The sequence below is a fragment of the Candidatus Glassbacteria bacterium genome, assembly GCA_019456185.1.
Lineage (GTDB): Bacteria > Gemmatimonadota > Glassbacteria > GWA2-58-10 > GWA2-58-10 > JAJRTS01.
This window is the reverse complement of the sequence record VRUH01000001.1, coordinates 54,542-144,926: the sequence shown is the minus strand read 5'-3', so window position 1 is coordinate 144,926 and position 90,385 is coordinate 54,542. Positions and strand designations below refer to the sequence as shown.

The 90,385-nt window shown below is 60.1% G+C and carries 81 protein-coding genes and 2 pseudogenes (3 of these 83 running past the window's edge); 30 read left to right on the top strand and 53 right to left on the bottom strand.

The window, feature by feature from the left end; genetic code table 11:
* A pseudogene (locus tag FVQ81_00670) lies at positions 1-85 on the top strand (lytic transglycosylase domain-containing protein); it begins 638 nt to the left of the window's first position.
* 83 nt (positions 86-168) lie between these two features.
* Here the strand turns inward: FVQ81_00670 and FVQ81_00665 are convergent.
* The 4 genes from FVQ81_00665 to FVQ81_00650 form a co-directional block, all read right to left on the bottom strand.
* Complete coding sequence (locus tag FVQ81_00665) at positions 169-435, bottom strand: hypothetical protein (protein ID MBW7995088.1); 267 nt, start codon at positions 433-435, stop codon at positions 169-171.
* A gap of 126 nt (positions 436-561) precedes the next feature.
* Positions 562-1,242: a cysteine hydrolase gene (locus FVQ81_00660; GenBank protein ID MBW7995087.1), complete on the bottom strand. Its 681-nt coding sequence runs from the start codon at positions 1,240-1,242 to the stop codon at positions 562-564.
* Positions 1,239-1,649: a PilZ domain-containing protein gene (locus FVQ81_00655; GenBank protein MBW7995086.1), complete on the bottom strand. Its 411-nt coding sequence runs from the start codon at positions 1,647-1,649 to the stop codon at positions 1,239-1,241. Before FVQ81_00655 ends, FVQ81_00660 begins: the two co-directional genes overlap by 4 nt.
* 88 nt (positions 1,650-1,737) lie before the next feature.
* A complete protein-coding gene (locus tag FVQ81_00650) occupies positions 1,738-3,732 on the bottom strand; it encodes a hypothetical protein (GenBank protein ID MBW7995085.1) in 1,995 nt (664 codons plus the stop codon).
* A 186-nt stretch (positions 3,733-3,918) separates the two neighbouring features.
* On the opposite strand from FVQ81_00650, the gene FVQ81_00645 reads away from it, so the two are divergent.
* The 8 genes from FVQ81_00645 (at position 3,919) to FVQ81_00610 (ending at position 17,261) form a co-directional block, all read left to right on the top strand.
* A complete protein-coding gene (locus FVQ81_00645) occupies positions 3,919-5,367 on the top strand; it encodes a hypothetical protein (protein ID MBW7995084.1) in 1,449 nt (482 codons plus the stop codon).
* Positions 5,368-5,530: 163 nt separating this feature from the next.
* Positions 5,531-7,408 carry a threonine--tRNA ligase gene (locus FVQ81_00640; protein ID MBW7995083.1) on the top strand — a complete coding sequence of 626 codons (1,878 nt, stop codon included), beginning with the start codon at positions 5,531-5,533 and terminating at the stop codon, positions 7,406-7,408.
* A gap of 175 nt (positions 7,409-7,583) precedes the next feature.
* Positions 7,584-8,180, top strand: coding sequence for a hypothetical protein (locus FVQ81_00635; GenBank protein ID MBW7995082.1), 597 nt, complete (start codon positions 7,584-7,586; stop codon positions 8,178-8,180).
* Positions 8,181-8,385: 205 nt separating this feature from the next.
* Positions 8,386-10,389, top strand: a complete 2,004-nt coding sequence (tkt, locus tag FVQ81_00630; GenBank protein ID MBW7995081.1) for a transketolase — start codon at positions 8,386-8,388, stop codon at positions 10,387-10,389.
* Positions 10,390-10,510: 121 nt separating this feature from the next.
* Complete coding sequence (locus FVQ81_00625) at positions 10,511-13,693, top strand: peptidase S41 (protein MBW7995080.1); 3,183 nt, start codon at positions 10,511-10,513, stop codon at positions 13,691-13,693.
* A 304-nt stretch (positions 13,694-13,997) separates the two neighbouring features.
* Positions 13,998-15,044: a Gfo/Idh/MocA family oxidoreductase gene (locus FVQ81_00620; GenBank protein ID MBW7995079.1), complete on the top strand. Its 1,047-nt coding sequence runs from the start codon at positions 13,998-14,000 to the stop codon at positions 15,042-15,044.
* A 94-nt stretch (positions 15,045-15,138) separates the two neighbouring features.
* Positions 15,139-16,569 (top strand): hypothetical protein, encoded by a 1,431-nt coding sequence (locus tag FVQ81_00615; GenBank protein ID MBW7995078.1) that lies wholly within the window; start codon positions 15,139-15,141, stop codon positions 16,567-16,569.
* Positions 16,542-17,261: an MOSC domain-containing protein gene (locus FVQ81_00610; protein ID MBW7995077.1), complete on the top strand. Its 720-nt coding sequence runs from the start codon at positions 16,542-16,544 to the stop codon at positions 17,259-17,261. Before FVQ81_00615 ends, FVQ81_00610 begins: the two co-directional genes overlap by 28 nt.
* A 51-nt stretch (positions 17,262-17,312) precedes the next feature.
* Here FVQ81_00610 and FVQ81_00605 read toward each other — a convergent pair whose 3' ends face one another.
* From FVQ81_00605 to FVQ81_00590, 4 genes are all read right to left on the bottom strand, one after another.
* Positions 17,313-18,128 (bottom strand): DUF2971 domain-containing protein, encoded by an 816-nt coding sequence (locus tag FVQ81_00605; protein MBW7995076.1) that lies wholly within the window; start codon positions 18,126-18,128, stop codon positions 17,313-17,315.
* A 6-nt stretch (positions 18,129-18,134) separates the two neighbouring features.
* Entirely contained in the window at positions 18,135-18,788 is a 654-nt protein-coding gene (locus FVQ81_00600) for an O-methyltransferase (protein ID MBW7995075.1), read from the bottom strand.
* Between the two features lie 90 nt (positions 18,789-18,878).
* Positions 18,879-19,850, bottom strand: coding sequence for a hypothetical protein (locus tag FVQ81_00595; protein ID MBW7995074.1), 972 nt, complete (start codon positions 19,848-19,850; stop codon positions 18,879-18,881).
* A gap of 187 nt (positions 19,851-20,037) precedes the next feature.
* Positions 20,038-20,745 carry a zinc metallopeptidase gene (locus tag FVQ81_00590; GenBank protein ID MBW7995073.1) on the bottom strand — a complete coding sequence of 236 codons (708 nt, stop codon included), beginning with the start codon at positions 20,743-20,745 and terminating at the stop codon, positions 20,038-20,040.
* A 409-nt stretch (positions 20,746-21,154) separates the two neighbouring features.
* Here FVQ81_00590 and FVQ81_00585 point away from each other — a divergent pair, with 409 nt between their 5' ends.
* The gene (locus tag FVQ81_00585) at positions 21,155-22,477 is read left to right on the top strand and encodes an ammonium transporter (protein ID MBW7995072.1); all 1,323 of its coding nucleotides are present in this window, start codon (positions 21,155-21,157) and stop codon (positions 22,475-22,477) included.
* 22 nt (positions 22,478-22,499) lie between these two features.
* On the top strand, positions 22,500-22,841 hold the full coding sequence (locus FVQ81_00580) for a transcriptional regulator (GenBank protein MBW7995071.1): 342 nt from the start codon (positions 22,500-22,502) through the stop codon (positions 22,839-22,841).
* Positions 22,842-22,930: 89 nt separating this feature from the next.
* Here the strand turns inward: FVQ81_00580 and FVQ81_00575 are convergent, their stop codons facing one another.
* The 9 genes from FVQ81_00575 to flgB all read right to left on the bottom strand — a co-directional run bounded on the left by FVQ81_00575 (position 22,931) and on the right by flgB (position 29,507).
* Complete coding sequence (locus FVQ81_00575) at positions 22,931-23,467, bottom strand: hypothetical protein (GenBank protein MBW7995070.1); 537 nt, start codon at positions 23,465-23,467, stop codon at positions 22,931-22,933.
* A gap of 101 nt (positions 23,468-23,568) precedes the next feature.
* Positions 23,569-24,018, bottom strand: a complete 450-nt coding sequence (gene fliJ / locus FVQ81_00570; protein MBW7995069.1) for a flagellar export protein FliJ — start codon at positions 24,016-24,018, stop codon at positions 23,569-23,571.
* A 17-nt stretch (positions 24,019-24,035) separates the two neighbouring features.
* Positions 24,036-25,496: a flagellar protein export ATPase FliI gene (gene fliI / locus FVQ81_00565; GenBank protein ID MBW7995068.1), complete on the bottom strand. Its 1,461-nt coding sequence runs from the start codon at positions 25,494-25,496 to the stop codon at positions 24,036-24,038.
* The gene (locus tag FVQ81_00560) at positions 25,468-26,193 is read right to left on the bottom strand and encodes a hypothetical protein (protein ID MBW7995067.1); all 726 of its coding nucleotides are present in this window, start codon (positions 26,191-26,193) and stop codon (positions 25,468-25,470) included. The genes fliI and FVQ81_00560 overlap by 29 nt, the downstream gene beginning before the upstream one ends.
* A 55-nt stretch (positions 26,194-26,248) precedes the next feature.
* Positions 26,249-27,772, bottom strand: coding sequence for a flagellar M-ring protein FliF (fliF, locus tag FVQ81_00555; protein ID MBW7995066.1), 1,524 nt, complete (start codon positions 27,770-27,772; stop codon positions 26,249-26,251).
* 48 nt (positions 27,773-27,820) lie between these two features.
* The gene (gene fliE / locus FVQ81_00550) at positions 27,821-28,165 is read right to left on the bottom strand and encodes a flagellar hook-basal body complex protein FliE (protein MBW7995065.1); all 345 of its coding nucleotides are present in this window, start codon (positions 28,163-28,165) and stop codon (positions 27,821-27,823) included.
* A 33-nt stretch (positions 28,166-28,198) separates the two neighbouring features.
* Positions 28,199-28,519 (bottom strand): hypothetical protein, encoded by a 321-nt coding sequence (locus tag FVQ81_00545; GenBank protein ID MBW7995064.1) that lies wholly within the window; start codon positions 28,517-28,519, stop codon positions 28,199-28,201.
* A 49-nt stretch (positions 28,520-28,568) separates the two neighbouring features.
* The gene (gene flgC / locus FVQ81_00540; protein ID MBW7995063.1) at positions 28,569-29,060 is read right to left on the bottom strand and encodes a flagellar basal body rod protein FlgC; all 492 of its coding nucleotides are present in this window, start codon (positions 29,058-29,060) and stop codon (positions 28,569-28,571) included.
* A 21-nt stretch (positions 29,061-29,081) separates the two neighbouring features.
* A complete protein-coding gene (flgB, locus tag FVQ81_00535) occupies positions 29,082-29,507 on the bottom strand; it encodes a flagellar basal body rod protein FlgB (GenBank protein MBW7995062.1) in 426 nt (141 codons plus the stop codon).
* Positions 29,508-30,000: 493 nt separating this feature from the next.
* Here flgB and FVQ81_00530 point away from each other — a divergent pair, with 493 nt between their 5' ends.
* A complete protein-coding gene (locus FVQ81_00530) occupies positions 30,001-30,408 on the top strand; it encodes a hypothetical protein (GenBank protein MBW7995061.1) in 408 nt (135 codons plus the stop codon).
* A 328-nt stretch (positions 30,409-30,736) separates the two neighbouring features.
* Here the strand turns inward: FVQ81_00530 and FVQ81_00525 are convergent, their stop codons facing one another.
* From FVQ81_00525 to bioB, 8 genes are all read right to left on the bottom strand, one after another.
* Entirely contained in the window at positions 30,737-32,131 is a 1,395-nt protein-coding gene (locus tag FVQ81_00525) for a sigma-54-dependent Fis family transcriptional regulator (GenBank protein ID MBW7995060.1), read from the bottom strand.
* Between the two features lie 14 nt (positions 32,132-32,145).
* Positions 32,146-33,279, bottom strand: coding sequence for a PAS domain S-box protein (locus FVQ81_00520; protein ID MBW7995059.1), 1,134 nt, complete (start codon positions 33,277-33,279; stop codon positions 32,146-32,148).
* A complete protein-coding gene (locus tag FVQ81_00515; protein MBW7995058.1) occupies positions 33,276-33,944 on the bottom strand; it encodes a response regulator in 669 nt (222 codons plus the stop codon). The genes FVQ81_00520 and FVQ81_00515 overlap by 4 nt, the downstream gene beginning before the upstream one ends.
* 63 nt (positions 33,945-34,007) lie before the next feature.
* Entirely contained in the window at positions 34,008-35,717 is a 1,710-nt protein-coding gene (locus FVQ81_00510) for a DUF342 domain-containing protein (GenBank protein MBW7995057.1), read from the bottom strand.
* A 40-nt stretch (positions 35,718-35,757) separates the two neighbouring features.
* Positions 35,758-36,129, bottom strand: coding sequence for a response regulator (locus FVQ81_00505; protein ID MBW7995056.1), 372 nt, complete (start codon positions 36,127-36,129; stop codon positions 35,758-35,760).
* A gap of 246 nt (positions 36,130-36,375) precedes the next feature.
* Positions 36,376-37,806 carry a hypothetical protein gene (locus tag FVQ81_00500; protein MBW7995055.1) on the bottom strand — a complete coding sequence of 477 codons (1,431 nt, stop codon included), beginning with the start codon at positions 37,804-37,806 and terminating at the stop codon, positions 36,376-36,378.
* Positions 37,803-39,179: an adenosylmethionine--8-amino-7-oxononanoate transaminase gene (bioA, locus tag FVQ81_00495; protein ID MBW7995054.1), complete on the bottom strand. Its 1,377-nt coding sequence runs from the start codon at positions 39,177-39,179 to the stop codon at positions 37,803-37,805. Before bioA ends, FVQ81_00500 begins: the two co-directional genes overlap by 4 nt.
* Positions 39,169-40,170, bottom strand: coding sequence for a biotin synthase BioB (bioB, locus tag FVQ81_00490; GenBank protein ID MBW7995053.1), 1,002 nt, complete (start codon positions 40,168-40,170; stop codon positions 39,169-39,171). The genes bioA and bioB overlap by 11 nt, the downstream gene beginning before the upstream one ends.
* A gap of 269 nt (positions 40,171-40,439) precedes the next feature.
* On the opposite strand from bioB, the gene FVQ81_00485 reads away from it, so the two are divergent.
* Together FVQ81_00485 and FVQ81_00480 are read left to right on the top strand one after the other, a co-directional pair.
* The gene (locus FVQ81_00485) at positions 40,440-41,051 is read left to right on the top strand and encodes an ATP-dependent Clp protease proteolytic subunit (protein MBW7995052.1); all 612 of its coding nucleotides are present in this window, start codon (positions 40,440-40,442) and stop codon (positions 41,049-41,051) included.
* A 44-nt stretch (positions 41,052-41,095) separates the two neighbouring features.
* Positions 41,096-42,127: a hypothetical protein gene (locus tag FVQ81_00480; protein MBW7995051.1), complete on the top strand. Its 1,032-nt coding sequence runs from the start codon at positions 41,096-41,098 to the stop codon at positions 42,125-42,127.
* Between the two features lie 713 nt (positions 42,128-42,840).
* On the opposite strand, the gene uvrB is transcribed toward FVQ81_00480, so the two are convergent.
* Positions 42,841-44,886, bottom strand: a complete 2,046-nt coding sequence (gene uvrB, locus FVQ81_00475) for an excinuclease ABC subunit UvrB (GenBank protein MBW7995050.1) — start codon at positions 44,884-44,886, stop codon at positions 42,841-42,843.
* A 100-nt stretch (positions 44,887-44,986) separates the two neighbouring features.
* Here uvrB and FVQ81_00470 point away from each other — a divergent pair, with 100 nt between their 5' ends.
* From FVQ81_00470 to FVQ81_00460, 3 genes are all read left to right on the top strand, one after another.
* Positions 44,987-45,631, top strand: coding sequence for an SPOR domain-containing protein (locus FVQ81_00470; GenBank protein MBW7995049.1), 645 nt, complete (start codon positions 44,987-44,989; stop codon positions 45,629-45,631).
* A 70-nt stretch (positions 45,632-45,701) separates the two neighbouring features.
* Positions 45,702-46,004: a hypothetical protein gene (locus tag FVQ81_00465; GenBank protein MBW7995048.1), complete on the top strand. Its 303-nt coding sequence runs from the start codon at positions 45,702-45,704 to the stop codon at positions 46,002-46,004.
* Between the two features lie 10 nt (positions 46,005-46,014).
* Complete coding sequence (locus FVQ81_00460; protein ID MBW7995047.1) at positions 46,015-47,025, top strand: hydrogenase expression/formation protein; 1,011 nt, start codon at positions 46,015-46,017, stop codon at positions 47,023-47,025.
* 59 nt (positions 47,026-47,084) lie between these two features.
* On the opposite strand, the gene FVQ81_00455 is transcribed toward FVQ81_00460, so the two are convergent.
* Positions 47,085-47,849, bottom strand: coding sequence for a tetratricopeptide repeat protein (locus tag FVQ81_00455; GenBank protein ID MBW7995046.1), 765 nt, complete (start codon positions 47,847-47,849; stop codon positions 47,085-47,087).
* The gene (locus FVQ81_00450; GenBank protein MBW7995045.1) at positions 47,846-48,580 is read right to left on the bottom strand and encodes a protein-L-isoaspartate(D-aspartate) O-methyltransferase; all 735 of its coding nucleotides are present in this window, start codon (positions 48,578-48,580) and stop codon (positions 47,846-47,848) included. The genes FVQ81_00455 and FVQ81_00450 overlap by 4 nt, the downstream gene beginning before the upstream one ends.
* Before the next feature lie 350 nt (positions 48,581-48,930).
* Between FVQ81_00450 and FVQ81_00445 the strand changes: the two genes are divergently transcribed.
* Positions 48,931-49,836 (top strand): 3-hydroxybutyryl-CoA dehydrogenase, encoded by a 906-nt coding sequence (locus tag FVQ81_00445; GenBank protein MBW7995044.1) that lies wholly within the window; start codon positions 48,931-48,933, stop codon positions 49,834-49,836.
* A 32-nt stretch (positions 49,837-49,868) separates the two neighbouring features.
* Positions 49,869-51,074, top strand: a complete 1,206-nt coding sequence (locus tag FVQ81_00440; protein MBW7995043.1) for an acetate kinase — start codon at positions 49,869-49,871, stop codon at positions 51,072-51,074.
* Between the two features lie 66 nt (positions 51,075-51,140).
* Here the strand turns inward: FVQ81_00440 and FVQ81_00435 are convergent, their stop codons facing one another.
* The 7 genes from FVQ81_00435 to FVQ81_00405 all read right to left on the bottom strand — a co-directional run bounded on the left by FVQ81_00435 (position 51,141) and on the right by FVQ81_00405 (position 60,342).
* Positions 51,141-52,646 (bottom strand): hypothetical protein, encoded by a 1,506-nt coding sequence (locus FVQ81_00435; GenBank protein ID MBW7995042.1) that lies wholly within the window; start codon positions 52,644-52,646, stop codon positions 51,141-51,143.
* 21 nt (positions 52,647-52,667) lie between these two features.
* Positions 52,668-54,005: a type I glutamate--ammonia ligase gene (gene glnA, locus FVQ81_00430; GenBank protein MBW7995041.1), complete on the bottom strand. Its 1,338-nt coding sequence runs from the start codon at positions 54,003-54,005 to the stop codon at positions 52,668-52,670.
* Between the two features lies 1 nt (position 54,006).
* The gene (locus tag FVQ81_00425; GenBank protein MBW7995040.1) at positions 54,007-54,993 is read right to left on the bottom strand and encodes a sugar phosphate isomerase/epimerase; all 987 of its coding nucleotides are present in this window, start codon (positions 54,991-54,993) and stop codon (positions 54,007-54,009) included.
* Positions 54,944-57,277: a hypothetical protein gene (locus FVQ81_00420; GenBank protein MBW7995039.1), complete on the bottom strand. Its 2,334-nt coding sequence runs from the start codon at positions 57,275-57,277 to the stop codon at positions 54,944-54,946. Before FVQ81_00420 ends, FVQ81_00425 begins: the two co-directional genes overlap by 50 nt.
* 170 nt (positions 57,278-57,447) lie before the next feature.
* Positions 57,448-58,860, bottom strand: coding sequence for a type I glutamate--ammonia ligase (gene glnA, locus FVQ81_00415; GenBank protein MBW7995038.1), 1,413 nt, complete (start codon positions 58,858-58,860; stop codon positions 57,448-57,450).
* 158 nt (positions 58,861-59,018) lie between these two features.
* Complete coding sequence (locus tag FVQ81_00410; GenBank protein ID MBW7995037.1) at positions 59,019-59,678, bottom strand: response regulator transcription factor; 660 nt, start codon at positions 59,676-59,678, stop codon at positions 59,019-59,021.
* Between the two features lie 121 nt (positions 59,679-59,799).
* Positions 59,800-60,342 (bottom strand): macro domain-containing protein, encoded by a 543-nt coding sequence (locus FVQ81_00405; GenBank protein MBW7995036.1) that lies wholly within the window; start codon positions 60,340-60,342, stop codon positions 59,800-59,802.
* A gap of 407 nt (positions 60,343-60,749) precedes the next feature.
* Here FVQ81_00405 and FVQ81_00400 point away from each other — a divergent pair, with 407 nt between their 5' ends.
* On the top strand, positions 60,750-63,638 hold the full coding sequence (locus tag FVQ81_00400) for a S8 family serine peptidase (protein ID MBW7995035.1): 2,889 nt from the start codon (positions 60,750-60,752) through the stop codon (positions 63,636-63,638).
* Positions 63,635-64,612 carry a hypothetical protein gene (locus tag FVQ81_00395; GenBank protein MBW7995034.1) on the top strand — a complete coding sequence of 326 codons (978 nt, stop codon included), beginning with the start codon at positions 63,635-63,637 and terminating at the stop codon, positions 64,610-64,612. Before FVQ81_00400 ends, FVQ81_00395 begins: the two co-directional genes overlap by 4 nt.
* Positions 64,613-64,682: 70 nt before the next feature.
* Here the strand turns inward: FVQ81_00395 and FVQ81_00390 are convergent, their stop codons facing one another.
* From FVQ81_00390 to FVQ81_00305, 18 genes are all read right to left on the bottom strand, one after another.
* The gene (locus tag FVQ81_00390; GenBank protein MBW7995033.1) at positions 64,683-65,165 is read right to left on the bottom strand and encodes an adenosine monophosphate-protein transferase; all 483 of its coding nucleotides are present in this window, start codon (positions 65,163-65,165) and stop codon (positions 64,683-64,685) included.
* 3 nt (positions 65,166-65,168) lie between these two features.
* Positions 65,169-65,861 (bottom strand): CDP-alcohol phosphatidyltransferase family protein, encoded by a 693-nt coding sequence (locus FVQ81_00385; protein MBW7995032.1) that lies wholly within the window; start codon positions 65,859-65,861, stop codon positions 65,169-65,171.
* Complete coding sequence (gene recN, locus FVQ81_00380) at positions 65,858-67,576, bottom strand: DNA repair protein RecN (protein ID MBW7995031.1); 1,719 nt, start codon at positions 67,574-67,576, stop codon at positions 65,858-65,860. The genes FVQ81_00385 and recN overlap by 4 nt, the downstream gene beginning before the upstream one ends.
* A 15-nt stretch (positions 67,577-67,591) precedes the next feature.
* Positions 67,592-68,467 carry an NAD(+)/NADH kinase gene (locus tag FVQ81_00375; protein MBW7995030.1) on the bottom strand — a complete coding sequence of 292 codons (876 nt, stop codon included), beginning with the start codon at positions 68,465-68,467 and terminating at the stop codon, positions 67,592-67,594.
* Entirely contained in the window at positions 68,445-70,358 is a 1,914-nt protein-coding gene (dxs, locus tag FVQ81_00370) for a 1-deoxy-D-xylulose-5-phosphate synthase (protein MBW7995029.1), read from the bottom strand. The genes FVQ81_00375 and dxs overlap by 23 nt, the downstream gene beginning before the upstream one ends.
* Positions 70,359-70,465: 107 nt before the next feature.
* Positions 70,466-71,368 carry a polyprenyl synthetase family protein gene (locus tag FVQ81_00365; protein ID MBW7995028.1) on the bottom strand — a complete coding sequence of 301 codons (903 nt, stop codon included), beginning with the start codon at positions 71,366-71,368 and terminating at the stop codon, positions 70,466-70,468.
* A 6-nt stretch (positions 71,369-71,374) separates the two neighbouring features.
* Positions 71,375-71,617, bottom strand: a complete 243-nt coding sequence (xseB, locus tag FVQ81_00360) for an exodeoxyribonuclease VII small subunit (protein MBW7995027.1) — start codon at positions 71,615-71,617, stop codon at positions 71,375-71,377.
* Positions 71,614-72,897 (bottom strand): exodeoxyribonuclease VII large subunit, encoded by a 1,284-nt coding sequence (xseA, locus tag FVQ81_00355; protein ID MBW7995026.1) that lies wholly within the window; start codon positions 72,895-72,897, stop codon positions 71,614-71,616. Before xseA ends, xseB begins: the two co-directional genes overlap by 4 nt.
* A gap of 10 nt (positions 72,898-72,907) precedes the next feature.
* Positions 72,908-73,792 (bottom strand): bifunctional methylenetetrahydrofolate dehydrogenase/methenyltetrahydrofolate cyclohydrolase FolD, encoded by an 885-nt coding sequence (folD, locus tag FVQ81_00350; GenBank protein ID MBW7995025.1) that lies wholly within the window; start codon positions 73,790-73,792, stop codon positions 72,908-72,910.
* Positions 73,793-73,898: 106 nt separating this feature from the next.
* The gene (locus FVQ81_00345) at positions 73,899-74,684 is read right to left on the bottom strand and encodes a TIGR00282 family metallophosphoesterase (protein MBW7995024.1); all 786 of its coding nucleotides are present in this window, start codon (positions 74,682-74,684) and stop codon (positions 73,899-73,901) included.
* Positions 74,685-74,706: 22 nt separating this feature from the next.
* Positions 74,707-76,269, bottom strand: coding sequence for a ribonuclease Y (rny, locus tag FVQ81_00340; protein ID MBW7995023.1), 1,563 nt, complete (start codon positions 76,267-76,269; stop codon positions 74,707-74,709).
* 367 nt (positions 76,270-76,636) lie between these two features.
* The gene (locus FVQ81_00335) at positions 76,637-76,960 is read right to left on the bottom strand and encodes a cell division protein ZapA (protein MBW7995022.1); all 324 of its coding nucleotides are present in this window, start codon (positions 76,958-76,960) and stop codon (positions 76,637-76,639) included.
* A gap of 178 nt (positions 76,961-77,138) precedes the next feature.
* Positions 77,139-77,399 (bottom strand): hypothetical protein, encoded by a 261-nt coding sequence (locus FVQ81_00330; GenBank protein MBW7995021.1) that lies wholly within the window; start codon positions 77,397-77,399, stop codon positions 77,139-77,141.
* Between the two features lie 92 nt (positions 77,400-77,491).
* Positions 77,492-79,888, bottom strand: coding sequence for a phenylalanine--tRNA ligase subunit beta (locus FVQ81_00325; GenBank protein MBW7995020.1), 2,397 nt, complete (start codon positions 79,886-79,888; stop codon positions 77,492-77,494).
* Positions 79,889-79,973: 85 nt separating this feature from the next.
* A complete protein-coding gene (gene pheS / locus FVQ81_00320; GenBank protein MBW7995019.1) occupies positions 79,974-81,002 on the bottom strand; it encodes a phenylalanine--tRNA ligase subunit alpha in 1,029 nt (342 codons plus the stop codon).
* 221 nt (positions 81,003-81,223) lie between these two features.
* A complete protein-coding gene (gene rplT / locus FVQ81_00315) occupies positions 81,224-81,574 on the bottom strand; it encodes a 50S ribosomal protein L20 (GenBank protein MBW7995018.1) in 351 nt (116 codons plus the stop codon).
* Between the two features lie 56 nt (positions 81,575-81,630).
* Entirely contained in the window at positions 81,631-81,828 is a 198-nt protein-coding gene (gene rpmI / locus FVQ81_00310) for a 50S ribosomal protein L35 (protein ID MBW7995017.1), read from the bottom strand.
* A 75-nt stretch (positions 81,829-81,903) separates the two neighbouring features.
* Positions 81,904-82,443 (bottom strand): translation initiation factor IF-3, encoded by a 540-nt coding sequence (locus tag FVQ81_00305; protein MBW7995016.1) that lies wholly within the window; start codon positions 82,441-82,443, stop codon positions 81,904-81,906.
* 744 nt (positions 82,444-83,187) lie between these two features.
* Between FVQ81_00305 and FVQ81_00300 the strand changes: the two genes are divergently transcribed.
* Positions 83,188-84,906 carry a succinate dehydrogenase/fumarate reductase flavoprotein subunit gene (locus tag FVQ81_00300; protein MBW7995015.1) on the top strand — a complete coding sequence of 573 codons (1,719 nt, stop codon included), beginning with the start codon at positions 83,188-83,190 and terminating at the stop codon, positions 84,904-84,906.
* A gap of 11 nt (positions 84,907-84,917) precedes the next feature.
* Positions 84,918-85,370: a hypothetical protein gene (locus FVQ81_00295; GenBank protein ID MBW7995014.1), complete on the top strand. Its 453-nt coding sequence runs from the start codon at positions 84,918-84,920 to the stop codon at positions 85,368-85,370.
* A gap of 22 nt (positions 85,371-85,392) precedes the next feature.
* Positions 85,393-85,749: a hypothetical protein gene (locus tag FVQ81_00290; GenBank protein MBW7995013.1), complete on the top strand. Its 357-nt coding sequence runs from the start codon at positions 85,393-85,395 to the stop codon at positions 85,747-85,749.
* Positions 85,750-85,761: 12 nt separating this feature from the next.
* Positions 85,762-86,598: a succinate dehydrogenase iron-sulfur subunit gene (locus tag FVQ81_00285; GenBank protein ID MBW7995012.1), complete on the top strand. Its 837-nt coding sequence runs from the start codon at positions 85,762-85,764 to the stop codon at positions 86,596-86,598.
* Positions 86,599-86,970: 372 nt separating this feature from the next.
* Positions 86,971-87,819: a hypothetical protein gene (locus FVQ81_00280; GenBank protein MBW7995011.1), complete on the top strand. Its 849-nt coding sequence runs from the start codon at positions 86,971-86,973 to the stop codon at positions 87,817-87,819.
* Positions 87,820-87,826: 7 nt separating this feature from the next.
* Positions 87,827-88,648, top strand: coding sequence for a hypothetical protein (locus tag FVQ81_00275; protein ID MBW7995010.1), 822 nt, complete (start codon positions 87,827-87,829; stop codon positions 88,646-88,648).
* Between the two features lie 121 nt (positions 88,649-88,769).
* Positions 88,770-89,579: a prephenate dehydratase gene (gene pheA / locus FVQ81_00270; protein MBW7995009.1), complete on the top strand. Its 810-nt coding sequence runs from the start codon at positions 88,770-88,772 to the stop codon at positions 89,577-89,579.
* A gap of 162 nt (positions 89,580-89,741) precedes the next feature.
* A protein-coding gene (locus FVQ81_00265) for an ROK family protein (GenBank protein MBW7995008.1) crosses the window boundary here: on the top strand, positions 89,742-90,385 show its 5' portion. Its footprint extends 37 nt past the window's final position; only the first 644 of its 681 coding nucleotides appear in the window; its start codon is at positions 89,742-89,744; its stop codon lies off the right edge, out of view.
* Positions 90,092-90,385: pseudogene (locus FVQ81_00260) on the top strand (ROK family protein); it runs 309 nt beyond the window's last position. The gene FVQ81_00265 and the pseudogene FVQ81_00260 overlap by 331 nt, the downstream one beginning before the upstream one ends.

Sequence of the window (90,385 nt, the reverse complement as noted above, 5' to 3'; positions counted from 1 at the left end):
GCTCTTCCGATCTAGCAGGGAGAGCAGGCTTTACACGGTGGTCAAAAACGGCAGAACCATCGTTTCAGACTCGCCTCTGCCCTGAAGGGTTTTTGCCGCCGAAACAATAAAAGCGGGCGCGTTTTACGACGCGCCCGCTTTGTGTTACCGCTTTTTTCCCGCCGGGAATCAATCCTGTTGCCGGCGCTCCTCAAGCGCCCGGTCAAGCAGGTCGTGAATTCCCGACAGTGTTTCCTTCCGCAGCCTGACGGCCACCCGGTCCATCAGACACGCGATTTTCTCCCTGCATCCCGGGCAGTAGACTACCGTGGCTCCGCTGATGGAGAGTTTGACGGCGGCCAGACGGTTTTCCAGCTGTTCCCTGCTGGCAAGCCTGCCGTTTTCTATGTCCTGTTCCAGAATGTCGTAGTCTGTTTCGCAAGCCGGACAGCCCATCTTATCACCTCTGCATTCGTTTGAAACCCTGGCTGCTGTTGTCAGCCACAAAATGGCGCGATTCCCCCCTTATCTAAATATCGACAGCGGCCGGGGAGGCTTTAAAGCGGGCGTGTAAGCTCTGAATTATTCGCCGGTCAGGTCCGATACCCTGCACACCGTGGCGAACCACATCGCCATCGTGCGCAGTGAACCCAGGTGGAGCAGCTCGTTGTGAGCGGCCGTGGCATCGGCGGGCAGGAACACGAAAAAGTCCCGCATGAACGCATCGCGCACCGTGGCCTCCACGCAGACATTGGTGAAAACGCCGGAGACAACCACCTGGCTGACTTCCAGCGAACGCAGAGTCAGTTCCAGGTCCGTGGCGTAAAAGCCGCTGTAGCGACGTTTGTGGATCACTTTTTCTTCCGGCAGGGGAAGCACTCCCTCCACAGGCTCGGTATCCGGGCTGTTTTCCAGCGGAGTGGAGGGCCACCAGCGGCGAAGAACCGGACCGCGGTCGACAGCCGTGTCCTTGTTTTTCTGCAGCGTGTAGAGTACCGGCCGTCCCGAGTTGCGGAAAAACTCGAGAAGGGCGGCAACCCTGGGCAGAATGGTGCGGCAATTTGGAGAAAAGAGGTGAAATCCGGGGTCGAGAAAACAGCGCTGGAGATCAACGAGCACGAGCGCCGCGGACCGGCAGACGAACTCGATACGGCGCTGGGAGTAATCGGCAAGCTGGCCGAGGTAGCTCTCGGTACGGGCATCCAGTGTCTCGGGCGTGATATACTGCTCGTGGATTGCGCTCAGGTCCACCGGAGTGGTCATCCCACGCTCTCCTGGCCGGTCTTGGGCGCTTCCTCGAACAGGCGGGTCAGATAGACCTTGTCCCTGGTGGTCATTCCGGAGAACTGGATCCCGGCCTCGTGCTTGTCCTCACCCGTGTCCTCAACCCAGCGCACGGTTCCGAAACACATGACCACGGTCTTGTTGTAGCACCTGTTGCCACCGTCATCGAGCCAGAATGACTGGAGGTCGGGCACTTCGATCCGCACCGATATCTGATCGCCCTGCTTGAGCTGCTCCCCGGTTTCGATCCTGGTGCCGCTGAGACTGAAATCCAGCGTGCGGGACTGGAACAGATTCAGCTTGTCGAACCCGGAGAGCACCGAATACTCGACATTGTATTCCAGTGCAACCCGCTTGAAGTTTCTGTTTTCCGAAGATTCCGCCATAACCGGCTCCGTGTTAAAACTGGACGTGTCGAATCACTGATTTCAGGATATCACCTGAAAGGCGCGCATGTCAACATCTTCCGTCATTTTATTTGCGATTCAACGCAGCCCAGCTGAGTTCGGTTTTGATCCAACTGTTCCCTGAGATCTCCGCCTCAACCACTGCCTGCCAGCTCGGTTCTATCCGCCCGAAGCCCGCGCTGTACCACCCCCGCAGCGGATCTTTCTCCCCACGGCGCAGCACTGTCCGGCAGCCGGCGTCCGGTCTCAGCCTGACAACTTGCCTGCCGGCCGTGATCCTGACCTCTCCTGCGCCTCCGCCGTCCGGCTCGGCCTGGCAGGACGGGTGCAGATTGAACAGGATCTCCACCCGGTGGTCTCCCCCGGTGCGGAAAAAATCCTCGACCACGAGTCTCGATTCGTTCCGGTAAAAGCAGAGTCTGCGCGAATGTATTACGGGGTCATCGGAATCCGCCTCGGGCGCAGAGTCCAGCCGTCCCTCCAGCACCGCTTCCCGTCCGGTCAGAGCCGTTTCGAGCAGGGAAGATTCAATTTCCCGATCCCACATGAAAGTTGCCAATGCAGTCCCCTGAGACACGCCATCCACAACCGCCGTGCTGTGCGCCAGGCTTGAACGGAAATAATCGCGCATGGCTTTATCGTTCAAGTAGGCTCCCGTACCCGGATCGACCAGCACGGGATGACCGCCCAGAAACAGGCTGAACGAGAGCCTGTCCGCGTGGGAGTGCGCCCATGTCGCGCCATCACCCCAATGCCCGCACTCGAAGCGGGCGAACACCCCCGGCGCAGGTCTGATCACATGGTGCCCGCCTGAGGGAAAACTCACCAGCGGCTCCCTGCCGGCCTGTCGCGCCCCCTCAAGCCGCTGCCGGATATTCTCAGCGCCGAACAGCCACAAGCTGTCCGGGTCCGGTTCGAAATCATGGTACAGGGTGTTGTCTCCGGTAATCAACCAGATCAGGTTCAGCGTGCTTTTGTAGCGCGATGCCGGCTCAGCCGGCGGTGGACCTGGAAACGACGCGTCGTCGCTGTCCCCGTATTCACTGATCGCACCGCCGCCGTCGGTCATCTCGCACAGAAAGCGGTAGGCCGCTCTCAACCTGTCTGCGCCCTCGCGGCCCAGTACGTCTTCCATCGAACGCCCGAGCAGCATCACGGTCACTGCTGTCAGGCGGCAGACAAAGGCGGAGTAATGCAAAGAACCTTCCAGTCCTCCGCCATCGGGCAAAATCAGCCGGTGCATGCACTGGCGCAGCAGGGCCAGACCCTCGATCCGCCAGTTTGCCGCCGGCGGTAATCCCGGCAGCAGTTCTCCCAGCAGAGCGAGTGCCGCCGACTCGCCGGCCAGGTGGTTGAAGGCGCTCGAGGCCGGGCTGAGATGCGAATCCACGTATTGGCCATGGAGGCAAAACTGGCGGGCCAGCAGGGCGCGGAACTGCTCGTCCCGGAAAGGCTCTGAATCCCGCAGGCAATTGACCGCCAGCAGCATCGAAACCGAGCGCAGCGCCACTTCCAGCGAACTCGCCCAGTTCACGGTCATGCCGAACGGGTTCTGCTCGCTCCAGCCCGAGAACCAGCGGGCGGCGCATTCGGCGAATTCATCCCGGCCGGTGAGCCGCCAGGCGCGGCCCAGGTCCACCAGCGGCTGCAGCCGGTTGAGTTCCCAGATCGCGCGGATATCGATCCCGGTCGCCGGGTATCTTTCGCTCCAGGCCGGCAGTTTTTCCAGTTCCCCCGCATGGCCCTCACCATGGGGTTCGGCCAGCCAGTCGGGGTTTCCGCCCAACTCCACACCCCGGCCGCAGACAGTCAACTTGCCGGCCAGAGCCGCTTCCGCCCGCAGGATCAGCGCATCGTTGACGCCATCGCCCTCGTCTCGTCCCGGTTCGGCCTGGACCGGGGTGTCGAACAGTGACTCAAGCGCCCGCGGGTCGGCGAATTTTTCCGCCTCCCGCTCGATCCTGCCGGCGATCCACCTGCTGCCCAACCGTCGGAACACCCGGCGGCTGGCCTCGGCTGGACCCATTACCTGCAACCGGCGTATCAGGGCGTTGGTTCTCATCGGGCAGACAGCCTTTTTGAAACAGGTTACGGATGAACAATGCAGGATTGCATTCTCCCGACTTAATTATACTGCCAGCCCGCATACACGGCAACTGATTGCACGGTGAGCGCTCGGATTGTAAGTTATTGCCTGGAGCGTCCTGATCCGCATAAAAAAATGTCGTTAAAAACCGGAGGTCTCCCTTTGCTTAACCGGCTGCTCAAATCAATGCTGGTACTGATTACCGTAACTTCGCCCCTGGCCGCGCAACTTGAAATTCACAACAACCGCTGGTTCCGCGACCGCGAATCGGGCCGCACGCTGTGGCTCTACGGCCATGGTGTCACCAACCTGATCAGCCAGACGGGGTTGGATATCGCCGAGCACAACAGCCACTACGCATCGTACGGCGCGAACACCCAGCGTCTGCACCTGACCCAGGGAGCGCTGGGCGAGGGTGCGCCGTGGAAGCTGCTGCCCGACGGCCGCTACGACCTGTCAGCCTGGAACGAACGCTGGTGGGAACGGCTGCATCTGTACATGGCCGACTGCAAAGCGCGGGGGATCTACCCGTTCCTACAGATCTGGGACGAGCCGGTGATTGAGCGGGGCGAAACGCGCTGGCGGGTCAATCCCTGGCGGCCATCGAACAATGTAAACAGCCTCGCCGGCCTCGCCGACGATCCCGCGGGCCACGGCATGCCCGGGTTCTACGATGTAAATGATGAAAAGCTGATGGAGCTGCAAAAAGCGTTTGTCCGGCGGGTGCTGGATGCCACCGCGCAGTACGGAATCTGTATCTATTCTTTCTGCAACGAGTACGATTACGGCGCCAAGGCCCCTGTTGCATGGCAGAACTACTGGGTGGAATTTTTCCGCGGCTACGAGCGCAGCCATCCCGACCTCCCCGCCCCCCTGCTCTACACCAATACGGCGGTCAGGCGGTACATGGACGACGGCTGCCGCTGGTTCCCGGTGATCGACTGGTACTACCTCGGCCGCGATTTCCGGATGAAAAGCTTTGGACGCTATGGCGAGGACCTGAGCGGCACCGGAGCGCGGACACTGCGCTCGATGGTCGAACGGGCCGGGGAACTGTACCCGGATAAACCGCTGATCAACAGCCGCCCGGCCTCCAGCCCGGACCGCGGCACCAAGGATTTCACCAACGAGGAAGAAACCCGCCGGATTGCCTGGACATTTTTCACCAGTGCGGTCCACCTCTCCGGCTACCGTCATCTGAACCCGGCGGGACCCGATGACAAAACGCCCTGGCTGCGCACGCACCCGGAGTGCGTGGAATGTACGGACGGCCTGGCGATGGAACGCTCTCTTGAAAGCGTGCACACGTTCATCCGTCTCGCCGAACCCGGCCTTGCCGAGCTGACCCCGGCGTTCGACAGCGCGGCTGGAACGCCGGTGTTCAGGCTCAGGAGCGATCGTGAACAGGTAATCTACCTGCCGGAAGGCGGAGCGGCTGAAGTCAACGTGTCGAGCTGCTGCGATGAGGTCTACCGCTACGATCCCCAGTCCCCGCGCGATGGCCTGAAAAGGCAGGAGCGCTCTTTCGGTTCCGGCGGCTGGCTCGAGGCCGGAAACCGGGAGACCGTGTTCTATGTGCGTCGCAAAACCGCGCCAGGCAGCGGGCTTTAAACCGGTCATGCCGCTGATTGACAAGTTGCTTTATCCGCCTGGCTTGATTATTATTACCACGTCCGGGCAGGGCCGGCGTTCGGCCTGCTGCCCGGTTGCAGGTTCAGGGCAGGGAACCGTTCCGTGGCGCTGTGACAAACTCGCTCGAGGGAAAAACAGATAAATGCGTATCCTGATGCTCCATACAGATGAATTCAGTTACCACGTCACCGAAAAAACCGGCGCGGTCGGCAAGGGCCACGAGCTTGAACCGGAACTTCAGCAGGGAGAGACCGGCGAGGCGTTGGTGGTGTTCTGCTGCTCTGAGAAAGGTGATGAGAAGGGTGTGGAATCGGTGGCCGGCCAGGTGGCCGGGATCGCCGCCGGCCACGCGCGGCGGGTTAAGACGGATACCGTGATGGTTTACCCCTACGCCCACCTGTCGAGCAACCTGGCCAGCCCCAGGATCGCCACCAAGGTGCTGGACCGGATCTATGAATTGCTTGGCAAAGAAGACGGCCTGGCTGTCAAACGCAGTCCGTTCGGCTACTACAAGGCTTTCACTGTCAAGTGCAAGGGCCACCCGCTGAGCGAACTGGCCCAGACAATCGTCCCTGAGACCGGCAAGAAAAAGAAAGCGGACGACTCCGAGAGCGAAGCCCTGAAGGGTGAGAAAAAACTCGAGAGCGAATGGTATATCGCCGAGCCGGGCAAGGAACTGGTTCCCACCGAAGAGTACAATTTCAAGCAGCGCAAAAACCTGCGTAAGCTCTACAGCTACGAGAGCGATAAAGACCGCACGGTGGTCGAGCCGCCGGCGCATATCGAGTTGATGAAGCGCCTGGAGCTGGTGGACTACGAGCCGGGCAGCGATCCCGGTAATTTCCGCTGGTACCCAAAGGGACAGCTTATCAAGCAACTCTGCGAGGAGCTGGTCAGCGACCTGACAGCCGACTACGGCGGCATGCGGGTCGAAACTCCGATCATGTACGACTACCAGCACCCCAAGCTCAGCAGCTATCTGAACCGCTTCCCCGCTCGCCAGTACGTGCTGCTGAGCGAGGACAAGGAGTATTTCCTGCGTTTCGCCGCCTGTTTCGGCCAGTACATGATCCAGCACGACATGCAGCTCTCCTACCGTCACCTGCCCTGCCACCTCTACGAGCTGACCCACTACAGCTTCCGCCGCGAGCAGACAGGCGAGCTGGCCGGTCTCAAGCGCCTGCGCACGTTCACCATGCCGGACATGCACACCCTGGCCCGCGACATGGAGCAGGCCAAGCAGGAGTTCGCCGCCCAGATCGATCTGTGCAAGCAGTGCATGGACGCGTTCGAGCTGGACTACGAGGTAGCGATCAGGTTCGTAAAAGATTTCAGGGAAGACAACAAAGAATTCGCCGAGCAGTTGATCGAGCTGGTGCGGCAGCCCTCGCTGGTGGAACTCTGGAACAAGCGCTTCTTCTATTTCGTGACCAAGCTCGAGTTCAACTTTATCGACGCCCAGGACAAGGCCTCCTGCCTGTCCACGATCCAGATCGATGTCGAGAACTGCGAGCGCTTCGAGATCGAGTTTATCGACGAGGACGGCCAGGCCAAGTTCCCGCTGCTGCTGCACACCTCGATCAGCGGCTCGATCGACCGGGTGATGTACGCCATGCTCGAAAACCAGGCGATCCGCATGAACAAAGGCATCAAGGCCGAGCTTCCGCTCTGGCTCGCCCCCACCCAGCTGCGGCTGATCTCGGTGGGCGAGCAGTTCCACGAATACTGCGAGCAGCTGATGAAGCAGATCCCGTTCCGCGTGGATTTCGACGACCGCGATATGACGGTCGGCAAGAAAATCCGCGAGACCGAGCGCGAGTGGGTGCCGTTCGCGGCGGTGATCGGCCAGAGAGAGGTGGAAGCCAGCAGCATGAGTATCCGCACCCGCAGCACCGGCGAGCAGACGATGATGACCCCGGCCGAGTTGACGGAACTGATCAAGGGTAAAACGGCAAAAAAACCGTTCCGCAAGCTCAACGTGCCGGCACGCCTTAGCAAACGGCCGATTTTCGTGGGCTGATCCCGCTTTTCCAGGATGTGAGGGCTTTTCTATCCCGGTTGGATGGAAAAGCCTTTCTTTTTATATTTAGGTGATTTGAGCTAAACTTAAGCGCCAAACCTGACGAAATTATTATCAGTAGCAGTTTTAAGCTTGATTACCGGTAATCTTTCAACTCAGCGGAATCGATTGCGCCATGCACGGTCAATTCCTCAGTGCCGGATTACGTACACTACTTGGAGCGTTTTGCGCGCTCTCGGCCGTGATATTCTGCATTTCCTGCAGCGACAGCAATCCCGCCGCTCCCCAGACCGGCCTCTTCCATCCGGTGCAGCAGTCGGCCCAGATCGAGGGACGCTGGATCACCGAGAACGTGTTCGCCGGAGGACTGCCGATTTCGGGCCTGCTGGTGCCCGGAGCCACTGCCGGGCTCGCCGATTCACGCCTGAGCTCCTACCTCGGCGATCTGGCGGTCAGTGTCAGCGGCGAGCAGACCGGCCTGTTCAGTCTCGATGCCGGCGGCACGGCTGTCGACACGCTCGATCCGGGCAATACCGCCAGCGGCAGCCACCGCGCGGCCGGCGGATTCACGCTCTGGGGCGAGGGCCAGCTCGAAGTTCAGCTCATGTCGACAAACGGCCGCGCCCTGCCGGAAGCCCGGAAATATCTCGGAACCGCTTTCACCCTGGGAGATACGCTGCTGCTCGAATTCCGCTTCTCGGTGCCGACCCATAAGGCCGTACCCTTCCTGCCCGACACGCTCTCCGTCCTGGCCCGGATGCTTCGCCGCTGAGCAGCTTGCTCATCCACACCGCTATCCAAATCCTAATCCTGTACCGGATAATAGTTTAACTGCACGAAAGCGTCCCAAATACATTGACAGGCATTTGCAGTGTCGGGTATATTATTCGTCTATACTTCGCGCAAACTCAGCTTTTAAGAGCATCTGGCAATCAAGATTCAAGTGTTGTGTTTATGTCCGGGTACGGAGGGAAACGATGGATAAACAGAAGATCGAACAACTGGCAGTCGATACGCTAAAGATACTTGCCGCCGAGGCGGTCCAGAAAGCCAATTCCGGCCACCCAGGCATGCCGATGGGCATGGCCGACGCGGCGTTCGTGCTGTGGTCGAAGTTCCTGCGTTTCGACCCGCGCCACCCGGACTGGATCGACCGCGACCGGTTCGTGCTCTCGGCGGGCCACGGCTCGATGCTGCTCTATGCCTTGCTGCACCTGGCCGGTTTCGATATGAGCCTGGAGGATCTGAAAAACTTCCGCCAACTGGGCAGCAAAACCCCGGGCCATCCTGAAGTTAATGTCGCCCGCGGGATCGAGACAACCACCGGCCCGCTGGGGCAGGGGTTCACCAACGGGGTCGGGATGGCTATCGCCCGGCGGTTCATGGCCAGCAAGTTCAACACCGACGAGTACAGGATTTACGGCCACAAGGTTTACGCGATCTGCAGCGACGGCGACCTGATGGAGGGAATCAGCTCCGAGGCCGCCTCCCTGGCCGGCCATCTGGGCCTGGGTGAGATCACTTTCCTCTACGACAGCAACCACATCACTATCGAAGGCAACACCGACCTCGCGTTCGACAGCGAGGACGCGCTCAAGCGTTTCGAGGCCTACGGCTGGCATACGCTCGAGGTGGACGGTCACGACCGCGGGGCGGTGGAGCAGACGATCCGCGCTGCCAACGCGGTTACCGACAGGCCATCGCTGATCCAGTGCAACACCACTATCGGCGCGGGCAGTCCCAACATGTGCAACACCGCCGAGATCCACGGAGCGCCGATGGGCGAGGAGGAGCTGGCCGCCACCAAGAAAGCTATCGGCTGGGAGTTCGAGGACTGGTTCCACGTGCCGCAGGAAGTCAGCGACCTGTTCGCTACGCGGCGCCAGGAACTGGCCGCCGATTACGATAACTGGGAGCGGAACTTTCAGGCCTGGCAAAACAAGTATCCCGAGCTGGCGGGCCTGTGGAGCCGATTCTACAATCCCCAAATCCCCGCCGACCTGACAGACCGCCTGCTGGCCACCGCCGGCGACAAGCCGGTAGCCACCCGCTCCAGCGCGAGCAAGGCCGAGCAGGTGATCGCCGAGGTATTTCCCAACTTTCTCGGCGGTTCCGCCGACCTCGCGCCCTCGACCAAAACCCTGATCTCCGGCGAGGACGACCACAGCCGAAGCTGCCCCTCGGGACGCAATTTCCACTTCGGCGTCCGCGAACACGCCATGGGCGGTATCCTGAACGGCATGGCGCTCTATGGCGGCTTGAAAGTGTTCGGGGCGACTTTCTTCGTTTTCAGCGATTACATGCGCCCCTCGATCCGCCTGGCCGCGATCAACGAAGCCGCAGTAACCTACGTGTTCACCCACGACAGCATTTTTGTCGGCGAGGACGGTCCGACCCACCAGCCGGTTGAGCAGGCCATGGCCCTGCGCGTGATTCCCAACGTGATCGTGCTTCGTCCGGCCGACGCCACCGAGAGCGCCGTGGCCTGGGAGTTCGCAGTCACGCACGAGGGCGGCCCGGTGGCCCTGCTGCTGACGCGCCATAACATCCCCGTGCTCGACCGTACCAAATACGCCGACGCCCGCGGGCTGAAAAAAGGCGCTTACGTACTCAGCGAGGCCGCGGGCGGTGAGCCGGAGGCGGTGATTATCGCCACGGGCAGCGAGGTCCACCTGGCGCTGGAGGCCCAGGGAACATTGGCCGATGAGGGCCGCAGGGTACGGGTGGTCAGCATGCCGAGCTGGGAACTGTTCGACGCCCAGGACGACGCCTATCGAAATTCGGTCCTGCCCCCCTCGCTCAGGAAACGCCTGGTGGTCGAGGCCGGCCAGACTATCGGCTGGGAGCGTTACGCCGGCGACGAGGGCGAGATTCTGGGCATGGACGGATTCGGCACCTCGGGACCCTGGCAGGAGCTGGCGGAAAAGTACGGGTTCACTGCGCGGAATATCGCGGACAGGGTCAGGGCCCTGCTGGGCTAGCCTGGACCTGCTTATTCAGCTAATCAAATGATCGATTCATCCGCTGCCGGGCTGCCCAGTTCGCGGGCCGTCGGGCAGTTGTACTTTGCACTGTTCTCAACAGCTTGCCGGGGAGCGAATCATGTTTGTCAGATGTTTTCACCTGCTCGTTCTCTTGCCGTTACTCCTCCTGGTTCAAAATCCGGCACCGCTGGCGGCCCGCGCCAACTGGGGCGCCCCGTTTCTGCGGCACCCGGCGGTCAGCCCCGACGGGCGGACAGTGGCGTTCTCCTATGCCGGCGATATCTGGACCGTCCCATCGTCCGGCGGGACTGCTCGCAGGATAACCGTTAATCCTGCCTATGACGCCAATCCGGTGTGGTCGCCCGACGGGGCCGGGATCGCGTTCAGCAGCGACAGGGCCGGCCAGGATGATGTGTTCGCTATCGATACCGCCGGAGCAGGGGAGCCTGTCCAGCTCACCTTTCACGGCAGCCCGGATCTGCCGGTGGGCTGGACTCCCGACGGCTCCGAGGTGATATTCCTGGCAGTCCGCGAATTGAGTCCGCGCCGGATCGCGACCCCCTACCGCGTGCCCGCCGATGGTTCGCGGATGCCGGTCAAACTCTGGCGAGTGCTGGCGATGCACGCCGCTGTTTCTCCCGACGGCGGGACTTACGCGTTCACCAGGGGCTATTCACCCTGGTACCGCAAGCACTACCGCGGCAGCGGAAACTACGATATCTGGCTCTATAACCCGTCGGACAGCACCTACCGTCAGTTCACCGGCAGCGACGCCTCGGAGATCAACCCGATGTTCGCCGGACAGGACAGCCGCCTGTACTATGTCAGCGAGCGCGACGGGGCGTTCAACCTGTACCGCAAGGCCCTCGACTCCTCCCCTGATGAGCCCGGCGAGCAGTTGACCTCGTTCACCGAGGACGGAATCCGGCGCAGTGCGATCAGCGCCGACGGAAGCACGGTGGTGTTCAGCCGTGGTACGGATTTTTTCGTGATGAGCCTCGGACCCTCCGGCGATCCCCGCAGGCTGGAGGTCCGCCTGCCCGCCGATACCCGTCAAAACGAGATTGCCTGGGAAACATTCACCCGCGATGCCGAAAGTTTCGCTGTCTCAGCCGACGAAAAACAGGCGGCCGTGATTGTCCGCGGCGAGCTGTTCGTGGTGGAGACTGTCGAGGATGGGATTACGCGCCGGATCAGCACGACTGTCAACCGCGAAGCCGACCCGGTCTGGATGCCCGACTCAACCACCCTGCTGTTTACTTCCGACAGCGCCGGCAGCCAGGATATCTATAAAATTACCGGCGCTGACAGTTCGCGGCCGGAACTTTACCGCGCAAGGCATTTCAAACTGGAGCGGCTGACTTCGGGCCTGCAGGATGAACACCACCCCCAGCCCTCGCCAGACGGCAAACGGATCGCCTATGTCCGTGGCCGGGGCGACCTGATGCTGATGAATACCGACGGATCGGGACAGCGTGCGCTGATCGCCGGCTGGGACGAACCGAAGTTCTGCTGGTCGCCGGACAGCCGCTGGATCGCCTTCAGCCGTAACGATATCGAGTTCAACGAGGATGTCTGGATAATCCCGGCCGATGGTTCGGCCGAGCCGGCGAATGTCACCCGCCACCCGGATGCGGACACGGACCCGGTCTGGAGCGCCGATGGACGCAAGCTGGGCTTCCGCAGCCGTCGCAGCGGAGAAAATAATGTCGACATCTATTTCCTCTTCCTGCGCAAAGACGACCGGGAACTATCCGGTGAGCAACGCAGATGGCGCGAGCAGGACGAGGAAAAGAAGGAAGACGACGAAGAAAAAGACAGCGTGCCAACTGTCCGGATCGATTTCGAGCGGCTGCACGAGCGGATCGTGCGGGTCAGTTCGCTGCCCGGTGACGAGGGCGCGCCCGCGATCTCGCCCGACGGCAAGACGTTCGCTTTCGGAGCCTCCACCGACGGGGAGAGCGACCTCTATTCTGTCTCATGGGACGGTGAGGACCTGACCCGGCTCACCACCGGCGGCCATTCGCCATCGGCCGTGCGCTACTCCCCCGACGGCACGACGATTTACTATCTGCGCTCCGGAGGCCGTCCCCACAAACTGACTGTCTCGGATAAAAAGAGCGAGAGCCTGCCGCTGGCCGCCCGGATGGATATCGACAACCGCGCCGAGCGTCGCCAGGTGTTCCTCGAGGGCTGGCGCGCACTCAATGATTATTTCTACGACCCGGATTTCCACGGCGCCGACTGGACCGCCATGCGTGATAAGTACCTTCCCGCGGTCGAAGCCGGGATTCCGGCGCGTGAGGATTTCGAGGCTCTCATTCACCTGATGCTGGGCGAACTCAACGCCAGCCACCTGGGATTCTCCTCATCGAACGACCGCCGGGCAATCCCTGTCGGTGCACTGGGAGTGCGGCTGGATGAGTCTTACTCCGGCCCGGGTTTCATGATCGCCGATGTACTGGCCCGCGGTCCGGCGGACCGCGAGCAGAGCCGCCTGGTTCCCGGAGATGTGATTACCTCCGTGGCCGGCCAGTCTGTCGGTCCCGGCGACAATCTCTACCACCTGCTCTACGACACTGTCGACAAACCAGTGCTGCTGACTGTGCGCTCCCCGGCGGGAAGGGAACGTGAAATACAGATTCGTCCCACCACTATCGGCGCTCAGAACAACCTTGTCTATCACGACTGGGTGGATTCTCGTCGGGCGATGGTCGACAGCCTGTCCGGCAGGAGGCTTGGCTATATCCATATCCGCGCAATGGGCTGGGACAGTTTCGAGGCGTTCGAGCGCGACCTGTACAGCGAATGCCACGCCAAGGACGCCCTGGTTGTGGATGTTCGCAACAACCCCGGCGGCTGGATCACCGACTATTTACTGGCCGTCCTGACCGTGCGCCGTCACGCCCGGACTGTCCCGCGGGGAGCCGAAAACAGCGGTTATCCCCAGGACCGCCTGCCGGTCTATAGCTGGGTCAAGCCTGTCGCCGCTCTCTGCAACGAACTCTCGTTCAGCAACGCCGAAATTTTTGCACACGCTTTCAAAACACTGGACCTCGGCCCCCTGATCGGCCAAACCACCGGTGGAGCGGTAATCTCCACCGGCGCGACCCGACTGATCGATGGCTCCGTTTTCAGGCTTCCGTTCCGGGGCTGGTATGTACAGGGCAGCGATATCAACATGGAGCGCCAGGGAGCGGTACCCGATATTATTGTCCCCGAGCCGCCGGGGGAGGAAGGCAGCGGCGCCGACATCCAGCTCGAACGAGCGGTGCGGGAATTGTTGGGGCGGATCAAATAAGAGCGCGAAAAGCTGAAAAGCGGGAAAGCGGGCCAGGCATGATTTATGCAAAAGTTCCAGTTGCGTAAACTATTGAAGGGCTACGTGATAAGCATAAATCATGCCTGGCCCGCCCTGCCCCGATCGTCAGGTTTGAAACGTTTTCGGTTGAGCTGCCCGGCGGGCTTTATTATGGCCCTGTTTCGGCAAACAGATTATATTACTCTGCTGAAGGTTGCCCTTCAAACCGCCCGCGTTTTTGCGATCAGGCCAATCAGACACTGCAGAATTAAATAAACGTGTTATTGTCGAAAGGAGCTAGTTGATGGACAAGGTACGTATCGGGATGGTCGGCAGTAAATTCGCCGCTGATTTCCACGCGGACAGCCACGCGCGCAACCCGTATGCCGACATCGTGGCCGTGGCAGCGCTGGATGGGCTCGATGAATACTGCGAAAAGTGGAACGTCCCCGAGTCTACGACCGACTACAAGGATCTCTGCCGCCGCGATGATATCGATGTGATCGATGTCTGCGTACCGAATTTCCTGCATTATGAAGTGGTGATGGAGGCTGCGGCCAACAACAAGCACGTCATCTGCGAGAAACCCCTGGCCACCACGGTTGAACATGCGCGCGAGATGGTCGAGTCCTGCAGGAAACAGGGCGTACTGCTGATGTACGCCGAGGACTGGGTTTTCGCCCCGGCGCTGGTGCGGGCGATAGAGTTGATCAATGAAGGCGCGGTCGGCGAAATGCTTTGGATCAAGGCCAAGGAGGTCCACAACGGCAGTCATAGCCCGTTTGCCCAGCAGAAAAAATACTGCGGCGGCGGCTCGCTGTTCCACCTGGCTGTCCACCCGATCGGATTCGTCCGCTACCTGTTCGGCGAGAAAGTGGTCGAGGTCAACGGCTGGGTAACCGGCGGCGAGGACAAAAATTTCTACCATAAATCGTATACCGGCGAGGACTGGGGGGCCTGCATGCTCAAGTTCGAGTCCGGCCGCTATGCGTTCTGCGAGGGCAACTATATCACGGTCGGCGGGATGGACGACAAGGTGGAGATCTACGGCTCCGAGGGCCGGCTGAATATCGACCTGACCTTCTCCAGCCCGATCCAGGCCTATAGCCGCTCCGGCTTTGAATACGCTATCGAGAAAACCGACACCACCAAGCACTGGACCTGGCCGGCGGTCGATGAGTTCGCCAACCTGGGTTACGTGGAGCAGTTGCGCTACTTTATCGACTGCGTGCGCAAAAACGAAGAGCCCAAGTTCGGTGTCCGCGGCGAGGACGGCCTGGCCGCGGTCGAAATCTGCCTGGCCGCCTACGAGAGCGCCGAGACCGGCAAAGTGGTCAAGGGCGAATTCTGACTCGCTTGATTCAGGACTGGAAAAATCAGAGCCCTCCGTGGTATCTTAGCTGCGGAGGGCTTTATTCTCACTGAAACCGAGCTTGGAGAGATTAATGACCAGCAGGTACGTAACGGCGCTTTTGATTCCGGCTGTCTTCTGTGTAATCCTGCAAGCCTCATCGGCAGCGGGCGGGCTGACCGCCGAACAGCAGCGCATGGCCGAGAGGGGGATGCGGGCCGAGCGGGCGGGCTGGATATTTCTCCACACCGAGGGCGGGCCTTATGAGCGCGGGTTTCAGCAGGGCTATTTGCTCGCTCCGGAAATTGTCAAGGGGATCGGGATAGAGCGCAACCTGTTCTACTGGCAGACGCCGAAGGATTTCGATTACTTCCGCGAGCAGGCCGTGCGGATGTGGGATGCCAGACTGCCCGATGAGATCAGACGGGAGTTGGAGGGCATGGCCGCCGGGCTGGCCGCCGCCGGCGCGGACACTATCCCGTTCGAGGACCTGCTGGTCCACAACTCGATCCACGAGTTGCTCTGGTACTGGTGGCCCTGGGCCGAAAAAGACCTCGCCGCGCGGATTCCCGGGGACGACAAGCACGACGGCTGCAGCGCGTTTATCGCCACCGGCGGCGCCACGGTCGATGGCCGGATCGTGATGGGCCACAACACCTGGACCAACTACAGTTTCGCCTCGTTCCGCAACGTTATCGCCGATATCGAGCCGGAGGCCGGCCACCGGATGATGATGCACACCAGCGCCGGGTTCATCCACTCCGGCAGCGACTTTTTCGTCTGCGCCAGCGGCCTGATCGGCACCGAAACCACTATCGGCTCTTACAAGGAAGTCTACGACACCACCGGAATCCCCGAGTTCGCCCGCGTGCGCATGGCGATGCAGTACGCCGGGTCGCTGGAGGAGTGGAAGGATATCATGCTCGATGGCAATACCGGCGGGTATGCAAACAGCTGGCTGCTGGGTGATATCCGCAGCGGCGAGATCGCCCGGCTGGAGCTGGGCACCGAGTACCACTCCTGGGAGAAAAAGCGCGACGGCGTGTTCCACGGCTCCAATATCGCCAGCGACCGCGAGCTGATGATGAACGAGACCAAGACCAATTTCAGCGACATCCGCACCAGCGCTGTCGCCCGCAAGGTGGCCTGGCAGCTCCTGCTCGAACGTTACGGGGGCAGGATCGATGTCGAAACCGCCAGGATCATGCTGGCCGACCACTACGACTCCTGGCTGGGCCGCGAAAACCCCGGGCCGAGAAGTATCTGCGGCCACGGGGAGCTTGCCGACGGGATCACCAACCCCACCACCGGCACGCCGTTTTATCCCTCGGGCGCAATCGACGCCAAGGTGGTGGACAGCGAGATGGCCAAAGACCTTCGCATCTGGGCCCGCTGGGGTGCCTCCTGCGGTAAGCCGTTTTTCGCCGATACGTTCCTGGAACAGCACCCGCAGTACGAGTGGCTGAAAGGGTTCATGGACGACCGGCCCTCGCAGGAATGGACCCTGTTCGAGAAAGTGGATTGAACGCGATAACCTTTTCCTTTAAATGCAAAGCAGAGATGACATATCCGGAAAAGCGCGAGACAAAACTGCTGGCTGTCTGCGTGGGCATGCCCCGCGAGGTGATTATCGCCGGTAAGCCGGTGATGACCGGTATTTACAAGAAGCCGACAGAGGGCCGCGTGAGACTGCGCCGCCACAACCTGGAGGGCGATGGTCAGGCCGACCCGGACAACCACGGCGGCGAGCTAAAGGCCGCCTACGCCTATCCCTGGGAGCACTATGCCTTCTGGGCAGAAAAACTCGGCCGCGATGATCTGGGGCCGGGCAAATTCGGTGAAAATTTTAGCGTGATGGGCCTGAGCGAGGAATCGGTTATTATCGGCGACATTTACCGCCTCGGCGGGGCGATGGTGCAGGTGACCGACCCGCGGCTGCCCTGTTTCAAGCTCGGCCATAAGCTGGGCGATCCCGCGTTCCCCGAACGCTTCCGCGCCGAGGGCCGGCTGGGCTTTTACATGCGGGTGGAACAGGAAGGCGAGGTTGGCGCCGGCGATGAGATAATCCTGCTAGAACGCGGCAAGTGCGGGATAAGTATCAGGCGGCTGTGGGAGCTGGTTTACTCTGAGGCGCGCGACCCGGAAACTGCCGCGCGCGCCGCGGAACATCCGCTGGTCTGCAGCAGCTGGCGGAAAAAGTTGCTTGGATCAACGTAATATGATTTCGTTTTAGAACAACAGGTGTTAAACACAATTCAAATTACACCACTACCTCTGAAAATTATAATCCCTGATTCTTATGGCATATTCCTTAGGGTCCAGATAGGTCTCATTTAGCCTCAACTGACGGTCACGCTTGTTATTCAATTTTACTATCATATCTTTTATTTCGTTCTTCATTTTACATCCAAATATTATTCCCTCTAAAGCGTTTGTTGGTGAATCCAAATAACCTTCATACGGGCTCAGTAATCTGTACTCTTCTTCATATTTCCAGCACTTTGATTTAGATAAGCATGATTTATTGCCACTATTTTCATAGTCTTCATCCTCAACAACGAATTCAGGGTACTCATCTGGGTATTCAACTTTTTTGAGCTTATTAATTTCTTGTGAATCCTTCTTGAATACAAAAACAAGACAATATCCTCTGTGACCATCGGCATAATGCGCCCACATGAGTTGGTTATCCCATTTGGGGGTTAAGCAAAACACACCACTTTTAATAATGTGCTTTCGATAGGCATCTCCCATCATCGCTTCAAATCGTGGATCAGAAGAACGATCTAAACTTATACGTTTTGCTTCATCTGCAGGACATCCATCTTTTATTATTGTCGCTTCTAATTTTTTTCGTGCTTTTTCGTAATCATTGATTATTAACCTTGGTTTGAACTCAAACGGATCATTGAATTTCGATGGATCACTAAAATACAATTTATTTTTCAAAAACATTGCACAAAATTGTTTCAGCCTCCCACATTTCACACTACCGTCAGGTTCTGCAAGGTGACCATATTTAAATAAAACTCTATTGTTTTTGTTTCTTTCCAAAAACCCCTTCCAATATTTATCCTCAACCATACTCCCTCACTTCCTGTAACTCAGCGCCACCCCGTCCCCGCTGGTGTTGAGCATCACGGTTTGCAGTTCCGGGTGGTTCTGCACAAAATCCAGGTAATCCCTCATCGCGTCGGCCATCTGGATCGCGTTGTGGGCCACGATTATCCCACCTGACGGAATCCTGTCCCAGACAGCGTCGAGATACCCCTTGTACTGCCCCTTGGCCGCATCGAGGAACACCAGGTCGAACTCACCGGTCAGCTTGGGCAGCTCCGCCAGCGCATCGCCCTCGACTATCGTGATCAGCTCGCTCACCCCCGCCTTGGCAAAGTTCTCCCCCGCCAGCTTGACCTTGTTCGGGTCAATCTCGAGGGTTGTCAATTTCCCGCCGGTCTCGCGCAGGCCCAGGGCGATCCAGATTGCGCTCAGCCCGTTGGAGGTGCCGACTTCCAGGGCGTTTTTGATCCCGTTCATCCGCACCAGCATCTTCAGCAGACGGCCGTCCTGGGGCGGCACATTGAGCATCCGGTTCTCGCGGCCCCAGCCGTGAAGTTCGCTCAGCAGGCGGTAGACGGGCTGTTCCAGTTCGCTGTCGGTGAACACGGGCACCTGGGCGCGGAGCGATGCGAATCCCAGCGGAATCATCACGGCGGCCAGCAGGAATATCAGGATCGCTTTCATGGGATATCCTCTCGTCTATCTGGAAATTCCCCTCTCGAGAGGGGTGTCCGCGAATGCGGACGGGGTGTGTAAAGTTACGCAAGGTCAGACTCAATCCGTCAGTGTCACTTTGCGGCCGGACCAGCTTTCGTACTCATCGATCACGTCCTGCCGGCCGACCCACGGTTTATAGACCAGCCGCGCGGTGTAGCCGTAGCTGTGGCCCACTTCGTAGTCGTGGATGATATACTGCCAGTCCCAGGCCGGATTTGTGCCGGGGCGCACGGGTGCTCCGCTGGTCGGCGAATGGGAAAAACGGATCGCACCGGGCGCTGATTCGAACATGATAATATGCACCATTTCACCACGGCGTCCATAGTAGAACGGATAGGCGTAGGCGCTGTCGGCGAACGTTGTGTAGAGCATCCGTCTGTGCTCGGGGTTGAACGAGATATCGCGGATATCTTCCTGGTAGCGCACGGTGCCGTTGGTTGAGTGGGCCGCGGTTTTCCAGCTTACCCATTGACGCTTGCGGCTGTCCTTGTGGGAGCCGATATAGTAAATCGTCTTCTCATCCTCGTCGGTGGTGTTGATATAACTGGCCCAGAACAGGCCGATATAACCCCGGTCGAAAGTGTCCCTGCGCGGTATGCAGAAAAAGTCCATGTCGATGTAGTGCGGGGCGGCGACTGTATAGGTTGTCCAGCTTTCCAGCCAGTGGAGATTGCTGGGCGGCATATGGAGCTGTACGCTGGTTTCGTTGAGCTGGTGGAGCACGACCTCCGAGGACCGCGGCTCGAACAGGACCTCGGCAGGTTCCCACCATTTTTCCCCGTCCCAGATATGCTCGAAATTCATCCCGGCCACACGCCGCCAGAAATGGTTGCCGGGCTGCGCCTTGTGCGAGAGATACGCCACCCCGTTGTACCAGGCGCGGTGTCCCTCGTACTCGGCGTTATCGGCGATCACCACTTCCAAGTCACCGGCGGTAATCGATACATGGGACTGGCGGGACGCCTCTTCCTGCGCCCACAGTCCGGCGGTTAGAGCGATGGCGAGTGTCACTGCTGCGGCATGCTTCATCTCCCGGACTCCCTGCCTGCAATGAATTATCCCGCGGCAGAGCCGCGAGGCAATCTGTTTTCTTAGCGGAAAGTTGTCTGCCTGAAAAACCAATCGCGATTTCTGTTCAACCGCTATCTAAGCGTTCAAGGGCGCCAGGGCCGCTCCCGCACTAAAGCATCGCCCAATCGATCTTTCGCAGTCCGGGTTAATCGTCCCGGCCGCCGAGCAAACCGGAGCGGACCAGGAAATACAGCAACTGAGCAACAGCCGTCACCGTGGCGGCCACGTAGGTCATCGCCGCGGCGTTCAGCACCTTGTTGACCCCCTCGCTCTCCTCCCGGCTGCCCAGCACGCCGGCCTTGACCAGGACGGCCTTGGCCCGGCTGCTGGCGTTGAACTCAACCGGCAGGGTAACCAGCTGAAAGGCGACCAGGGCGCTGAAAGCGAGGATACCCAGCTGCATCAACTGCAACGACTGCAACAGCATCCCGAAAATAATCATCGGCCAGGCCAGCCACGAGCCGAAACGCGCGACCGGAACCAGGGTCGAGCGCAGCTTGAGCGGGGCATAACCCCTGGCATGCTGAATGGCATGACCGGCTTCGTGGGCCGCAACTCCGGCGGCGGCGATACTGTAACTGCCGTACACGTCGGGGCTCAAGCGCAGGGTCTTGTTCCTGGGATCGTAGTGGTCGCTGAGCATGCCGCCCACCTGCTCGATCTTGACATCACCGATCCCCGCGTAGCGCAAAACAGCCTCGGCGGCCTGGGCGCCGGTCATCCTGTTGCCGGTGGGCCGCTTGCTGAACTTGCTGAACGTGGATTTCACTTTAATCTGGGCCCAGATAGCCAGGACCATGGTCGGTCCGATCAGCAACCAGTACAGGGGGTCCAGTCCATAAATAAATCCCATCTCAACCTTCGTTGGAAAATGTCATTCTCCCCAGCTCTCTGGCAGGGCGTCGTTTCATGGTCGGTTCGTACTGAAATCTACCCTTAAAGTAAATCGCGGTTCCTAAAATAGCAACATGCGTACCCGCAGCACCGGAAATACATAAGTAATTTTATTTAAACAAGTTAACACTGCCGTACTCAGTTAAATCCTGTTGCATTCTGCCATCCGGGCAGATAACGGGCGCAATCTCCGCTAAAGAGGCCGGATACTTTATGGAGCTTTATCGCCCCTCGTAACAATAACGAAACACGGATTTAAACAAAATTTAACTTCCGGTTAACAGCTACGTAATAGACCCCCGTTAGATTTTTGCCTGAAACACTACTGGAGTCCCCCACAACCTAATCTTCAGCTTCAGGGAGGTTTGATGAGTAGAATCCGTCCGGTGGCGCTGGCCGCTTCCTGGCTGCTGTTCGCGGGCCCGGGATTAGTGTACGCGGCGGACAACGGTCCGACTGTCGCGGAACTGGTCAGGGGAATCAATACGGTTTGGGTGCTGGTGGCCGCATTCCTGGTATTCTTCATGCAGGCCGGCTTCGGCATGCTGGAGGCCGGGTTTACCCGGGCCAAGAACGCCGCCAATATCCTGACGAAAAACATGATGGACTTCTCGATGGCCTCGCTGGCTTACTGGATGGTGGGGTTCGGCTTGATGTACGGGGCAGGCAACGGCCTGCTGGGAACCGACCAGTTCTTCCTGATCGGATCGCCCGCGGAGACCGCCGGCGTGCCGACTTATGCTTTCTGGTTGTTCCAGGCGGTGTTCACCGCGGCCGCGGCGACAATCGTGGCCGGTGCGATGGCCGAGCGGACCAAGTTCAAAACTTACATGATCTACAGTTTTATCATCAGCGCCCTGATCTATCCGATCGTGGGCCACTGGATCTGGGGCGGAGGCTGGCTCAGTGAGCTGGGCTTCCAGGATTTCGCCGGCAGCACGGTGGTCCACTCGGTCGGCGGTTTCGCGGCGATGGCCGGGGCGATCGTGCTCGGCCCTCGGCTGGGCAAGTACAATCCCGACGGCAGCGCCAACGTGATTCCGGGCCACAATATCCCGCTGGCCGCGCTGGGCTGCCTGATCCTCTGGTTCGGCTGGTTCGGGTTCAACCCGGGCAGCAGCCTGAGCGGGATGGACGCCCATCTGATCGCCAAGGTGGCGGTCAACACCAACCTGTCCGCCTCGGCCGGCTGCGTGGCCACGACCCTGCTGGTGTGGTGGCGCTACGGCAAACCAGACCTCAGCATGTCGATCAACGGCGCCCTGGCGGGACTGGTGGCAATTACCGCACCCTGCGCCGTGGTCAGCCCGGCCTCCAGCGTGCTGATCGGATTCCTGGCCGCGCCGGTGGTCACTTTCGGCGTCAGTTTTCTGGACAGGATTCACGTTGACGACCCGGTGGGAGCGATCCCGGTGCACGGCATGTGCGGCGCGTGGGGAACTGTCGCCCTGGGGCTGTTCCACGAAAGCGACGGTTTGTTTTTCGGGGGCGGGTTCAAGCTCGTGGGCGTACAGGCGCTCGGCAGTCTCACCGTAATCCTGTTTACGCTGGTCAGCATGTATATCATTTTCAAGCTGCTGGCCGCCACGGTGGGGCTGCGGGTCAGCCAGCAGGAGGAAATTCGGGGACTGGATATCGGTGAGCACGGGATGGAAAGCTACGCCGGCTTCCAGATCTTCCTCACCGACTAGATAAACCGGGAGCAGATGAGAGATGAAACTGATAATTGCATTGATTCAGCCGGAAAAACTTCCGGACGTGAAGAAAGCGCTGTTCGAGCACGACGTACACAAGATGACCGTGAGCAACGTGATCGGCTGCGGCCAGCAGAAAGGTTTCACCGAAACTTACCGCGGAGTGATCCACGAGGTAAATCTGCTGAAGAAAATCAGGCTGGAAATCGCGGTCAACGAGGACTTTGTCGACGCCACTGTGGAGGCGATTATCCAGGGGGCGAGGACCGGGAAAATCGGCGACGGGAAGATCTTCGTGCAGCCGCTGGAGCGCTGTGTCAGGATACGCACCGGCGAGGAGGGCCACGACGCCATCGGTTAACCAGCCGGGAAACAGCCGAACAAAAGGGGATAGCCTCAGGCAGAGGTTATCCCCTTTTTACGTTTTCCTCCCCAGCAGTCTCCGCCCGATCAGTCCTTGATCAGGGTGATCAACTGACTCACTTTGGCCAGCTTATTGGTGTCCATGGAATTCATCAGCCGGCCGGCCTGGCGCTTGCTCATCCTGGTCAGGATTTTGGCCGCCGAGAAATCGGGCAGGCTGTTCATCACCGCACCCGCGTCGACCGGTTTCATACTCTCGAACAGCTTGGCCATCTCGGTGTACTGGATGTTCATGATCGAGTCTTCCTCGGCGCTGGCGGAACTCAACTGCCGCTGAAGCTCTTCGAGCTGCAGCTTCTGCTGCTCCAGCTCGGACTTTCGCCTCTGCTGGGCTTCCTCCTCGGCCATCAACTGCACGCGCTGCTGTTCGAGCTGGTAGCGCTCCTTGTCATAGACATTCAGGCTGTCGGGCACCACGCCCGCTGCCAGCAGGCTGTCCATGTTCACCGGGGGCAGGGGCGGCTCGCTGTATTCCTTGGTATACCAGATGATACCGGTAAACAGTCCGATTATCAGCAGGAACGACAGAATAAAACCGCCCATGAACTGCAGTAACTTGGTCATGGCTGGTCATCTCCGTTGATTCTGAATGCTCGTTTCATCTTACCTTCCATGCTTATTATACTTAAGCCTGGCGGGACTGTTCCGCAACGGGGGATCCTGTATTACTCATCGCCGTTGTGGAAATTCCGCGCGCTCAACTCATCCATGAATTTCTGCTCCACCTGGCGCAGTTTCCGGCGATACTCCTTGTATCTTTTTTCCTTGAGCTTTTCCAGTATTTTCTTGTCCTTGGTAATCTCGAGCAGTTTTTCCCTGTTCCGCTCCACCAGTTTCACCACTTTTTCGATGTCGTCCCGCTGGCGGTGGATATCGTCCAGCACCTTATCCGTATAGGTGGCGCACTGAACCAGGGCGCTGACCTTAATCGAGCCGGAATTCCGCCGGCCAGAAAACTGCTCCAGTTCCTCGGTCAGGCAGTCTATCATTTCCTCCAGCAGCCGCTCGTTCCTGTCGAGTTCGGCCAGCGCCACCGCCAGTTCCCTTTTCTGCAATTCTTCCCTGGTGCGGGTGGTTTCCATCACTTTCTGCAGCCTGAACTCGAACTGTTTCATTCACCTGTTCCCACGTCTCACCGTGCTTGCCGCTTTCCTGTTTCGAGCATGCCGCCTTCGGCCTGCGGCATTTGTGCGGCAGCTTGAGCCGCCTGCTGCCGGCCCTGCTGTGCCGCTCCCGGCGGCGTTCCCTCCACTTCGGTGTGCAGTGACTCCAGACGTACGAGAGTCTGGTCGAAACTCGTATGCTCGTCGATATCCTGACGCAGGAACTTGGTGATCGGCCCAATCGAACGAATGGCTTTGTCGATCGCCGGGTTGGTGCCGGCCTGATAGGCCCCGATATTAATCAGGTCCTCGGCCTCGCGATGAGTAGCCAGCACCTCGAGCAGCTCATTGACTTTCTGCCTGTGAGCGGAACTGACTACATCGATCATGACTCTGCTCACGCTGCCCAGCACGTCGATTGCCGGGTAGTGGTTCATCGATGCCAGCCGGCGGCTGAGCACCACGTGTCCGTCCAGGATCGAGCGCATGGCATCGGCGATTGGCTCGTCCATGTCGTCCTGGTCAACCAGTACGGTGTAGAGACCGGTGATACTGCCGTGCTGCAGTTTGCCCGAGCGCTCCAGCAGCCGGGGCAGCATGGCGAATACCGACGGGGTATAGCCCTTGGTTGTCGGCGGCTCGCCGACCGCCAGGCCAATTTCGCGCTGGGCCGTCGCCATCCGGGTCACCGAATCCATCAGCAGCATGACATCCATGCCCTGGTCGCGGAAATACTCGGCGATAGCCGTGGCGATAAAAGCTCCCTTGAGCCTGACCAGAGCTGGCTGGTCGCTGGTGGCCGCGATCACCACCGAGCGTTTCAGGCCTTCCTCGCCCAGATCGCGCTCAATAAAGTCCCGCACCTCGCGCCCGCGCTCGCCAATCAGGCCGATCACGTTGACATCGGCCTCGGTGTTGCGGGCGATCATACCCATCATCACGCTTTTGCCCACACCGCTGCCGCTGAAAATCCCGATACGCTGTCCCTTGCCGCAGGTCAGCATCCCGTCGATAGCCCTGATCCCGGTCGCGATCGGCTCGGTTATTCTGGCCCGCTCCATCGGGCTTGGCGGCTGACGGTACGCGCTGACGCGCTGCTGGGCGTGCAGCGGCCCGTGGCCATCGATAGGCTGGCCCAGTCCGTCGAGCACGCGGCCCAGCAGGGCCGGGCCGACTTCGACGTTGAAATTTCCCTGTTCGGCAACCACCTCGCATCCCGGGGCGATTCCCTCCATGGCGCCCAGCGGCATCAGCAGAACCTTGTTTTCCTTGAACCCCACGACCTCCGCCTTGTCCTCCCGGCTGCCGTCGCGGCTGCGGATACGGCAGATCTGACCCATCGAGACATCGGGGCCAATCGACTCGATAATCAGGCCGACCACGCGATTGACCTTGCCGTTGAGCGAGATATCCTCGCAGTGCTGGAGCGCCTCGAGATACGGCGCGGCCAGCTCCGAGGGTTCATTCCTGTTTTTCCGATCCAGGCTCATCGCCTCCCCCGCTCTTGCGGTCGTTGTAAACCTGCCTGATCGCCTTGTCCAGTTCCTCGAAGCGGCTGGCGATCCTGGCGTCGATATTACCGGCCTCGGTTTCGATAACGCAGCCGCCGCGCTCGATCTGCTTGTCGCCGCGTACTTCCAGCCTGCCGATCCCGTCGCCGATAAAAATAATATCGTCCTGGTGACTGCGGACCTCGTCGAGGTCGTCCGGGTTGACCCTGATCACGACCTTTTCCTTTTCGGTCACCATCTTGACAGCGTCTTTAATAGTATTACGGATCAGCTCGTCGCTCAGCAGGGCCGACTGTTCGATAAATCGCCTGGCGATTGCCAGGGACATTTCAAGCACCGCCTGCTCGGTATCGTCCAGCAGTTTCTCGCGGGCCTGGGCCAGGGAACTTATTACGCTGGCAAGCTCGGCGGCGCGCTGTTCGATTGCGCCTTCGGCCTCCTCGCATCCCTGCTCCCTGCCCCGTTCGTAAGCTTCAGCGGTTTTCAGTTCGGCTTCCTGTTCCCACTGGCTGCGAGCCTGCTCGAGTTCCCGCCTGAGGGCTTGCTGAACCTCTTCGCCGGCCAGCGGATCGGGTTTCCGCTCCATCACGTCGATCCCGCTGATAAACTCGGCATCGCTCGATGAGGTTTTACAGAAAACCTTGCTGATCGGGGTTTTAGTCTTGATTACAACCATCCACTGAACCCGCCTGAACCGTGAAATTGTCGTATTATCCACTCAATGGAGACAATCAATCGTTCGATTCATCTTCGACCATCCAGGTTTTGATCAGCTTGGCGACATTGGCCGGTTTTTCCTTGGCGAAGATCATTACCTGCTCCTGGATCTGGGCCCGCTTCTGGGCCTCGAGGCTGATTTCCTCCTCGATCGGCACGGCGGTCTCGATACCCTCCTCGGCCGCTTCCTTCGGCGGCAGAATTTTCAGCGAGCGCAGCAGCGAGCGGGCGAACAGGACGAAAATCAGGATCGAGATTACCAGCAGGAGTTTCTGGGAAACGCCGTACCAGAATTCGCGGCGTTCGGCCTGCTCCAAAGCCTGCCGCTGCTCGTCGATCTGCGATGTGTCGAAATTGAACTGGCTGATTATCACCTGGTCGTTACGCAGCTGGTCGTAGCCGACCGTGTTCTGGACTATCGAGGTGATATTGTCCAGATCGCTCTGGACGCGCGGAACACGCTGGACAACTTCGTTGCCGCTCGCGTCCTGGGTAATCTGCTGGACATAATTGACAAACACGGCGACAGTAAGCCGGCGGATACTGCCGGCCTGGGAGACCACATGCTCCATCGTTTCGTTGATTTCAAAATTGGTGATCGCGCTTTCACGGCTTTGGGAGGTGTTCTCAGTCTGGTTTGACTGCACCGTTTCCTCGCGCTGCTCGCCGCGGACCACCGTGTTGGGGTCGTACGTCTTGATCGTCTGATCTATTTTCTTGAAATCGATCTCGGCCGAGACGCGGACCACCGCATTGCCGTTACCCAGCACGCTGTTGAGCAGGGACTGGATCTTTTTGGTCAGGTAGTCTTCCATGCGCTGGCGGAGTTCGAGCTGGTGTGCGGTCAGCTTGACCATCGGATCCACCGACTCGATAGAGGAAAGCATGTTGCCGTAGGAATCGATTATCGTGATGGCGGCCGGTTCCAGGCCCTCGATCGAACTGGCCACCAGGTTGGTGATGCCCCTGATCTGCATCTCTTTGAGTTCGGCGGTAGGTTTGAGCTTGAGCATCACGCTGGCCGTCGGCACATTCTGGTCTTCACTGAACAGCCGCTCCTCGGGAATTACGATGTGCACGCGAGCCTTGTCCACGCTGCGCACGGTCTCGATCGAGCGGACCAGTTCACCTTCCAGCGCCCGTCGGTAGTTTATCTTCTGCACAAAATCAGTAACGCCGATATTCACTTTATCGAAAATTTCGTAGCCCACGCCGCTGGCGCGGGGCAGTCCTTTACCCGCCAGCTCCAACCTGGTTTCGGGGACTTCGGTACTGGGCACCAGGATCGTGGTGCCGTTCTGGCCCATCTTATATGGAACCTGCCGGGCCTGCAGTTCCATGACGATATTATTCGCATCCTCTTCGCCAAGACCGGAATAAAGCACTTCGTACTTCGGGCGCTGGACCCAGATCAGCAGAACTATCATGCCGATGATAGTAAGGAAAGTCACTCCCGCCATGGCAAAGCGCTGGTTCGGGCTCAATTTGCCCCAGACTTCGCGAGCCTGTATCAGGAAATTCTGAAAAAATTCGTTCATCGATAGCTTTCCTTTGGCCTGTATTTATTGAAAAAATCCGTCTTCCAATTAGACGGACATCCGCTTGATTTCCTGATACGCATCGAGCATCTTGTTGCGCAGTTCCATCAGCAGCTGGAAACTGGTATTGGCTTTTTCAACGGCTATCATCACGTCGTGGACGTTGCTGATTTCGCCGGCCATGAACAACTGAGTCTTCTCCGCCGCATCTTTCTGCATGTTGTCCACGTCATGGACGAAATTCCGGATCGACTCGCGAAAAGAAATTTCACCGGTGCTCTGCTCCAACCCCCGAAGCTCATCCGGCTGCTTAACCCGAGGGGCAATCTGCTCGCTCTGGCGGAACATCTGTTGCAGTTCGGGCCGGTTGGCCTGGATACGGAAATCAGCCATTATCTCTAGCTCCTCGCTTGCGTTCGGTCAATCTCAACCCTTAAGGTCCAGCTTCCCGCCAACCTCGCCCGGCTCATTGCTCTGCTTGCTGCCGTTGAGTTGGTAGAAACTATAGTTGCCGGATTTAATCACGCTGTCCGGTGTGTCCCTGTCCGCTTTCGGCGCATGATAGGAATAGACAACTCCCGACACCGGACTGGACGGGATAAATACATCGGCACCGGGGGCCTGGCTGCGGGAAACATGCTGTGCCGGAGAGTTATCAGCCTGCCCGCTGACCGGCGCCATAACCGGCGAGGGCCGGTTGCCTGCCGGTGCGGGACGGATGTTATTGAAATAGGGCAGAACTCTCATTTGCGGTTACTCCCACCTGTCAGTCCGCCGGTTAATACCAGTGGAGCCGTCAGATTTCCAGCGCCTTACGGTTCATATCCTTGGCAGCGTTAAGCGCAGTCAGGTTGGCCTCGTATGCGCGGGCGGCGCTGATCATGTCCACCATTTCGGTAACCGTGTTGATATTCGGTTTGGCCACATAGCCCTGCTCGTTGGCGTCGGGATGCGAGGGATCGTAGACCAGCCTGGGCGGCGCCAGGTCCTCGACGATTTCCACGACCTCGGTACCGCTTGGCACCGGGGTTTCGTCGCGGATCGGCTCATCCTCGTAGTGCTTGGCCGAGGTCTGCCGCAGGCGGATGTCGTTCTCGACGTATTTGGGAAACACGGTTGGCTCGGCCTCGCGGGAAACCACGAACTTGCGGCGGTAAGGTCCGCCCTGATCGGTTCGGGTGGTTTCCGCATTGGCGATATTCTGGGCGATCGTGTTCATCCGGGTGCGCTGCAGGCTCATGCCGGTAGCGCTGATATTGAGTCCGCTGAAGATCCGTTCCAGTGCCATCTAGTTACTCCGTCGAATTGTTCATGAGGAAACGTCTCCGCGAATTGCGCTGCGCAGTCCGCTGAACGTACGGTTGCTCATCCGCGCGGCGAAATCAAACGATAACTGGGCCTTGGCCAGCCTGACCATTTCCACGTCGATATCCACGTTGTTGATACCGGAATGCAGCTCATCGTCAGTGGGCATATAGACAACCGGCTCGACCTGGTCGAGCGTTCCGGCGCCGATCTTGAAATGGTTCCGGTCGGTCATCTTAGCGTTGATGCCGTTTTCGATCTTGAGCGCCTTGCGCAGCTCCTCCTCGAACTTAACCTCCATCCGCCTGAAACCGTGCGTGTTGACATTAGCGATATTGTGGGCTGAAGCCTGCTGGCGGAGGGCATAGGTATCGAGACCCTTATGCAGAAGCGGCAAATTAGTTTGCTCGAACAGAAATTTATTCAGCATGCGTACATTCTCCCGGCAGCCGTGAGTCGTGCCGCTGCAACTGTCAGTGCCAGAGATTGTTGGCTGGTGGTACTTTGCGCGCGCATATCCGCGCCGCAGAAGATCCTGTCCGGCCGGTTGAAATTTCTCTGTGGCCGGGAAGTTGCAACATCCATGCCAGTGATAAATCAGGCTCACCAACGCCCGGCTCCCGGTTAATCCCGCCGCGCCTCAAGGTGCAGGCTACACCGATTGCCTTGCTCGATTATCATCAAGAATTATGCACATCTTAACTGTCACGACAGATTTTGCCGCCTCCCCGGTTACCAAATCATAAACAATAAATTATTTTATAGTTTTCTGCCTTGCACAGTTTCTTCCCTCCTGTTATTTTGTCTAGTAACGGCTCCGTGCCGGGAAACCGCGCCGCATCATTTCATTTCAATGTACACGTTCCCATGAATTCAAATTCACTCAAACAAGGAATACTATTATTCAGGAGGGTGGATCAGCAATGAACGACATGATGACAATTTTCTTGGCAGGTGTGGAGGATATCGTCAAAAACATGAAAGAACTAGCCGGAGCTTACAAAGGCAACTTGCCAACCGAGAGCAGCCTGGAACGCAAAATTGATAGTCTGACAGAACGGGTGGACAAGCTGGCGGAGTTACTCGAAGGCAAATTCGACGAAGGCAGGCAGCGCGGTAAAAGAATGATGGATATCAAGAAGCGGATCCACAACGTTATCAAGCAACATCCCGGCGGAATCAGGCCACCCCGGATCGCCCAGATAATCGGGACCAGGGTTCAGAACCTGTACCCTCATCTGAAAGCCGCGGTGGAGAAAAAGCAGATAGTCAAGGATACTTCCGGCGCATATAAACCGGCCAAACCGGGATCAGCCAGGAAAAAGAAATAAGCAGCCAGTAAAACGATAAAGCCCGCGCGTCCTGAATAAGGCTGCACGGGCTCTTAACTGTCGTCCGGAGCTTACAGAAGCCAGTTTTTCTTTTTTTCACTGAAATTCCCCCCGATCTCGTCGGCAACCAGCTGGCGTTCTTCCCTGTCCTTCATGGTCGCGCTCGGATCGAAAGTCCGCGGGCCCGTTTCTTTTTTTCTAGTTCTCCGGCACTATCGCTTCCAGCGGATTTGAAAAGATTAAACACTTTATTCAAGCTGCACAGCTTACTCTCGGCTTCATCGAGCAGCTGATTGGCCTGCTGCAACTACTGTGAACCGGCTGAAGATTACGGTATCTTGACACCTTCCCCGGAATACTCGTTCAGCTTGTTGCGCAGGGTGCGGACACTGATACCGAGGACTTCACTGGCCCGGGTCCGGTTGTTTTTTTCACTGGTCAACGTGGAGAGGATCAACTGCTTTTCCATTTCTTTGAGCGTTACTCCCGGCCCCACCCCGTCGAGGCTGCCGATGCCGCCGGAGTCTCCACTTTCGAGTTCGAAGCTGAAATGGCGATCATCGAGTTCCTCTTCGCGGCAGAGAACAACCGCGCGCTCGATATGGTTTTCGAGTTCACGGACGTTACCCGGCCAGTCCTGGGCCATCAGTTTATTCATGGCCGTATCGTTGATCCCGCTGATAACACGGCTGTTTTCCTCGCAGTACTTGCGCATGAAATGATCGGCCAGCAGAGCGATATCCTCCTTACGGTCGCGCAGGGGAGGCAGGAGGATCGGCACGACATTCAGCCGGTAGAACAGGTCCTCGCGGAAGTTGCCTTCCTTAATCTCTACCTTCAGGTCGCGGTTGGTGGTAGCGATCACCCGGACATCAACACTGAACGGGTTGGGGTTGCCCACCCGCTCGAACTCCCGCTCCTGCAGCACGCGCAGCAGCTTGGACTGCAGGGGCAGCGACAGTTCGCCTACTTCGTCCAGCAGCAGAGATCCCGTGTTCGCCAGCTCGAAACGGCCCTTGGTTGTGCGGATCGCGCCGGTAAAAGCGCCTCTCTCATGGCCGAACAGTTCGCTCTCCATCAGGCTTTCGGGCAGGGCGGCACAGTTGACCTTGATAAAAGGCCTGTTCTGGCGGTCACTGTTGTAGTGGATCGCCCGGGCCACCAGTTCCTTACCGGTTCCGCTTTCGCCCAGGATCAGCACGGTCGCCTTGCTGGGCGCGATCATTTCGATTTTGTCATATACCTCGCGCATTACATCGCTGACGCCGACAATCGAGCTGAACGTGTATTTTTCCTTGAGCTGATTACGCAACTGGTTGTTGTCGTTACGCAGATTGCGGTTCTCGTCGCGAAGCTGCTGGCGTTCGAGCGCGCGGTCGACCACGATCTCGATCTCATCGGCGCTGAACGGTTTGGTGATGTAATCGTAGGCGCCTATCTTCATCGCGCCCACGGCGTTTTCAATCGTGCCGAACGCGGTAATCATCACGACTTCGGTTTCCGGGTTGTTCTTCTTTACATCCTCCAGCACTTCCATCCCGCTCACTTCAGGCATACGGATATCACTGATCACCAGGTCGTAATGCTCGCCCTTGACCTTTTCAATCGCCTGGGAGCCGTTGCCGACAGCGTCGACCACGTATTTCTTACGCTGCAGCGTCTCGACAAGAAAATCCCGCATCAGGGGCTCGTCGTCAACGACCAGGATTCTCTTGAAATCCATACATACCCCTTCTTTTAAGGACAGTAAGGTAACAATATGGTTATCTTGGTACCCGAATCAGGCTGACTGTCGACCCGGATCACCCCGTTCTGCTCCTGGATCATTTTCTTGCTGATAGCCAGGCCCAGGCCGGTCCCATCCTCGCGGGTGGTGAAAAACGGGTTGAATATTTTCTGGCGCACTTCCTCGCTCATCCCCACCCCCTCGTCTTCAATCAGCAACTCGATCATCTCCTCCGGCAGACTTTCCACACGTTCGCGCCCTCCGTTTCTGCGCTTCGCCAGCCGGACTGTCAAGCAGCCTCCCTTGTCGCGCATCGCGTGAAGACCGTTCTGGAAAATGTTGAGCAGCACCTGCTGCATCAGGCTGGGATCGATTTTGGAATTCAGCGGTCCACTGGGAAAATTACGCTGGATTCGCACAGGCAAAGTCCGGCTCTCGATCTCCATTTCCAGATACGCCAGCACTTCGTTGACATACTGGCCGAGGTCGGTCTGGCGAAGGTCGGCTTTAATCGGGCGGGTGAAGATCAGCAGGTTGGTGGCAATTTTGTCCAGGCTGGCCACACCCTCAATTATCTTCTTCACCAGGTTCCGCCGCGGATCGTCATCCTCGAGGTCCCTTTCGAGCAGAGCCGCGAATCCGCCGATACTGCCCAGCGGATTACGGATTTCGTGAGCTACGTTGGCGCTCATCTCGCCCAGGGCGCTCAGCGTGCGGGAACGCGAGACCTCTTCGCGCAGCTCCTTGATCGCCGAAAGGTCGGTGAAGATTTCCAGCGCCCCCACCAGTTCTCCATCATCGTTGCGAACCGGACGGATCAGCGATTCGACCGGAATCCCGCGGCCGTCCCCAGTGCTGAGCTTTTTCTCCTCCCGCTCTTCGGATGGTCCAGCGCTGATTCTCTCGAACAGGGCGCCGGCTCCGGTGTCTTCCACGAGAAACGGCAGCTCGCCGTATGGGCGGCCCACCACGTCCTGACGGTCGTATCCCGTGAGGTTCTCGGCAGCGCGATTGAACAGCACAACTGCGCCTTCGGAATCTACCGCCAGGATACCGCAGGCCACATTTTCCAGAGCGCAACTCATGCAGTTATCGAGAACCGTGGAGAGCGCCCTCGTGCCGCTTTCATTTTGTCCTGAGTTCATATCCTGTCCAGCAGTTCTTTCTTTTTCCTGTTGAACTCGCCGGAGGTCAAGATTCCGGCGTTACGCAAAACATCGAGTTTCCGAATCTTCTCGAATACGTCGTCCTCTGAGTCGGATTCAACCATATTATCCTTGCCAGGGCTTGATACAGTGTCAGTCCCCTCCCTGCCGTTTCCGGCACCCTCCGCTTTCAGTTCGGCCAATTCCGGAATCGCGACTTCTTCCGCCGCGTCCCCGTATGCCGCGAGCTCACTTTTCAGTTTCCGCACTTGATCCACACTGGCCCGCAAGGCGCGTCGCAACGAGATATTTTCCACCGCGTGATGGAATTTGACGCTGACTTCTTCCAGGCGGAACGGTTTGACAATCGATTCGTAGAGGCACCGGCTTTCAAGGTAACCGGCATCACGTGCCCGGGAAGTCACCAGGAACACCAGCGAGTCGGCGTCGTGGGTTCGCAGGCAGGAGACAATCTCCTGCAATGATTTGTCGCCCACTTTTTCGCTGATCACCGCCAGGTGGAACCTGGACTGCGGGATCAGCTTTAAGGCGGCCGACGAGTTATCCACGGCGAAGACCTTGAAACCCATGTGTTTAAAATGGTTTCCGAGCAGATCCCTGGTCAGCAATTCACTGTCTATAAGTAGAACGTTTTCCTCAGACATTCCGTGTCAAGCCTGCTGATGTTAGCCCCGGTGGCGGGCAGCTGCACGGCTGATCACTCTTCCTCACTCACCCTTACCCTCTTCCTCCTCATCTTCTTCCTCGATATCCGATTTCCCGCCGGTTGCTTCCTTCATAATCAGCCGCTTCATTTCGATCTGGTCTTCATCGAGTACGACTACCACCCGCCTCTGCCGGGCATCTATCTTGCGCACCTGGTCGTTTACTCCGACCAGGACGCCGGGCCACAGGGTCTGGAGCACGTAAATCTTGCGCTCGAAACCGAACTGGTCGGTAAACTTTGATTCGAAATCTTTTTTCTCGGTAATGATATCTTCCCTGATTTTTTCCAGCTTTTTGTTTTTCTTGATAGTAACGACCAGTTCCTTTTCCTTTTCGGGAGGGAACTGGGGCAGGCGTTTTTTGAGCAGTTCCAGAAATTCCATCCGCTTGCGAATCTGCTTTTCTTCCTCGATAAATACTTCCAGTTCCTCATCAAGCTGCTTGGCTTTGAATTCCACGTCGCCCTTGACGATCTTGCCGACTTTGACCTGAGTCTTGGTATCGCTGATCGAACCGATATTCTTGGCGCGGACGCAATTTCCGCTGAACACGTTACTGCTGGCGATCATCCCTCTGTCGCGCACAGCCACTACGTCACGCTCGGCATGAATCGAACTGTTGAGAATATAACTGCCGACCTCGATATCCTTGCCGGAACTGACCACGGCTTCCTGGATAAAGAGCGCCTTTACGTGGTTACCGGCCACGATCTTGGCTTTCTTTTCCTGCTGGGTTCCGATTATACCCTTCTTGACTTCCACGCTGCCGTTGGTGGAGACCAGCTCGGCGGCTTCGACTGTTCCGCGCACAACGATATTGCCCTCGGCGTGAACGCTGAAATCGGCTTTGACGTCCCCGTTGATAACCACGTCTCCTGGATAGGAGATGTTGCCGGTGGAGAAATCGACATTGCCCTTGACGATATAGACGTTCTCCACGGTGAGCGCTTCACTTTCGAGAAAAACGTTGCCGATCAACGAGGAGAAGAGCTGAAGGCCGTCTTCTGAAAGGTAAGTGTTCTTGCCGCGGGGCATCAGGAGATCTTCGCCGGGCCTGGCTTCCACTATCCGGCCGGTGACCGCGAATCCGTCCTCGCCCTCGGTAACCGGTTCCTTGACCGCCAGCAGCTGATCCTTGTCGACAATTTTGATCAGATTGATGTTGCGGAAGTCCACCGAGCCCTCATCGGTGATAACCGGCTTGGCGGACTTGTCCAGATCGATCAGAATCTTGATGTTTGCATCCTTGCCGTTGACTACATTCTTACCCTTGGCCACAACGGCGTTTCGCACCGGCTGGCCTGCCTTGAGCAGTTTTACGATCAGTTTCTCGTCGATTCCCTTCTCCACCCCGTACTCGTACAGCTTGTAGAGTACGTCGTTGACAGTAATCTCGGCCAGGCCCTCGGGGACACCCAGTGAAAGGTAGGCTTCCATCTCATTGTCGGAGATACTGACGCTGATATATTTGTCTTTCAGCGTATCGTAGCGCTCGAAATATTCAGCAATCTTCTGGGGCTCGCCGGTTGCTTCCTCGTAAACTTTGCGGACCGCATTGAAATCCCCGTTGACAACACCCTTACGGATAATCTCGCGGCGCACGTCCTCGTAGGTGAAATTATCCTTGGTGTCGGAGTATATCGACATGTACACGCCGTCTTCGCGCTGTTCGAATTTCCCGACTTCCTGGTCTGTGATCAGAATGCTGTCCATAACTTTCAACCGCTAGTTAATGAAACCGGCTCCGTATTGCTCAGCTCAGACTCTCCAGGATTTTGTCCGTTTTTTCCTGTTGCGTCACCCGGGTGAACGGCTTGACGATGTAACTGTTCACGCCGGCTTTTATCGCTTCAATTATATCTTTCTTGATACTCCTGGCGGTTACTATCAGGATCGGTATTTTCTTGAAATCGCCGCCCCTGACCTTATTAACAAATTCCAGGCCGCTCATGTTCGGCATGTTCCAGTCGGTGATGATAAAGTCGATTCCGCTCTCGGTTTCGAGTTTCGCGTAGGCGTCCGCACCATCCTCGGCCTCAACGATTTCCTCTTGTCTGTTCCGTTTCAGCGTATTGATTATTATCCTGCGCATCGTAGCCGAATCGTCAACGACAAGTAACTTCAGAGATATACAGTTCCCCCTTCAGAGCCTGTTTGCAGCGCCGCCGGGTACGAAGGCACTGTGCCAGGACTCCCTCAAGCCTTAAACTTTCGTTCAACTGCTACTGGATTTACCGTTTTCAGCCATCTCTCGCCTGCGCGAATTCAAGGCAGGGGGGCGGCAAGCATTTCAATCTAAATGCCTTGATCTTAATTATCAAGAACAAGCGCGTCAATAACAGGTATTTTTTTCCTACCCAAGAGGAAAATTTTACTCATTTCCCAGCTTACACTGCGAAAGCGTCTCAAATTTCTCCAGTGCTTTCCACAACATTGAGTAATCGCTTCTTGCATTCCACGCGATCCAGCCGACCCCACCGCCCTCAATGGCGGCCTGCATTTGCTGCAGCACGTAGTCCGGACCGTAATATGGCGAACGGTAATTGAAACTCTGAATATACGGCTGGACCCCGGTATTGCGGCGACCGCTGCGCGAAACACTCCTGGCCGTTCCCTCGCGGATTATCCAGTAGGCCCGCAGCGGTCCGAATTCCTCCTTGAATTCTTCCGGGAAGTGCGAGGAATACAGCATCGGGCAGATTACATCCGCCCAGCTCGCGATCACGTCGTAGTCCTGGCCGATCCAGTAGCTCTTATCTCTTTTCAGCCAGGGCACCCAGCCGAACACGTCGGCCGCCAGCGAAACATCAGCAGTATCAGTCACCTGCCTGACCCTGGAGAGGAACAGCCCTATCACCTCGGCCTTGTTCAGCGAATCAATCGCGACAGGGTAAAAACAGCGCTCCGTGGGCCCGTCGGAGGGAAAGCGGAGATAGTCGAGCTGGATCTGGTCGAAACCGAAAGCCACCAGTTCGGCGATAATACCGATCAGATACTCGTGGATGCTCTCGTCCATCATGTTGGCCCAGGTTTCCCCGTTATCCTGCTCCCAGGGAAACCCGGTCGAGCTGTCCAGCACGGCGTACGGATAGGCACCGTTTTCGACGTATTGCGACAGCAGAGGATCCTTGAATGCAACCACCCTCGCGCAGGCCAGCAGACCGTTGTCGTGGAGGAGCTTTACCAGCTCGTTCGGGTCGCTGAGGCGGCCGGTGCCCGAACCGATCTTCCGGGCCACCGGATGCTCGCTGCGCCAGGACAGGTAGCCCCGGTCGTCCTTCATGTCCATCACGAAACCGCCGAGCTTGTACCGCTTCGCCTTCTCGATATATTTCGCCATCAATTCGCCATTGGCGATTGCTCCGCTGCTGATGTAGATGGCGTTGTAGCGCAGGGCGCGGGGATTCGGAGGCGGAAGGGCGGTGTCGGCTGCCGCGCTGTCCTCCGCCGGCGGCGGACGGATGCGGGCGGTTGGCCGGGGAGCGAGAGAATCCTCGGCCGCCAGACTGTCCGCCGCGATAACGGTTGTGTCCGCCGGGAGTGAATCGGCGCCGGCCGCCGCGGTGTCGATAATCACCGGCGCAGTTACCGAATCAGGCGGCAATCCGTCGGCGGCAGCGTCAACTGCGGAGTCGATTGCCGGGACCGGTTCCTCACTCGCCGGGCCAGCCGAATCCGCTGACGCGGTCGAATCGGGGGCAGGGGCCGCCCTGCGCGACTGGTCCTCCGCCTGGTGCGAGGCGCAGGAGAACGAAACCGCCGCTGGCAGCATGAGGAGACAAAAAACGATCAGCCGGTTCAACCGTTCACCTCCCGCCACACCTTTTCAATCGATCCGGCGGTCACCTCGACAAGCATCGCCAGCTCCTGTTCGCTGAAAGACAAATGCGGCATCAATACGATCACGTCGCCCAGCGGGCGGATTATCACGCCCCGGCGACGGGCTTCCAGGATCACCCGCTTGGGGAATCTCAGTCCGGGCGCGAACGCAGCCCTGCTTTCGCGATCCGCCACCAGCTCGATCCCGACCATCATTCCCCGGCGCCGCACCTCACCTGCCGCGGCCAGCGGCTCTACTTGCTCTTTCAAGGCCCGTGCCAGAAATTCGATTGTGGAAGGCAGATTTTCAAGAACATTCTCTTTCTCGAAAACTTCGAGACTGGCCAGCGCGGCCGCGGCGGCAAGCGGGTTGCCGGTGTAGGAGTGGCCGTGGTAGAACGTCACCGGGTTTTCGCGCGTTCCCAGGAACCGCTCGTAGATATGCCCGGTGGTAAGGGTGGCGGCCAGGGGAAGGTAGCCGCCCGTGATACCCTTGGCCAGGCAGAGGAAATCCGGGCGGACAGACTCGTGCCCGCAGGCGAACATCCTGCCCGTGCGGCCGAAACCCGTGGCTACTTCATCGGCCACCAGCAGCATCCCGTAGCGGTCGCACAAATCGCGGACGCCGGCCAGGAACCCCACCTCGGCGGTAACCATCCCGCCCGCGCCCTGTACCAGCGGCTCGATCACCACCGTCCCGGCCCGCTCCCGGTTGCGCCCGATCACTTCTTCCAGCCCGGCTAGGCATTTGTCGCGGTACTGCTCGCGGTCCAATCCGCCGCCGCTACGGTAGTGATAAGGATACTCGGAGCTTTCCACCGGGAACAGGAGGTCGCGGAACGTGCCGTGGAACAGGTCGATCCCGCCGGTGGACACCGAACCGATCGTATCGCCGTGGTAGGCGTTGCGGAACGAGATAAAGCCGGTGCGCTGCCGCTCGGCCGGATCGGGGCTGAGCCTTCGGTACTGGTAGGCCATCTTGATCGCCACTTCCATCGCCGTGCTGCCGTTGTCCGAGTAGAAGACCCGCTCCAGGCCATCTGGCGCTATCTCGACCAGTTTCGCGGCCAGCCGGGAGGCCGGCTCATTGGTCAGACCCAGCATCGTGCTGTGGCACAAGCGGTCGGCCTGGCGTTTGAGCGCCGCGGTGATGTGCGGATGGCCGTGACCGTGCAGGATCACCCACAGGGAGCTGGTCCCGTCGAGATAGCGCCGTCCTTCCGTGTCGATCAGCCAGGAGCCCTCGCCCCGCTCGATCACCGGCGCACCTTCCTCCTCCCAGAGCAACATCGGGGTAAACGGGTGCCAGACATGACGGTAATCGAGTTCCGCGAGGCCGGGCGAGCTAGTCTTCATGTGGTTTCAGTCCCAGCGTTTTCAGCATGGTGAGGTCATCGGCCGTGCTGCGGCCGGTGGTGGTCAGGTAATCGCCGGTCAGGATGCCGTTGGCCCCGGCCCAGAACACCAGCGGATGAAGCTCGCCGAGATTGTGCACCCGGCCTCCGCAGACTACGATATCCCTCTCGGGCAGCAGCAGCCGGAACGCGGCGATTATCCGCAGACAGGTTTCGGGAGTCAGGTTATCGGCGTTTTCCAGCGGGGTCCCGGCTATCGGGTGCAGGAAATTGAGCGGAATACTGTCCACGCCCAGTTCCCGCAGTTCGAGAGCCAGGGCTACCCGGTCGCTGTCGCTTTCCCCAAGGCCGAAAATGCCGCCCGAGCAGACCCTCAGGCCCAGTTTCTTGGCCCCGCGCACCATCTCCAGCCGTTCGTCGTAAGAATGGGTGGAGCAGATTTCGGGGAAAAATTCGCGGCTGGTTTCGAGGTTGTGGTGGAAGCACTGCAGGCCGGCGTCGACCAGACGCTGCAGGTCCCGCTTCTCGATCCTGCCCAGGCTGGCGCAGCTCTGCACCGCGCCGTCCGCGGAGATCTTTTTCACCGCGCTCTCAAGCCCGGCAAGTTCCTTTTCTGTTTTTACCCCGGCTCCGCTGGTGACGATACTGAACTCGCCGGCTCCGGCCTCCCCCGCCCTGCGGGCGGCCTGCGCCAGTTTCTCCGGGTCCATCAGCGGATAGGTCTCCACGCCGGTGGACCAGCGGGCGCTCTGGGCGCAGAACGTACAGTCCTCGCCGCAGACCCCGCTGCGCGCATTGATAATCGAGCAGAGCCTGATCCGGTCGCCGCGGTGGTCGCGGCGGACCCGGTCGGCCAGGGCCAGCAGTCCGGACAGCGGAATGTCGCTGTCGCCCAGCACGGCCAGCGCCTCGTCCCGCCCCAGCCGTCCATCGCTAGCGTAAACAGCCTCTAGTTCCATCAGGCGGGAACTCCGCCCGCTGTCGCTGTTCATCCATTCCTCCCCGGTCACAATACCTTCCCCGCACTCCACGGCCCCTTACCTGATGCGCGACCAATATAGGAACAACGAATCTTTAAGTAAACCCCTTAAGCGGCAGAACCTTACCCGGCAGCAAGAAAGGCATTGACTGGCAAAGAGTTCATTGATTACATTCTTAGCCGTCAGACAGCGGCGAGAGCTGCGGGACGAATGGCCGCGCGGAAACGAACCGGCGGTGTTCCGGATTCCGGTTAACTGATTTGACGGAGGCAGGGCCAGGAATGATCATTCCGCAGGTATACGAGAAAACTCCCCAGGGCGAGCGGGCGTTCGACATCTTCTCCCGCCTCCTGCAGGACAGGATCATACTGCTGGCCAGTTATATCGACGACAACATAGCCAACCTGGTGGTGGCCCAACTGCTGTTTCTCGAGGCCGAGGACCAGGAGAAGGACATCCACCTGTACATCAACTCTCCCGGCGGCAGTATTACCTCGAGCCTGGCGATCTACGATACGATGAGTTTCATCAAGCCGGACATTTCCACGATCTGCACCGGTATCGCCGGAGCAAGCGCGGCCGTACTGCTGGCCGCCGGAGCGGAAGAGAAACGGATGCTGCTGCCTAACTCCAAGGTCCTGCTGCACCAGGTCTACGGACGCGCCGAGGGACCCAGCACGGACATCCTGATCAAGGCCAGGGAGATCGAGCGTCAGCGCGAGCTGATCAACAGCCTGCTGGCCAGGCATACCGGCAAGAGAGTCGAAACGGTGGCAAAGGACACGGACCGGGATTTCTATCTGACGGCTGACGAGGCGCTCAAGTACGGGATCGCCGACCGGGTGATCCAGCGGCACTCGCGGCCCACCGGCAAAACCGAGACGGACAACTGACCTGATCCGGAGACGGTTCCCATTCAACACGATGACATTACCCGATGAAAACAGCCTGGATTAAAGCATTCGCCCCACTCGCAGTCACGGGCCTGCTGGGCGCCGCCTGCGGGGGCGGGGAAGAAAACCCGAACCTGGCCAACGTGCAGATCGAGCAGTTGATGGTCAAGCCGGTCCCGCAGCAGGAAGCGGTTGACAAAGCCTGTTCGCAGGCCCGCAAGGTGCTCGAGATGATCGAGGGCGGAGCCGACCTGGCCGCGATGGCGGCCGAGTACAGCACCCGGGCAAGCGCCGCCGACAGCGGCCTGATCACGATCACCGAGGGCTGGATGCCGCCGGAGTTCGACGAGGCGGTGCTGGCGCTCGCCGACTCGACGCTGAGCGATGTGATCCACACTCCCCGCGCCTGTTATATCGCCTGCCGGCTGAAGACCATGTACCTGCAGGTGCGCACCAGCCACATCCTCTGCGTGGTGGACCGCAAGAAAGAGGGTGCGGCGCTGGAGGCCGAGTTCCACGCGGCCGAAAAGCAGGCCTGGGAGATCTACCGCCAGCTTCAGCAGGGCGGCAGTTTCTACGAACTGGCCCGCGAGCATTCCGGCGATCCCGGCTCGACCCAGGAGGGCGGGGATATCGGCTGGTCCAAGCGCAACTCGCTGGTCAGGGAGTACGAGACCGTGGCGTTCGCCCAGGAGCCTGGCGAGATCAGCGAGCCGGTGCGGACGCTTTTCGGCTACCACATTATCCGCACGGTGCAGAAGAAGGACCTGAGCCTGACCCTGCGGATGATCGAGTTTGCCGCGCCGGTGACCGACTCCGACCGGCGGAAAGCCCGCCGGGCGCTGGAGCAGGCCCGCGACCGGGCCGCCGGCGGCGCGAGCATGGCCGGGCTGGCCCAAGAGCTGGAGGGCAACCCGGACGGCGACTTCAGCCACGCGGAAAAATTCAGCGTGCGCAAAAACGTGCTGCGCCCCGAGCTGGCTTCCCAATTGAGCGAGCTGGACACGGGCGATCTATCAGGAGTGCTGGCGAACGAGCTGGGATTTTATTTCGTGCGACTGCTGGAGGACGAGTGAATTACCCCGCCTACAAGGCGAAGCATCTTGAAAGAAGAATGATTCTCTCTATCTCTTCTTTTGTGGCCAAAAGAAGCAAAAGCCTTCACCGGGCCGAACTCGCTCTAACTTGTGAAGTCCATACTGACTGTTTGTTTTCGTGGCCTTGAAAACGCTACCGGTCAGCAGGGCCTGAATTGTCCCGCCAAAATACGCCGGGCCAATTGAAGGCGCACCTAATCCTTGATGGTCCTATTTCCCTAATGGTAAGCGCGGTAATAATTCCGCTGCCAATGATCCTAAGCTCAAACATGCAGCCCGGTTGTTTGCCCTGCCACCCTCCAAAAGCATACTGCTGCAACCATTTCAAGAGACCAACCCCCAAGCGGCCGAAGGCCGCTTCCGCTGCGCCGCATGTCCGAGCCAACTACTCCGCAGCGGTTAATTTTGCCGTAATCCTATCCCATGTCAAAGTACCTGAAAGGGTCGGCGTACTTCGCGAGGTCTGCCCCGGATCACCGGGACAGGGCGAGCGCAGGCCATCACCACAGGTAGCGCCTGAATTGCCGCGATTACACTCCGGTCGGACATCTTCCGAGGGCACTGCGAGTTCGGCGCGGCAAAGATTTTTGCTTCTTTTCATCGACTGGAAAAGAAGATATCAGCTTTTTACTTTTTATCCGGGGCGAGTCTTGTGTTCGTCCGGGCAAGTAGTATTCCCGCAGCGAGATTGATCAGGAACTCCAGTGGGCCTTGTGTTTTTTCCTGCCGCTTTTCTTCCCGCTGAGGCGGGCCCTGCACTCGAAGAGTTCGTCGCGCAGGCGGGCGGCGCGCTCGAAATCGAGGTTTTTTGCCGATTCAGCCATTTCCTGCTCTAATATCTTAATCAGTTCCTCCGTATCGATTTCTGCCGAATACGTGCTGGGCCTGCTGTCGGCGGCGATGCGCACGCCGGGCAGCTCGCCGAGGCGCTTGTCGGCCACGGAAGTAGCGAGCAGCACCTGCTCGGTGCTCTTGCGGATGGTCTGCGGCTCGATGCCATGGGCCTCGTTGTAGGCGGTCTGCAGCCGGCGGCGGCGGTCGGTTTCGTCAATGGCCCTCTGCATGGAGCCGGTGACCGTGTCGGCGTACATCACCACCCGCCCCTGGACGTTGCGGGCGGCGCGGCCCATGGTCTGGATCAGCGAGCGCTCGGAGCGCAGGAAACCCTCCTTGTCCGCGTCGAGGATGGCCACCAGCGAGACCTCCGGCAGGTCGAGGCCCTCGCGGAGCAGGTTGATCCCCACCAGGACGTCGAATTCGGCGAGGCGCAGATCACGCAGGATCTCGATCCGCTCGATGACTTCGATCTCGGAGTGCATGTAGCGCACCCGCACGCCCATCCGGGACAGGTATTCGGCCAGGTCCTCGGCCATCTTTTTCGTGAGAGTGGTGACCAGCACGCGCTCGCCGCGGTCGGTGACCCGGCGGATTTCCTCCAGCAGGTCGTCGACCTGGCCCTTGACCGGCCTGAGCACCACCTCGGGATCGATCAGCCCCGTGGGCCGGATGATCAGCTCGACGACCTCGCCGCCGCTTTTTTCGAGTTCGTAGTCGGCCGGAGTGGCGGAGATGAACACGGCCATGTTTACCAGTTCCTCGAATTCGTGGAACTTGAGGGGCCGGTTGTCGAGGGCGCTGGGCAGGCGGAAGCCGTGCTCGACGAGGGTGCTCTTGCGGGAGAAATCGCCCTTGAACATCCCGCCCACCTGGGGGATCGTGACGTGGGACTCGTCGATGATCAGCAGGTAGTCGTCGGGGAAGAAGTCGAACAGGCAATAGGGACGCTGCCCCGGTCCCCTGCCGCCGAGATGACGGGAATAATTTTCGATGCCGCTGCAGAAGCCGATTTCAAGCATCATCTCGATGTCGTAGTTGGTCCTGCTCTCCAGGCGCTGGGCCTCCAGCAGTTTCTGCTGCGACCTTAACTCGGCCAGGTGCTCTTTGAGTTCTTCGCGGATGTTGCGGACCGCCGTCTCGAGCTTGGGCCGGGTGACGACGAAGTGCTTGGCCGGGAAAATGGCGGCCGAGTCCATGCTGGCGATGACCTCGCCGCGCAGGGGATCGATGCGGCTGATGCGGTCGACCTCGTCGCCGAAGAGCTCGATGCGTATCGCGGTTTCCTCGTAGGCCGGAAAGACCTCGATCACATCTCCGCGGACCCGGAAGCGCCCGCGCTGGAAATCGAGGTCGTTGCGCTCGTAGTGGATGTCGACCAGCCGGCCCAGGACCTCGTCGCGCTCGACCTGCTGGCCGGTAGTCAGCTGACAGAGCATGGCCTTGTAGTCCTCGGGGGAACCGAGGCCGTAGATCGCCGAGACGCTGGCCACGATAATCACGTCGCTGCGCGAGAGCAGCGCGCTGGTGGCCGAGAGGCGCATGCGGTCGATGTCCTCGTTGACCGAGCTGTCCTTTTCGATATAGGTATCGGTGGTGGGCAGGTAGGCCTCGGGCTGATAGTAGTCGTAGTAGCTGATGAAAAATTCGACAGCGTTGTCGGGGAAGAAGCCCTTGAACTCGCCGTAGAGCTGGGCGGCCAGGGTCTTGTTGTGGGAGATCACGAGTGTCGGCCGGTTGTAGCGGGCGATGACGTGGGCCATGGTGAATGTTTTGCCTGAGCCGGTGACTCCAAGCAGGGTCTGGTATTTGCGGCCGTCGAGGAGCCCGGCGTGGAGTTCGCTGATTGCGGCGGGCTGGTCGCCGGCCGGCTCGAAAGCCGATTTGAGTCTGAACTCGTTCATCGCCCGTCCAAGGCAAAGCTCTTGCGCCGGAAACCATGCTTGAGTAGACTGATTACGGGGCCGGCGGCGCCGCCCGAACCCATTCCCCGCCGCAGCATACCTGGAGCCGGTCTTGCACCTGATCGTCTACACCCGGAAGCGGCTGGAGCCGCTGGTCCGCAAAATACCGGTCATCATTCCTCTCGCCGCACTGGCGCTGCTGCCTGTGCTGGCGGGGCTGAGCATATACCTGCAGTTCGAAGCCGCCGCCCTCAGACACCAAGCCGCGGAACTGGGCAGACAGACTGCTCTGCTGGAACAACGGCTCGATTCGCTCAACAGCCAGCTTGAACGTCTGGCGGCAGGCCCGCCGCCACCGACTTCCCCCGGCGCGCTGGACATCCTGCTGGACCTGCGCGCGCCCGGGGGCGCGGATCCTTTGTTCGCGGATGCTCCCGCGGCCGCCGCGGCCAGCGGCGGCGGAGTTTACGCGCTCCAGGTTTCCAGCTACCGCCTGCGGGCTGACGCCGAGCAAATGGCCGCAGCCCTGGCCGAAAAAATCGAGCGTAAGGTGCTGATCCAGCAGGCGGCTCTGGCCAGCGGCAGGTGGTACCGGGTCCTGATCGAGCCCTTTGCCGGCAGGCAGGACGCAGCCTGGTTCGCCGACAGTATCCGGGCCGCCGGCGTGATCGGCGAGTATATCCTGCAGCGGCTGCCGGACGACTGGGGAAACGACCCGGCTTACAGCGAAGCGCCATCAACTTAACCTAGACCCGGCCTGGCCGGGTGTCAATACCCGGCGGCCACAACCTGAACGGATGCGGAGCGGAAAGAAGATGGGCGATTACGAAGTTGAACGCAGGGTCGAGGAGCTGGAGCGCAGAATCCGGGAATTGGAGCGGGACCTCCGTGCGCTGCGCGACAAAGATACCCGTCGCCAGGGCGTGGTGATGCGCCTGGCCGCCACCGGGATGGCTCTGAGCGAGGTCCTGCAGCAGCACAAAATGATCGACCCGGTAAAGTTCGAAAAGAGAGTTGCCGAGTTCCTGGCCAGCCTGGACCAGGAAATCAGCGAAAAAAAGATCGGCAGCCTGCTGGACGGGCTCTGGAAAGAGTTCGGCAGCGGTAAAGAGGGCTGAGGGCGTAACGGTGGCCATGATCCCCACAGGCAAGCTGACCCCGGAACTGCTGGCTGGTCTGCTCCGCCGCATTCCCGGCCGCGACGGCAGAGTAATAGCTGGCGCGCAGGCCGGTGAGGACGCGGCGGTTATCGAATTCGGCGATCGCTTCCTGATCGCCGCCAGCGACCCGGTGACGTTCGCGGCCGAGAGGCCCGCCTGGTACGCGGTGCAGATCAACGCCAACGATATCGCCGTGATGGGCGGAGAATGCCGCTGGCTGCTGGCGACAGTGCTTCTGCCGCAGGGAAAAACTGACGAGAGCCGCGTTACAGAGCTGTTCGCCGAGCTGGCCGGCGCCTGCGAACGGCTGGGCGTGGAGCTGGTGGGAGGACACACCGAGGTGACAGCGGGGCTGGACCGGCCGCTGATCTGCGGGACGATGCTGGGCGAGGCCGCCCCGGGCAGGTTGTGCCTGAAACGTAACGCCCGGGCCGGTGACGACCTGCTGCTGACCAAGGCGCTGGCAGTGGAGGGCACGGCGCTGATCGCCAGGGAGTTCCCGGAAAGACTTAATAGTTGCTGCACGAAGGAGGAAATCCGGCAGGCTGCAAAAATGCTGGACAATCCGGGAATCAGCGTGGTGTCCGAGGCCCGGGTCGCGCTGGACATTGGCGGAGTGCACGCGATGCACGATCCGACCGAAAGCGGGCTGGCCGGGGCTGTTCGTGAACTGGCGGACGCGGCGGGCCTGGGGGCGGAGCTGGAGGCTGAAGAAGTCCCGATCTACGATGCGACGAAGAAAATCTGCGAGCTGCTGGGGCTGGACCCGCTGGGGCTGCTGGCTTCAGGCAGCCTGCTGATCGCCTGCGAACCGGCGTCGAGTGAAGCGATAATCTCCAGATTGCTGACTAAGAGCGTAGCCTGCCGCAGAGTGGGCCGGCTGACGGAGCGGGATGCCGGTATTACCGAGATCGAGAGCGGCCGCCGGCGGGAGCTGCGCCGGTTCGCGCGGGATGAGATAGCGAGTCTGTTCGATTAGCACAATCCCCTTCAGGTGACCACAATTCTTAGACGTCTCCCGTTTTCCGGCCTCCCCCTTTACAACGTGGCGATGAAGCTGGATACCTCCTGCCGGCGCGGATGCTCCGGGGCCAGCGAGATAAACTGCTTCAAATGCGTGGCCGCCTGCCGCCGCTTGCCCGTGCGGGCCAGGGCCAGGCCGATATTGAGGTGGGTCGCCGGGTCGCGGGGGTTGAGTTCCAGCGCCTTGCGGTAAAGGTTGATCGCCTTGTCGCTGCGTCCCTTTCTGGCCCAGGCCGCGCCGAGGTTGGCATAGGGCTTGTAGTAGTCCGGGCGCTTGTGAATCGCTTCGCGGTAGAAGCGGATGGCCTCGTCGATCCTGCCCTGCTGCATCAGCACGGTGCCCAGGTTGTTGCGGGCGTAAGGGTCGTCGGGATCGAGGGCGCTGGCCCGGGCGAAACTCTGCTCCTGGCGCTCCCCGTACTCGTCAGCGGTGCCGATCATCTCCACCCCGTGATCGAACCAGCGCCAGGAGCCCCACATCCGGGTGAGCAGGGCGAGATTACGGCGGTCCTGGCCGCGCAGGACCCTGTAGCCGACCAGACCCGGCAGCAGCAGGGCGATCACCCACGCTCCGGCGGTCAGGCCGCCGTCACCTGCGCGGTAAGCTCCCGGCAGGCCCAGCACGCCGCCCCAGAGGTAGAACAGCAGTTGAACAGCCGCGAACGCGAGCGCGAACAGGCCAAAGGCACCGAGGAAGCCCAGGCGAAGCTGCCTGAGCCCCTGATCCACACTGCTTTCCAGGGGCCGGTCCTGCCGCGGAGTGCCGGGATCGACGTTCACTTGTCCTCCGCCTTGCCGGTCATCGGGACGAAGCGGACCGGGATCACCTCCCGTCTCACCGTTTTGCCTCCGGTTTTTTCGTAGACCACCAGGTCCTGGTTGTACCGGCCCTCGGGAACCACCAGCCGGCCGCCCTCGGCGAGCTGGTCCAGCAGCGGTTGAGGCACTTTCTCCGGTGCGGCGGTCAGGATCACCCCGTCGAACGGGGCGTGCTCCGGCCAGCCGTCGTACCCGTCTCCGCAGAGGACCTCGACGTTGCTGTAATTGCCGGCTTCGAGCGTTTCCCTCGCGCGCTCGCACAGCGGCTCGACAATCTCGATACTGTAGACATACGCGACCACCTTGGACAGGACGGCGGCCTGGTACCCGCTGCCGGTCCCGATTTCGAGCACGGTATCGCCGGGTTCAGGCTCCAGCAGGTCGGTCATCAGCGCGACGATATACGGCTGCGAGATCGTCTGGTTGTGACCGATCGGCAGCGGATGGTCGCCGTAGGCGCGGGAGCGCAGGTTATCGGGGATGAATTCGTGGCGCGGAACTTCTTCCATGGCCGCCAGCACCCGCTCGTCTTTGACTCCCCTGCGCCTGATCTGCCGCTCGACCATCGCGCGCCGCTCCCGTTGCCACTCGGACTCTCCCCTGCTGTTACGGAACCTGATCAACTGACTCTCCACGCTGTTTTCCCGTGCAGGCGCAGTCCCGCAGGCCAGCCCGGCGGCAAGAGCGCCCATCAGCACCAAAATAAATCCGGGCATTCGGTCCTCCTTAACATCTTTACTCTATATATTAGCATTTCACCGCCCCAGTGCAAATAATAGTTCCGCTGCCGCGCAGGCAAGAAAAATATCGAATTCCAGGATTTATCCGAAATTATCGCCCGGATGCAGCTTGACTTAACTTCCTGCCAGGATTACTTTAACACACTGTTGCAGGATGCAGCGAACTGCGGTGGCAAATACCTCCGGCGTCTGGTCCGGATGCATTCAACCGCAACCACCTCCCCTGCCGTACCGCCCGCGCAGACAAGCGCCGCGGACGGAGCCTGCCTTTCGACAATACATTTACTTGCCAAGGAAAGACGATGGAACAGGACAGCGCCTTATTTTTTGACAGGGCTACCGTAATCGGGATCAACAAAAGGGCCCTGCAGATAGCCGAAACTTTCGCCGCCGCCGGAATCGAGGTGATGCTGGCCGGGCCGAACAAGCAGCAGACAGAGGCGGCGATGGCCGGGATCGGAAAATCGATCGACCGCGAAATCGAGCGCTGGGGCAAGACCGAATCAGACAAACGGGCGATCATGGCCAGGATCACTCCGGCAGAGTCACTGGAAAGCCTCAAGGACTGCAAGATCGCTGTCGAAGCGATGGGACTCAACTTCCAGGACAAGCGCGGGACCCTGGAACGTGTCGAGCAGACGTGCACCGAGTCGCTCGAGCTTTACGTGATCCACATTTCCACTCTCAGCGTAACCGAAATCGCCGGTGCCAGCCGGTTGCGCGACAAAGTGATCGGCATGCACTTTCTGGAGCCGGTACCCAAGATTCCGATGGTGGAGCTGGTGCGCGGGATGCACACCTCTGACGAAACTGTCGAAACGGCCAAGAAGCTGGCCAGGCTGCTGAACAAGACCGCCGTGGAAGTTTTCGAATACCCCGGTTATATCACCACGCGCGTGATGCTGCCGATGATCAACGAGGCGATCCAGGTGCTGATGGAGGGTATCGCATCGGCCGAGGATATCGACACGGCGATCAAGCTGGGTTACAACCTGCCGGTTGGCCCGCTGACGATGGCCGACGAGCTGGGCCTGGAAACGGTCCTGCGCAGAATGGACAACCTGTTTCACGAACTGGGCGACGTCAAGTTCCGGCCCTCTCCGCTGCTGCGCAAGATGGTGCGCGCCGGCAAGCTGGGCCGTTCGATGGGCGAGGGGTTTTTCAAGTACGAAACGCGCGACGCCTACGAGAGCGGCAAGAACGACTGAACGAATTCAAGTCCAAGGGAGAATACCGTACGATGTTGATTCTGGTGATCAACTGCGGAAGCAGCAGTGTAAAGTACCAACTGGTAAATACCGAAGATGGCGTGGCACTGGTGAAAGGCAGCGTGGAGCGGATCGGGATGAGCGGAGCGGTGCTGACCCTGGAGCGCAGCGACGGGTACAGCGTCAAGTTCGGCCTGGAAATCCTGGACCACACGGTGGCGATCGAACAGATCCTGGCCTATCTGGTCCACCCCAAGCACGGCGTGATCAAGGACAAGAGCGAGGTCGACGCGGTGGGGCACCGGGTAGTCCACGGCGGGCAGCAGTTCACCGGCAGCGTGATGGTGGATGAGGAAGTGCTGGCCAAAATCCGCCAGTGTATCGAGCTGGCCCCGCTGCACAATCCGCACAATATCCGGGGAATCAACGCGGCGCTGCGCAACCTGCCGGGCCTACCGCAGGTGGCCGTGTTCGACACGGCCTTCCACAGCAGCCTGCCGCGCCACGCATACCTCTATCCCCTGCCCTACGTGCTTTACCGCCGTTACGAGATCAGGCGCTACGGGTTCCACGGAACCAGCCACTACTACGTCTACAACCGGGCGGTGGAGCTGCTGGGCAAGAAGGCTGAGGAGCTCAAGGTCATTACGGTCCACCTCGGTAACGGCTGCAGCATCACGGCGGTCGACGGCGGCAGGAGCGTGGACACTTCGATGGGGCTTACTCCGCTCGAGGGCCTGGTGATGGGCACCCGCAGCGGCGATATCGACCCGTCGATTATCCTGCATATCATGGGCCGCGAGGAACTGAGCCTCTCCGAGGCCACCACCCTGCTCAACAAGCACAGCGGCCTGCAGGGTTTGTCCGGGATCTCCAGCGACATGCGCGATCTGATCGAGGAGAGCGGGAAAGGCGACGAGCGCGCCAGGCTGGCGATCGAGGTGTACTGCTACCGGCTGCGCAAGTATATCGGCGCGTATGCCGCCGCGATGGGCGGGCTGGACGCGGTCGTGTTCACCGCCGGGGTGGGCGAAAACAGCGCGCTGGTGCGAGCCAAGGCCTGCGAGGGGCTGGGCTTCCTGGGGCTGGAGCTGGACGGGAAAGCCAACGAGGAGGCAGTGGGCAAAGAGGCCGATATCAGCAAGCCGGGCAGCAGGGTAAAAGTATTCGCCATCCCGACCAACGAGGAACTGGTGATCGCCCGCGATACGGAGCGGATTGTGAACGAGGCCCGATAATACGGCAGGAGAACGGGCGGAATATGGAAGGGAGACCTCGTTGTCTCCCTTTTTTTTCAGCATTGTTTAGTCTTCCGCCGGTTTCGGCGGCCGTCCCTGCTTGAACCTGATCAACCGCTCGATCTCCTCGACCGATGAGCCGCCCTCGCCCTCCTCCTCTTCCTCGGCCGGAGGGTAGACAGCCAGGATTCTCAGCACATCGGCCGTGGTGAAACTGTGCCCGGCCCCGTACTGACGGACCATGTCGCGGATCGTCTTCATCACCGCGGGCGGGTAGAACTCGGGCGGGAGATGAGTGAGGCAGGAGAGGATTTTCTCCGGCGCGTCGGCCAGCATCTGCGGACCGCAGATCGCCAGTACCATCTTGCGCTGGATAGTCTGGGCCAGGTCGTCCAGGTCGCGGTAGTTGTTCAGCAGACCCACCTGGCGCTTGAAATTCTGGATCAGCCGCGGTACTTTCTCCGGTTTCTTGCGCAGGCTGCGCAGCAGGGGCACCGCCGTTCCGAGGTAGAATTTCATCAGGCGGCGCAGAAAGCGCTGCGGCGCGCCCAGGACGAAACTTTCCGCCTTGCCCATCACCACCGGCACCAGCTCCAGCAGACCGTCCTCGTCCAGTTCCTCCATGCTCAGTTTACCCAGCAGTTCGTAGCCCTCGGCCCGCACGTTCATCCCGCGGGCCAACTGACCGGTTTTGGCACTGAGCAGCTTGCGGTTCGACCTTTCGCCGATCTGGTCGAAAAAGAAGCGCAGCTCCAGCAGCTCCTCGAAATCTCCGGCGGCTTTCATCAGCTCGTCGGCCCGGCCCATGGTGCGCTTCTTGAACTCCAGGCGCAGGGCGTCAGGGTCCTGCAAGCCGACAGCCTCCTTGATCGCCACCAGTTTTTTGTCTTTTTCGGCTGAGGGTTCTAGACGCTCAAGAGTGTCCGGCACCCTCATGGCCAGCAGGCGGTAGGCGGCGATTACCTCGCCGGGGCCGGCGCTCTCCCGGCCGTAAATTTCCAGCGTCCGCAGGACAAAGCGGTCGACAGCCGGGACCGAGGCCAGCTCCCGCTCGATATAGAGGTAGAGCGCATCCAGCCGTTCGATATCATCGATATTGGGCAGACTCGATTCCAGCGACACTTTGAGCCGGGCTATCAGTCCCCGGACCGAGACCAGGGGCAGAAAAACGGTGGGCGGCACGGGCAGGGCGGCGATGATCCTGGCGGCCCAGAGATCGGGGTCCCTGCGCACCTCGGCCATCGGCCAGGCAGCGGCTTCCGGCACCAGACGGCGCACTCTGGGCGGGTTGAGCAGGGGTGGATTGAGTGAGATTATCGCCTTGCGCAGCGCGGAGAACAGGCTGTCGCGCCAGGAGCTGTCGCGGCGCAGGGCGGTGACAGCCTCGCGTGGCAGGTGCTTGATGAAAAACAGGTTCAGTTTGCGCTCACCGCTGGTGAGCATGCCGAGCAGGGCGTCCTTGTCCGGCCGCGCGTCATGGGGAAGCTCCCGTGACAACTCGGCCAGCATCTGCTCCACCACCCCCAGCAGCGAATCACCGCCGGGGACCGGCACCTGGCTGTCCTTGCTCATGCGCTCACCGTGAGGGGGAGTTCAGAGTTGCGGGAGGTAGCGTCGCATCTCGTAGTCGCTGATATGGCGATGGTAGCGCTGCCACTCGATCTTCTTGTTCTGCACCAGCTTATCGAACAGGTCATCGCCCAGGCAGCCGCGCACCAATTCGCTGCCCTCCATCCTGCGCACGGCGTCGAGCAGGTTGTCCGGCAGCCGCTCGATACCCCGGCGCTCGAGTTCGGCGGCGCTCACTTTACCCAGATCGTCCTCCACCGGGTCCGGCAGCTCGTAGCCCCTGTCCACGCCTTCCAACCCGGCGGCCAGCATCACGGCATAGGCCAGGTACGGGTTGCAGGCTGGATCGGGCAGGCGAAACTCACAGCGCACGGACTGGGCTTTTTCCGGATGGCAGGGGGGAACGCGGACCATGCTGTTACGGTTCCTCACCGCCCAGGTGTTGTGAATCGGCGAGTCGTAGCCGGCCACGAACCGCTTGTAGGAGTTGACCCACTGGTTGGTGATCGCCACGATTTCCGGGGCGTGGTGCAGCAGTCCGGCGATAAAAGCCTTGGCCAACTGCGAGAGCCGGTTCTCGTCGGCCGGGTCGTAAAACAGGTTGCTCTCCCCGTCGAACAGGGACTGATGGACATGCATTCCGCTGCCGTCATGCTCGGCCAGCGGCTTGGGCATGAAGGTGGCGTAGACCCCGTTCTGCAACGCCACTTCCTTGACCACCAGGCGGTAGGTCATGGTGTTGTCGGCCATGCTCAGGGCGTCCTCGTGACGCAGGTCGATCTCGTGCTGGCTGGGCGCGATCTCGTGGTGGCTGCTCTCGACCGGCACACCCATGCTCTCCAGGGTCAGCACCGTGTCGCGGCGGAAATCACTGGCCACGTCCAGGGGTGTCAGGTCGAAATAGCCTCCCTGGTCCAGTCCAACAGGCGAAGCCGAGTTATCCTTGAAGTAGAAAAACTCCAACTCGGCGCCCACGTAATAGGTGTAGCCGATCATGCTGGCGCGGGTAAGGTTGCGCTTGAGCACCTGGCGCGGATCGGCCGAGTACGGCTCGCCGTCCGGGTGGAAGATGTCGCAGAACATCCGGGCAACCGAGTTGCCCTCGCTCGCCGGACGCCAGGGCAGGATGCAGAATGTTTCCGGGTCGGGCATGGCGATCATGTCGCTTTCGTCCATCCGGCTGAACCCCTGGATCGAGCTGCCGTCGAAACTCTTGCCGCTCTCCAGCGTTTCCTCCAGCGCCTCGACCGTGATCGCGAAACTCTTGAGGAAGCCCAGCATGTCGGTAAACCACAGCCTGATAAACTTGACCCCGTGGTCGCGGGCCATCTTCAGTACGTATTCCCTGCTGTTCTCGCTCATCTCACTCCCCCGGATTCATTTCCGGCTGCCGTCGGGGTGCGGACTGCCCGTCCCCGCTGTCAGAAAAATACCCGGCCGCGAAAGCGCGGGCCTCTTCGAAGATGCTGCTGGGACGGCCGCGGCTGTCGAGTTCCAGCACGATCATCCCGCCGAACCGCTCCGCTTCCAGCAGCGCGCGGAAGCGCTGCCAGTCCACCGAGCCCGTGCCGGGCACCAGATGCAGGTCCATGTGCATGCCCCAGATATTGTCGTTCATATGTACGCTGAAAACACGGTCCAGGCACTGTTCCAGGTCCCGCGAGGGATCGCCGTTATTGAACACCACATGGCCGGTGTCCAGGCAGATCCCCAGGTTGTCCCGTCCGCTGCCGTTGACGAATTCGTAGAGCTCATCCACTGCCCGCCCCCAGCGGCGGACGCGATGGGCCGGCATGTTCTCGATAGCGATCAGTTGTCCCTTGCCGGCGGCGATATCCGCCAGCCGCATCAGGGACTCGCCCGTACGCTCCACCATCGCCCGGAACGCGTCGTCCGAGTTATCGGTCCCGCTGGTGACCGGGTGGACAACCAGGGTGGACGCGCCCAGCAGTTCGGCCTGCTCCATCGAGCGCACAACCAGTTTTTCCCAGACATCCATTCGGCGCGGGGAGTCGTTGTCGTGGTCGAGAGTGAACGGGGCGTGAATCGACAGGACCCGCAGGCCCAGTTTTTGGCACAGCGCGGCCGTGGCGTTGACGTCTTCGTTCTCGTTGCGCGGGTCGAGGTGCCTGATATTACCCCAGATTTCAACGTTGCGGAAGCCCCCCAGGGCGATCCGGCGCAGAGATTCCTCCAGAGGGTAGTTGAGAAAATTGGTTGTGGAATAGGCCAGCTTCCTGCCCCCCAGAACCTCGTCGATCCATTCCCTGTTGCGGGCCTCTGTCTGCGCCGTCACTGTTTCAACTCCCTGTTTCCTGAGATAATCCGGCCTTGCTGTCCCAATCGACAATCCGTTTCACCGCCGTGGTGTGCCGCTCCATGTCAAGGTCCAACCGGCCTTCCTCACCGGTGGGATAACCCATCCTGCGAGCCAGGAACAGGAACTCCTCGCTCTCGGCGTCCGGCACCACCAGATCCCGCGCATTGCCCCGCAGAATCCTCAGGGCGTTAATCAGGCAACGCAGGAAATCATGGGCGCCGCGAAGGTCGGCGTAATCTCCATCGGAGATATACCCGCCTGCGTGCAGGGCCTGCAGCGCCTTGCGGGTAGAGTTCCGCCGCACCGACGGGTCGCCGGCGCCGTGGTCAATCTGCAGGTGCTGGACGTGGTACTCGACATCCACCAGACCGCCGTCGCTGAACTTGGCGTTCAGTCTCCCTCCGGCGGCGTACTCCTCCTGCTGTTTGCGGTGCAGCCGCGCAAGCTCGCCGAAATTCAACGGTTTGCCGCTGTAGACAAACTTGTCTCGCACCTCGCATACTTTGTTACCCAGATCCTCGCCCCCGGCAATCGGCCTGAGCCTGACCAGGCACTGGCGTTCGAAATCCCACGCCGGTCCGTCGTCGGAATAATATTCCTCGATCTGGTTAAGCGTGTTGCACAGCGGTCCCTGGTTACCGTAAGGCCGGAACCGGAGGTCGAGCTCGAAAATGCCCTGTCGTTTGGCCCGGATGGTTTTGATTATGGCCTTGGCCAGTTTCTCGAAATATTCGCTGTTGTCGACAACCTCCGGGCCCCTGGTCGTGCCCGGACCCGAATTGACAAACAGCACCTCGATATCCGATGCGTAACCCAGTTCCCGCCCCCCGGCCTTGCCCAGGGCGAAGACGGCGAAGCTGCACAATTCCCCTTCCCCGGTCTGCGGCGGGCCGAAACGAGCCCTGAGATTACTGTCGGCGATCCGGTAGGCCTGCTCGATCACTATTTCCACCAGATCTGTCAGCTCGCGGCTGAACTCGCTGAAATCGGTAATCCGGTCGAGGATGTGCCGCATGTCGATCCGGAACATTTCGCGGTCCTTGAAGCTGTTCAGCCGCTCGACCGCGTCCTCGAACGAGGAGGCGTCCAGCAACTCCAGTTCGCACTCGGACCACATGTCCGCCTTGTCCTTGTAATTTTCCAGGGAATCGAGGTCCTGGAAGACGGGCAGCAGGTTTTCATACTGCAGGCGGAGGAAATCTTCCCAGAGGAAATTGCTGGTGCCGAACAGCCGGGCCATGGCTTCGAGCACCGGCTGGTCGGCCAGGTCGAGCATGCGCCAGCCCTCGGCGTCTCCCCTCTCATGGTCGTCCCAGATCCGCTCCACCAGCTGTTCGAAATTTTTCAGGGCCATCGCCGGGTCGGGACTGGCCACCAGCAGGTGGCTGAACTGCTTGACCAGCACGACAATAAACCGCAACTCATCGATCCGTTCCGCTTTATCGATCCGGCGGCCCTGGCTGTCGGTGATCAGGAAACGGTCGCGGACTTTACCCCTGCTGGTGCCGATCGTGATCCGATGGATATCGACTCCCCGCCTGGCCAGTGCATTGGTAAACAGGAACAGGAAGGCGGGCGTGTCCTCCGCCTCGATATCCATCGCCGTGTAGCGTTTCGATGATTCATTGTCGAAATAGACCCGGACCGGCAGCAGCGCCTGATCGTCCACGCGGCAGTTGCCACCGAGGTACTCGATCACCCTGCGCCCGACCTTGGCGCGGGCCTCCTCCTCCTTGCCGCGCAGCAGAAGCTGGACCAGCCTGTCGAGATTCCGCTCCAGTTCCTCCCAGTCAGGTTCTGCGCCGGTGGCGCGCACGGTGAACACATCGACAATCTTTTTGCGCTCCAGCGAATCGGCGGGCGAAACCGAGTCGCCAGCGGACTGGGAACGGGGAATCCAGCGGCGCAGACGGAAATCGTACTTCATCCGTGCCTTGCCCCTGTCCTGCTGCTCCGGTTCCGGCTCTTCCTCCCAGGTCCAGACCTGCCCCCGCTCGATACTGAGTCCCGCGCTGGCGAGGCTGCCGGCGATAAACGAAAACAGCCCCTGGTGGTCGAACGCAACCACAGTCAGCTGCCAGAGGCCCGGCTCGAGTTCCCTGCGGGATATCCCGCAGCTTCTGCCCGGACCGAGCGCGGACATCACTTTGAGATGCCCGGCGATCTCGTTTTCGGTACAGGTGGCGAAATACTGCTCGTCCATCCGGCGCAGGTGAATTTCGATCAGCCTGGTTTCAAGTTCACCATCAAGCGCCCTGAGTCTCTGCACCAGCCGCCCGTCGATTTTTCTTTTTTTGGATCCCTCGCCGTTCACGCTTACCGCCGGAAACGTGTTATCCCCTCAAAGGTCTTAACCACTCAAGACTAATATAATAAAAGGGGCCGGGGGTGAATTACAATCTAAAAAGGCCTGAGCAAAGAAAGCCGCCGGCTGAATTTCACTCCTGCCGGCGGCCCGTATCGAGATACCAGGATCCATCCTGATCAGATATCGTAGTAGAGAAAAAACTCGTATGGATGAGGCCTGAGCGCCATTTCCTGAACTTCATTCGTCATCTTATAGTCGATCCAGGTCTCGATAACGTCCTCGGTAAACACGTTGCCCTTGAGCAGGTACTCGTGGTCATCGGAGAGGGCGTTGAGCGCCGCTTCCAGCGAACCGGGCGTGGTCGGCACCTTGGCCAGCTCCTCGGGCGGCAGGTCGTAGATATTCTTGTCCAGCGGGTCGCCCGGATCGACCTTGTTCTGAATCCCGTCCAGCGCGGCCATCAGCAGAGCCGAGAACGCGAGGTAGGGGTTGCAACTGGGATCGGGGCAGCGGAACTCGAGCCGCTTGGCCTTGGGCGAGTTGCTGTACATCGGCAGGCGGACCGCTGCGCTGCGGTTACGCGAGCTGTAGGCCAGGTTCACAGGCGCCTCGAAACCCGGCACCAGGCGCTTGTAGCTGTTGGTAGTCGGGTTGGTGAAAGCGAGGATACTGGCCGCGTGCTTGAGGATACCGCCGATAGCCCACATCGCCATCTCGCTCATCCCGCCGTAGCCGTCGCCGGCGAACAACGGAGTATCGCCTTTCCAGATCGAGAGGTGGATGTGCATCCCGCTGCCGTTGTCGGCAAAGATGGGCTTGGGCATGAACGTGGCAGTCTTGCCGTGCTTGCGCGCGACATTCTTGACGATGTATTTGTACAAGAGCAGACTGTCGGCGCATTTGACCAACGGCATGAACCGCATGTCGATCTCGGCCTGCCCGGCGGTGGCCACTTCGTGGTGCTGGCATTCGATATCGATGCCGCAATCCATCATCGTCAGCATCATCTCGGTCCTGATATCCTGCTGAGAATCGGTCGGCGGAACCGGGAAATAGCCTTCCTTGTGGCGGGGCTTGTAGCCCAGGTTCGGGCCCTCGTCGCGCCCGCTGTTCCACACTCCCTCGACCGAATCCAGGAAATAATACCCGGAGTGGGGGGTCTGGTCGAAACGGATGTCGTCGAAAATGAAGAACTCGGCCTCGGGTCCGAAGTACGCCGTGTCGCCGATCCCCGTGGTCTTCATGTACTTGACCGCTTTCTTGCCGATATGGCGCGGGTCGCGGGAGTAGTCCTCGCCGGTAACCGGATCGCAGATGTCGCAGATGATCACGAGCGTGGTGTGTTCCATGAACGGATCGATAAACGCCGTGGCCGCGTCGGGCCGCACGATCATATCGCTCTCGTTGATTTCCTGCCAGCCGCGGATACTGGAGCCGTCGAAACCCAGTCCCTCCTCGAACGTATCCTCGCTCAACTCACTCGCCGGAATCGAGAAGTGCTGCCACAGGCCCGGAAAATCCATGAATCGCACGTCGACTACCTTTACGTCTTTTTCCTTAATGAGTTGTAGTACTTCCTTCGGTCCCACTTAGGTCCTCCTGTGGATATTTTGGTTGCTTGACTGCTCTTCCGCGCAGTTACGGGAGCCGAACAACTTTGAATACGATAAACTCGTGGCTGAAAAATAATGAGGAAATGTTTCAGAAAGATTTCAGAAAGATTAAATGAGGATTAATAAGGCGGGGATTACCCGATAAAGCGGTAGCCCACACCCCGCACGGTCTGGATATACTGCCGGCCTCTCTGTTCGATCTTGGCCCTGATCCGCCTGATATGGACGTCCACCGTGCGCGCCCCGCCGTAGTAATCTTCGCCCCAGACACGGCTGAGCAGTTCGCGCCGGGAATGGACACGTCTGCGGTGGGTAGCCAGATAGCGCAGGAGTTCGTATTCCTTGAATGTCAAATCCACTGGCGAGCCGTCAAGGGTCACTTCGTAGGTGGCCAGATTGATCACCAGTTCATCCGCGGTCACCCGGTTTGACGGGTCCACTTTGAACAGCCGCCAGCTTATCATCCGCAGGCGCGCAGTCAGTTCAACTGACGTGAACGGCGTGACCAGGATTTCGTCAGCCAGCCGGCAGTAGTCGAACTTTTCCAGAGCCTTGTCGGAGGTGATTACCAGCCTGGGCACGGATTTCAGCAGGTCGTCGTCACTCAGGGTGACAGCCAGCTTTTCCAGCCCGCGCACGCGCGCGGCCACCAGCAGGAACAGATCGACCTGCTCGATTTCCCTCAGCGACTTGCCGTCGGTTGCGGTGGGATGCAGAACTTCATAGTCCAGGCCATCGAGCGCCGCGCGAACCTCGCCCGCCAGCTCGTTTTCTCCCTGGGCCACCAGCACCATCAGTTTGCGCATCGTGTACCAACAACCAATAAGAATTGGAAAAACCGGCGAAGGCCGGACAGCAAAAGCGCAGAAAAAATAAATTTAGTTTGCAAAAGGTTTTCAGGCAAGATACAAGATTTCAGGCTGCCGGGCCGGTGAGATCTTCGAGGGCCTGTGAGAACGCCTCCAATGCCTCGTCGTCGAACAGGCAGAAAACAACCTCGCGAAGGCTGTGTTCGCCCGTGCGAAGATAGGAGATTGCGGCTTCCAACATGGTGCGGGCGCAGAAATCGAGCGGGATACCGAAGATGCCGCTGCTGACCGCAGGAAGGGCGATCGATTCCAGCTCGTTGCTCTCGGCAAGCTCCAGGCTGGAGCGGGTTGCCCCGGCCAGTTTACGGCCCTCGTCGCCTTCCCCCTGACGAGGGCCAACCGCGTGGATTACGTAGCGCGCCCGCAGGTTGCCGCCACCGGTGATCGCAGCCGTGCCGACCGGTGTGCCGCCGATCTTGTCGCATTCGCGCTGGATAGATTCCCCGCCCGCGCGCAGGATCGCTCCCGCCACGCCGCCTCCCATCCGCAGTGCGCTGTTGGCCGCGTTGACAATCGCATCGGACCCGCTTTGGGTAATATCGCCTTTCAGCAATCCGATCTTCGTTTTTCCGGCCAGGAAGCTGTCCATCGCAGGATTTCCTCCGTAAAACGCCACCGGCTGGAACCAGGAACCGGCTGTGGTGTAACAAGATTCGAGAAGGCGCTGCGGCGAACTGCTCAATCGGCTTGCCTGAACTGATATCAGCAAATATAACCGGCGGCTGATTCAGAGTCAAAACGCCCCCAACGGGCCGGCTCGTTTCTTGCTTTTTGCTTACTCCCCCCTTATTTTTCCCGCGAACGACGTTTGTATTTTTCCACGGGGATTATGTGCGTCCTGTTTTCAGATTCTGCTCTCTTACAACACAGCTAACAACCGCTCTGTGCCTTATTCTGTGCGGTTCTGCTCTCCGGGCAGCGGAGCCGGTCAGTTCGCGCCTCAGCCCCGGTCTGTATTCGGCCTTAACAGAGGGCGGCGGCTCGGAAACCCTCGAGGTGATCGTCTATATCGACGACTGGCTGGAACTGGCCGCGCTGGACAACGGCCTCAGGCTCGCCTCAGCGGACAAGAAGAAACGCCACAGCGAGGTCGTCGGCGCGATGCTGGCCGTCACCAGCGAGTCCCAGGCGCAGGTTATCGAGCTGCTGGAACAGGCCATCGCGGCCGGGGCGGTCGATTCCTACAAGTCTTTCTGGGTCAATAACTCAATCGCCGTAACAGGCCGGGCCTCTTTTATCGCGGATTTATCGGCTCGTGAGGAGGTCGAATATATCACCTTCGACCGGCTGCACGTCCGCAGGGACATCGTGGAAAAGTCGCTCGGGATCGCCGCGGTGCCCCATCCCGACACTCTCCGCGCCCAGAGCTACCCGATCCGCACCCTCCAGCTTAACAATCTGTGGAACAGAGGCCTGACCGGCAAGGGAATCCTCGTCTGCGCGATCGGCTCCGGGATTGACGGGAGCCACCCGATGCTGAGCGCAAAGTGGCGCGGCAATAACGACGGCACCTCGGCCGAAAGCTGGTTCGACCCGGTGGACGGCAGCACGTTCCCGATCGATGACGAGTTCAACACGCCATCGCACGGCACGGGTGTGATGGGGATCATGGTGGGCGGCGAGCGCAGCCTCGGCGTGGCGTTCGACGCCCAGTGGATCGGTGCGAAAATATTCGACAACCAGAACCTCAGCGACGAGGGCGCATCCACAACCAAGGACAGCTGGCTGATCTCCGCGTTCCAGTGGGCGCTGGACCCCGACGGCAACCCGGAGACCGTGGTCGATGTGCCCGACGTGATCAACAACAGCTATGGTACCACCGGCGAGTACAACGAGGATGTCTGCCGCCAGGTGATCTGGCGCATGATCGACCGGGTAGAGGCCGCCGGAACGGTGGTGATCTGGAGCGCCGGCAACGAGGGCCCCGACCCCTGGACCACCGGCAGTCCCGCCAGCCGCACGGAAAGCCCGGTCAACGTGTTCGCGGTCGGATCGGTGGACTCACTCAACCGGATTTCTTCTTTCAGCAGCCGCGGACCCAGCGCCTGCGACTCGTTCAGTGTCAAACCCACGGTCTGCGCGCCGGGCGAGCGGGTGGCGACCATAGTCTCCAGCAAGTACGGGTTCAGCTACCAGAAAATCAACGGCACCAGTTTCTCGGCCCCCTACGTTTCCGGACTCGTGGCCCTGATCCGCCAGGCCAACCCCAGGCTTACTCCCGATGAGATAAAATACCTGCTCATCGACAGCGCGGTTGATTACGGGCTGGAAGGACCGGATTTCGCCTACGGCTACGGCGTGGTCGACCCGGTCGCCCTGTTCGCCAACCTGCCCCTGCCCAACGAGCCGATCCTCTACAGCAAGCGGATCCGGATCGACGACAGCGAGGGCGGCAACGGCAACGGGTACCTCGAACAGGGCGAACGGATCAGGCTGGTGGTGCCGGTGTTCAACTCCGGGACCACGATTACCGATGTATTCGGAGAACTGCGCACCAATTCCCCCGGCGTGATCTTACGCAACACAACGGCCGCTTTCGGCGATATCGCCCGGTTCGGCGGGTCCGACAACAGCTCCGATCCGTTCGTACTCGATATCGAACCCACGGCCGAGGCGGGCGGGCAGCTCGTCCTGCTGCTCGACCTGACAGGCTCCGGCGGCCAGCACGAGCAGACCCTTCAGCTTACCCTGCCGATCGCCCCGGCGGTCCAGGGTCTGGTCAGCCACGATGCGGGAAGTTTCCTGTTCAGCCTGACCAACTACGGCCAGTTCGGCGGCGGTATCGGCCGCAACAACGCGGGGCAGGGACTGCGCTATCCGCAGGACGCCGGGTATACGATCCTGCACCGCGGCGCGCTGCTGGTGGGCACCAGCTCGCTGAAAGTTTCCGATGGGGTGGCCGGCGAGGACTGGTCTCCGGCTCCGGGCGGCCCGATCCAGCTTATCGAAAACTCCCCGCGCGCCGACCAGATGACTGTCGGCTATACCGCGGAGAAAAGCTCCGGGACGATCAACGCGATCGGGATCAAGCTCAAGCAGACCACGATGGCCTGGCGCAACGCCCCGGACGACGATTTCGTGATCATGGAGTACGAGGTGCTCAACCCGCATCCGGCGACAATCAACAATCTCTATGTGGGCCTTTACGCCGACTGGGATATCCCGGATTCGATCCCCACCCGCAACGCCGTAAAATGGGACGAGAGCCTGAGCCTGAGTTACGTCTACAACCCGCAGGAAAGCACCTTCCCGACTGGCGGACTGGCGCTGGTCAGCGGCCACAGGGTCAGCGGAGCCAGGGCGGTGCTCAACTGGCGCTATGTCCACTCCGGCTACAGCGACAACGTGTTCTTCGCATTCATGAGCGGCGGCACATCCCACGCGGCCAGCGATTCCCTGGACGACTGGTCGACCGTGCTGGCCAGCGGTCCGCACTCTCTGGCCGCCGGCGATACCCTGCGGCTGGCCTGGGCGGTGGTTGTGGGGGACGACGAAGCCGACCTGCTGGCGAACACCCGGGCCGCCCATGCAAAGTACAGCGGCAGCCTGGCGCTGGCAGGGCGGGAATACAGCCCCGCATCCGTCCCCGGCCTGCCGCGCGGGTTCAGTCTGGCCCAGAACTCACCGAACCCGTTCAACCCCGGCACCTCGATATCCTATCTCGTGCCCGCTGATTCCGAACCGGCGAGGGTGCGGCTGACGATTTACGACCTTCGCGGACGGACCGTTGAAGTGCTGGTCGACCGGGTGCAGGGCAGCGGGGCCTACACGGTGACCTGGGACGGCACCGACCTCCACGGGCGGCAGGTTGCCAGCGGCGTGTACTTCTACCGCCTGCGGGCGGGTGAGTTCACGGCCACCAGGAAGATGGTGCTGCTCAAATGACCGGACGCTGTCTCAGATCCTGCTTATTATCGGCGCTCCTGGTTGTCGCCGCCGGGCTGGTTTCCTGCAGTGACGGCTCGACCTCGCCCGAAACCGGCGACCGGGTAGTGGACGCTTTGCCGCTGGCGTTGGGCAACCGCTGGGAGTACGCGCTGGAGCAGAGCATTTTCGTCCAGGAAGACACGACCCTGCCGGCGTTTGAAGCCTTCTCCACGGGAAGGCAGATCGTGACGATCAACCGCACGGAGAATATCGGCGGACTCGAGGCGTTCGCCCTGAAGTTTGACCACGTGATGGGTTTCGTTTTCCGCGCGGGAGCCGATACCGTGCTGGAGCGGCGCTACCTGGCGCCGACCCCGGACGGCAAGGTGCTGCTCAAAGCCGACGAGGCGGTCTACAATCCCACTGGCGGGTTCATACCCTTCTCTCACAATGAGAGTGGGACTCGGCTGGGAACGATGATCGAGATCGGGGGCAAAGAAAGGTTCATTTCCCTGAACAAGCTGGCTTACCTGATCGCCGATCCCCGCGGCTCGATCCTGCCGCGCGCGGATCGTGACGGGAGCCTGTTGGCCAGCGACGGGATCCAGAATAACGAAAACGCGATCTTCTATGAAAACGAATACATCTTCCTGTTCAACGAGCTGTACAAGGGGCTTAAGTGGGTTTCACTGGCGGCTGGCGGAGTCGGCGGGGTCGACATATCGCAACGGGTGTCGAATATCCTGCCGGAGCTTGACGGGTACGACGGGCCGATCGCCGAGATAGAGGAAACGAACACACTGGTGGGAGCAGCAGCCAGCGAATTCTACGTCCAGCGTTTCTATTACAAAGGAGGGGTCGGTTTGATCAGGGCGGAAATCTCGGACCCCGAATTTCTGATCATCGCCCAGTTCCCGGACGGGAGTATCGAGTTCATCGGGATCGGCACCTGGACCTTTATCAAGACCTTGACCAGCTACAGTCTGCGCTGAGCGGGGCTGAAACGGAAAGGGCCGGCACAAAGAGCCGGCCTTTTTTTATTCCTGCCGGTCTTGCCCACTTTCAGCGCTTGTACCCGATCTTGCGCAGGAACTCACGGCGCACCGCCTGGTCGTCTTCGGTTTCCACTCCCGCCGGCGAGACGCCGTCCACCACCCCCACCACACCGCGCCCCTGCTCCCGCTCGACCACGATCACCTCCAGGGGGTTGGCTGTCGCGCAGAAAACCCGGCAGACCTCGGGGCAGTTTTTGATCTGGTTGAGTACGTTGATCGGGAACCCGTCGCGCAGCAGCACCACGAACACGTGGCCGGCGGCGATCGCCTGGGCATTGGCCACCGCCGTGTCGATCAGTTCCCTGTCGTTGCCGTCCCAGCGCACAAGCCGGTCCTGACTGGCCTCGCAGAAAGCGATCCCGAACTTGAGCGAGATGCCGCTGGTCGCCAGGACCTCGTACAGGTCCTCGACTGTCTTGATAAAGTGGCTCTGGCCGATAACGACGTTGGTGCCTTCCGGAATCCGGATTTTGACCGAACTGAGAGTCATCCCCTACCTCCCTGCCGTGGGGTTGTCCGCTTCACCGGACACGGCCGCCGCGCTTTCCGGGTCGGAATACCCGTTCGCCTTGCGCAGCCTGCCCCTTCTCTGGTGACGATGGTGAGTTTTGATATAACGAGTGACGATAACGCTGTAACTGAACATCGAGATTACGAGGAATCCCACCACCACGGCCTGCAGCGGCAGAATAAACCTGCTGCTCAGCGACAGGGTATATGCCGTGATCAGCAGGGCCAGGAAAAACGAGTAGAGCTTACCCCAGAGGTTGGATGGAAAGACGATCTTGTAGCGGCGGATCAGGGTGGCCCCCCCGCCGACTATCACCACGTCGCGGACCAGCATCAGCGCGAACAGCCACACCGGAAAACCACGCAGCAGGATCAGGAACACCGCCACGCCGATCATGAATATTTTGTCCGCCAGCGGGTCGATAATCTTGCCGAAGCTGGAAATCGTTCCACGCCAGCGCGCGATCCAGCCGTCGAGGATATCCGTAAGCCCGGCGAAAACCATCAGCCCCAGCGCCCAGCGGTCCGCCAGCGGAGTCTTCTTCATCAACAGGAAAAAAATCGCGGGCAGCAGCAGTACCCTGAGCAGGGACAGAAAATTGGAGAGGGTAAGGACATTCAGTTCCCTGATCCTGGTGTACGGGATCGGCACTTTCTTGTCCGTCATGTTCCTCATCGGCTCGTACCGATTCCTTTCCCAGCACTCTCCAGGATTTGAACTGCATGCGCCAGCGAGGTCGCACTGCCGCTGTCCCCGCCAAGCATGCGGGCAATCTCCCCGGGGCGGTCGCCGTTGTTCAATATCCTGACCCGCGTTTCGGTCCGCTCACCCTCGGCAGCCTTCTCCACTACGAGGTGGGTATCCGCCAAGGCGGCGATACTTGCCAGGTGAGTGATTACCAGGACCTGACTGCGGCGGGCGATCTCAGCCAGGTAAGCGCCCACCATCCCGCCCACCTTGCCGCCGATTCCGGCGTCGACTTCATCGAAAATCATGGTCGAGGGTTCTTCGACCTCGGCCAGGGTGCTTTTGATCGCCAGCATGATCCGGCTCAGTTCGCCGCCGCTGGCGACTTCCGCCAGCGGCATCAACGGCACGCCGGGGTTTGTCGAAAGCAGAAAAGTAACCCTGTCGTTACCGGTGGTCAAGTAATCGCCGGTGTCTCCGTCCTCCGTGACAGGCTGAAACCCGGCCTCGAACCGGCCGCCGGCCATACCCAGACCGCCGAGGCGCGCAGTGACTTCGCGCTCCAGACCCCGGGCCGAGCGCCGCCGCTCATCGCTCAGCTTGCCTGCTAGCTCGCGAAGGTTGTCCCGGAGCCGGGCGCGCTCGGTTTCAAGAGACTCCAACTCGCTTTCGCCGCGTTCGGCCCCGGCGAGTTCTTCCCGCAGGCGATCCGCCGTGGCCAGCACATCGGCCACCTCAGGACCATACTTTTTCTTGAGCCTGTAGTATTCATCCAGGCGGGCGCGGATTTCCTCCAGCCGCGAGGGGTTCTGCTCGACCCTCTGTTCGAGCTCCCGCAGACCGGCAGTCACTTCGTCCAGGGCAAACCTGGCCGAGTCGTACTGCTCGAGCAGCGGTCCGGCCCTGCTCATCATCCCGGCCAGCTCCTCGAGCCCCTTGCGCTGCGCGCCAAGCTCTCCGATCAGGCTGGACCCGGCTGCCGAGGGGTCGCCCTCCAGGGCCGCCAGCAGACGGGAGAGTTCCTCGATTATCTTCTCCGCATTCTCCAGGACCTTGAGTTCTTCCTCGTGTCCGGCCTCCTGCTCCGCGCTGATCCCGGCTTGCTCGATCTCCTCGAGCTGGAAGCGTGAGAGTTCCCGTTCCCGCTCACCCTGCTCGAGTTTCCGGCGAATCTGCTCTGCCTGCCGGTCAATTTTGCGGTAGCGGGCCAGCCGGGATGCGAACTCATGGCGGCTTGCGGCCAGCCCGGCGAAACTGTCGAGCAGTTCGAGCTGGTGAGTTCCCCGGGCGAGTAACTGGTGTTCCTGCTGGCCGTGCACCTGGATCAGGCGCTCGGCCAGAGAACGCAGCAGGGGCAGGTTGGCCAGCGCGCCGTTGACAAAGCAGCGGCTGCGCCCGGTGGCGGCGTTGAGCTCGCGGCGGACAATCAGCTCCTCACCCGGATCGTCTTCCAGCAGGCCCTCACCGACAAGCTCGCCGCGCAGATCGCAGTCCAGGTAAAACAAGCCCTCGACCACCGCTCTATCCGCGCCGGTGCGGATCATTCCGCCGCTCACATCGCCGCCGAGGAGCATTTCCACCGCTCCGAGCAGGATAGATTTACCAGCGCCGGTTTCGCCGGAGATCACGTTGAGGTGGTCGCCGAATTCGATATCGACCCGGCCGAAGAGGATGAAGTCCGTTACGCGTAACAGGCTCAGCATCGTGGTTCAGGCCCTTCAGTGTCGATTTCTTTCCCTCTCCCCCCATTTGAGCTTGCTGCGCAGGAGTGAGAAGAATGATCCTTCGAAAGATTTGACCAGCAGGGTAACATCGGCCGAGCGCGTGACACGCACCACGTCCTCTTCGCGGACACTTACGCCAAGCTGGCCGTCCACGGTGAGCAGCACGTCCTGGTGCGAGGAGCGCTCGCAGAGAGTGACGGGATATTCCGCGGGGACGACAAACGGGCGCACGGCCAGAGTGTGGGGGCAGATTGGAGTGACCGCGATAGCGTTCATCAGCGGGAACAGGATCGGACCGGCCGCGGACAGCGAGTACGCCGTTGACCCGGTAGGGGTCGACACAATCACGCCATCGGCCGGGAACACGCCGACCAGGTCGTCTCCGGCCTTGATGTCGATCAGGATCGGCCGGGCCAGGGCGCCCTTGTGCAGGACAACGTCGTTAAGAGCGGTAAAACTGCGGGTCCCGCCGCCGGGACTGATTACTTCCGCGGCCAGCATCATCCGCTCCTCGACCTCGTAATCACCTGACATGACCCGCTCGAAATGCTCCGGAAATTCCTCGAGCGAGCTGGCCGTGAGGAAACCGAAATGGCCGAGATTCACGCTGAAAACCGGCACACGGGTCCCGACAGCCTGCCGGGCGGCCGCCAGCACCGTACCATCACCGCCCAATGCCAGGACCAGCGAGATATCCTCCGGCAAGCCCTTGTCGCTGTCGAGCACGGGCAGGTTACGCCCGGGCACAAACTCCGTCAACTCGCTGCCGATCCAGACGTCCACGCCCTTGTCGGCGAGGAAGTCCAGGCAGCGCTCCAGCTCGCGGCGGAGGTCCTTGTGGTAGATGTTAGCCTTTAACGCTATGTTCATTGACGCGCTCGGCTATCGCACTCTTGACGAAGGAATGGATTCCGGCGGGTGAAAGGCCCAGGCGGTCGAGAATTACATTGCGCCTGGCCTGTTTGATAAACCGGTCCGGGATCCCCAGATGGAAAATCCTGCTCCCAGGACGGAGACGTGAGGCCGCGTAGAGAGCTACCTGGGAACCAAATCCACCGGTCAGGAGATTTTCCTCCACGGTCACGATCGTCTCGAACTGGTCGAGCAGCTGATCCAGCATCTGCTCGTCGAGCGGCTTGATATAGCGGCAGTTGATTACAGCGGCCTTGATCCCGTCCTTGGCCAGCAGCTTACTGGCCCACATCGCCGGATAAACCATCGAGCCGGTAGCCAGCACGGCCACGTCGGCGCCGTCCTCCAGCATCTCCCACGTACCCACCGGAGCCTCGCGGAAGCGAAGGCTGCGGATCAGGCCCACGCCGCTGCCGCGCGGGTAGCGGATACTGAACGGCGCCTTGTCCTGGAGGAAGGCAGTGTAGAGCAGGTCGCGCAGTTCCACTTCGTCCTTGGGCGCGGTGACAATCATGTTGGGGATCATGCTCATGAAGCCGAGGTCGAACACACCGTTGTGAGTCGGGCCGTCATCGCCGACAATCCCGGCGCGGTCGAGGGCAAACACCACCGGCAGTTCCTGCAACGCCACGTCTATGATCGTCATGTCGAACGCGCGCTGGAGAAACGTAGAGTAGATCGCCACCAGCGGGCGCGCGCCCACCTTGGCCATTCCGGCGGCAAAAGTGACCGCGTGCTGCTCGGCGATACCAACGTCGAAGAAGCGGTCGGCGATCCGGTCGCGGAACAGGTCCAGACCGGTACCGTCGGGCATGGCGGCCGTGATCGCCAGGATGCGCGGGTTGTTCTCCGCCAGCTCGACCGCGGCGTCGCCGAAAAATCTGGAGTAGCTTGGTATCTGCGACGGTTTGCTGCGGCCGGTTTCGATATCGAACGCCGGAGTGCCGTGAAAACGGGTCGGGTTTTCCTCGGCATGCACGTAGCCCTTGCCCTTCTTGGTCAGCACGTGCAGCAGCACCGGCCCGTCGAGATCCTTGACCGACTGCAGGGTCGTTACCAACTCGCCGACATTATGCCCGTCCACCGGCCCGTAATAGCGGAATCCCAGCTCCTCGAACAGCATCCCGGGCAGAACCATGTTTTTAAGCGACTCCTCGAGCTTGTGGGCGAATCCGCGGACCTCTTCCTTGCCCACCGGCAGCTTGCCGGTCATGTCCCAGATTTCCTTTTTCAGCTTGTTATAACGCGGGTCGAGGATGATGTTGTTGAGGTAACGCGAGAACGCGCCGACATTCGGGGAAATCGACATCTGGTTGTCGTTGAGGATCACCAGGATATCGCGCCCGCTGGCGCCGGCGTTGTTCATTCCCTCGTAAGCCAGTCCGCCGGTCAGGGCGCCATCGCCGATCACGGCCACGACCCGGAAATTTTCCTTCGCCAGGTCGCGGGCGGAGGCATAACCGATAGCCGCGCTGATCGAGGTGCTGGCGTGCCCGGTGACATAGGCGTCGCACGGACTTTCCCCGGGGTCCGGGAACCCGCTGACTCCGCCCTCCTGGCGCAGCTTGCGGAACGCCTCGCGGCGGCCGGTGAGGATCTTGTGGACATAGCACTGGTGGCCGACATCCCAGACGATCTTGTCCGCCGGCAGGTCGTAAACGTGGTGCAGGGCGACAGTCAGTTCCGCCACGCCGAGATTTGGGGCCAGGTGGCCTCCGCAGGTGCAGACTACGCTGACTAGATACTCCCTGATCTCCTGGCAGAGCTCTTCGAGTTCTTCGACCTGGAGTCTCTTCACGTCGTCGGGACCATTTATTTTTTCAAGCCTGGGGCCCGGCCTGACGTCCAAAGCTGGCTCCTTTCATGATATTTCGTAAGCTGGCGTCCGGGATCACTTGCTGAGAATAAATCTAACCCTCAGCCCTGACTCGATCAAGTGATTCCGCCAGGAAGTCTTCATGACGAGCGTTCGAGGATAAATCCAGCGAGCGCGGAAAGTACTCCGTGGGGATCGAGCCTCGCCCCGTTCAGCCGGGAGCATGCCCGCTCGACGGCCTCTGCGGCCAGCCGGCGGCTCTCATCCATTCCGTAAAGGACAGGGAAAGTGGCCTTGCCGCGCGCCTGGTCGGCTCCCGCCGTCTTGCCCAACTCGGCCGAATTTCCCTCGACGTCCAGCAGGTCATCGACGATCTGGAAAGCCAGCCCGATATCCTCACCGTAGGCGGCCAGTGCCGCAACCTTGTGATCTTCCGCCCCGGCCAGACGGCCGCCGAGAGTGCAGGACACTCTCAGCAGGGCGGCGGTCTTATGGGAGTGGATATAGTGCAGCGTGTCCCGGCCGATCTTCCTGCGCTCGCTCTCCAGATCGACTATCTGGCCGCCAACCACGCCGCCGCCGCCAACCGCCGAGGCCACATCGGCAACCACGGCGGCCGAGCTTCCGGCATCCAGTTCCAGCTCCCGGCAGCAGCCGGAGAGTTCCTCGAACGCGGCCAGTTGCAGCCCCGAGCCGGCCAGTGTCGCGGTGCGCACACCGTAGCTGCGGTGGCAGGTCGGCATCCCGCGACGGTAGTCGTCATCGTCCATCGATGGCAGATCGTCATGGATCAGCGTGTAGGTGTGGATCAGCTCCAGGGCCAGCGCTCCGCGCCAGGCGCGCTCGTCGCCGCCGCCGCACGCGCGGTAGGAGGCCATCGCCAGGATGGGCCTGATCCGCTTGCCGCCCGCTGTCAGGCTGTAATGCATGGCATCGGCAAGACCGGTTCCAACCGCGAAATTTACGCGCCAGCTATCGGCCATCTCAGCCAGGCGTACATCGGCCTCGCGTTTCTCGGCCGCAAGGTAAGCTTGCAGATCCATCTCAAATTACTCCGCATCCGGCTGAAAATCTTCCAGTTCGAACCCGCCCTCCAGCTTTTCGATCAACTGGCGGACTTTCTGTTCACCGCCCTCGAGCCGCTCCCGTGCCTCGAGCGCCAGCTCCACGCCCTCGGTAAACAGCTCGATCGAACTCTCCAGCGGCAGCTGCTCGTCTTCGAGGCTGGAGACAATCTCTTCCAGCCGGGCATAGAGCTGCTCGAAATCCTGCTGCTTCTTTTTTGGACTCATTTGCTGCGCCCCCGCACCGGCCGCCTGTGCCGGGCGTGAATGAATTGATCGGGCAACCGGCCGTCGGTCGCCAGCTGCGCGCTGTCTGAATCTATCCTTTCCACCCGGCAGCCCAGCTTGCCGCCGGCGAGTATCAGTTCCAGCAACTCTCCGAGCCTCACCCTGCCGGTGTTGCGCAGGAGCTCGCCGCTCTCGTTTCGGACGACAGCGAATCCCCGCTGCAGCACGGCCGCCGGGTTCAGCGCCGAGAGTTCCCGGCGGATACCGTTCCAGCGCGCCGCGTTGGCGGACAGGTTGGCGTGCTGGCAGGCCGCCATCATCCTGACCAGTGCCTGCACTCGGTTGCGCTGATTCGCCAGCCTCTGCGCCAGCCGCCGCGGCGACATTCCCCTTTCATATCCGTCCACCCGCTGCCAGGCGCGCTCGAACTCATCACGGATCACCCGGGTCATCCGTCCGGCCAGGCTGCTGATTCCCGCGGTCAGCTCGGCGGCGGCGGGGACGGCGAACTCGGCAGCCGCGCTGGGAGTTGGTGCGCGCATGTCTGCGACAAAGTCGGCGATCGTGAAGTCGGTCTCATGGCCCACCGCGCTGATTACCGGCACCGGCGAATCGTAAATCGCCCGGGCGACAATCTCCTCGTTGAACGCCCACAGGTCCTCGGTCGAGCCGCCGCCGCGGCCGACAATCAGCACATCGGCCTCACCCCAGCGGCCGAACGCCTCGATCCCGCGGGCGATTTCCTCCGCCGCGCCATCGCCCTGTACCCTGACCGGGCAGAGTACGATCCGCACGGGCGGGCAGCGGCGGGAAATAACCGAAATAATATCCCGTACCGCCGCGCCGGTGGCCGAGGTTACCACGCCGACGGTAGCCGGGAAACCGGGCAACGGGCGCTTGCGCTCGGGGTCGAAGATGCCCTCGGCGGCCAGCCGCTCCTTGAGATGCTCGAAGGCGAGCTGCAGCTCGCCGATACCAAACGGCTTAAGCCTGACCACTTTGAGCTGGTACTGCCCGCTGGGCTCGTAGACACTCAACTCGCCGAACGCCAGCACCTTCATCCCGCTTTCCGGCTCGAAGGCGAGGCGGAAGTTGTTCTGCTTGAAAAAGACGCAGCGCAGGGTGGACTGCTCGTCCTTGAGCGAGAAATACATGTGCCCGGAGCGGTGATGGGTGAAATTGCTGATCTCGCCCTCGACCCACACCGGCGGGAAATTGCTTTCGATCAGGTACTTGACATCGGCGGTCAGTCCGCTGACCGTGTAAACCCGGTATTCCAGAGTTGCCTCCTCAGGCGCCGGCCCTGCGCTCGGCGGAAATCACCGTGTTGGTCATCAGCATGATAATCGTCATCGGGCCCACGCCGCCGGGGACGGGGGTGATCAGCGAGGCGACCTCCCTGACCTCGTCGAACTTGACGTCGCCGGTAAGACGGTAGCCGCGTTTTTTGCCGGGATCGTCAACCCGGTTGGTGCCCACGTCGATAACCACCGCGCCGGGCTTGACCCAATCGGCCCGGATGAACTCGGCCTTACCCATCGCCGCCACCAGCACATCGGCCCGGCGGATTACAGCGGGCAGGTCCCTGGTGCGGCTATGGGCCACAGTGACCGTGGCGTTGGCCCCATCGGCCTTCTGGATCAGGATATTGGCCAGGGGCTTGCCGACAATGTTGCTGCGGCCGACAATCACCACTTCCTTGCCCGCCAGATCGACCCCGCTGCGCACCAGCAGTTCCTGGATCCCGGCCGGAGTGCAGGGCCGGAAACCGTCCATGCCGATCACCAGCCGGCCCAGGCTGACCGGATGGAAACCGTCCACGTCCTTTGCGGGGCTGATCGCCTCGATCACGGTCTTTTCGTCGATCTGTCCGGGCAGGGGCAACTGGACCAGAATTCCGTGGATCTTGTCATCGTTATTCAACTTGTCGACCAGTTTCAGCAATTCTTCCCGGCTGGTGGACTCCGGCAGGGGGTGGGGTACGGAGAGGATGCCCAGCTCGGCGCACATTTTCTGTTTCATGCCCACGTAGACCCGGCTGGCCGGATCATCGCCCACCAGGACGGTGGCCAGTCCGGGCTGCACGCCCCCGGCGGCCAGCGCCTCGACCCTGCCCCTGAGTTCCCCCTTGATAGACTCCGCAATCGCTTTGCCATCGATAAGCCTGGCAGTCATGGCAACACTCCTCCCCGCATGATTCAGGTACGATACGGACAATTTCGGCTTAATGTTATTGTACAGAGGAAAGTAATCGGAATGGCCGGAAGACGCCAGCGGTCAGTTACTCGCCGATGGGGATCTGGAACCGCTCGATCTCATCGGTGTCGCCGGCGGTCTCATCGACCGTAAGCAGCACGCCCATCATCACCAGGTTGCTGTCGGCGGGCTGGAAGCGATTGGGAGTCTGGGTCAGGAAACGCTTGATCGCCAGCTCCTTTTTGACCCCGATCACCCCGTCGATTGAGCCGCTCATCCCCGCATCGGTGATATAACCGGTTCCGCCGGGCAGTACTCGCTCATCGGCTGTCTGGATATGGGTATGGGTGCCGATCACGGCGCTCACCTTGCCGTCGAGATACCAGCCCAGGGCCACTTTTTCCGCCGTAGCCTCGGCGTGGAAATCGACAATCACGATCGAGGTCTCTTCCTTGAGCTTATCGATCGCGGGCAGCGCGGTTCTGAACGGGCAGTCGAGATCACGCATGAACACGCGGCCCTCGAGGTTGATGACGCCCACCGTTCGGCCGTCATCGAGATGGTACAGGCCGGCTCCGCGGCCGGGATTGCTGGGGGGATAGTTGAGGGGACGCAGGATGTCCCGCCGGTTTTCCAGGAAAGGGTAGATTTCCTTACGGTCCCAGATATGGTTGCCGGTGGTGATCAGGTCGATGCCGAACTCGTAGAACTCCTCGGCCAGTTCCGGGGTAAGCCCGAACCCGCCGGCGGCGTTCTCAGCGTTCAGAATGCAGAAATCGACCTGTTTTTCATCCAGCAGATCGGGCAATAAAGCGCCGACAACTTTGCGGCCGGGGCCACCAAAGACGTCGGCGATAAATAGAATACGCAAACTCCGCTCCGTTCGGTTTGCCTTACTTGGCGAAATCCACTGACCTTGTTTCCCTGATCACCAGCACCTTGATCTGGCCGGGGTACTCGAGCTCTTTTTCGATCCGGCGGGCGATTTCACCGGCCAGCACGTCGCTGTACTTGTCGTCCACTTCCTCGGGACAAACCATTACGCGGATCTCGCGGCCGGCCTGGATCGCATAGGCTTTTTGCACGCCCTTGAACCCGTCGGCCAGCTCCTCGAGCTTTTCGAGACGCTTGATATAGGTTTCCAGGGTTTCGCGGCGCGCGCCGGGACGGGCCCCGGAAAGAGCATCCGCGGCCTGGACCAGCACGCTGATCAGGGTCTGCGGCTCGGAGTCGTTGTGGTGGCTGGCGATCGCGTCCAGCACAGCCTCCGGCTCGCCGTACTTGCGGCCCAGCTCCAGACCGATCTCCGTATGAGTGCCCTCGGTCTCGTGGTCCACCGCCTTGCCGATATCGTGCATCAGACCGGCGCGCTTGGCCTGATCCACGTCCAGCCCCAGTTCGGCGGCCATCAGCCCGCAGAGCACAGCCACTTCCTTGGCGTGCTGAAGGTTGTTCTGGCCGTAGCTGGTGCGGAACTTGAGCCGTCCCAGCAGGGAGACCAGTTCGGTGTGCATCCCGTGGACACCGGTTTCGTAGCAGGCTTCCTCACCGGCGGCCTGGATTTTTTCCTCGACCTCCTTGCGGCATTTCTCGATCACGTCCTCGATCCGGCCCGGGTGGATCCGGCCATCGGCGATCAGGCGCTCCATGGCCAGGCGCGCCACCTCGCGGCGGATCGGGCTGAAGCCGGAAAGAATAACCGCTTCGGGCGTATCGTCGATAATGACATCGATCCCGGTGGCCATCTCGAAGGAGCGGATATTGCGGCCCTCGCGGCCGATAATCCGGCCCTTCATCTCATCGGACGGCAGATTGACTACGCTGACCGTGGATTCGACCACGTGGTCCGCGGCGCAGCGCTGGATCGCCAGGGTGATAATCTGCTTGGCCTCTTTTTCGGCGTCGCGGGAGGCTTTGTCCTTGATGTCCTTGATGTACTGGGCGGCCTCGATCCGGGCTTCTTCCTTGAGGTTTTCGATCAGCTCCTGCTTGGCCTGCTCCGCGCTGAGGCCTGCGATCCGCTCCAGTCGGGAGTTCTGCTCGGTGATCAGCTGGGTCAGCTTTTCATCCTTGCTGCGCACCACGCGCTCGCGGATGCTGATTTCCTCGCTGAGCCTGGCGGCTTCAGCCTCTTTCTTATCGACAATGTCCAGTTTCTTGTCCAGGTTTACTTCCCGCTCCTGGATCTGGCGCTGGATATTCTCGAGTTCCTTGCGCTTTCCCTCTGTTTTCTGCTCGAAATCCAGCCGGGCCTGATAGTATTTTTCCTTGCTTTCGATCTCGGCGGACTTCTTGGTATTTTCCGCCTCTTTTTCGGCATCGGCCAGCATCTTCCTGGTCAGGGACTCGGTGTCCTGCTGCTTGCTGCGGGCCAGGCGCTTGCTGACCCAGAATCCCAGCAGGAAAACGACCACTGCCGATACCAGCATCCCGACCATCGGCAATAAAATTGACAGGTCTGAGAACATTTATGCTCCGGCATTCACATTAATGTGGGGCATTAAGTGCCGCCGCCCCTCCCGGCGCAACGGCGATTTATGTATACTGTCGCGGGTTATCCGCGGCTTTAAGCGATATCATTAAAAGCTCAATCCCTGGTCATGGCCAGCCATACGCCCACCAAAAAAAGAAACCCCGCCGCACGTGATAACTGTAGACCCCTGCATTGCAGGGTGGGATGCCTCCCAGCGTAATCCCAAGTCCCCGACGATGCAGGGCGTGAGGTCATCCGCTGAAGCCAGCTCCCATCGGTCTATTGTAGGATCAAATGTTAATCACGCGCAGACGGGGAATAATCCCTGTCTATTGCCCGGAGACCGGCGGCTAACTTTTTACCGGCTCCTGCTCTGTCTGTTCATCCAGATAGGCTTCTACCAGATTGAGTAAAGAGTTACACCTGTTTTCAATTTCAAGATCCTGCTTCTCTACTTTATCCCGTGTCTGGAACAGATCATCGGTTATCGACATAGACGCTAGGATCGCTATCTTCAGAGGGTCCTGCATCCCGACCTGGCCCTTGATCAGTTTCATAGTCCGGTCGACATGCTCAGCCACGCTGACCGTATATTCCTGGTCAGCCTGGCTTTTAATATTGTAGGTCTCTCCGAAGATAGTCACTCTCATCGAAGTGGATTTATCATCTACCATAGCAGTCTAGTTCGCAACCTAGCGCGATTAACAAGTAAAAAGTTATGGAGCAATCCAGCTAACGTACTATTTTCCAAAATATTTCGGCACTGCTGATCAAATTTAAATCAAAGGAAACCGGAAGTCAACAAGCCGCCAGCCAGTCCCGCATGCCTTCCTGCGCCTCGACAGCCCCGGCTCAGGTTTTGCCGCCGTCCACCAGCTTTTCCAACTCCTCGAGCACAGAACCCAGACGTTTATCGGCGGTTACAAGCAGTTTCCGCTGCCGGCTGTTCTCACGCCTGAGCTGCTCGATCTGCTCCAGGGCATCCTCGCTGCTGACCTGATCGTTCAGCTCGGCGGCGGCGCGACGGAACGAATCGTTCTCGTCCCGGAGCTGGTCGATCAACCCGGTGAGTTCCCTGATACGCTGCTCGAGCTTATCCAGTGCTGGAGGCATTCGCAGGCTTCCCCGTCAACAGGTTCGTCAACCAATCTAAGACCGGCCGATTAAATATTCAACAGGAATTATAAGCTTTCACAATTACCGGTTCAGCGGGGCTTGATGCCGAACCTGGCGACCAGCCTGCCGAAAATCTCCTCGAACAGCTTGTCGGCCTCCTTATCGACCAGCGTCCGCTCCAGGCTCTGGAACACCACCGATAAGGCGAGGCTGCGCATACCCTCGGGCACGTGTTCTCCCTCGTAAAGATCGAACACGGTCACATCGCGCACCAGTTCGCTGGTCGAGCTTATTTCGCTCATCAACTCACCGGCCGGAGTCGCGAGATCGACCAGGATAGACATGTCCCGGCGGATGCCAGGATAAGGAGAACTTTCCCTGTAGGACGGCATTTCTGTGGAACCAAGCAGCGGAGCCAGATCGAGTTCCAGCAGGAAAACGTCCTGTTCCTCCAGGTCCAGATCACGGGCCAGGCCGGGATCGAGCAGGCCGATCTGGCCGACCTGGTTCCCGTCCATGCAGATCTCCGCGCGCCGGGCCTCGAACAGAATTCTGTCACCGCCGCGCTTCATTTCCGGCAACGGGAGCCTGAGGTTGGCGAACAGGGCTTCCATCACTCCCTTGAGCGCGAAAAAATCCCATTCGGCAGCTTCGCCGCTCCAGTGCACTGGACTGGTACGGCCGGTAACAGCCAGGGCAAGCCGTCGGGTTTCGCCGGTATCCCGCTGACCAGGCTCGCGGGCGAACACGTTGCCGATTTCGAAGAGCATCAGGTCGCGGTGACGGTTATTGATGTTGTGCCGCACGCAGTCGAGCAGGGTTACCAGCAGGCTGGGCCTCAGCACGTCCATATCGCTGGACATGGGCATGAGGAATTTAATCGGCTCGAACCGGCCCGCGCCGAAAATTTTCTCCACTTTCCCGGAGCCGGTGAACGTGGTGGTCATCGCCTCGCGGAAACCCATGCCGGCCAGACGGGAACGGATCAGGTTTTCCCAGTAGTGACCGCCGCGGCCCGTGCCCTCGTGGCTGACCGTCATTTTATCGGGAACCGGGATTTTATTGTACCCGTAGAGACGGGCCAGCTCCTCGATCAGGTCGGCCTCGCGGGTCACGTCCAGTGCGCGGCAGGTGGGCACTTTCACCTTAAATTCGCCAGGCTGTTCCCTGGAGACATTGAAATCCACCGATTCCAGCAGTTCCGTTATCTCGTCGTCCGTCAGCGCCAGACCCAGAAGCCGCTCCACACGCCCGGCGCGAAGAGTTACGGAGGGCGGGGCGATCTCCTCGGGATAAATATCGATAACACCGACAGCCACCTCGCCACCCGAAACCCCGGCGATCAGCCTGGCCGCGCGGTCGACAGCGTAGGGCATCAGGCCGTAGTCCACTCCCCGCTCGAAACGGCGGCTGGCCTCGGTGAACATCCCCAGCCTGCGCGCGGTACTTCGGTTGGTCGCCGGGTCGAAATAAGCGCATTCCAGCAGGATCCGCGTCGTGTTTTCGCTGACCTCGGTCGCCAGATCACCTATCACCCCGGCCACCGCCACCGGCCTGCCTGCATCGGCGATCACGGTCATCGACGAGTCCAGGGAGCGGCCGACACCGTCAAGGGTCTTGATCCGTTCCCCGTCGCCCGCCCGGCGGACCACAATCCGGTTTTCGCCGAGTTTGTCCAGGTCGAACGCGTGAAGAGGCTGGCCCAATTCGAGCAGGATGAAGTTGGAGACATCGACCACATTATTGATACTGCGCTGGCCGACAGACTCCAGCCGGCGTACCAGCCAGTCGGGCGAGGGCCCCACTTTGACGCCGGTGATCACCCGGGCCATATAGCGCGGGCAGCCTTCCGGGTCTTCCAGGGTGACCGAGGTCAGGGTGTCGACCGCCGGGCCGGTTTCCTCAGGTTGTGAGGGCGGCAGAGTGAGTTTGTTACCGCAGAAGGGCTGGATTTCGCGGGCCGCGCCGAGGTGGCTCCACATGTCCCCGCGGTTGGCGGTGACCTCGAGAGTCAGCCGCCAGTCGTCGAGACCAAGCGCCTCGGCCAGGGGCGCGCCCGGTTCGAGCGAGCCGGGCAACTCCATCAGGCCCGAGGCCTCGTCGCTGAGCCCCAGTTCCCGTTCACTGCAGAGCATCCCGCGGCTTTCCACTCCGCGGATTTTTACCTTTTCGACCTTGAACCCGCCAGCCAGCACAGCTCCCTCAGGCGCCAGCGGATAGGTTCCGCCCTCGGCCACGTTGGGCGCCCCGCAGACTACCACCACCGGTTCAGCGGCGCCGCAGTCCACCTCGGCCAGGCGGAGACGGTCGGCGCCGGGGTGCTCGCGCACGGCGGTTACCCGCGCCACTACCACGTCCTCCAGACCCTCGCCGGGACGGCTCATTTCCTCGACCGCGTGGCCGCTCATGGTCAGACGCTCGGCGAGGTCGTGGGGCTCGATCTCGAAATCGATCAGCGATTTAAGCCAGTTATAGCTGACGTCCATTTTGTCTCATAGCTGAAATAATACTCTATTCCGGATTGTGTCTTCCGCTTGCCGGATAACCTAATGAAACTCGAATAAATGCCAATCAGAACTGGGCCAGGAACGAAATGTCAGATTCCAGGAACAGCCGGATGTCGTTGACCCCGTTGAATGTCATGCAGATCCGGTCGATACCCAGTCCGAACGCGAATCCCGTGTAGCGCTCGCTGTCGTAACCGACCGCGTCGAACACGTTGGGGTCCACCATCCCGCAGCCGAGCAGCTCGATCCAGCCCACCTGCTTGCAGACTTTGCAGCCCTTGCCGCGGCAGAAAATACAACGGATATCGACCTCGGCGCTCGGTTCGGTGAACGGAAAAAACGACGGTCTGAAGCGCAGTTCAGCGCCCGAGCCGAACATCTGCCCGGCGAACTGCTCCAGGGTGTAGCGCAGGTCGCCGAACGTGACACGCTCGTCCACATACAGGCCCTCGACCTGGTGAAACACCGGGCTGTGGGTGGCATCCGGAGTGTCGCGGCGGAACACGCGCCCCGGTGCGATAATCCTGACCGGCGGCTGGTGCGCCTGCATATGGCGGATCTGCACCGGTGAGGTATGGCTGCGCAGCAGCATTCCGCCCTCCAGGTACATCGTGTCCTGCTCGGCGCGGGCCGGATGGTTCTCCGGGGTGTTGAGCGCATCGAAATTATGGAACTCGTCCTCGACCTCGGGCCCCTCGGCCAGGGCGAAACCCATCCCGAAGAAAATTTCGTTGACCCGCTCCAGCACCTGATTCAGCGGGTGGATCGAGCCGGTCCACAGCCTGTTGCCCGGCAGGGTTATATCGATCCTGTCGGCTTCAAGCTGGCGGCCGGCTTCCTGCTGCTCGAGCTGCTCCCGCCGTCGGTCGATAAGCGTGGACAGCCTGGTCTTGAGCAGGTTAGCCCCTTTGCCGATCTGCGGGCGCTCGTCCGGGGCGGCGTCCTTGACGCCGTGGAGCGCCTGTGTAAGACTGCCCTTGCGGCCCAGGTATTCCAGCCGCAGCGCTTCCAGGCTGTCCAGGTCGTCCGCCCGCTCGATCCGGGCGGGGGCCTGAGCGGCAATCCGGTCGATTATTTCGAGCAATCCAGCCATCTTAAAACGCCTCTGCCTGCTGTTGGCTAATACATCATAGAAACAAAAAAACCGCGACGTTTATCGGCTCCCTGAAAAGGCTGGAATCCGGCCCTGTTCCTGCTGGAAGCGAGCGCGAATCCGGTCGGAAACCGATGCGTGGTCGGCGGTTTTTAAGGTGAAGATTACTGCCTGATTGCCGGCGGCTGGTTTGACCGTCCGGACGGAAGCGGGATCAGCGCTCACTTGCCCTGCGCGGTGTGTACCAGTTTCTCGAACCCCTGTGGGTCGTGGACCGCCATGTCCGCGAGCACCTTGCGGTTGATCTCGACTCCAGCCTTGTTCAGCCCGTCGATAAAGCGACTGTAGGACATGCCGGACAACCGGGTCGCGGCATTGATCCGCTGGATCCACAGGGCACGGAAATTACGCTTTTTCTGCTTGCGATGGATATAGGAGTAGCGCTTCGCCCGGTCGACCGCCTCGCGTGCCGTGCACAGCAGTTTGCTGCGCCCGCCGCGGTAGCCGGAGGCCTCCTTGAGAATCTTTTTCTTGCGCCTGTGACTGGCGACATTGGTTTTAACTCTAGGCATTTTCTATCCTTTCAACTTTTGCGACTGATTCAACCGCTTAGCCCGCCGCGTTTCCGTTAGAGGTACGGCAGCATCCTGTCCACCCTCTCGTGGTCGGACTTGTCGACCAGGGTGGCTTTGCGCAGGTTTTTTTTGCGCTTGGGCGCTTTCTTGGTCAGGATGTGGCTGGCAAAGGCTTTCTTCCGGCGGATCTTGCCGTTAGCCGTCTTCTTGAACCTCTTGGCCGCGGCCCTGCGCGTTTTCATCTTGGGCACAATAACACCTCTTCCTTCATGTTCAATGCTTCACAGCCGCAGTGTCGTATCTCGGCCTGACTGAATTTTGTTGCATCACACCTTGCTTTTATCGCCTTTATCCGTGCTCTTGGGTATCAGGACCAGGATCATGTTGCGGCCTTCCATCTTGATCTCGCTTTCCTTGACCGCCAGATCACCGACCTCGTTGAAAAAGCGGTGCAGCACATCCTCGCCCAGCTCTTTATGCACCACTTCCCGTCCCCGGAACACCATGGTGACCTTGACCTTGTTCTGCTTTTCCAGAAATTTGCGGGCATGCCGCATTTTGAAATCCAGGTCGTGGTCGTCGATCTTGCTGCGCAGCTTGATCTCTTTCAACTGGACCACATGCTGCTTTTTCTTAGCTTCCTTGGCTTTTTTATTTTCCTGGTACTTATACTTGCCGTAATCCATGATCCGGACCACCGGCGGCCTTGCGTTCGGCGCAACTTCAACCAAGTCCAGTTCGCGCTCGCGGGCCATTGCCCGTGCCTCCTCCAGCTCGACAACGCCAACCTGGTTGCCCTCGTCATCGATAAGGCGTATCGGAGATATGCGGATCTGACTGTTAACGCGTACGTTTTTAGTACTCACAGGCCTCCTAGCCGTCCGAGTAAAGGGGTAACAGCATAATAAAAATCCTGCCGGATTGCCAATAAAATCTATAAAAAAAAGCGGACTGTACTTATCCGCTCCGCAAGGGTATGCCTGCTCAATATTACTGCACGGGCTCTCTCACCATCATCTGAAAATATTCAGACATTTCATTCGGCGGTTCTAAAAAAGCGGCAGGAACTGCGATAACTCCCTACCTGTCATCTTGTTACGAGCAATCAGCCTCGGACACCCCGGCAACAGCGTAACGCGCCATGTCCAGGATGTGCTCCTACGTGCAATCTAAGATACTATCAGACAACGTGTTTGTCAACTAGTTGGCAACTCTTCCGGCCCCCGCCGCCGGAGGTGATTTCCGGCAGTTTGAGAAATTATTACCCTTGACTTCCCTTTTCGTGCAGTTGTAGTATAGTGACGTTTGCATTTCCCGGTAAATACCCGCCTGAAAGAACCGGTCAATATCGCACTGCTTTGATAGATAACGCATCGCTGCGCACAGCGGCCCGGGTGCTCCGGTCACGATCCGGTCTGATTCCATCAGGTTCCATGGCCGCGCAACATCGGACCGCTCCGGAGCGTTGAGATAGACATGGTTACGAAGTTACCGGCTTTCAAGTGATGCTATGCGCTTACGCATTGCGCTAACACCTGCTTCAAGCAGCCGGAAAATCGATCGATTCCAAGCAACTCCCCTCATTTACTTCGTCTTACCGGAGTTAGCCAATGGCAGAGATAATCACTCATGACCTGCTCATCCTCGGCTCCGGTCTTGCCGGGCTGAGAGCTGCCCTGTCGGCCTCGATCGCTACCGGGGGCAAGATCGACATCGGCCTGGTGAGCAAGGTGCAGCTCATGCGTTCTCACTCTGTGGCTGCCGAGGGCGGCACCGCGGCCATGCTGCGCCCGGAGGAGGGCGACAGTTTCGACCTCCACGCCTGGGACACGGTCAAGGGCAGCGATTTCCTTGCCGACCAGGATGTCGTCTACCGGTTTGTCAAGGCCGCCCCAGAGGAGATCAGGCAGCTTGAGCACTGGGGTGTCCCCTGGAGCCGCCGTCCCGACGGCCGGATCGACCAGCGGGCGTTCGGCGGGCACGGTTATCCCCGCGCCACCTTCGCCGCCGATAAAACCGGGTTCTTCGAGATGCAGTGCCTTTTCGACACCCTGACCCGCTACCAGAACACCATGCGCTACGACGAGTGGTTCGTGACCTCGATCCTGGTCGAAGACAACCAGTTCCGCGGCCTGACCGCATTTGATCTGGCCACCGGCGAGTTCCACGTGATGCTTGCCAAGACGCTGATTATCTGTACAGGCGGGGCGGGAAGGATGAGCGGGTTCACGACCTACAGCCATGCTGTCACCGGCGACGGGGTGGCGATGGCCTACCGGGCCGGAGTGGCGCTCAAGGATCTGGAATTTATCCAGTTCCACCCCACCGGGCTGATCCCCACCGGGATCCTGATGACCGAGGGCTGCCGAGGCGAGGGCGGCTACCTGCGCAACGCCGATGGCGACCGGTTCATGGAGCGCTACGCCCCGGGGCAGATGGAACTGGCTCCCCGCGATATCATCTCCCGCTCGATGATTACCGAGATCAAAGAAAGGCGGGGATTCAAGGGCCAGAACGGCCTCGATTATGTCCTTCTCGACCTGCGCCATCTGGGAGCGGACATGATCAACGAGCGCCTGGGTTTCATCCGGGAGCTGGCGATGAAGTTCGTGGACGTGGACCCTGTCGAGGAAATGATCCCGGTTCGTCCGGTGTTCCACTACACCATGGGCGGAATCCACACGGACATCGACGGCAAGACCAGTGTCGAAGGGATGTGGGCCGCGGGCGAGTCCGCCTGCGTGAGCCTGCACGGAGCAAACCGCCTGGGCACCAACTCCACGGCCGAATGCCTGGTCTGGGGCAAGATCACCGGCGAGGAAGCCGCGAAATTTGTCGAGGGCTGCGAGGGCGATCTAAAAACTCCGGAAGCGGCGATCGCCAGGGCCAGGGCCGAGTTGTTCGACGACCTGCTGAAACGCGATGGCGCCGAGAGTGTCTACCAGATCCGTGGCGACCTGCGCCGTAACGTGGACGAAAACCTGGGCGTCTACCGCAACGAAGAGGGTCTGGGCAAGGGCCTGGAAAAAATGGCCGAGCTGAAAGACCGTTACCGGAAAATCACGGTCCGCGACCGCAGCAAAGCCTATAATATCGACCTGATGTACGCCTTGGAACTGGGCTGCATGCTCGACGCGGCGGAGGTGGCGTTCTCCGGCGCCCTGGTGCGCCGGGAAAGCCGCGGCGGCCACGCCAGGCTGGACTACACCACTCGTGACGATGACAACTGGCTCAAGCATACTATCGCCCACTGGACTCCCGACGGGCCGAGGCTGAGCTATTCCGACGTGACGATAAACACTTGGAAACCGGTGGAACGGAAATATTAGGAGGAACACCGATGAAATTCCCCGAACTGCAACCCAAGACACACTCCAATCTTAAGGGAGTGCCGGGCTGGGCCTGGGCCGGCCGTTACGGGATAGAGCGGCATCTCTATATCCTGCAACGGGTAACCGGACTGAGCGTTCTGCTCTACCTGCCCATGCACCTGCTGGTCACGGGGCAGAAACTCGAACAGTCGAACTGGGAATCCGTGATGGGACTGGTCAACCAGGGGCTGCTGCCGATCGGCGAGTTCCTCTTATTCGTCTGCGCGGTGTTCCATGCGCTTAACGGAATCAGGCTCCTGCTGACCCATTTCGGATTCCTGATGCGCCAGCCCGAGCGGCCGGTGTACCCATTCACGGTCGCCGCGCTCAAGCAACGCTGGGCAGTCTATACCGTGTTCATCGCCACCGCGGCCCTGGTCGGCTACGGCGGCTGGGAATTTTTCATCGTTGCCGGTCACTGAACCAGGCGGAGAGGAGATCGAGATGCGTGAATCGACTCTGTGGCTGATGCACCTGGCAGCCGGTGCGGTGATGCTGGTGGTGCTGGGAATTCATTTCGGCGTGATGCATGTGGGCGGGCTGATCGGGATTCCCCGCGGCGAGGTGCTCACGTTCGCCTCGGTGGACGCCCGCAGCGGCATGGCGTTCTACCTGGCAGTCTACCTGATTCTGCTGGTCGCCGCCCTGTACCACGGCCTCTACGGCCTGCGCTCGATCGTGTTCGAGCTGTCGTTTATCGGTCCCGGACCGCGTAAAGCAATCAACGTGCTGCTGGTGGGGGCCGGGTGGGGGTTCTTCTTTTACGGCGCCTGGGCCATAATCGCCGGCTTTCTGGGCTGAGGGAGGGCAATCATGACGGATCAGCATAAGGATTACGAGGGCAAGGTGATGACGTTCCGCATCCTCCGCTTCGACCCGGACAAGGACAGCGAGCCTCATTTCCAGGAATACAAGATCGAACTCAAGCACGGCATGACAATCCTGGACGCCCTGATGCATATCAAGGAAACCCAGGATCCAACGCTCAGCTACCGCAAAAGCTGCCGGATGGGTATCTGCGGCTCCTGCGCCATGCAGGTTAACGGTTTCCCGCAGCTGACATGCCAGACCCAGATAGTGGAGATCAGCACGCAGGTCATCGAGGTCCGTCCCCTGGCCAACTACCCGATCATCCGCGACCTGGTCCCGGACCTCGGCGATTTCATGGCCCAGCACGAAAGTGTCCTGCCCTATCTCATCCGCTCGGACACCGACGAGCAGGACAATCCCTCCGGCGAGTATTACCAGAGCCCTGATGAGTTGGAGGAATACCTCCAGTTCGCCTATTGTATCAAATGCGGCGCCTGCCTGGCGGCCTGCCCCACCAATGCCACCGACCGCAAGTTCACCGGACCGCAGGCGCTGGCCGCGGCGTTCCGTTATGCCGCCGACAGCCGTGACGAGGGTCTGGGCCAGCGGCTCGATGCACTGGAGCATCCCAACAGCCTGTTCCGCTGCCATTACGCAGGAGCCTGCAGCGAGGCCTGCCCCAAGGGCGTTGACCCGTCGCTGGGAATCCAGTTGCTCAAGCGCGACCTGCTCAAACGCAAGGTTTTCGGCCATAAACAGAAACCGGCGCAACTGGCGAAAACCCCGGAGGGTATCGGCCGCAGGGAGGGTATCCCCGAGGCGCCGGAAAAAACTGTCTGAAATTACGCTTCGCCGGATGTTAAAGTTCCGCGTAACCGGGTGGGCTTGCCCACCCGGTTTTTTGTCCAATTCTCCCCCCACTGAAAGTCAAGCATCGCCGGATTTTGCCGAAATACAGAATATCGGTGCAAGATATGTTTTTTGGGCCTGACCCAGCGGAAATATCAGAAACTTAATCCGGAAAAGTGTTGCGAAACTCGGCTGCTTGTATAAGTTAACTGTATGCTCAATATCTGCCTTATCGTAACTGGAGAATACCGTTCGGTATGCGCAGCCTGTTCAGCCCGCAGAAAAGTTATTTCTTGTCCGGGACGGCTGCCTCGATAATGTCCGGGCAAAGCACACCTCGTTTACCAGCGCGCGGGATTAACAATGGGTTCCTTGATCGTTTTCGGTGCCATCGTAGTAGGGATGGGCGTGATTATCGCCGGCTGGACGATGGTGCTCCGCATTCAGCGTGAACGCAAAATCAGCGAATTCAAGGTCAACCTGATGCGCCTCTACATATCCGAGCAGACCGCCTACAACCGGTATCTCCAGGCGGAACGGGCAGTCCAGTCCGTCGAAATGGACGCTCAGAAAAGCAAGGAACAGGTTGTCGCGCTGAAAGTCCGGGTCCGTCAGCGCCGCAGCCGGACCCGCGAGCTGATCGAAGAGCTCAAGCTGGTCAAGGTCAGGGTCGGTCTGGTCACTGGCGGGGATAAGCTGGACCTGGAACTCAGCCGCTCGAACCTTGAAAACGAGATCAAAACCCTGCTGGCGCTCAACAATCAGGACAAGCAGCGGATCAACGATGAAAAGCGCCGGGTTGACGAAAGCCTGCTGATGCTGCCGCAGATGACCGAGGAAAGCGCGGAACTCAGTACCCGCTGGGAAAACCTCCGCGAGCAGGTTGACCAGTTCGAAAGCGATTTCAGCAAACTGGACGAGTATGCGTTCCGCAAGTTCGCCGACCAGTTCGCAGCCAACCGCGACCAGGAAGACAAGCACGACCCCGAACGCGAAATCGTTAACATGATCCTGCTGCTCAACAACAAGAAAGGTTTGCTGTACGTCCGGCGCAAGGAAATGGCCAAAGAACCCACCACCGAAAGCCAGAAACTGGTCAATAAATACGAACAGGATATCCTCAAACTGGAAAAACAGTTGATCCGCAAAAGCAAAAGCCTGGGTGTCCAGCCCGAGAGAGTCAATGCGCTCCAGAAGATGTTCAGCAAGTGAGCCGCCCGTGAACGCGCCCGGAACAATCATTCATGGTTTGCTGCCGGCCCTGATCGCCCTGGCGATGGCTGGACCGGCCGCTTGCCCGGTCCAGGCGCAAACAGTGGAAGAGCTGCTGCTTGAATCTGATTCGACCCCGGCGGCCGATTCGACTGAGAGAGGGCTGCGTTCTGTGGACTACGCCTTGTCCATGCCCGTGACCCTGGCCGATACGATTCCTCCCGGCTTTTTCCAGATTGTCGTGAACATGGGCCTCAACCGCTATACCACCAGGCTGATCGACCGGTTCGATGAAATCCCTGACGCACTGATCCTGCAGGCGCTTGCCCAGTCCAACCGCCAGATCGACTACCTGAATATCAATGCTTACACCACCGCTTACGCGATCAACCTGCTGGCTCGCCAGGACAGCCTCTGGCAGTCATTCTTCGCCGATCTGGACATGCAGTTTCGCGAACCGAATATCCTGCGGTTTAATTTCAGCGACGACCAGAAGTGGAAAAGCTACGCGCTGAACGACCTGTTCTATTCCGCTTTTCTCCAGGAACTGCTGCTGAGACTGGGTAATATCGGAATCGGCAACAGCCGCGACGGCAAGCAGTGGCTGGCGGGATGGCCCGATGAGCTGCGGTGGAAATACCGCGAATACCGCTTCGAGTACCTTCCCGAGGACGTGGGGATCCGTGTGCTCGATCCCTCGCGCTTCGCCGGGGGAGACACCGCGGAGATCCAGCCGAGCGGCGTGACCCGGATTAACCCCATCGAACATGTCCTGCCGGTAAGCCCGGCCGACAGCGTGGAACCGCCGTATCGCGTACCGAACCCCTGACTATCGGCTCCCCGCTGATGATTGACTTTGCCTCCCGCCAGTCTTATTTTTGTTCCTGTTCCACTTCAGCGCAGCATCCCGCGCCGATGCGGCCGTTCCCACTCAGTTGACGGCAGGACCGATGAACCTCTCCATCCTGGGCCCCCGGGGTACGTTCAGCCACGAAGCCGCGCTTAAGATCGACCCCGGCGCGGATATCGACTTCCAGCGCACGATCCGCGACGTTTTCGAGACGGTCGAAAAGAACGCGGCTGCACGCGGCCTGGTTCCCCTGGAAAACTCTGTCGGCGGTTCCGTATCCGAGACCCTGGATACGCTCAACAACAGTAAGCTGACAATCGAACGCGAAGTGGTCCATCCCGTGGTCCAGCACCTGGCGGTCTGTAAGTCCGGCGGCAGGATAACTACCATCCTGGCCCACCCTCAGAGTTATGCCCAGTGCGAAAATTTCGTCCGCGAGAACTACCCCGCTGCCGAGGTAATCCTCACCAGCAGCAACGGCAAGAGCGCAGAGATGCTGGCCGAAAACCAGACCGACTCAACCGCCGCGATCCTGCCCGCTCTCGCGATCAAGCTCTATGAACTCGTATCAGTCCACGATGCGATCCAGGACAACCGCTACAATGTTACCCGGTTCGTGATGATCTCGGCCAACGCCACCGAGGCTACGGGATACGACCGCACCAGTCTCTCGCTCTACCCCAGGGTCGATTATCCGGGGCTGCTGCACGAGATGCTGGGCAAGATGGCCGGCCTGGGCGTGAACCTGAGCAAGATCGAGTCGCGGCCCTCGAAGGGCCGTCTGGGCGATTACGTGTTTTATATCGACGTTCAGGGCCATATCCGCGACGAGCGCGTGGCCGAGGCGGTGCATGAACTGGAAAAAATAGCGTTCGTCCGCGTGCTCGGCAGTTATCCCCGTCAATATTGATCCCCTCCCCCCGCGTTTCCCGCTCTTCGTTTGACACGTGCCGCACCTGAGGTATAGATTAACTGCGTCCGGCCGGCCGATTGCGAAAAGCGTTCTTCTCCCTCGGCTGCTGCGTACACTATCCCTCTTGGAACTCACTGTTTATTGCGTGTAAGGTTAGTGATGAGCGAGAAAGTCTGCACAGTCGGTATCGACCTGGGCGGCACCAACGTGGTGTTCGGCCTGGTGGCGCCCGATGGCGAGCTGATCGACCATTTCGACCGCCCCACCGGCGGCGAACACGGCCCCGACGCGGTTATCCGCAATATCCTGGATGGTATCGAACAGTCGCTGGAAAAGGCCGGAAGCTGCCGGGTCAACGGGATCGGGCTCGGCTCGCCGGGGGTGATCAACACCGAAACCGGCGTGGTGCTGCAGTGCGCGCCCAATATCCCAGACTGGACCGGCCGGCAGATCCGCTCCCCCATCGCCGACCGCTTCGGCCTGCCAACCTGGGTGGACAATGACGCCAAGTGCGCGGTGATGGGCGAGGCGATATTCGGCGCGGGCGCGGGCAAGCAGCATCTGCTGGTGGTTACCCTGGGCACCGGGATCGGCGGCGGCGTGGTGATCGGCGGCAGGATCCACCGCGGCGGGTACCATGTGGCTGGCGAGATCGGCCACGCGGTGGTGCAGAAAGAGGGCCGTCGCTGCGCCTGCGGCATGGAGGGCCATCTGGAGGCTTACGCCTCGGCCAGGGGGATTGTCGGCCAGGTCCGGGAGGAAATCGACAGCGGCCGGGAGTCATCGCTGAGCGGCCTGACGGG

What these genes read in the sequence shown, in the direction of transcription:
- FVQ81_00665 (MBW7995088.1), bottom strand. Translation starts at nt 435, where the DNA reads ATGGGCTGTCCGGCTTGCGAAACAGACTACGACATTCTGGAACAGGAC.
- FVQ81_00660 (MBW7995087.1), bottom strand. Translation starts at nt 1,242, where the DNA reads ATGACCACTCCGGTGGACCTGAGCGCAATCCACGAGCAGTATATCACG.
- FVQ81_00655 (MBW7995086.1), bottom strand. Translation starts at nt 1,649, where the DNA reads ATGGCGGAATCTTCGGAAAACAGAAACTTCAAGCGGGTTGCACTGGAA.
- FVQ81_00650 (MBW7995085.1), bottom strand. Translation starts at nt 3,732, where the DNA reads ATGAGAACCAACGCCCTGATACGCCGGTTGCAGGTAATGGGTCCAGCC.
- FVQ81_00640 (MBW7995083.1), top strand. Translation starts at nt 5,531, where the DNA reads ATGCGTATCCTGATGCTCCATACAGATGAATTCAGTTACCACGTCACC.
- FVQ81_00635 (MBW7995082.1), top strand. Translation starts at nt 7,584, where the DNA reads ATGCACGGTCAATTCCTCAGTGCCGGATTACGTACACTACTTGGAGCG.
- tkt (MBW7995081.1), top strand. Translation starts at nt 8,386, where the DNA reads ATGGATAAACAGAAGATCGAACAACTGGCAGTCGATACGCTAAAGATA.
- FVQ81_00625 (MBW7995080.1), top strand. Translation starts at nt 10,511, where the DNA reads ATGTTTGTCAGATGTTTTCACCTGCTCGTTCTCTTGCCGTTACTCCTC.
- FVQ81_00620 (MBW7995079.1), top strand. Translation starts at nt 13,998, where the DNA reads ATGGACAAGGTACGTATCGGGATGGTCGGCAGTAAATTCGCCGCTGAT.
- FVQ81_00615 (MBW7995078.1), top strand. Translation starts at nt 15,139, where the DNA reads ATGACCAGCAGGTACGTAACGGCGCTTTTGATTCCGGCTGTCTTCTGT.
- FVQ81_00610 (MBW7995077.1), top strand. Translation starts at nt 16,542, where the DNA reads ATGGACCCTGTTCGAGAAAGTGGATTGAACGCGATAACCTTTTCCTTT.
- FVQ81_00605 (MBW7995076.1), bottom strand. Translation starts at nt 18,128, where the DNA reads ATGGTTGAGGATAAATATTGGAAGGGGTTTTTGGAAAGAAACAAAAAC.
- FVQ81_00600 (MBW7995075.1), bottom strand. Translation starts at nt 18,788, where the DNA reads ATGAAAGCGATCCTGATATTCCTGCTGGCCGCCGTGATGATTCCGCTG.
- FVQ81_00595 (MBW7995074.1), bottom strand. Translation starts at nt 19,850, where the DNA reads ATGAAGCATGCCGCAGCAGTGACACTCGCCATCGCTCTAACCGCCGGA.
- FVQ81_00590 (MBW7995073.1), bottom strand. Translation starts at nt 20,745, where the DNA reads ATGGGATTTATTTATGGACTGGACCCCCTGTACTGGTTGCTGATCGGA.
- FVQ81_00585 (MBW7995072.1), top strand. Translation starts at nt 21,155, where the DNA reads ATGAGTAGAATCCGTCCGGTGGCGCTGGCCGCTTCCTGGCTGCTGTTC.
- FVQ81_00580 (MBW7995071.1), top strand. Translation starts at nt 22,500, where the DNA reads ATGAAACTGATAATTGCATTGATTCAGCCGGAAAAACTTCCGGACGTG.
- FVQ81_00575 (MBW7995070.1), bottom strand. Translation starts at nt 23,467, where the DNA reads ATGACCAAGTTACTGCAGTTCATGGGCGGTTTTATTCTGTCGTTCCTG.
- fliJ (MBW7995069.1), bottom strand. Translation starts at nt 24,018, where the DNA reads ATGAAACAGTTCGAGTTCAGGCTGCAGAAAGTGATGGAAACCACCCGC.
- fliI (MBW7995068.1), bottom strand. Translation starts at nt 25,496, where the DNA reads ATGAGCCTGGATCGGAAAAACAGGAATGAACCCTCGGAGCTGGCCGCG.
- FVQ81_00560 (MBW7995067.1), bottom strand. Translation starts at nt 26,193, where the DNA reads ATGGTTGTAATCAAGACTAAAACCCCGATCAGCAAGGTTTTCTGTAAA.
- fliF (MBW7995066.1), bottom strand. Translation starts at nt 27,772, where the DNA reads ATGAACGAATTTTTTCAGAATTTCCTGATACAGGCTCGCGAAGTCTGG.
- fliE (MBW7995065.1), bottom strand. Translation starts at nt 28,165, where the DNA reads ATGGCTGATTTCCGTATCCAGGCCAACCGGCCCGAACTGCAACAGATG.
- FVQ81_00545 (MBW7995064.1), bottom strand. Translation starts at nt 28,519, where the DNA reads ATGAGAGTTCTGCCCTATTTCAATAACATCCGTCCCGCACCGGCAGGC.
- flgC (MBW7995063.1), bottom strand. Translation starts at nt 29,060, where the DNA reads ATGGCACTGGAACGGATCTTCAGCGGACTCAATATCAGCGCTACCGGC.
- flgB (MBW7995062.1), bottom strand. Translation starts at nt 29,507, where the DNA reads ATGCTGAATAAATTTCTGTTCGAGCAAACTAATTTGCCGCTTCTGCAT.
- FVQ81_00530 (MBW7995061.1), top strand. Translation starts at nt 30,001, where the DNA reads ATGAACGACATGATGACAATTTTCTTGGCAGGTGTGGAGGATATCGTC.
- FVQ81_00525 (MBW7995060.1), bottom strand. Translation starts at nt 32,131, where the DNA reads ATGGATTTCAAGAGAATCCTGGTCGTTGACGACGAGCCCCTGATGCGG.
- FVQ81_00520 (MBW7995059.1), bottom strand. Translation starts at nt 33,279, where the DNA reads ATGAACTCAGGACAAAATGAAAGCGGCACGAGGGCGCTCTCCACGGTT.
- FVQ81_00515 (MBW7995058.1), bottom strand. Translation starts at nt 33,944, where the DNA reads ATGTCTGAGGAAAACGTTCTACTTATAGACAGTGAATTGCTGACCAGG.
- FVQ81_00510 (MBW7995057.1), bottom strand. Translation starts at nt 35,717, where the DNA reads ATGGACAGCATTCTGATCACAGACCAGGAAGTCGGGAAATTCGAACAG.
- bioA (MBW7995054.1), bottom strand. Translation starts at nt 39,179, where the DNA reads ATGAAGACTAGCTCGCCCGGCCTCGCGGAACTCGATTACCGTCATGTC.
- bioB (MBW7995053.1), bottom strand. Translation starts at nt 40,170, where the DNA reads ATGAACAGCGACAGCGGGCGGAGTTCCCGCCTGATGGAACTAGAGGCT.
- FVQ81_00485 (MBW7995052.1), top strand. Translation starts at nt 40,440, where the DNA reads ATGATCATTCCGCAGGTATACGAGAAAACTCCCCAGGGCGAGCGGGCG.
- FVQ81_00480 (MBW7995051.1), top strand. Translation starts at nt 41,096, where the DNA reads ATGAAAACAGCCTGGATTAAAGCATTCGCCCCACTCGCAGTCACGGGC.
- uvrB (MBW7995050.1), bottom strand. Translation starts at nt 44,886, where the DNA reads ATGAACGAGTTCAGACTCAAATCGGCTTTCGAGCCGGCCGGCGACCAG.
- FVQ81_00465 (MBW7995048.1), top strand. Translation starts at nt 45,702, where the DNA reads ATGGGCGATTACGAAGTTGAACGCAGGGTCGAGGAGCTGGAGCGCAGA.
- FVQ81_00450 (MBW7995045.1), bottom strand. Translation starts at nt 48,580, where the DNA reads ATGGGCGCTCTTGCCGCCGGGCTGGCCTGCGGGACTGCGCCTGCACGG.
- FVQ81_00445 (MBW7995044.1), top strand. Translation starts at nt 48,931, where the DNA reads ATGGAACAGGACAGCGCCTTATTTTTTGACAGGGCTACCGTAATCGGG.
- FVQ81_00440 (MBW7995043.1), top strand. Translation starts at nt 49,869, where the DNA reads ATGTTGATTCTGGTGATCAACTGCGGAAGCAGCAGTGTAAAGTACCAA.
- FVQ81_00435 (MBW7995042.1), bottom strand. Translation starts at nt 52,646, where the DNA reads ATGAGCAAGGACAGCCAGGTGCCGGTCCCCGGCGGTGATTCGCTGCTG.
- glnA (MBW7995041.1), bottom strand. Translation starts at nt 54,005, where the DNA reads ATGAGCGAGAACAGCAGGGAATACGTACTGAAGATGGCCCGCGACCAC.
- FVQ81_00410 (MBW7995037.1), bottom strand. Translation starts at nt 59,678, where the DNA reads ATGGTGCTGGTGGCCCAGGGAGAAAACGAGCTGGCGGGCGAGGTTCGC.
- FVQ81_00405 (MBW7995036.1), bottom strand. Translation starts at nt 60,342, where the DNA reads ATGGACAGCTTCCTGGCCGGAAAAACGAAGATCGGATTGCTGAAAGGC.
- FVQ81_00395 (MBW7995034.1), top strand. Translation starts at nt 63,635, where the DNA reads ATGACCGGACGCTGTCTCAGATCCTGCTTATTATCGGCGCTCCTGGTT.
- FVQ81_00390 (MBW7995033.1), bottom strand. Translation starts at nt 65,165, where the DNA reads ATGACTCTCAGTTCGGTCAAAATCCGGATTCCGGAAGGCACCAACGTC.
- FVQ81_00385 (MBW7995032.1), bottom strand. Translation starts at nt 65,861, where the DNA reads ATGAGGAACATGACGGACAAGAAAGTGCCGATCCCGTACACCAGGATC.
- recN (MBW7995031.1), bottom strand. Translation starts at nt 67,576, where the DNA reads ATGCTGAGCCTGTTACGCGTAACGGACTTCATCCTCTTCGGCCGGGTC.
- FVQ81_00375 (MBW7995030.1), bottom strand. Translation starts at nt 68,467, where the DNA reads ATGAACATAGCGTTAAAGGCTAACATCTACCACAAGGACCTCCGCCGC.
- FVQ81_00365 (MBW7995028.1), bottom strand. Translation starts at nt 71,368, where the DNA reads ATGGATCTGCAAGCTTACCTTGCGGCCGAGAAACGCGAGGCCGATGTA.
- xseB (MBW7995027.1), bottom strand. Translation starts at nt 71,617, where the DNA reads ATGAGTCCAAAAAAGAAGCAGCAGGATTTCGAGCAGCTCTATGCCCGG.
- folD (MBW7995025.1), bottom strand. Translation starts at nt 73,792, where the DNA reads ATGACTGCCAGGCTTATCGATGGCAAAGCGATTGCGGAGTCTATCAAG.
- FVQ81_00335 (MBW7995022.1), bottom strand. Translation starts at nt 76,960, where the DNA reads ATGGTAGATGATAAATCCACTTCGATGAGAGTGACTATCTTCGGAGAG.
- FVQ81_00330 (MBW7995021.1), bottom strand. Translation starts at nt 77,399, where the DNA reads ATGCCTCCAGCACTGGATAAGCTCGAGCAGCGTATCAGGGAACTCACC.
- FVQ81_00325 (MBW7995020.1), bottom strand. Translation starts at nt 79,888, where the DNA reads ATGGACGTCAGCTATAACTGGCTTAAATCGCTGATCGATTTCGAGATC.
- pheS (MBW7995019.1), bottom strand. Translation starts at nt 81,002, where the DNA reads ATGGCTGGATTGCTCGAAATAATCGACCGGATTGCCGCTCAGGCCCCC.
- rplT (MBW7995018.1), bottom strand. Translation starts at nt 81,574, where the DNA reads ATGCCTAGAGTTAAAACCAATGTCGCCAGTCACAGGCGCAAGAAAAAG.
- FVQ81_00300 (MBW7995015.1), top strand. Translation starts at nt 83,188, where the DNA reads ATGGCAGAGATAATCACTCATGACCTGCTCATCCTCGGCTCCGGTCTT.
- FVQ81_00295 (MBW7995014.1), top strand. Translation starts at nt 84,918, where the DNA reads ATGAAATTCCCCGAACTGCAACCCAAGACACACTCCAATCTTAAGGGA.
- FVQ81_00290 (MBW7995013.1), top strand. Translation starts at nt 85,393, where the DNA reads ATGCGTGAATCGACTCTGTGGCTGATGCACCTGGCAGCCGGTGCGGTG.
- FVQ81_00285 (MBW7995012.1), top strand. Translation starts at nt 85,762, where the DNA reads ATGACGGATCAGCATAAGGATTACGAGGGCAAGGTGATGACGTTCCGC.
- FVQ81_00280 (MBW7995011.1), top strand. Translation starts at nt 86,971, where the DNA reads ATGGGTTCCTTGATCGTTTTCGGTGCCATCGTAGTAGGGATGGGCGTG.
- pheA (MBW7995009.1), top strand. Translation starts at nt 88,770, where the DNA reads ATGAACCTCTCCATCCTGGGCCCCCGGGGTACGTTCAGCCACGAAGCC.